The following is a 102,892-nucleotide window of genomic DNA, read 5'->3' as shown; positions in this document are numbered from 1 at the left end:
GGGTTCGCCCCCGACCGGCCCTCCTTTGTCCAGCCGCCGCGGTCCGCGCCCCTTCCGGGGCCGACCGGCCCCGCGGGGCCGTGGCTCAGTCCTGGGTCCGCGCCACCTCGTAGGCGGCCCGGAAGGCCCGGTAGCGGGCGAGCTCCTCCTCCATCGGCGCCACGACCCGACGCCCGGCGATCTCCCGCACCCGCGTCTGAGCCGTGCGCTCCACCTCCTCGCGGCGCTGGACGGCGGCCACCTCCACGAGGTTCCCGCAGCCCACCCCGGTCAGCCAGCCCACCAACAGACCGGCCACGACCACGGCGCCCGCGTAGGCGACGAAGACGGGGTCGTCGAACATACGCAGCCCGGTGATGCCGCCGCCGAGCCAGCTCAGCAGGGACACCACGGCCCACGCGAACCCCGCCCCGGCCACCGCGAGCAGCACGTACTGCACGGTCCGGGCCATCCGCCACCACGACGGGCTGCGGTCGGGGTCACCGACCGCACCGGCGACCGCCTCACCGAGTTCGCCCGGCAGCTCGGAGACGCCACTGCGTGCGGCCGCGCGCATCCGGCGGCGCCACGGACCGGGCATCCCCTCGGACACCTCGTCGGCCGCCTCGCCCAGCGCGGTCTCGAGTTCGGCCTCGTGCGCGTCCACCGGTCCGCCCACGCCCGGCTCGTCCCGGCGCAGGAAGTCCAGCTGGACCGCGGCGAGCGGGTCCTTGCGCAGCTTGGCGGCGCGGCGGGCCACCGGCCAGCCGACCCTGCGCTTGCCCCGGCGCACGTCGTTGGTCTCGACGACGTCCGCGACGGCCGTGACCCCGGCCGCCTTGGCCAGCCCCTCCTGCACCTGGGACCGCACCTCGGCGGAGACCGTCGCGGGGACCTCGCCCTCGCCGTAGAACTCCTCGAAGGGGACGATCACCTGGTCCAGGTCCGCGACCAGGCGGTCGACCAGGGCCCGGCGCTCGACGACCGTCTCACCCAGGAACTCCCGCACCTCGCGGATGCCCTGATCGGTGACAGTGGAGGTGGTGATCACCCTCGGGTGCACACCGGACTCCGTCTCCAGGAGCCGGCGCAGGTCGGTGAGGAGCTCCTCCAGCTCGTCCGGAGCGACCCGGTCCACCTGGTTGAGAACGGCGACAGTGACCGCACCGTGCCCGGCCATCTTGGCCAGGTAGCGGTGGTGGACGGCGGCGTCGGCGTACTTCTGCGGGTCGAGCACCCACACGAGCAGGTCCACCGAGCCGATGAGCCGGTCGGCCTCGGCGGTGTGCATGCTGCGGACCGAGTCGTGGTCGGGCAGGTCGAGCAGGACCAGTCCGGTGAGCTCGGAGTTGCTGGTGTCCAGGACCCCGGTGCGCGAGTGGCGGTAGCGCGTGGGCACGCCCAGCCAGCTCAGGAGCGCGTCCGCGCCCTCGTGGCCCCACACACAGGCGTGGGCCTTGGAGGTGGTGGGGCGGGTGACGCCGGTCTGGGAGAGTTCGAGACCGCACAGGGCGTTGAACAGCGACGACTTGCCGCTCCCGGTGCCTCCGGCCAGGGCCACGACGGTGTGGTCCCCGGACAGGCGCAGGCGGGCACCGGCGTGGTCCAGCAGCTGGCTGGCCTGGCCGAGGACCTTCTCGGGAAGGTCGCCCTGACCGAGCTCAGTCAGGGTGTTCAAGGCGTCCAGGCGCTCGATGAGCTCGGCGCGGCTGGTGGTGCTGGTGGGTTGCCAGTGGTCACCGCTGGTGGGCCGGTACTCCTCGTCGTCCTCCTCCGGGGCGGTGCCCTCGGCGCTGGACGCGGAACCGGACGCGGGTTCGGCTGCGACGGTGTCGCCACCGATCGCCCGGAAGGCCCCCGAGACCGCTGAGGGTCCGGGAACCCGGCGGGGAAGGGGTTCGGGGCCGTCGTCGGCCGCCTCCTCCCCCTGCGGAACGTCGGTGGACTCGTCGACGGTGGGCTTGGCCGAGGTCTCCGAGGCGGCCGCGCGGGCGGCGCCCTCGTCGTCGAGGAGGTCGAACCCGGCGTCGGCAGTGCCAGGAGTGGCGGTCTCGCCCGGTTCCCCTCGCTCCTCCTCGGCATCGTCGGCGACGCTCTCGTCCTCGGGTCCGGGAACCCAGGTGGCGGTGGCGGGCTGGGCCACACCGGGGGTCGGACGGGAGGTGTGCGGACGTCGCGTCCCCTCCTGCCCGTCGGGCTGGTCCGGCTCGTCCCGCTCACGTTCTTCGGGGTCGTGACCGTCGCGATCACTGCCGACCCGGTCGCGTCTGCCGCGCCCGCGCTCGCCCTGCCCGCCCTCGGCCCGGTCCCGTCCGTTCTCGCCACGGCTGCGCTCACCCTGGTCCTCGGGGCGCTCGGTCTCCGGGGTGACCACCGGGAAACTTCCCGTGTGGCGTCCGGCGATGCGGGTGTCGTCGGCCGCCTCGGTGAGGCTGCCGACCCAGCCCGCGAGTCCGTCCGGGTCGTCGTCCTGGTCCGCGTCGCCCTGACGGCGTCGCTGCGCGGTCCCGTTCGCCTCCGTCCCCTCGGCCACCTGGGCGGAGGAGCGCGCGTGGCGTCCGAACCTGCGCTGGCGGGCCCCGGCCGACTCGGCGGACTCGGGGCGCGAGTCGGTGGGCACGGTGCCGTCGTCGGCCCCGGCCCCCTCTTCGTCCGCGCCCTCGTCGGGCACCGCCCTCTGGGTCGCGCCCTGAGCCGCCCCGGTCCCGGACGGGTCGGGGTAGCCGGTAATCCCGTCGTAGGCGGGTGGGTCGTAGGCGGAGTTCTCCTCCGCTGCCCGTTCCCGCTCCTCGGCGTGCTCGGGGTGCTCGGGCACCGGCATCGTGTAGCCGCGCCAGGGTCCGCTCTGGTAGGGAGCGGGTTCCTCGGCTCCGGCGGACCGGTCCGGGTCCGGCGACGACGTCGCGGGGGCGTCGTTCCAGGGGCTCGCGGCGGAACCCCGTGCGGCTGCGCCGCGCTCCTCCGAACCCCGCCCGGCGGGCGCGGGCTCGCGCTCCGCGCCCTCGGCTCGGTTCCGGTCCGGACCGGCGTCACCCGCGTGCGCGGGGTTCCACTGAGTTGTCATCGTGCGATCTCAAGGTTGTACGTGGCCTGATAGAGCTGGACGGCGGTGTCGTCGGACGGGATGCCCGCCTTGGACAGGGCGTGGTCGAAGGGCACGCGCTCGTGGGAGAGCAGCCCGAGGACCCGCTGGCGCAGGTCCTCCCTCGCGGACCCGCCGATGCTGCGCAACGACTGGGCGCCGAACAGCCCCTTGAGCAGGCGCTGTGGGGACGGACCGGAGGTGTCGGCCACGTGGGCGCCGCCTCCGGAGTGGGATCGTTCGTAGCCGAGCAGGTCGATGATCATGACCAGCGCGACGACGTCGTGGTCGAAGGTGACGAACCGGGCCACCGACCGCTTGGTGGCGCCGTTGGCCGCGGTCATCTCCGCGATCCCGCGCTGCCACTCGGCGATCTCCTGGCGGACCTGTTTGGCGAGCATTCCCCTGCCGGGCTGGTCGAGGGCCTGGTCAGCCAGTTCGCCCCCGCCGGGGACGTCCCGCCACTGCTCCTCGATCCGGTCCCAGGCGCGGTCGTTGGCGGAGACCACCAGGGCCTCCAGGGAGTCGCGGACGGCGCGTTCCAGGGCGCTGACCCGCTGGCCCCGCTCGGCCTGTTCGGCGCGGCCCTTGCGGGACTTCTTGCCGCGCAGGCGCAGGCTCCTGGCGAGCTCTCCGCTGGCCGCGACCTCCTGCCACCGGGCAAGGAGGGAGCCGCGCAGCAGTGAGCCGTTTCCCAGGGCGGTGTCGATCCGGTCGATCGCGCCGACGTAGGCGTCGTCGACGGAGGCGCCCAGAGTGCGCCCGGTCTCGATCTGTGCCTCGACCTGGCGGGCCAGCTCGGGGACACGGGTGCGGAAGCTGTCGATGACCCCGATGAAGGTGCGCCGGGACACCCGGTCGCGCTGCTCGGCCTCACCGGCCACGTCCGCCAGGTACTCGCGGATGTGGTCGGCGACGTTGGAGGTGAAGCGCTCGCCCTCGATCTGGTCGGTCTCGGGGATGGCGAAGCGGGCGGCGGCGCCCAGACCGTTGGCCTCCAGCATGGCGCCGAAGTGGTCCAGGAGCTGGCGGCGTCCCTTGCGGGGCACGCGGGAGAGCACGACGGCCAACGAGGTGTCGCGGTCCCGGGCCACCTGGAGGAACTCCCACACGCGGGCGTCCGCGTACCGGCCGGAGGTGGTGACGAACACCCACAGGTCGGCGGCGTCCAGGAACTTGGCGGCGAACTCGTGGTGGGCGGCGACGGCGGAGTCGACGTCGGGGGTGTCGAGCAGGGCCACACCCGGGGGCATGGCCTCGGTCGCGGCGAGCACCAGCATGCCGTCCTTGCCGGGCATGGCCAGACCCTGCTGACGCACGCGGGGCAGGGACGGGATGAAGGACGCCTCGCTGAACCAGTCGACGTCGGCCGGGTTGCAGGCCAGCACCGGGCTGTTGGTGGTGGGCCTGCGTACGCCGGTGGTGGTGACCTGCTCGCCGACCAGGCTGTTGACCAGGGTCGACTTCCCCGCGCCGGTGGAGCCGGCGACGGCGATGAGCAGGGGGATGTCGGGGCGGCGCACGCGGGGCAGCACGTAGTCGGAGAGCTGGGCCAGGACGTCGGCCTGGAGGGCCTGCCCGTCCTCGGCTCCGGCCAGTCCCTCGGCGAACTCCAGGTCCCGGATCTGCTTGCGCAGGGACTCCAGTACCTGTTCGAAGCGGTCGTCCTCGTTGGTGGGGGCGCGGTGCTTGGCGGGCCTCACGGGCACGGGGACGGTGGGTCCCCGGCGTTCGCTGTCGGGGACTCCGGCCAGCGGGGCGGATGCGGAGCCCGGTGCGGCGGGCTGGGCGGAGGCGGCGTCCGGTCCGGTTCCGAACCGGTCCGAGGCACCCTCGCCCGAGGCGTTCGGTGCGGCCGACGGCCGGGTCATGATCGGTATGCCCTCCTCATCGGTACTGGGAAATCCCCCGTCGGCGCGGCTCTCGCTCACCGTCGTGGGGGTCTCACTGGAGATCGCGCCCGGTTGCCAGTCGATCGGTCTCGAACTGGACTCCCGTGTGCAGTATGTCAAGATCCCGCGCAGTTTTGACCACTTCTCCGATGATCACCACGGCGGGGGGCCGCACTTGGGCTGATCGGACCGAGGCGGCGATGTCCGCCAGCGTACCCGTCACCGTTCGCTGACCCGGCAGCGTGGCCTCCTGGACCACGGCGACGGGTGTGTCCGGGGAGCGCCCGTGCTCGACGAGGGCGTCCGCGATGGCCTCGATGCGCTGCACCCCCATGAGGACGACCAGCGTCCCACCCGCCCTGGCCAGCCCGGCCCAGTCCACAGTGGAGCGGGCGTCGTCGGGGGCGACGTGCGCGGAGACGATGTGCACGTCCTGGGCCACACCCCGATGGGTGGCGGGGATGCCGGCGCTCGCCGGTCCGGCGAGGGCGCTGGTCACACCGGGGACGGCGATCACGGGAACACCGGCGGCGGCGCAGGCGGCGGCCTCCTCACCGCCCCGGCCGAAGAGGAAGGGGTCACCGCCCTTGAGCCGGACTACGAACCTGCCTTCGCGGGCCCGCTCGACGAGGACGGAATTGATGTCGTCCTGTGTCATCGAACGCCCGTAGGGGATCTTGGAGGCGTCCACGATCTCGACCTCCGAGGGGAGGCGGTCCAGGAGCGGGGTCGGGGCGAGGCGGTCCACCACCACGACGTCGGCCTGGGAGAGCAACTGCTGGCCGCGCACCGTGATGAGCCCGGGATCGCCGGGGCCGCCGCCGACGAGGGCGACGCCGCGCAGGCGCTCGCGACCGCGCCTGGCGTCCAGGGTGCCGTCGGCCAGACCGTCGACGACCGCGTCGCGCAACCCGGCGGAGCGACGGGGGTCACCCGAGGCGACGACGCCCACGGTGACGCCGTTGGCGGAGCCGCTGGCCGGGGTCCAGGCGGAGGAGGAGTGGCGGTCGTCGGCGCGAACGCACCAGATGCGGGACGCCTCGGCCTCCTCGGCGATCGCCGCGTTTGCCTCCGGGGAGTCCGTGGCAGCGTGCACCAGCCAGTAGGCCGGGGCGTCGGGGCCGCTGACGTCACCCGGCCCCCAGGAGCGGCGGAGCCAGGTGAGGCGCCCGGCGTCGGCGAGGTCCTCCAGCGCAGCTGACACCTCGGGGGCGAGGAGGGTGACGCGGGCACCGGCCTCCAGCAGGACGGGGACCCGGCGTTGGGCCACCCTCCCGCCTCCGACGACGAGGACGTCGCGGTCCCGCATGCGCAGGCCCAGGAGATAGGTCACGGATCGCACCCTTTCGGTCGTCCGCACCGGCCCCCGGCTCCGTCGACGGGGTGCGCGCGCGGACGGGCCCGGCGCGCCGCCAGCGATGTTCGGTGTTGGCTCCAAAGTAGCCTGCCAACGCGGCATCACGTGGAGGTAAAGGGGCGGGGGCGGACCGGCGTGACGCGCGCCGCATCGGGCCGCCCCAGCCCGCCTCAGGGTGTGTGGGCGGGCACGGCCTCTCGGGAGGCCCCCGGAGTCCGGAAGACCCAACCGGCCTCGTGAGGGCCCCGTCGCGGCGGTCTCCGGGACCGCGATGCACCGGCCCGGGCACGCGTCACGCCCTCGCATGGCCCTGCGAGGGCGTCATCCACGCCGACCGCCCCACGGGCACTGGCCCTGGCACTGGCACTGCTACGCGTAACAGGTCGGATGATCCCGACGGCAGGGGACCCCGCCCACCTCCTCGGTGGCGGGGTCCCCTGCCGTCGTCTTCCCGAGCCCGTGCGGGGGTCAGCACCCACGGGTGGCCCGCGCCCGGTCAGTTCACTGGCCGGTGGTCACACCAGCGGTGTCGAAGGTGGCGACGTTGCGCAGCGCGCGCACCGCACCCTGGAGCATCGGCAGCGCGAGCAGCGCCCCGGAGCCCTCACCCAGGCGCATCTCGAGATCGATCAGCGGTGTGAGGCCGAGGTGATCCAGGGCGATCGCGTGACCGGGTTCGGTGGAGCGGTGCCCGGCGAAGCAGGCGCTCAGGGAGTCCGGCGAGATCGCGGCGGCCGCGAGCGCGGCGGAACCGGCGATCACGCCGTCCAGGAGCACCGGCACCCGCAGCGCCGCCCCGCCCAGGACGAACCCGGCCAGTGCGGCGTGCTCCAGGCCGCCGAGCGCGGCGAGGGTTCCGATCGGGTCCGCCTCGTCCACGGGGTTGGCCTTCAGCGCCTGGCGCACGGCCTCCACCTTGCGCTCATAGGTGGCGTCGTCCGCGCCGGTCCCCCGGCCGGTCGCCGTGGCGGGGTCCGCTCCGGTGAACGCGCAGACCAGAGCGGCGGCCGGGGTCGTGTTGCCGATCCCCATGTCGCCGGTGACCAGGCAGCGGTTTCCCGCCGACACCAGGTCGCGGGCGATCTCGATGCCCGCCTCCAGTGCCTGGAGCGCCTGGTCCCGGGTCATCGCCGGGCCCTGGGTGAAGTCGGCGGTCCCCCGAGCGACCTTGCGCGGCAGCAGGCCGGTGCCGCCCGCCAGGTCCCCGACCACACCGACGTCCACGACGGTCACCTCGGCGCCCACCTGCTCGGCGAAGGCGTTGACCACGGCCCCGCCGTCCAGGAAGTTGCGCACCATCTGCGCGGTGACCTCCTGCGGCCAGGCGGTCACACCCTGGGCGTACACCCCGTGGTCACCGGCGAAGACCGCCACGGCCGCGGGCTCGGGCACCGGCGGCGGGCACTCCCCCGCCAGCCCGGCGAGCCGCACCGAGACGTCCTCCAGGACTCCGAGGGAACCGCGCGGCTTGGTCATGCGGTCCTGTCGGTCCCTGGCCTCCTCCACGGCTCGGGCGTTGGGCGCTCCGATGGCGGTGATGGTCTCCTCCAGCAGGGTGGTCGGCTCCTGGCCGGGCAGACCTCGGCGCCCGTAGCGGTCGCGGTGCACGGCCCAGGACAGGGGGCGTCCCCTGGCCCAGCCAACGAGGCTGAGTTCGGGTTCGGTGGGGAAGTCCTCGACGTAGCCGACGCACAGGTACGCGACGAGTTCGAGGTGGGAGGGGAGTTCGAGGACGCTGGCCGCGTCGCGTTCGTCGGTGAAGGCGACCCAGCCGACGCCGAGCCCCTCCGCCCGGGCCGCCAGCCACAGGTTCTCCACGGCGAGCGCGGCCGAGTAGGAGGCGGGCTTGGAGTGCCGACCGGGGCTGTGCGGTCCGCGGCTGGGGTCGACGGTGACCGCGATGTTGATCGGGCTCTCCAGCACCGCCTCGACCTTGAGCCCGGAGAACGCCTGCGCGCGGGTGCCCGGCCGGGTGTGGCCCTGGGCGTCGCGCTGGGTCTGGGCGAGGTCACGAACCCGGGCCCGGATCTCGGGGTCGTCGATGACCAGGAAGTCCCACGGCTGCGTGTGCCCCACACTGGGCGCCTGGTGGGCCGCCTCCAGGACTCGGGTGAGGATGTCGGTGGGGACCGGCTCGGGCAGGAACCCGGCACGGACGTCCCGGCGATCGCGGATGGCCCGGTAGACGGCGGCGCGCTCGGCGTCGTCGAAGGCGTGGCCCGCGTCGCTCCAGACGTCGTCACCGGGTGTTTCCGGGACTTCCCGGGCCCCCGCGGCGCTCTGTGCCTCGGCGTTGAGCGCCTCGCGGGCCGCCTGGATGGCGGGGACCAGGGCCGGCGCCGGCGCCCCCTGTGGTTCCTCCGGTTCGGTCCGCTGGCGCGGACCCGGGTGCTGCGGTACCTCCAAGGGTGCCGCTGCTTCGTGTGCGTGCACGGTGTCGCTCTGCTTCGGGTCGGTGGCCGGACGGTTCTCGTCCGCTTGGCCGGGGTTCGTGGTGGGTTCTGGCAGCTCGGGCTCGGTCCGCGGGGACTCGGGGGTCGCGGGTTCGGGCTGGGCGGCCGGGGCCGGGGAAGGGGCCGGGGAAGGGTGTTCGGGTTGCGCGGGACCGGGGTGGCGGTTGCCCGAACGGAAGGGGATGACGTTGAACCGGGGATCGCGCTCGGGGGCGACGGAGGGCTCGTACGTGTGCGCGGGCGTGTGTTGGGCCCGGGGTTCCGGATGCGCCTGCTGCCTGGTCTGCTGCGGCCGAGTGGTGAAGGCCGTGGGCGCGGGCTCGGCTGCGGAGTGTCCGGACGGGGGTGGGGGCTCCGACCCCGGGGACGTGCTCCGGAAGGGGTTGTACGGCGGCGCAGGGGGTCTGGGTTCGCGCGCCTGCGCACCCTTGCCGCTCTCGGGCAGTCCGTCCAGGAGTCCGCCGAGGCCGGGCACGGGTCCGCTGCCCCGTTGCCACGCGCCCTCCTGCTCACCGCGACGGGATTCCTCGCGGTCGTCGTTGGTCATGATCGCTCCCCGAAGAAGAGAAGAGAAGAAGAGGTCTGTGAGCTGCCCGGTTCCACCTGGTCCGTTAGGGATTCGGACCAGCGTAGTCCGCGGCGGTCATGCCGCTCGCACGGGTCCCCCCGACCCGGAACGGCTCGCCCCAGCGGAAGTGCCGGGGTCCTCAAGTCACCATCAACTGTGCCAGAGAAGGCGTGGGGACGGGCTGTGTACGGGAGTCCCGGACGGGAACCGGAGGGGGTTCGCGCCCGGTTCGCGGCCCTACGTCACCCCGTGGAGGCACGGCACGGGGCCCCGGAGGCCTACTCGGCAACACCCTAGTAACCCCAACTGAACAGGGGAAACGACGGGCACGAAGGAGCATACACACCACGCAATCTCGCTGTGCGACCAGTCGAACACCCTCCGTACATTTTCTGGTTCTCAGATCCACGTATCGGCCCAGGGGAGGGCTTTCGGCTCGTCCCGGGAGCGGGTTGCGGCCAGGACCGGACCTCGACCCGCTCCCGTCCACCTCCTTGAGCCCAGGGGACCACCAGGGGGCGGAGCGGGCTGTGGGCTTCGGCCTGGGCCGGTCCCGCCTCGCAAGCGCGTCGAACGCCGTGCGACACGGCCCTGTGGCACTCTTTGCCGGTACCCGAACACCCCTGATCCCGGTACCCACCCCCAAACGGAACGGAACTCGCCATGCGACGGCGTCACTTCCTCGCCGGTGCCACCACCGTGACCGGCCTCTCCGCGTTCGCCCCCGCGCTGCTCGCCTCCGCCACCGCCTCCGCACGGACCACTGGGGAGTCCTCCGCCGCCCTGACGGCGCCCAGGATCCTCAGCGAACCGGCCGACGCCACCGGTGCCATCGTCCGCCCAAAGCGCCGCTTCGACCTCGTCTCCGCCACCCAGGCGCCCGACGCCGTCTCCGAGAACGCCGCGGTGCGCTTCGAGACCGCGGAGGGACTGGGCGGCTGGCAGGACCTGCACTTCCACACGGCCGGACCCGAGCACCTGCCTCCCTCGGCCTCGGCCATGGCGCGCGCCCCCGAGGGAGCGACCGGCTACGAGGTGCGCGGCGCGGACGGCGCCGACCTGACCGCCCTGAACCTGCACGACGGTGAGGAGCTGCGGCTCGGCGGACAGGAGCGGGTGTCGCTCTCCGCCGAGGACGAGGGGGTCACCACCCTCTCCGGCGGTTCCGTCCTGCGGGTGCGCACCCGGGCGGGGTGGGGCGCCGACGAGTCGCTGCGCTTCGACGAGGACGGCAACGACCTCTGGGCCGCCCAGTTCCACCCGGTTCAGGCGCTGACCGTGCACCACACGGCGATGGCGACCACGGACGACCACTCGGCGGACGTGCGCGCCGTCTACCACCTGCACGCCGTTCAGCAGGAGTGGGGCGACGTCGGCTACCACCTGCTGATCGACCCCGAGGGCGGGATCTACGAGGGTCGCCACTCGGGTGGCGGCCTCCCGATCTTCCGAGGGGTCCCCCTGCCGGGCCTGGCGGAGTCGGTGACGGCCGGCCACGCGTTCGGGTTCAACCACGGCAACATCGGCGTGTGCCTGCTCGGCGACTTCACCCACGAGCTGCCGACGCAGGCGGCCCAGGACTCGCTGGTGGACGTCCTGCGGGTCCTGTGCGCCCTCACCGGCGTGGACGCGGCCGAGCGGATCGAGTACGTGCACCCGGACACCGGTGCGGCGACCGAGCAGGAGGCGGTGGCCCGACACCGGGACTGGCTCCAGACCGAGTGTCCGGGCAACACCTTCTCCGAGGTGTTCGACACGGTCATCCGCCAGAGGGTCGTCAACGGTCTGCTCTGAACCCCGTGGCGGTGGGGCGTTCCGGCACCCCACCGCCGGGACGAGCAGGGGTGCGGGTTGACGGAACCCGGTTCCACACGCCCGTGTGACGCCGTATCTTGATCGGTGCCCGGAACCACCCGGCGGTTCGTACGCACAGGGGGAACACACGCATGGCCACAGTCCAGAGCGCTCCGATCATGCCCGCGGTCATCCTGGAGACCGAGCGCCTGCGCCTGCGATCCCTGCTCGAACACGACATCGACGACGTGCACGCCTCGTGCGTGGACCCCGAGCTCCAGCGGTGGATTCCGCTGCCCGCGCCCGGGCTGCCCTACACCCGGGAGTCGGCGGAGCACTTCTGTCTGAACGTCGCCCCGGCCATCCGGACCGGCGGCGACGGCCAGCACTGGGCCGTGGTGGACAGGGCGACGGGCCGGTTCACCGGTTCCGTGGCGCTGCTGCGCACGCAGTGGGCCGCCATGGTCACCGAGATCGGTTACTGGATCTCGCCGTGGGGCCGTGGCCGTGGGTTGGCCACCGAGGCGGTCGTGGCCGTGTCCCGGTGGGCCCTCGGGCAGGGTTTCCAGCGGGTGGAGCTCAAGGCCGCCACGGGCAACACCGGTTCGTGCCGGGTGGCCGAGGCCGCCGGTTTCGTCCGCGAGGGCACCGACCGCAACGCGATGCCCCTGCACGAGGGCAGGTCGGACCTGGCCTCGTTCGGCCTCGTCCCGGGCGATGTCGGCCGTGGCCCGGGGCTGCTTCCCCTTCCCGACCGGGTCGGGCCGTGACGGCCACCGCCCCGAGCCCCCGACCACCGGTGGCCCCCGGTTCCCCGACGCGACCGCGGTGGCTCCAGCGGTCTGCGCTCAGCCCCACACCCGGCTGAGCGACCACTCGCCGGTGGAGGTGTCGTGCCGGAGCTCGTACACACCCTGCGCGTAGGCCGAACCCGCCTCCACCCGCCAGTGTCCGCGTTCGGGCACCTGGGAACCCGCGCCGGGGGTCCAGTCGCGGCGCAGCGTGACCCAGTGGTCGATGATCCTGCGTATGCCGTACACCCGGCCCTCCCAGGTGAAACGGGTGGGTCGGCCCTCGTCCTCGACGACCGCGACCTTCGCCCCGAAGTACCGTCCCACGACAGTTCCCCCCACCATCGACCGACTCCTCCTGCTGGTGTCCGGCCGTGTACGAGCGCACACCGCCGGAAGGGCCCACCCGTGGGGAAGTACGGCCAGGCATTCGAACAAGTATTCGAATCCTATCGAAAGCGGTGCTTCCTTGGAACTGTTTGCGCGTTCTCGACATCACCTCGGGTAGCACCTGCACGGCCCGTGAGCTCCGCCGCCTGGTCGGCGCCCGGCAGGCGCGCTCATCCGTGTCCCTGACCGAACGTCCCTCGACAACCTCGGCCGGTCCCCTCCGGCCGCGTACCGCCGATCCGACCGACGGTCGGCCCGCCTCTTCGGGAGCCTTCGGCTGGACGCGCCCGGCTGGGGCTGACCGCCACCTCCCGCCCCCGAGCCCCGCCCCCGCCCGGTGCACCGCCCACGACAGCTCGAATCGGCCCAGTTCCGGCCCGCTTCAACGCCCGGAACGGCCGGGACAACCGGAACGCGCACGGCGTGTCGAGATCGGTACGCTGATACGCGCGAATCACACGATCCATACAAGGGACCCCCAACTGTGACGTCCAACGGACACGAAAGCGGTAAACCCCTGCGCGCAGGCGATCCGCGCGAACTCGACGGCTATCGGATCGTCGGCCGCCTGGGACGCGGTGGTATGGGCACCGTGTACCTGGCCAGGGACGCCGCCGACCGTTCCGTGGCCGTCAAACTGATCCACCCCGACCTGGCCGACGACGAGTCCTTCCGGCTGCGGTTCGCCCGCGAGGTCGCCTCCGCCCGCCGGGTCGCCCGCTTCTCCACCGCCGGAGTCATCGACGCCCGGTTGGAGGGCGAACCCCTCTTCATCGTCTCGGAGTACGTGCCCGGGCCCAACCTGGACCAGGCGGTCCGTGGCGGCGAACCGATGCGCGGCGGAACCCTGGACGGTCTGGCCATGGGTGTGGCGGCGGCGTTGACGGCGATCCACGGTTCGGGGATCGTGCACCGGGACCTCAAGCCCGCCAACGTCCTGTTGTCTCCCGTCGGCCCGAAGGTGATCGACTTCGGGATCGCCCGCGCCTTGGACGACTCCGGCGGTGCGGTCACCCGGTCCAGCCAGCTCATGGGCACCCCCTCCTACATGGCGCCCGAACTGATCCTGGGAGAACAGGCCACGGCGGCGGCCGACGTCTTCGCATGGGGCTGCCTGGTGGCCTTCGCGGGGACCGGCCGTGCGCCCTTCGACGCGGGCACCGTCCCCGCGGTGCTGCACAACATCTCCACCGCGCCGCCCAAGCTGGACGGGCTCGACCCGAGCCTGTTGGACCTGGTCGGGGCAGCGCTGGACAAGAAGCCGGAGAACCGCCCCACGTCCAAGCAACTGCTGGCCCGCCTGACCGGCCAGCAGGAGCCGGGAGAGGCGGAGGTACGGCGCACGATCAGCACCTCGTGGGCTCCGCCGAGCAGCACCCCGGTGCCCGGCCGACCTCCGGAGCCCACCGAGCCCGTGCTTCAGGACCAGGTACCGGTCGAGGACGCCACCACGCCGGTGGAGGCGCCGCCGGAGGGTCGGCCCACGGTCCCCGCCGCGGGCGCCGGGCCACAGGGCCCGCCCGCACCGGACCCGACGGAGCCCGTCACCCCGCCGCAGGGGCAGCCCTCGGAGCCTCGGTCGAGCTCGGCTCCGCCCCAGAATCATCTCCAGGCCCCGCATCAGCCCCACCAGGACCCTCGGTTCTCCACGCCCCATCAGGCCCAGCCGAACCAGCAGACGCCGCCCCACCAGGACCAGTTCCAGCAGCCCCCGCATCAGCAGACGCGGTTCCAGCAGCCCCCGTTCCAGCAGTCGGTACCGCCCGCCGAGCACGTCCAGCGGTACCCCCAGGGCCACCTCCCCCAGTTCCAGAGCCCGCCGTCCGGTCCGCAGCAGGGCGGCTACGGCCACCACCCGTCGGGAGCAGGGGCCCATTCCGGACCGAGCGGTGGACACTCCCCGATCAGCGGCCCGCAGCAGCACCACCCCGGGTACCCGCCCGTGGCCCAGGGTGGGTACGGCCCGAACCAGCACCACCAGCCCCCGGGCGGGAACTCGCCCCACGAGGTGCCCGGCGGCCCCGGCGCCCCCAACGGTCCGCACGGCCCCAACGGCCCCCAAGGGCCCGGGCAGTCCCCGGGGTCGCCCAACGGCGGGAAACCAGGCGGTCGTCGCAGGCTGATGCTCATCGGCGGCGCAGCCCTCGTCGTCGTCCTCGTCGCGGGGGTGGGCGCCACCGTCCTGTTCTCCGGCTCGGACGATCCGCCCGAGGACACCACCAGCATCTACGTCACGGACTTCGCCACCGACCCCGGTTGGTCCGAAACCCGCACCTTCCACCCCGAGGACCCCGAGTACTCGGACGGCTACTGGGCCGAGCAGAACGCCGTGGTGTTCCAGCTCGACCCCACCCTCAACGACTCCCGGGGCACGATCGTCCCCTACGACAGGCAGACCCCGGACCGCGTCCTCATCAGCACCAACCTGGTTCCGCTGGAAGGCCCCGCCGAGACCAGCTTCGGCGTGCGCTGCTGGGACCAGGCGGGCGAGGACGAACGCACCATGTACGAGGCGCTCCTGCGCTTCGACGGAGCCCAGGCGCAGATCCGTCGGGTGACTGAGGAGAGCGGGGACACCGCGATCGCCGAGACCTCGGAGGTCAGGGGGTTCGAGCCCTTCGACCTCCTCGACGAGGAGTCCGGGGTCGAGGGGTTGCCCTACGACGTCGACGTGGACGACCTGGTCACCAACAACCTCAAGCTCGCCTGCGAGTACGTGGCCGAGGACGGCGAGGACCCGTACATCGACCTGCGCATGTGGGTCAACGACGAACTCGTGCTCTCCGCCACCGACCAGCAGCCGCTGCCCGACGACGGCGACCTCGACGACGAGGAGCGGCGGAGGGTCGGCGTGGTCATGCGCCCCGGCCCGGGCACCGAACCGATCGCCGCGCTCTACACGGACTACGCTCTGCACAGGATCAACGTCGACGACTGAACCGGGACTCCGAGGCAGGCGGAAGGCCGCGCCCCGGCCCCGGTGGCGGCCCCCATCACCCACCGAGGAGAACCATGCGCGCGATCGTCATCGAGGAGCACGGCGGACCCGAGGTCCTGCGGTTGACCGAGACCGAGGCCCCCGTACCGGGCCCGGGCGAGGCACTCGTGGACGTCGAGGCCCGAGGCGTCAACTTCATCGACGTCTACCAGCGCTCGGGTGCCTACAAGGTCCCGCTCCCCTACGTCCCCGGAATGGAGGCGGCCGGGACGGTCGCCGCGTTGGGCGAGGGAGTCACGGACCTGCGGGTCGGTCAGAGGGTCGGCTGGGCGATGGCCCCGGGCGGGTACGCGGACCAGGCCGTGGTCAGTGCCGCCCTGCTCGTCCCGGTGCCCGACGCCGTCAGCACGGAACAGGCCGCCGCGCTCATGCTCCAGGGCATGACCGCCCACTACCTCACCCACTCGGTGCACCCGGTGGCCGAGGGCGAGACCGTGCTGGTGCACGCCGCCGCGGGCGGCACCGGGCTGCTCATCACCCAGTTGGCCAAGGCGCGCGGCGCGCGGGTGATCGGCACCGTGTCCACCGACGAGAAGGAGCGGATCGCCCTGGAGGCGGGCGCGGACGAGATCATCCGGTACACGCGGACCCCGGTGGCCCCGGCCGTTCGCGAGCTCACCGGCGGCGAGGGCGTGGCTGCGGTCTACGACGGGGTCGGCCGCGACACGTTCGACGCCAGTCTGGACTCGCTGCGTCCGCGCGGAGTCCTGGCCCTGTTCGGACAGTCCAGCGGCGCGGTGGAGCCGGTCGACCCTCAGCGGCTCAACAGCGCGGGCGCCGTGTACCTGGCCCGGCCGTCGCTCGCCTACTTCGTAGCCGACAGGCAGGAGCTCCTGGGGCGGGCGGGCGACCTGTTCGGGCTGGTGGGGACGGGCGCTCTGGACGTGCGTATCGGCGGCCGGTACGAGCTGGGCCAGGCGGGCGAAGCACAGGCCGACCTCGCCTCGCGGAGCACCACCGGCAAGCTGCTGCTGGTCTGAGCCCCGCCCCGCCCGGGTTTCCCGGACGGGACACTGCGAGGACCGGTCGTAGACCGGCCCCACTCGTGGGACGGAGGCGGATCCCCGGTTCGGGGCCCGCCTGCGTCCGGCTGATCACTCGTGGGTCGGCGGTTCCCGGACCGGCCGGGCGTCGCCTCGTGACACCGTCACGGTTCGACGCCCACCCGGCCGGTCTCCTCCCCCCGGCTCAGCCCTCGTCGTCGGACTCCGGTGGCGACCCCATACGCGCACCGGCCCTTCGGACGTCGTCCCGCGCGTCGGCGACGGCCTGCTCTGCGGCCTGGGCCGCCTCCTGCGCGGCCTGCGCGGCGTCGGACGACTGGGCCGGGTCGGGGCCGGTGATCTGCGCCGGTCCCGACTCCCCCTCCCCACCCTGCTCCTTGGTGGTGGAGGGCACGCTCCGGGCGGCGTCCCCGGCGAAGGCGTGGCTCACGTTCTTGACCGCCTCGGTCAGCTCACCCGGGATCACCCAGAAGGTGTTGCCCTCGCCCTCGGCCAGGCTCGGCAGCGTCTCCAGGTACTTGTAGGCGAGCACCTTGGCGTCGGCGTTGTTGGAGTGAACGGCCTGGAAGACGCGTTCGATCGCCTTGGCCTCACCGTCAGCCCGCAGGATGGCCGCCTGCTGGTCACCCTGGGCCTCCAGGATGGCCTGCTGGCGGGCGCCCTCCGCCTTGAGGATGCGGGACTGCCGCTCACCCTCGGCGTGCAGGATGGCCGCGCGCTTGTCGCGGTCGGCCCGCATCTGCTTCTCCATCGCCTCCTTGATGGTGGGCGGCGGGTCGATCGCCTTGATCTCGACCCTGTTGATGCGGATGCCCCACTTGCCGGTGGTCTCGTCCAGGACTCCGCGCAGCCGGGTGTTGATCTCCTCGCGGGAGGTCAGCGTCTTCTCGAGGTCCATGGAGCCGATGACGTTACGCAGCGTGGTGACGGTGAGCTGGTCTATGGCCTGGATGTAGTTGGCCACCTCGTAGGCGGCGGCCCTGGGCTGGGTCACCTGGTAGTAGAGGACGGTGTCGATGTTGACGACGAGGTTGTCCTCGGTGATGACCGGTTGCGGGCGCGAGCTGAAGACCTGTTCACGCAGGTCGAACTTGGAGTTGACCCGGTCCACTCCCGGGATGATGAAGTTCAGTCCCGGGTCCAGGGTGCGGATGTAGCGCCCGAAGCGCTCGATGTTGTAGGCGCGTGCCTGCGGGACGATCCGGATCGCCGACAGGGCGACGGCTACCAGCAGGACGGCGAGGATGATGAGCGGTATCGCAGATTCCATGTTCCGCACCTCGGTCCGGGGATGTGGCTGTGTTGGGTCTGTTCCGTTGTTCGGTTGGAGTGCTGACGCCGAACGCGCCCGCCCGGGTGGCGGGTTCACCGGAGGGGCTTCGTGCCGCTCCGGCGCCGCTCAGTCCTGGTCCGGACGGTTCTGTTCGGGCAGTTCGGGTGGTTCGGGTGGTTCAAGTGGTCCCGGGAGCGCCTCACGCGGGTAGACGACGGCGGTCGCGCCGTCGATCTCCATGACGTCGACGTGCGCCCCCACCGGGATCACCAGGTCCTCGTCGAGACAGCGTGCCGACCACTCCTCTCCTTGGAGCTTGACCCTTCCGCTGTCAGCGTCCACCTTCTGGAGCACGACGCCGGAGCGGCCCACCAGCGCGGCCGTGCCGGAACGGACGTCCGGTCCGCGCTTGAGCTGACGGTCCATGATCGGTTTGACCAGGATCAGCCCGGCGGCGGACGCGGCCGCGAAACCGATGATCTGCACGACCACCGGGAGTCCGATGGCGCCGAGGATCCCGGCGACCAGCGCGGCCGCCGCCAGGAGTCCCAGCACGAAGGTCAGGGTGAGGAACTCGGCGACCCCGAGGGCGGCCGCGAGAATGATCCAGATCAGCCAGACAGGCATTTTCCTGTGGCCCTCCCGCTGTGGTTTCGGGTAGTCCTTAAGCTACCCACACATACCCGGCGCACCACAAGATCCCGGCAACAGATGCACGAATCGCGGCCCGCGACACCCCCGTCGCCGAGGGGTCGCGGGCCGCGTCCGTCACCGTCGGGGGCCGCGCCCGGTCACCTCCCGCCGGAGAACTGGTAGACGAGCTGGTAGGTGGGCCGGTTCTGCCAGGCGATCGGCCACATGTTGATGCCGCCCACGGACTGGTGGATCACGGTGTCCGCGCAGAGCTGCTCCCCGGCCGAACAGTGGTCGTCCCCGGGGTAGACGTCGCCCGCCGGGGTCGCGGCGGCCTCGGCAAGGCTGTCCAGCAGCACCGTGCGGCAGGAGTCGAGGTCACCCTCGCCGCAGTAGACCTGGTCACCGAGCGTGCCGTCCACCTCCTGGCCCAAGACCGAGCGCAGGTCCTTGTCCACGTAGGACCACCAGCCGTACTGGAAGGCCGAACCCCGGTGGGCCTGGCTCTGGTTGACGCTGCCGGGCTCTCCGCCGCCGATCGCCCCCGAGGGGGACTCGTCGGTCTGCGCGGCGCGGGTCAGCTGCGTGTACAGGTCCTCGCCCAGACCGGGCTCGAACTGCGCCCGCACCAGCAGCGGCCACCAGGCGTCCAGCACGCGGATGGCGTCCGCGTGGTCGTAGTACCCGGCGTCGCGTTGGGGTTCGCGCCGCAGGGAACCGGCCTCGGTCCAGACCCGCAGGGACTCCACCGTCGCGGCCAGTTCCGGGTCGTCCACGGCCTCGGTGTCAATGACTTCCAGGAGCAGGGGGAGTACCTGTTCGGCTCGCAGGTCCGCGACCCCGGCCTCCATCATCGTGGCGGTGAGCGAGGCGGGCGTGAACTGGTGCCCGTCCCCGATCAGCCCGGACACCCTGCCGTCCAGCAGGTCGTTGCGGTGCACGGAACCCGTGGACCAGCCCGAGGTGTAGCCCTGCGCGGGCTTGTTGTTCCAGTTGACGATGTAGTCCGGGTTGATCTCCTGGGGGTGGTCGGACTGCGGGTGGTAGTCGGCCTCGTTGGTGGCCGGGTCCCAGCCGGACCATCCGGAGCCGGAGTAGGCGTCGATCGGCAGGGTCGGGTTGGTGCCCGCCAACCGGACGGGGTTGGACCCGGAGTTGATGAAGGCGATGTCCGTGTCGTCCACGTAGTGCCAGTTGAACGCGTACCCGATGTCCTCGGCCGCCTGGGTGAAGGTCTCCGCGGAGGTGACCTGCCCCGGGTCGTTGAACCGCTGGAAGCCGAGGATGGAGTCCACCTCGCGCATGTAGGTGGACCGCAGTTCGGTGAAGGCCACCGGCGAGCCGTCCACGGTCGCGAACGACCGCACGAGGCCGTACTCGGACCTCAGTGAGGTCAGGGTGTAGCCTCCGGCCGGAGTGCCGTCGGCGACGGTCGGCGTCCAGTCGTTGCTGACGCTGAGCTCCTCGAACTCCGCGCAGCCGCCGGAGGAGTCCACGTAGGCGCGCGAGGAGGTCGACGGCTCGGACCCGTCGGTCTCGCACAGCTCCACCGCGAAGGTGTCGGTGATGTCCTGGCCCGCCGAGGTGGCGCTCCAGGCGTAGTCCGCGCCGCGCCCCATCTGGACGTAGAAGCTGACTCCGGCGAAGGAGGCTCCCCTGGCGCTGATCCCGGGCCCCTGGAGTTCCTGGAGCATCAGCAGCTGCGGGGAGAAGTAGCCGGTCTGCGGGCCCATCACCGCGACGGGATTGCCGCTCTCGGTGTGCTGACCGGAGACGAGCAGGGCGTTGGACATGCCGCGCGGGTCGAGGAAGCCCTCGGGCAGGACACCGTCGTCGAAGATGCCCTCGGCGGCGGACAGGTCGCCGTCCTCGACCATCTGCTCCAGTTCGGCCTGCTGCTCCTCGGGGAGCTCCTCGACGGTCGGGGCGTCCGCACCGGGCACGTCGTCGCTCTGTTGCGAGCCCGCCCGCTGCGCCGTGGCGGCAGCGGACCCGTACTCGTCGTGCACGATGCTGTAGGGCTCGACGGAGCCGGCGTCCGGGACGACCTCGCCGACCGGGTCGTCCGGAGTCTGCGCGTAGGGGAACTCGCCGTCGACGCTGACCACGGCCTCCGGGTCGTTCTCCATGCGCCAGGCGTGCCAGAGCTCCAGGCCCTCCTCGGCGCCGTAACGGTCCTGGAAGTTGGCCAGGACGATCGCCGCCTGGACCTCACCTCCACCGCCGCCGCCGAAGATCCCACCGACCATCGCGGCGATGCCCACGACGTCCGTGGAGGTGAAGGGCTCGATCTCCCCCTTGTTGGTGATGGCGTCCTTGTGGCCCGTGAGGACGTACTCGCCGGGGAAGTAACGGCCGCTGTCCGCCTCGTCGATGTAGGCGTTGACGCCCTCCAGATAGGCGTCGACGTCGGCCAGCGCCTGGGCGCCCCGCTCGCCGCTGTCGGCGACCCGGTCGACCTGGATCTGCTTGTCCTCCTCGGTGTAGGGCGCGGTGCCCCACAGGTCCTGTTCGAGGCCCCGGTTGCCCTCGGCGCCACCGGCGAAGGAGGTGAGTTCACCCCGGCCGACCCGGCGCAGGACGTCCATGAGGAACAGGCGGTCCTCCCCCGCGGCGTACCCGGCACCGAACATGGTGCCCTCGCGGGTGGTGCCCTGGACGTGGGGGATGCCGTGCTGGCGGTCCCGGGTGATGGTGACGTCGTCGCGCGGCTGGTACCGGCGGTCGACGTTGCCCTCGTCGACACCGAAGCTGGCGTCGATGAAGAAGTCGTCGAGGCCCTCGTCCGTGAGGCCGTCGTAGTGGTGGACGAGGTTGTCGTACATGTCGAGCTGGCTCGACGAGTGCTTGGGCCGGGTGCCGAAGACCTGGTGGCCGAGGATCTCCACCAGTGTGGCGCTGCCGTTCTGGCCCGGAGGCAGGATGTCGAGGCAGGCCCCGGGGGCGCAGTAGTCCTCCGGTGCTGCCAGGGCCGGGGTCGCGGGAAGGGCGGCGACCAACGAGGCGGAGATCGCGAGGGCCGCTCCGGCGGCTCCCATACGGAGCCGTCGGGGCGGATTCGGGGGTCGGAGGTTCGGGGGCATGATGCGGTCACCACCTGGGGGTGCGGGCGATGGATCAGCCGTATGTTACGCACCGGTACACAAAGCGCGAAAGACTGACTTTCACGTTCTCCACGGAAAGTGGGCCCCGGTCCCCCAAGAGCCTGGTTTGCAGTGACCCGGGACACACCTGCGGAAACCCGTAAGAGCACCCTGCACCGCCGCCGACACACACCGTGGGCGCTGGCCACAACCGGCCACAACCTCATTCGTTGCGCTACCGGGCACCGGTCACGGCGAACTCCTTTGACACAATCGGCCCATGAACCAGTACCCCGATCCCCCTCAGGGCGAGCCCTGGCAGCAGCCCAGCGGCGGAACCCCCGGCTGGGGCCAACCCCCCGAACAGCACACCGGCGGCCAGTTGGAGCCCTACGGAGCCCCCACCGGCGGGTACCAGCCCCACGACGGCGGCATGCCGCACGAACCCACCCTCGACACCATCGGGGACATCGCGATCACCCAGAACACGGTGATCACCCCGTCCGGCCGCTTCCCCATCCAGGGGACGGTCTGGACCATCAGCGACATGAGCCGCACGGAGCGGACGACCCCCGTGTGGGCGATCATCGTCGCCATCCTGATCTTCTGGTGGACCTGCCTCCTCGGTCTGCTCATCCTCCTCGTCAAGGAGGACAAGACGACCGGACATGTCCAGGTCACCGTGCAGGGCGGCGGTCACTACCACGCCACGCAGATCCTGGTGAGCAACCGGTCCTACGTGCAGCACGTCAACCAGCAGGTCAACTACGCGCGCAGCCTCGCGTCCTGAACCCTCCCAGGGTCGGCCGCCAAGGCGGCCGATCCTGGATTCCACGCTGACCGGCGTTCGAGCAGCCCCTCCCCTCCACCGGTCAACAGCGCCCCTGGGCAGCACCAAACCCCTGCAAACCAGCGTTTGCCACGCAATGTATTCGCCCATACACCTAGAGCAGCCTAGAGTCGACCCAGGAGGGGCAGAACATGCTGTTCACGGTGGCGTCCCTGGTAGGACAGTGGTGGATCTTCTGAGCCTCAGAGTGACCCCCGACGCCGGCGCGCACCCGGGAGTTCACGAAACACCCGTCGCACAGCAGCGCACCAGGGGTTAATCACCGGTAACGTGGTGCGCGAAGCCCATAGCGACCGATTTGGTGGAACACACGTGGTAACGAGACGCAACTACGAATCACCGTAGTTGGTCAGACTTTGCCCTCCCTTGGGCGACATCCGCCGAATGCCCTAGGATGTCTCACCGAGGGACCAGCGGCACACGCCGCATCCCCAGGTCACAGGTCGGCCACACAGCGCGACCAGGCGCCACAATTGAACCGAGCACCCATAGCTCAGTGGATAGAGCATCGGACTTCTAATCCGACGGTCGCAGGTTCGAATCCTGCTGGGTGCACCACAAACCCCCAGGTCAGACGGGGTACACGAGGACCTCCAAGGAGGTCCTCGTCGTGTTTCCGGGGCTTGTGTGCTCCTGGTGTGCTCCCCAGTACAAGGTGGGTACAGGTGGGGGGCGACCTCCCGGAGCACTTTGCCGTTCCGTGGCCCTGTGGGCTCCGGTTTGGGAGGCCCCGACGTACGCCTGCCAACGCCCCACAACCGGCCCATGGGGCGCGTCCCCCGCCATCCGGGCGCACCCTGTCGCCCCACCGGCCGTATACGGCCGTTTCAGCCGAAACCCCTTACCCACCAGGGATTCGCACGACACAATCAGATGCTATGGACAGGGCGGGGTAGAGCTAGGCAGAAGCGACGACCGTCGCGGCCCTAACCGCTTTCCTTAACTGATGCTGCCGAAGGTGATGAAGGCCGGTGTCCCAAGCACACAGCGACCACATCAAAACTGGGAACAGCACCCTTCTCCCAGGGTGTGTCCAGCCCCGCAGGGACCAAGAGAGGATCCGAATGGCACGCGTGGTGATGGTGCACGGCATCGGCCAACAGCACAAAGGTGAGCACACACTTCTCACCACTTGGTGCCCTGCCCTCCTCGACGGGCTCACCCGCGCAGGAACCGATCTGGAACTCGCGTGCGAGGATGTCGCCATGGGCTTCTACGGTGACCTGTTTCGCCCCCCAGGTCGACACCTCGCCGCCGGAGACCCGCCCTACACCCACCGAAACATAGCCGCAGGGCTGGAGACTGATCTGCTCATGGCCTGGTGGGAGACCACCGCCCAGCTAGACGATCGAGTCCCCCCGCCAACTGCCACCACCCTAGCTAGGAGCCCCCGCTCAGTTCAGAAAGCCCTCCGTGCCCTGTACGGCTCCGCTTTCTTCTCCCGCATCGGGATGCGCGCCCTGATCTTCGACCTGAAACAGGTCAGCTGCTACCTGACCGCCCCCGGCCTGCGCCACGCCGCACGCAAACGTGTGCTCGAGCACATCACCCCACACACCCGGGTCGTGATCGCGCACTCGCTCGGATCAGTCGTGGCTTATGAGGCCTTGTGCTCGATGCCCGACCATCCTGTCCGGGCCCTCGTTACCCTCGGCTCCCCGCTCGGGATGCGTTTGATCTTCGACCGCCTTGACCCCACCCCCGGCCCCACAGGAGTATGGCCCGGCGGAACGCACCCGGGGATGGTATGGACGAACGTGACCGACCCCGGTGACCCGGTCGCAGCCGCCGACGACCTCGCACTCCGGTTCGGCTCCCGAGTACGCACTGCGCAGGTGCACAACGGTCCGCATGCCCACGACGCGACCAGCTACCTGACCGATGAGGTCACCGGCGCAGCAGTCACTGAAGGGCTCACCCATGGTTGACGGCCTGCGGAGACTGCTGGTGACCACTGTTGTCTCCCGCCATCTACATGCCCCGGAGTGGGACCGACCTGAACTGGTCGACGCCCAGCAGAAGATCGTGGACCTGTTCACCGGTTCGCTGGGGTACGAGCACGTCGACGTACTGGGCAATAACCTGACCGCCAACAAGCTCAAGAACCGTCTCAGCACATTCATCCGCTCACCAGAGCGGTCCGAGGACGACCTGATCGTCATCTACATCAGCTGCCACGGCGATCTCATCGAGGACACCAACGATCACATACTCCTAACTGGAGACAGTGACCCCAACGATCTCAGTGACCCAGAGAGCAGGATCGACACAGCCGACCTGGCAAAACTGCTACTGGGCGGAACCCGGGTACGCAATCTGCTCCTTATCTTGGATACTTGCCACTCCGGACAAGGCACCCGCAACCTGATCGGCGAGGTGAGCAAGCGCATGGCCCCGGGATGGGGCCAGCGCATTGGCGGGGGTTTCGTGCTTATGCACTCGGCCCAGCCCTTTGAGGAAGCCGAAACCGGAACTTTCCCCAACCTGTTGGCAGAAGCCGTCAAGGACGCCCACTCCGCAGGCCACACACCGGAGAAAATCTCCCTGGGGGCCGTGGTGGAGCACATCAATGCCAACAAGTCCAAGCCCGGCTATCAGACCGTCGGCTGGGATCCGACCGGGCTCACTGGCGAGGTTCCACCTTTCCTGACCTTCCCTTTCCGTGACACGCACATTATCGATAAGCTCCGGGACTCTACAGGAATGGTGCGGACGAATCCTGAATGGGAACACCATGACCTAAACATTCTTCCGACCTTACAAGAACCGGAACACCGGACGGCGACACACAAACCCCCATCCCTCACAGGGAATATACACGAATCAATAGAGTCTAAACTAAATACAGAAGAGCATAGAAAAGGAGATATTAACGACATTAGAAACGCCCTAATAAATCTCCAGATCTCAGAACATGAAGCCGAACTGAACATCTATCGAGACATAGTAATAAAATTCTCTCGAGACAGTCTGATTCGCGCACTACGACACGCGTCCAAAGCGGAATTAATCACCAAATCTGGCGTGCGATCGCCAATCTGGGAAACAGACCTGCACTATCGATTCATCGTGGGGGACCCCTCCGACGAACTAGAAGTTCACCTAGAGGAAGATGACGGCAACGTCCTATCTGAACACATCTGGGACCCATCCACGCCCCCCGGGGACTTCTACCAGATTCTTGTTCTTGCCGTACGCAATGCAGGAGGCGATCTAGGTGTAGGACTCAACGATCCTACCCGCTCCACACAGGATCTATCCGAAATGCTTATCGAAGTTACAAAATACCGATCACAAGAACTATTGGGCCATCGCCACTACCTGCGCAGGATAATCGAACGAAAGGACGGATGGTACTTCACCGAAGATTACGTACTCCCAGCCGACAAACTCTGGTACAGAATCGATGTTTACCGACTTGGAGAGGTGGATTGGGAGGAGCATCTCAACAAAAAGGGATGGCCTGCAACCTGGAATATTCCCTTTGCCCGAACACTCTACGGAATCAAGCCACGATACCAGCAAGAATAAATCATCGAAAAATTACGCATGATAAGTTCGGCGATCTCTTCTTACAGCAGTGGCATACGGAACTATCTGAGAGGTGACCCGACCAGGGCCTTTAATCTGATGACCCAACGACCCCGGACACGAGGAAACCCCAGGCCAGGATGGGTTAACCAGCATCCTCACCACCTACACCCCGCGCATGGACATCGCCCCCTACTAGCTCAACAGCGTTGCAGCGGGTAATTTCGAAGAGAGCACTGTGGCACTGAAAGCATCTTCCGACACAGAGACTCAAATGCGAACACGGATTACAAAACTGATTGATTACGCAGCCACTTAGGGGCTTTAGTTTTCTTTCAGATATTCTTCGATTTTCGCAGCAGCCACCCCGAAGGAAACGTTAAAAAATTCTCGATCCTTGCGGATTCTGAAATCAGAAAGAAGCCCGTGGATATCGGACTCTACGCTCTTCGCCCGAGGCACCCTCCAGGCCCCCCTGGCTCCGTACGGAATGACCACACCGGTAGCAGAGTTGATCTCCCTTACCCGCGTAAAGATATCCCTGTTAGTATAACCGATCTTCAGAAAATCTGGCATTTCGCGCGTGGACAATACGTAGATAAAACCATCATTGGAGATATCCGGAGCACTCCCGTCGGCATACCCCTTCAGTGCTTCCGAAAGACCAATGCTCCTCAAGCGTGACACTTTCCGCCTCTCTTCCTCGTGATCTCCATCCCGAAGGGAGCGACGTAGGGCGCACAGCGCCCCGGCTACCTCGCGCGCCTCACGATACTTAGGGTAACCCAGCTGAGACCACACGGTGAACCAGTCCCATTGGTCCTTCTTGAAAGCACGAGAAAAAAGCCCTTTGACCGTAGATATATCATCTAATCTACCAAGAATCGAAGCCCGATCACCCGAGAGGAAGGCGATGAGCGTCCGGGCAGCAGCAACCCTCTCCACATGAACCTTGGACTTAATGGGAGCCATGCCGAATCCCCATTTTTGGTGAACCCGCTTTTTGATCTCGTTCGAAGATTCCATGCCGTTAGTTTACCTTGGAACAGAAATCGAACGGACATGGTTTCACGATACGAAATCGAGGCCCCATCAGCGTTGCTGGACCAGAACGCTCACGAATCGCCTCGATCAACCCTGCTAGACCTGGAAGGCTCTCGGTATCGAGGACACAACCAACCGTAATGAATCACGTCTCAGTGAACTGCTGGGCGTCAGCGCATAGCTGACGGACAGGGACGATCACATGCCTGCCGCGCAGGCGACTCCAATTGCCCAGCGGACCTTTGATCCGATGGTCCACAGGCCCCGGGCGCGAGGAAACCCCAGGCCAGGACGGGTGAACCCGTCTGCTCGCCTGGGGTCGGAGTGCCTCGTGAGGCTCCTGGTGTGCTCCCCTGAACCGGCTACCGCACCGGCACCACACCCCCCGACCCAGCTGGTACCGACGCCCCGCGCAACAGAGCGGCGGTGGCCTCGGCCGCTGCCTTGGCCAGGTCCGGGAACACCGTTTGGTAGGTGTCCTGGGTGAAGTGCGTGGTGGAGTGGCCCAGCTCGGCCGAGACCACCTTCACGTCCGTTCCCGCGGCCAACGCCATCGAGGCCGCCCCGTGCCGCAGCCCGTGCAACGTGATCGGCGGAAGCCCGGCTGCTCGGGCGATGCGGGCGAACCAGTCGCTCACGTGCGAGGGCAACCACCCCTCCCCGTTCTGGCGGGTGAACACCAACCCCGAATCCACCCACTCCGGCCCCGCCTTCAACCGAGCCTGGTTCTGGAACTTCTTCCACCCCCGCAGCACCTTGACGGTGTCGGCGTCCAAGGTGATGGTGCGCTGCCCGGCTTCGCTCTTCGGAGTCGTGGTGAGCGTGGTCCAGGACAACTGCACCACCTGCGTGCGGATATCAACCTCCCCGTCGGTGAGGCGGGTGTGGGCCCAGGGCAGCCCGACCGCTTCACCCCGGCGTAGGCCTTTGACGGCGATCAGGTGGAACAGCGGGTGCAACCACACGTACTTGCGGGAGTGTTCCAGGAAGGTACGGGTCTGCTCGGGGGTCCACACCATCACCTCCCCCGGAATGGTCCCCTCTTTCTCCCACCGCTCGACTCGGCCCGGGGTCCACACCAGCGGGCGTTTCCTCGGACATGACGGAAGGCGTGCGTGGGAGGCGACGTTGACGTTCACCGGCTCCTCCGGGCTGCGCACCGCATCCGACAGGGCGCTACGCAAGGTGGCGCGGATCCGGTGCTTGGTCGACAAACTCACCACCCGCTGACCCCGGACCGAAGCCCGCACCTTCGCCTCCTCGGACTCGCGCGCCTCCAGGATCCTCTCGTTGTTGGCCTCGATCCACTCGAACATCGCCTCGACCTGGGTGGACTTGAGCTTGTCCAGCCGGATCCTGCCCAGGTGCGGGATGAGGTACTTGCGGATGTGCCCGGCATAGGAGGTCCGGGTGCCCTCGGCCAGGTCCGGCTTCGCCTGGATCCACGCCTTCAGGTAAGCCCCGACGGTGGGGGCTTCCCTGCGCACATCCGCCCCCGTCCCCAGCCGTTGGCGCACCTCGGCCACCGAAGGAAACGAGGTGCGGGCCTTGAGTGTGCTCTGGATCAGATCCGCGATCTGCACCTCCACATCCCCCTCACCCCCGGCCAGGTCAAGGAGGGCTTTGAGATGGTCCAGCGCCTCCCACGCCTGCTCCTGGCTCTCCAGCCCGGTGCGGCGAGCCTGACGACGCTTCCCCTCACTCGTGCGTGGGAGTTCGAGTTGGTAGCCCCAGTCGCCCTGGCGGGGGTTGAACGCCCCGCCCTTACGCCGCAGCTTCGGTTGCAGTCCGCTGAGGTGGACTCCTTTTGCCTCAACGACGTCGACACTCCGGATGAAGCCCAGGAAGCGGTGGCTCTGATGGTTCACGAGTTCCTGGAGCCCCGATTCCCGTTCCTCTCCCGCTACGAGAAGAGCTCCTGACCGGACGGTCCCTCGCGGCCTCTTCCGGCACCCGAGCCATGGCGGGTTGGCTCCTGGGCTGCTTCCCGGAACCGTTGCGAGGCCACTCGCCGCGGGAGAGGTCGTAGCCGAAGCAACCTCTCGAAAGGCCGCCGCGATCGGGGCGGGCGCGGCGGCCCTCGGGGCGGGGTGGATCAGCCGGAGGGGTACTCGACGGCGATGTCCAGCACCCAGGTGATGCCGAAGCGGTCGGTGAGCTGGCCGTAGAGCGGCGCCCAAGCGGAGGGGCCGATGGGCTGCCTCACCTCGGCTCCCTCAACGAGCTTGTCCCAGTAGCCCTGGAGTTCGGCGGGGTCGGAGCCGCGCAGGGAGACGAAGAACGGGTCCTTGCCCTGGTCCCAGTCCAGGCTCGGGTAGGCGTCGTAGGCCATGATGCGGAATCCGTTGTCGGCAGTGACCTGCCCGAAGGTGACGTGGTCGGCGGTCTCCGGGTCGGTGCTTCCCATGTCGGCGTAGCTGGCGATGCTCAGCTCGCCTCCGAACACGGACTGGTAGAACTCCAGGGCCTGGCGGGCGTTGCCGCGAAAGTTCAGGTGCGGGGTGACGTTGACGGTCATGACCAAGGCTCCTTGTGCTTGGGGAGAGCCGGACGGGCTCTGCCGGGTACAAGGCAAGACTCGCGGTGGTAGCGGTCATATCCCGGCCGCTTCTCGCGCAGAATGGACGCCATGGTCACGTCACCCTCGCGGATGTTGAAGCTGCTGTCGTTGTTGCAGACCAGACGGGACTGGCCTGGGCGGGTTCTCGCGGAGCGCCTGGACGTCAGTGATCGCACGCTGCGTCGGGACGTCGACCACCTGCGCGAACTCGGCTACCGGATCATCGCGGTCAAGGGTCCCGACGGCGGATACCGGCTCGACGCGGGTTCGGAACTGCCGCCGTTGCTGTTCGACGACGACCAGGCAGTCGCGCTCGCGACCGCCCTTCAGGTCGCCGCCGTGTCGGGGGCCACGGAAGGCGAGGCGGCCCTGCGGGCGCTGACGACCGTCCGACAGGTGATGCCCTCACGGCTGCGGCACCGGATCGATCGTCTGACGTTCACGACACTTCCCGGTGTCGCCTCATCACCGGTGGATCCGGACGTGCTCGTCGCGGTCAGTACGGCGGTCAGGGAGTGCGCGGTCCTGCGATTCGACTACGTGTCGGTGGGCAGTGATCCGACGGCCAATCCCTCTCGGCAGCGCGTCGAACCGCATCACGTCGTGTTCGGGAGCGGACGCTGGTACCTCGTCGGCTGGAGCCTGGACCGGGAGGCCTGGCGTGTGTACCGGCTCGACCGGATGACACCCGGCATCCCCACCGGTCCGCGTTTCAGTCCGCGCGACGTGCCCGGTGGAGACGCCGGTGACTTCCTCGCGGGCAGGTTGAAGGGATCGGAGACCGGGGACGCCTGGCCCTGTACCGGCGAGGTGGTCCTGGAACTGACCGCACGGGAGGTGATTCCGTTCGTTCACTATGGAATCGTCGAGGAACTCGGCCCGGATCGATGCCGACTGGTCGTCGGTTCCTGGTCCTGGGTGGCGCTGGCGGCCTCGATCGGTAGATTCGACGCCGCCGTCTCCGAGGCCTCACCCCGCGAGCTGGCCGATGCCTTCCGCGAGCTCGCCCGCCGCTTCGCTGACGCCGCTGAGCTGGGTCAGAGGGAACCCGCTTAGCCGTGTCACTCCTCTGGCACGTGGGACCGCAGCCGTTGGACCAGGGCGGCGATCCGCTGTTCCCGCAGTTCCGGGGCTGCGGTGAGGATCTGGAGGAGCAGGGGGTACCGCTCGGCTGCGGTCAGGCTCGCGAATCGTGACTCCGCGGTGGGCGATGCTCTCAGGGCCTCAGTGAGGTCGGCGGGCATCTCGATGGTCGCCGACCCGGGGTAGGCGCGTTCCCAGCGGCCGTCGCTTCGGGCCCTGTCGATCTCCGCCTGCCCCCGTGGCCGCATGCGTCCCTGAGCGGTCAGTTCCTGGGCGATCCCGACGTTGCGCAGCGACCAGGTCGACCTGTTCCGTCTGGGGGTGAACCGCTGAAGGAACGTGCTGGCGTCCCTCCTCTCCTTCCGGCCGTCGATCCAGCCGCTGCACAAGGCCTCTTCGAGCGCCTGGGCATAGGTGAGGGACCTGGGTGAGGAGGTCCCCTTCTTGGCCAGCACCAGCCAGACACCGTCCGAGACGTCCTCGTTCGTGTGGAGCCATGCCCGCCATGCTGCCGCGTCGGAGACCAACAGGGGTTCTTCATCCATGGACCCACTCTGACGTGGGCACCGGTCGGATCGTGTCCGCTACTCGGTGAGATTCCGAGTACTACCTCGGGGTTCTCACCCCTGGTACGGGCACGTCGGCGCAAGCATCCCGGATACAAACCTCCTCCTCCGTTCGGGTGGTCGGAGGCACTCCAATCCCGACGCAGGTGTCGGGATTGGGATGAGCCACGCCCTCAGGGCAGGTCGGCGATCGCCCGCAGGCGTGAGCGCAGCCGTGCGGCCATGTCGACCTCTCCGGGTGCGAGCAGCCACTGGACCTGCAGGCCGTCCATGAGCGCGACCAGCTCGAACTCCAGGCCCTCGATGGTGACACCGGGGCGCAGCAGGCCACGCCGCTCCAGATCGGCCAGGGCTCGCGACACGTCATGGCGCAGGTCGGCGTAGCGGCGGCGGAAGTAGGCGTGCGCGGGGTGGGCGGGATCGCAGGCCTCGGTGGACAGCACCGCGAACAGGGAGACGATGCCGGGTTGTGCCTGGTTGTGTTCCACCACGCGTGTCAGGCGGTGGAAGTAGTCGGCCCCGTCGTCGGCGGGGTCGTGCCCGTCGAAGAACAGCTCGCCGTTGACCCGGTCGCGTTCGGTCAGCACCGCCTCCAGCAGGGCTTCCTTGGTGGGGAAGTGGTGCAACAGCCCGGCCCGGGAGACACCGCAGGCCGCGGCCAGACCCGCCATGGTGGCCCGGTGGTAGCCCACGGCGCCGAAGACGGTCAGGGCGGTCCGAACGATCTCCGCACGGCGGCGCCGCCCCTTGACGTAGCCGCCAGTGTCGGCCTCGGGAGGCGGTTCGTCGATGGGTTGGAGGGCGCCGGTGGTCATGCGGGTGACGGCCTCGCGGATCTCGGCGAGGCCCCTCGGGGCGGAGTCCAACGCGCTGTGGATGGTCAGCCCCTCGATCAGGGCGTCCACCACGCTGGCGGTGAGCGGGTCGAAGTGGCGCTCCAGGGCGGCGCGGCTGCGACCCATCCACTCCACGGTGATGTCGCGGAAGGAGGGGTCGCGTGCGGCCAGGGTGTACAGCTCGTGGGTGAGCACCAGTTCGGGCGGGGAGCTGAAGACGTCGTCGGCGATGACCGCCACGACCGCGTCCACGGCCTGGGGCCGGTCGCGCGCGGTACGCAACCGCTCCTCGAACCTGTCGCTCACCCTGTGGGCGAAGCGGGTCAGGGCCTCTCGCAGCAGCTCGTCCATGCCGGAGAAGTGGTAGGTCATCGAGCCCAGCGGTACGTCTGCGGCCTGCGCGATCCGACGGTGGGAGGCTCCGGTCACCCCTACCGAGGCGATGACGTCCAGGCAGGCGTCGATGATGCGGTCCCGACGGTCGGGGTCGTGGCGACGGGACACTCGGGCACCTTTCCGGTCGAGGGACCTGTTCCTGCCGGGCGGTCTGCGGAGCGGCCCTGGGAAGACCGTACCCCGGCCCTCCTCGCGGTTGCCGTGAAGGGGAAGAAGGCGGGCACGAGTGCCTGTCGCACGCCCTGCGGCATGTGTACGATCGTACTCATGATCGTTCACGAGACCACCGGCCCCACCTTGCGGGACCGTCGGGCGCGGGTGGCCGTGGGGGCGTTGTTCTTCACCAACGGCGCCCTGTTCGCCAACCTCATCCCCCGCTATCCGCAGATCAAGGCCGACCTGGAACTGGGTGAGGCCGCCTACGGGCTCGCCGTCGCGGCCTTCCCCGCTGGCGCGATCGCCGCCGGGCTGGGCGCGGCCGTGCTCATCCGCCGGTTCGGGTCGGCCCGAGTGGCGGTGCTGGGCACCGTGGCCACGGGCCTGGGCACCTGGGCGGCCGCCTTCGCACCGAGCCTGTGGATGTTCGCCGCCGCCCTGTTGGTGGCCGGAGCGATGGACTCCCTCACCGACGTGGGCCAGAACGCCCACGGACTGCGGGTGCAGCGCCGCTACGGGCGCTCCATCCTCAACAACTTCCACGCCGTCTGGTCCATCGGCGCGGTCACCGGGGGAACGATGGCGGCCACAGCCATCGCCTGGGAGATCCCGCGCCAGGTGCATCTGGGACTGAGCGCCGTGCTGTTCTCCGCCGTGGCGCTGTGGGCGCTGCGCTGGTGCCTGCCCGGACCCGACAACGGAGCCGAGGAGGACGGTGCGGCCACGCCGACCGAGATCGCCGACCAGGCCGTCGACGCGGCTCGCAGGCGCCTGTGGGTGGTCTGGGTCCTGGTGGCTCTGGTCCTGCTGGCCATCTCTGGCAGCGTCGTCGAGGACGCGGGCAGCACGTGGGCCGCGGTCTATCTGTCGGGATCGCTGGGCGCCCCGGCCGCCGTGGCAGCGACGGGTTTCATCGCGATGGTCGGCGCCCAGTTCGTGGGGCGCATGATCGGCGACCGGTGCGTGGACCGGTTCGGCCAGCGCGCGGTGGCACGCGTCGGCGGTGCCCTCACCGCCGTTGGCATGGGCCTGGCCCTGGCCTTGCCCACCGTGCCGGGCACCCTGGTCGGCCTGGCCGTCGCGGGCCTGGGCATGGCCACCCTGATCCCCGCGGCCATGCACGCCGCCGACCAGATCCCGGGCCTGCGCCCGGGGACGGGGCTGACGGTGGTCTCCTGGCTGATGCGTCTGGGCTTCCTGCTGTCCCCGCCTCTGGTGGGCCTGGTCGCCGAGGAGACCAGCGTCCGGCTGGGCCTGACTCTGGTCCCGGTCGCGGGACTCGCCGCCATCGCGCTGGCCGGAGTCCTCTCCGGCCGGACGAGCAGGTTTCCGAGACCGACCACAACCCAGGAGGCACCGTGAACACCGCACGCGCCCCGCGCCGCGTCGGCGCCATGCTCCCGCGCGACCTGGCCTCGGACCAGGTCCTCGACTTCGCCCGCCGATCCGAGACGCTGGGCTTCGACGAACTGTGGGTCGTGGAGGACCTGGGCTTTCGCGGCGGCGTCGCCCAGGCCGGTGCGGTGCTCGCCTCGACCTCACGGATCAGGGTGGGGATCGGCATCCTGCCCGCCGGGGCGCGCAACGCGGCCTTCGCCGCCATGGAGGTCGCCACCCTGGCGCAGCTCTTCCCCGGACGGCTCACCGTCGGCATCGGTCACGGCATGCGCGACTGGATGGAGCAGGTGGGTGCCCGTCCAGCCAGCCCGCTCACTCTGATCCAGGAGTACGCCACCACCCTGCGCACCCTGCTGCTGGGGCGCCCTGGCCCGGCCCCGGGCCGGTACGTCCACGCCCAGGACGTGCTCCTGGACCAGCCGCCCGCCCAGGTGCCCCCGCTGGTGTTGGGGGTGCGCGGGCCCAGGTCACTGGCGGTGGCCGGAAGGGTCGCCGACGGCGTCCTCCTCGCGGAGCCCGCCAACCCCGCCTACATCCGCGCGGCCCTGGACCAGACCCTCAGCGATGTCCCCGAGCACGCACCGATGGTCATCACCTACGACGCCGCCGCCGTGGACGCGGACCCCGAGGTCGCTCTGGAGCGGGTGCGTCCCGCGCTCGCGTCGGTGGGTGACCGGGACTGGGCCCCGCACATCGCTCCCCTGCCCTTCGCCGAAGAGCTGGCCGCGCACCGTGCCGCCTGTTCCGGACCCGAGGAGTTCGCCGCGACCCTGCCCCGGGCCTGGGTGGAGGAGCTGACCCTGGCAGGAACCCCGGAGACGGTCAGCGTCGGGATCGCCGCCCGGCACGACGCGGGCGCCCACACGGTCGTGCTCGCCCCCGCCGGGCCCGACCCCCGTGCTGAGCTGGAGCGACTGGGTGGGGTCCTGGAGCACCGGCTGCGGTGAGTGTGGACCCAGGGGGCAGGCGCGGCGACGTCCACCCGCCAGCGGCTCATCCTCACGGTGAGCCCGCGCGGCAGGTCCGGTCCACGGGTGTCGGACCAGCCGCCCCCGGGCAGCACCGTTTCCGGGCGTGCGCCTGATCCGACCCCGCCCGGAAACGGGCAGGCCGCCTGTGCCAATCTGGGACGCCGAACGCGGACGAAACGGGAGTTGACCATGAGCGACCTGATGAGACCGGGTGTGTGGGGTGTGCTGGCCACACCCTTCACCGGTGAGGCCCTGGATGTCGACACCGCGGGGATCGAACAACTCGTCAAGCACGCGGAGAGCGCCGGGGTCACCGGATTCACCGTGCTGGGCGTCTTCGGGGAGGCCGCGCAGCTCGACCGCGAGGAACGCCGCCTGGTCCTGGAGACGGTCCTGGCCGCCACCGATCTGCCGTTGGTCGTGGGCTGCACGAGCCTCGGCACGGCCCCGACCATCGAGGAGGCGACGACCGCCGTCGAACTGGTCGGCGACCGGCTCGCGGGCGCCATGGTCCAGGTCAACAGCGCCGACCCCCGGGTGCTCGAAGCCCACTTGGACGCCGTCCACCAGGCCACCGGCGCGGACCTGGTGGTGCAGGACTACCCGGTGGTGAGCGGCGTGCGCGTCTCCGCCGCCGCGTTGGGCGACCTCGTCGCCCGAAAGCCCTACGTCAGCGCGGTCAAGGCGGAGGCTCCGCCGACCCCCGCCGCCGTCGCCGAGCTCACCGCGCGCTGCGACGTGCCCGTGTTCGGCGGCCTGGGCGGGATCAACCTGCTCGACGAGCTCGCCTGCGGCGCCGCGGGCGCGATGACCGGCTTCTCCTACCCGGAGGCCCTGGTGGAGTGCGTGAACGCCTGGGACCCCTCCGACCCGGGGCGCAGTCGTGCCGCGCTGCTGGAGTACCTGCCGCTGATCACCTTCGAGCAGCAGGTGGGGATCGCCCTGGCCATCCGCAAGGAGTGCCTGCGCCAGCGCGGTCTGATCGCCGAGTCCGGTGTCCGCGCACCGGCCAGGAGCCTGCCCGAGTCGCTGCGACCGCTGCTCACCGACCACATCGCCCGCGCCCAGGCACTCTGACGGGTGCGGCGGGCGGAGTGAGTCCCCCCGCGAGGGCGGCCTCGCGGGGGAGCTCCCGGTGACCGGGAGCCGGGGTCGGGTCAGGTGGTCGCTTCTCGGGTGCCTGTTCGGGGATCACCTGGGTCTGGCCCGTGCTCATCGGCCCGCCCCTTCTCGGGTACCTGTTCAGGGACCACCTGGGTCTGGCCCGTGCTCATCGGCCCGCCGAAGAAGCCCCCCGAGACGCACGTGCGGGCCGCACCCGGTCTCCGCTGGTCCGCCGAGACGCCGGGTCACGCCCCGGCGCTGAGACCGCTGGCCCGCCTGACCGCGGCGTACCCCAGGGCCTCCTCCAGCTCGGCCACGGCCAGCCGCATCCGCTCCACCACGGCGGGGTCGGAGTACTCGCCCCGAGCGTTCGTACGCGACCCCGCCCGCGAGACCACCACGCAGTCCACGAGCACGGCGCCCAGCAGCGTGAGGGTGGGCATCAGAGGAGCGTGGGCGCGCATGCCGCCCGCCTGGCCCGGCGACGCGCTCACCAGGAGGGTCGGCTTCCCGACCAGCCCGCCGGAGCCCACCAGCCAGTCGATGGCGTTCTTGGTGACCCCCGCCGGACCGTGCGCGTACTCCGGGGTCGCGATCACCACGCCCTCGGCGCGCCCCGCCAGTTCACGGAACTCCCGGACCGCCTCCGGCCAGGAGTCCTCGTCGTTCTCCACGTCCGGGTTGAACAACGGCAGGCGCCCGGCGAGGTCGCCGCCGACCACGGTGGTCCGTGTCCCCACTCTCTGGGCGAGGTCCAGAAGGGCCGCGTTGAACGACCCCCGACGCAGACTTCCGCAGACGCCCAGCACGACGTGGTCCGGCATGTACCCGCCTTCCGAGATGCCCCGCACCACCGCCGTGCCGTGTCGACGCGGCGGTGCCCGGCCCTGGAGGGCCCGGGCCACGAGTGTGTCACCCGCTCGGCCGCGACAGGTTCCGGATCGGTTCGGCCAGTTCGGTCTCGAAGAACGTGAAGAAACCCTCCGGGTCGGGGCCGGCGTTGATCAGCGCCAGGTGGTCGAACCCCGCGTCCACGAACTGCCGCGCCATGTCGATGTGGCGTTCGGGGTCGGGGCCGTATCCGAAGCCCTCCGCCATGTCCTCGGTCCTGATCAGGGCGGTCGCCGCCTCGAAGTTGACCGGGTTCGGCAGCTCGGCCTGCACCTTCCAGCCCGTGAGCCCGAACCTGAAGAGCTCCCGTGCGGACTCCAGCGCGGTGCGGTCGTCGGCGGCCCAGGCCAGGGGCACCTCGCCGTAGCAGGGACCGTTGCCGCCCCGTTCCCGGTAGGTGTCGGTGAGCGCCGAGTCGGGTTCGGTGGCGAAGAGGCCGTCCCCTTGTTCGGCCGCGAGTACGGCCGCCCTGGGCCCTCCGGCGGCCACGACCACCCGGGGCGGGAGCTCGGGGAGGTCGAAGACGCGGGCGTCCTCCAGGACCAGGTGCTCGCCCCGGTAGGAGTGGTAGCCACCGGCCCAGAGCAGCCGCATGATCTCCACGGCCTCCTCCAGCATCTCGTGGCGCACCGTCACGTCGGGCCACCCCCGGCCCACCACGTGTTCGTTGAGGCGCTCCCCCGCGCCCACACCGAGCGTGAAGCGTCCCTCGGAGAGGATCGCCGTGGTGGCCGCCGCCTGGGCGATGATCGCCGGGTGGACCCGCAGGAACGGGCAGGTCACCCCGGTGGCGATCTCGATGCGTCCGGTCCGTTCGGCGATCGCGGCCAGCATGGACCACACGAACCCGGAGTGCCCGTGACTGAACAGCCACGGATGGAAGTGGTCGCTGATCTCGACGAAGTCGAACCCGGCCCGCTCGGCGCGTACCGCCTGTTCCACGATCTCGCGGGGCCCGTAGCCCTCGGCGAAGAGCTTGTAGCCGATCCGCATGCGTACCTCCTCGACCGGTTTCCTGGTCGTGTCCGGTTCACCTGTGGCCCTGACCCGTGTGACCTCTACGGAAACTCCCTCTCCCGGAAAGACGTGCCGTGCCGAAGGCGCCCCGTGGCGCCGGGCACGTGCGGCTTCGGTCCGTCGGGCGGGGCGGTCCAGGAAGGCCGATCAGAGGGAGGCGCCCGTGAACGACCCAGCGACCACCCGCACGAAGCCCCCCACCCGGGCGGTACCGACCAGCGGCCCCAGCCCCGGGCCGAGACGCGCGACCACCAGGGCGGAGGGCTCCTCGAAGGAGGCGACCGGTTACCGGAGGCGACCGACCTGGTCCAGGCCCAGGGCCACCGAGCGGTGGGCGCGCGGGGACCCGGTGGACGGGTCCGAGTTCGCACACCTGGTCAATCGGGCCGTGCGGGAACTCGGCGGGATCGACGTCCTCGTGGAGCACGCCGCCGCCCGGGCCCCCACGGACCGGGGCGCAGCCGGTCGCCGCCCCTGGGGGCCAGGCGACCGGGAGGGCGTCCGCCGTCCGGTCAGCGGGAGCGGCTCCGGGAGGACCCACCGCTCCGCGAGGTGCGGCGGTCGCTCTCCCTGCGCAGGGCCTCGACCAGCTCGTCCTTGTCCATGTTGGAGCGCCCGGGGATGTCGAGCTGCCGGGCCCGCTTGTAGAGGTGGCCCTTGGAGGCCTCGGCGTCCACTCCCCCGGCGGTGGGGCGGTCGGCACCGGAGCGCCGTCCGGCCCTCGGGTTCTTCGCCTGCTCGTCCGAGGGTCCGCTCCCGTTCCCCTCCTTGGCCTCCCAGTGATCGCCGACCTTCTCGAACTTGCGCTTGACGGCGGCGAAGGCGACCCGGTGGGCCCGCTCACCCTCCCCGTACTCGTCGACCGCGTTGTCGTGCGCCTCGATCCAGGTGCGCTGCGCCTTCTTCGGCGACCTGCGCAGGGTGTCGGGCAGTTCGTCCACACCGGGCATCGTTCTCATCTCCCGCCGAGGTCAGGTGTCCTTCGGGCTGGTGAACCGTTCACTGTTCCCGTAACCGGCGGGGGCGGGCGCGAAACTCCGGCGGTTCGGCGGGATGGCCGGGGCCGCGCCCACGACCTCCTGGGGGCGGCGCCCCTCCGCCCGGCTCGACGAGACGGACAGGGAGGAGGAGCGCTGGCGGGCGGGCGACTCAGGACGGGAGGCTGGCGCCGGCGAACAGCACCAGCAGGGGCAGGGCCATGTTGTTGACCGAGTGGACGGCCACGGCGGGCCAGACCGAGCCACTTCGGCGCATGACCTCGGCGGCGATCACGCCCACCACGAAGGCGGCGGGCAGGATGAGGTTGACGCCATGGAAGACGGCGAAGATCGCCGAACTTCCGAGGACTCCGATCCACGGGCCGAAGCGCAGCAGAGCGTTCGTGACGACCCCGCGGAACAGGAACTCCTCACCGATCGGGGTGAGCACGGCCAGGAACAGGAAGGTGAGGACGAGGCCGATCACGCCACTGCCCGCCGTGTCGTAGTACACGCCCTGCGGGTTGCTCTCGTAGCCGGTCAGGCTGGTGATGGCCATGATCACGGCCCCCTTCACCAGGAGCGCGATCACCCCCCACCCGGCGCCGAGGAGCATCCAGCGCCAGGTGGTGCGCCGGACGCCGAAGGCCGCGAGGGAACGAAGGCGCACCGCGTAGGCCACGCCGAATCCCAGGAGGCCGCCGACACCGGACCACGCGGAGACGAGGAGTCCGTAGACCAGCGGGTCAAGGTCGAGCGGCCCGACCGGGCCGAGGAACACCAGGGCGACGACGCTGATCACCATGCCGAGCAGGCCGAGCACGACCTCGGGCCAACCCGGGCGGGTCGGGGCGGCGTCATGGAGGCGGATGCTGCGCTCCGTGGACAACGTGGGCTCCTCGGTGTGGAGGTGGGTTCAGGTGGGTGGGGCCGTCGGCCGGACGGAGGCGGAGTCGGTACCCCCCTGGCCGTCCGGCCCGCGCTGGTCCGTCAACGACGCGGTTCCCAGCGGAAGACCCGGTTGGCGAGGGCGACGGCCACGACGACCCATGCCAGAGTGGGCGCCAGGAGGAACAGGGACTCGGAGACGGCGACGCCGCCGTTCCAGGCGTTGACCACCAGTTCCGCGGCGGAACCGCCAGGGAGCAGGCGCTTGACCAGGGTGAGCTCCTCGGTGCCGGTGAACCCCACCCAGCCGGAGATGGCGAGCACGCCGATCATGACGGGCAGCGTGGTCACCTGCGCGTGCTCGGGTGAGGTGGTGACCCCGGCCGTGGCCAGGGCGAGGCCGAGCATCATGACCACCGTGGTCAGGACCGCCGACACCAGCAGAAGCGGCTGGGCGGGCGCGGTGGCGACCACGGACAGCACGGTGAGGACCACGCAGACCTGCACGAGGGTCACGGCGGTGACCGGCAGCAGCAACCCGGTGAGGATACGGACGTCGTCTGCGGCCGTCGAGCGCAGCCGCTTGAGGAAGAGGTTCTGGCGGCGCGAGGCCAGCGTGGTCACGGCGGTCGTGTAGAGGGCCATCACCACCACGAGGAACATGAGCACCGAGGCGACGGCCCCGAGGTCCAGCAGGTCGGGCGCGGTGTCGTGCAGGTACATGTAGAAGCCGCTGCCGGCGAGCGGCACCACGAGCATGGTGACCAGGACGAGCCGGTTCCGGAGGATCTGGATCAGCTCACTCTGAGCGATGGCGAGCATGGTGTGTGTTCCTTTGCGTGGAAGGTCGTGCGGGGTCCGGGTGCGGGCGGCCTACTCGGCGGCGATGGCGCGGAAGACGTCGTCGAGCCGGGTGGGCCCGGCCTGGATGTCGCCCAGGTCCACCGCGTGGTCCCGTGCCCAGTCCAGGAGTACGTGCAGGTCCTTCTGGAGACTGGTGGTCTCGACGAGGAGCGCACCGTCGCTCTGGCGCGTGGCGGGCAGCGGCGGCTCCGGGGCTGAGTGCGCCAGGGTGAAACGCACCGTGGCGGGCAGGGCGCGGGTGAGTTCGGAGACGGTCCCCTCCCGGTGGAACACCCCCTGGTGCATGAGCCCGATCCGGTCGGCGCGCTGCTGCGCCTCCTCCAGGTAGTGCGTGGTCAGGACGATGGTCGACCCGTCCTCGCGGAGCCGGTCCACGGCGTCCCACAGGTCGTCCCGGGACTGGATGTCCAGCCCGGTGGTGGGCTCGTCCAGGAAGACCAGTTCCGGGGTGCCGTAGACGGCGGTGGCGAAGTCCAGGCGCCGCTTCTCGCCGCCGGAGAGCTGGGACACCCTCGTTCCGGCCTTGTCCGTGAGGCCGACGACGCCCAGGAGCCGCTCCACCCGGTCGGTGCGTCCGGAGAGGCTTCCGATGAGCCGGACCGACTCCCGCACGGTCAGGTCCGGGGAGAACCCGCTCTCCTGGAGCATGATGCCGGTGCGGGGGCGTACCGCCCGTCGGTCGCGCGGGTCCTGGCCGAACACCCGCACGGTGCCCGAGGTGGCGGCGCGGTGGCCCTCGACCGTCTCCAGGGTGGAGGTCTTGCCCGCGCCGTTCGTGCCGAGGAGGGCGTAGAACTCGCCCCGTCCCACCTGGAAGGACAGGTCACGGACGGCGTGGAAGTCGCCGTACCGGACGTTCAGGTGCTCGACGTCGATGACTGGTGTCGCGGCTGTTGAGGTCATGCCTCCATTCCAGCCGTGCGCCCGGTTTCCCGGCAGTGTGGCCGCGTCACGTCCTGGCCGTGACATTCGTGGGGTCCGGACATGACGTGGTGTCACTGGTGGGGTGAAGGAGCCGAAAGAATACTGGGACGGTCCACGCAGTCGTTCCCCGGAAGGGTCCGCATGGAGTCAGAACCCACCGAGGTCACGCAGGGGCAGTTGCGCGTGGTCAACCTGAACATCGTGTTCGGGTCGATCTCGGCGGTCGGAGCTCTGCTGATCTCGACCAACGCCCAGAGCCCCGCCCAGGTGCTGGTGCTGTGCCTGGGGCTCGCGGCGGCCCTGATATCAGTACGGAGTTGGTCCGGGCAGGCCTTCAGGATCGTGGCGCCACCCTGCCTGGTCGTCAATGCCGTCGTGCTGATCGTCGGGGTCCTGTGGCTGGACAGCGCGTCGGCCGCGTTCGGTTTCTCGGTGGTGGCCACCGTCGTCGTGTTCCGGTTGCCGAGCCGGTACCGGCGCCCGGTCGCCCTGGGACTGCTGGCCCTGGTGGTCGGCGTCATCGCGCTGAAGGTGGTGACGGCCCCCGGAGGCACGGGCGACCTCCTGTTGGAGTACGCCGTGGGTTCGGCCAGTGTCGGCCTGGTCGGGGTGGTCTTCGCCTCCCTCAACCACCTGGTGGCGAGGCTGGTCACGGAACTGGAGAGGGCGCGCGAACGCGACGCCGAGCTGGCCGTGGCCCGGGAGCGCGTGCGCTTCGCCGGTGACCTGCACGACATCCAGGGGCACACCCTGCACGTGGTGAAGCTGAAGGTCGCGCTGGCCCGGAAGCTGGTGCACGCCGACACCGAACAGGTGGTGCGGGAGCTGGACGAGGTCTACTCCCTGGTGGGCGAGACCATCGCCGAGACCAAGGAGCTGGCCCACGCGCAGCGGCGGCTCAACCTGTCGGCCGAGCTGGAGAACGCCAAGAACCTCTTCGAGGCGGCCGGGATCGAGGTGCGCGTGGAGCGCCGGGGCGAGGGCGAACCGGGGACCAGGGCGGCGGAGACGCTCGGCCAGGTCCTGCGGGAGACGACCACCAACATCCTGCGTCACGCGGAGGCGCGGCAGGTACGGATCACGCTCACCGGGTCCGGCATCAGCATCGTGAACGACGGGGTGCGCGGGGAGGCGACTCCCGAGCTCGGAGGGCTGGCGGCCCTGCGCGACCGGGTGGAGCGGGACGGGGGCACACTGACAGTGGAGCAGCGGGACGGGCGGTTCACGACCGCCGCCGCGTTCTCCGGGCGGAGGGACGACCGATGATCAACGTGGTACTCGCCGACGACGAGGCCCTGCTGCGCAAGGCGTTGGCCGCGCTCCTGCCCCTGGAGGGCGAGATCACGGTGCTCGCCGAGGCCCATGACGGGGAGTCCGCGGTGGCGGCGACCCTGGAGCACCGCCCCGACGTGCTCGTCATCGACCTGGAGATGCCCGGGGTGGACGGGCTCGGGGCCGTGGCGCGCATCCGCCGGGAGCTGCCGGAGCAGGTGATCCTGATGCTGACCCGGCACGCCCGCCCGGGCGTGCTGCGCCGGGCGCTCAAGCTGGGGGTGCAGGGATTCGTGAGCAAATCGGCCGAACCCGCCCACATCACGTCGGTGATCGGCACCCTGCACGAGGGCAAACGGTGGGTGGACCCGGACGTGTCCGCGCTCGCCGTGATCGACGACTGCCCGCTCACCGAACGGGAGATCGACGTGCTGCGGGCCACCAGCGACGGTTACTCGGCCGCCGACATCGCCGCCCGGCTGCACCTGGCGGAGGGTACGGTGCGCAACTACCTCTCGAACGCGATGGGCAAGACGCAGACGCGGACCCGGCACGAGGCGGCGAGGTACGCGCGCGAGCACGACTGGCTCTGACCACCGGGTGGCCTCGGGGGCGTCGGGCCCCGGGAAAGCCGTCCGGTGGGCTCCCGGGGCGAACCCCCGAACGACCCGAACGGCCCCATGCGCCCCTCCCCATGAGCGGGCAGCACCCGAACTCGCTCCTGTTCCTGGACGAGGACCTGAGGATCTCCACGGAGTTCGAGCTCCCGGTCGAAGAACTCTGAGGACCCGCCATGGCCTGGGCCCTGTTCGACCTCGACGACACCCTGATCGACCACGACTCGTTCGCGCGGTTCACCTGGCGCCTGCTCGCACGCTCGCCGCTGCGCGTGGCGGGTGCGGTGGCGCTGTCTCCAGTGATCGCCGGGGCCCTGGCCCGTCGGTCCTGGCGGGTGCACGCGGGTTCGCTCCTGCTGTGGGTGGGCACCGTGGGTGTGGACGACGCCGGTCTGGACCGGCTCGTCCGGGACCACGTGCGGGACCTGGACGTGCGGGAGCGACTGCGACCGGACGGCGCCGCCGCTCTGGCGGAGCACCTCGATGCCGGAGACGACGTCGCGGTGGTGACCGCGTGCGCGGACCGGCTCGCCTTGGCGCTGTGCCGGGAGATCGATCCCCGTGTCCGCGTGGTCTCCTCCACGCTCCGGCGGCGTTGGGGCGGCCTGGTCGCGGCGCCACTGCCACGGTTCGAGCAAGGTGAGGATGGTCGCCGAGGCCGGGGTGCGGGGCGAGATCTGGGCCGCCTACGGGGACAGCCCCTCCGACGCGGCGATGCTGGACCTCGCGCGGGTGGCGTACCTGGTCAACCTGAGCGGCGAGGCCGCCGAGCGGTTACGGGAGCGGCTCACCGGGCCGGAGCGCGTGGAGTGCGTGAGGTGGCCCGTGAGGGAGCCGCGCACACGAAACCGGCCCGACCGGTGAGGGTCGGGCCGGCGGCGGGGGCGGTGTCCGAGGGGTGGGTCCCCGGAGGCTCCGGGAGCCCGGGACCACCCCTCGGACGCGCCCGGGGTCGAACTAGACCAGGTCGAACCGGTCGGCGTTCATGACCTTGTTCCACGCGGCGACGAAGTCCTGGACGAACTTCTCCTTGGCGTCGTCCGAGGCGTACACCTCGGCCACGGCGCGCAGCTCGGAGTTGGAGCCGAACACCAGGTCCACGCGGCTGCCGGTCCACTTGACCGCACCGGAGGCGTCCTTGGCGACGAAGGTCTCCGAGGTGGCGGAGTCGTCACCGGTCGCGAACCAGTTGGTGTTGAGGTCGAGCAGGTTGACGAAGAAGTCGTTCGTCAGCGCGCCCGGGTGGTCCGTGAAGACACCCAGGTCCGAGTTGTCGAAGTTGGTGCCGAGCACGCGAAGGCCACCCACCAGGACGGTGGTCTCCGGAGCGCTGAGACCGATCAGGTTGGCGCGGTCCAGCAGCAGGTACTCGGCCGGGAGGCGGTTGCCCTTGCCGTAGTAGTTGCGGAAACCGTCGGCGACCGGCTCCAGGTAGGAGAAGGACTCAGCGTCGGTGTGCTCGTCGGTGGCGTCCACACGGCCCGGGGTGAACGGGACGGTGACGTCCTGACCAGCGGCCTTGGCGGCCCGTTCGACACCCACACCACCGGCGAGGACGATCACGTCGGCGACGGAGACCTTCTTGGTGGAGGAGGCGTTGAACTCGTCGACGATGCCCTGGAGCTCGGCGAGCACGCGGCGCAGCTCGGCCGGGTTGTTGACCTCCCAGTCGATCTGCGGTTCGAGGCGGATGCGGGCACCGTTGGCGCCGCCGCGCTTGTCGCTGTCGCGGTAGGTCGAGGCTGAGGCCCACGCGGTGGACACCAGGTCGGCGACGGACAGGCCGGACTCGGCGATCCTCGCCTTCAGGGCGGCGATCTCCGCGTCACCGATGACCTCGCCCTCCTGGACGGGCAGCGGGTCCTGCCAGACCAGGTCCTCGGCGGGAACCTCGGAGCCGAGGTAGCGGGCCTTGGGGCCCATGTCGCGGTGGGTCAGCTTGAACCAGGCGCGGGCGAAGACGTCCTTGAAGGCCTCGTGGTCCTCGTAGAAGCGACGCGAGATCTGCTCGTAGACCGGGTCGACACGCAGCGACAGGTCGGTGGTGAGCATGGTCGGCTTGTGCTTCTTGCCGGGGATGTGGGCGTCGGGGATGATCTCCTCGGCGTCCTTGGCAATCCACTGGTTGGCGCCGGCCGGGCTCTGGGTGAGCTCGTACTCGAACTCGAAGAGGTTCTTGAAGAAGCCCTCGCTCCACTGCGCGGGGGTGGTGGTCCAGGTGACCTCCAGGCCCGAGGTGATGGAGTCGGCGCCCTTGCCGGTGCCGTGGTTGTTCTTCCAGCCCAGACCCTGCATCTCCAGGCCGGCGCGCTCGGGCTCGGCCTCCAGGTTGCTGTCCGGGGCGGCGCCGTGCGTCTTGCCGAAGGTGTGGCCACCGGCGATGAGGGCGACGGTCTCCTCGTCGTTCATCCCCATGCGGCCGAAGGTCTCACGGATGTCGCGGGCGGCGGCCAGCGGGTCCGGGTTGCCGTTGGGGCCCTCGGGGTTGACGTAGATGAGGCCCATCTGCACTGCGGCGAGGGGCTTCTCCAGGTCGCGGTCGCCGGAGTAGCGCTGGTCGTCGAGCCAGGTGGTCTCGGGGCCCCAGTAGACGTCGGCCTCCGGCTCCCACACGTCCTCGCGGCCACCGGCGAAGCCGAAGGTCTTGAAGCCCATGGACTCCAGGGCGACGTTGCCGGTGAGGATGAAGAGGTCGGCCCAGGAGATGTTCTGGCCGTACTTCTTCTTCACGGGCCAGAGCAGACGGCGGGCCTTGTCGAGGTTGCCGTTGTCGGGCCAGCTGTTGAGGGGGGCGAAGCGCTGCTGACCGGCGCTGCCGCCGCCGCGGCCGTCGTGCGAACGGTAGGTGCCGGCGCTGTGCCAGGCCATGCGGATCATGAGCGGGCCGTAGTGACCGAAGTCGGCGGGCCACCAGTCCTGCGAGTCCGTGAGCAGTGCCGCGATGTCGGCCTTCACGGCGTCGAGGTCGAGGGCCTCGAAGGCCTTCGCGTAGTCGAAGCCCTCACCGAGCGGGTTCGACACCGGGGTGTTCTTGGCGAGGATCCTCAGGTTGAGCTGGTTGGGCCACCACTCACGGTTGCCGTCACCCTGGGTGGGGTGCGTCAGCCCGTCACCGTGCGCGACGGGGCATCCCCCGGTCTGCGGCGGGGTGGGGGCAACGACCTCGTTGTTTTCAGACATCGACTTCCTTACGGGAAGAGGTGGAATGTGGTTCAGGAGCTCCGTGCGCCGTAGCACTCGGCGCACTGGCCCCAGTAGACGACCTCGGCCTCGTCGATCGAGAAGCCGTGGTCAGCGGACGCGGTCAGGCACGGCGCGTGGCCGACCGCACAGTCCACGTCCGCGATGGCGCCGCAGGACCTGCACACGACGTGGTGGTGGTTGTCCCCCACCCGCGTCTCGTAGCGGGCCACGGAGCCCTGTGGCTGGATACGTCTCACCAGGCCAGCGCCGGTCAGTGCCTTGAGCACGTCGTAGACGGCCTGGACGGACACCGCGCCGAGTTCCGCACGCACGTGGTCGATGATCGACTCCGTGTCCGCGTGTGGGTGCTCGTGCACGACGGAGAGGACAGCTAACCGCGGGCTCGTCACCCTCAGAGCGGACTCGCGCAGCATTCGCTCGAAATCCGGAGAGGTGGGCATGGTTCGGAGTCTGCCGCCTTTTCTGGAATTAGTCAAATGATGGATTCACTCAGCTGTAGCTGGCTGCGGGCAGCGAGGAGGCCCCTCTCCGGCGGAGAGGGGCCTCCTCGGGACTGCGCGAAGGTCAGAGCGGGAGTCGGCCCCGTGCGCGGAGGGCGGCGCGGACCCGCTCGGCCCTGGCTGCGTACTCGACGGGATCGACGACCAGGACGCCGTTCTCCGTCATGAGGGCGTGGTACTGCTGCTCCTCGTACGGGACGCCGGGCGGCAGGGCGGCGATGTGCCAGTGGAGGTGGCGGTTGCCCTGCTGGCTGCCGAGGGAGAGCAGGTAGGTGCGCTCGGACTCGAACACGTCCTCGACGGCGAGCGTCACCTCCCGCACCACCAGCATGGTGCGGGTGTAGGCGGCCTCGTCGAGGTCGCGCACGACGTGTTCCACGTGCGCCTTCGGGGCCACCAGGGTGTGGCCGGGCAGCGTGGGGTGGCGGCCGAAGAAGGCGATGTGGTCGTCGTCCTCGAAGAGCACCTCGTGTTCGAAGCCCGGCGTGCCGGACACGATGGAGCAGACGAAGCAGGGGCCGTTCCGGGTGCGCTCGGTGTAGGCCTCGATGTCCATGGGACGACGCTCCACGCGAACCTTCCTTCCGCTGGGGGCTGGGGGGCACAGGCTAGGCGACGACGTGCTCCCCCGCCAGATCCGCTGGTCCGGCGCCACCGCGGGCTGGTCCCGCGCACAGGCGCGCCCCGCCCGGAGGTCCGGACGGGGCGCGGCGGTGCGGTCTCGACGTCGCCTGGAGGGCGGGCGCGAGCGCGGAATGATCCAGAAAGACGCCTAGTCGGTACCGGCCTCCATGGCCGCGTAGTCGAGCAGGTCGTCCTCGGAGCCCTGACCGCGGGAGGCGATGGTCTCGGCACCGCCCTCGGGCATCGCGCCGATCAGACCGGTGGAGGCCGCCTGCGCGGCACCGATCGAGGTCGGGTGCGAGCTGTCGCCGACCATGCCCAGGGCCGCGTACTCCTCCAGCTTGGCGCGGGAGTCGGCGATGTCCAGGTTGCGCATGGTCAGCTGGCCGATGCGGTCGCTGGGACCGAACGCGGAGTCCTCGGTGCGCTCCATGGACAGCTTGTCCGGGTGGTAGCTGAACGCCGCGCCGGTGGTGTCCATGATCGAGTAGTCGTCGCCGCGACGCAGACGCAGGGTGACCTCGCCGGTGACGGCGGTGCCCACCCAGCGCTGGAGGGCCTCACGCTGCATGAGGGCCTGGGGCTCCAGCCAGCGGCCCTCGTACATGAGGCGGCCGAGGCGACGGCCCTCGTTGTGGTAGGTGGCGAGGGTGTCCTCGTTGTGGATGGCGTTGACCAGGCGCTCGTAGGCGGCGAACAGCAGCGCCATGCCCGGGGCCTCGTAGATGCCCCGGCTCTTGGCCTCGATCACGCGGTTCTCGATCTGGTCGGACATCCCCATGCCGTGGCGGCCGCCGATGGCGTTGGCCTCCAGGACCAGCTCGACGGAGTTGGCGAAGGTCCGGCCGTTGATGGTGACGGGGCGGCCCTTCTCGAAGCCGATCGTCACGTCCTCGGTGGGGACCTCGACCTCGGGGTCCCAGAACCGGACGCCCATGATGGGGTCCACGATCTCGATGCCGGTGTCGAGGTGCTCCAGGGCCTTGGCCTCGTGGGTGGCACCCCAGATGTTGGCGTCGGTGGAGTAGGCCTTCTCGGTGCTGTCGCGGTAGGGCAGGTCCCGCTCCTGCAACCACTCGGACATCTCCTTGCGGCCGCCGAGCTCGGTGACGAAGTCGGCGTCGAGCCACGGCTTGTAGATCCGCAGGGAGGGGTTGGCGAGCAGACCGTAGCGGTAGAACCGCTCGATGTCGTTGCCCTTGTAGGTCGAGCCGTCGCCCCAGATCTGGACGCCGTCCTCGAGCATGGCGCGGACCAGGAGGGTGCCGGTGACGGCGCGGCCGATGGGGGTGGTGTTGAAGTAGACGCGACCGGCGGAGCGGATGTGGAAGGCACCGCAGGCGAGGGCGGCGAGCCCCTCCTCCACGAGGGCCTCGCGGCAGTCGACCAGGCGCCCGATCTCCGCGCCGTAGTCAGTGGCACGACCCGGCACCGAGGCGATGTCGGGTTCGTCGTACTGGCCGATGTCGGCGGTGTAGGCGCAGGGGACAGCGCCCTTCTCGCGCATCCACGCGACCGCTACGGACGTGTCGAGGCCTCCGGAGAAGGCGATTCCGACACGTTCACCGACAGGCAGGGAAGTGAGCACCTTGGACATGCAAAAAGTATGCGCCTAAACGCATGAACATGCAAACTGGTGCCCTGACCACGCCCGCGATCAGGTCGGGTTCCCGCCGGTTCACGCGACGGTTCACGGGTACACCCCCATCCAGCCAGTGTCCGCCAACCCCCTGGAGGCACAGTGTTCGCCACCGTCGCAGCGGTGCTGTTCGGCATCGCCGTCCTCTTCGAGATCCTCGGGCTCAACATCGAGGGGATCGTGACGACCAACACCCTCGCCCTGACCGGACTGCTCCTGCTCGCCCTCCACCTCGCCGGGTTCGGAGGCGGCTCCCCCCGCCGACGCCGGTGAGCCACGGGGCCGAACCGGACGGAGGACTCCGCCCGGGTGGCACGGAGGTCTCCTTCCGGATGAAACGGAGGGCTCCGACCGGGTGACGGGACGCGGCGCGCGGGGTACCTTCCTCGGACGGGCTCCCCGCCCGCCCCCTGACCCCTGCCTCAGGAGCCGCATGATCGTCATCGGTGTGTCCTCCGGGACCTCGGCGGACGGGATCGACGTCGCCGCCGCCCGCCTCGAACTGGAGGACGGTGGCTCACTGGTCCGACTCCTCCCCTTGGGATTCGGCACCACCCCCTACTCCGATTCCCTCCGTGAGGCGGTCCGGGGCGCACTGCCGCCCGCCGCCACCACGATGGAGGCCGTCTGCCAGCTGGACACCCGGATCGGCCAGGAGTTCGCGGCGGCGGCACGGCAGGGGATCGAGGAGTTCGCGGACGGACGCGCCGATCTCGTCGCCTCGCACGGCCAGACGCTCTTCCACTGGGCGGACGGCAACTCCGTGCTCGGCACCCTCCAACTGGGCCAACCCGCCTGGATCGCCGAGGCCACCGGGCTGCCCGTGGTGTCGGACCTGCGGGTGGCGGACGTCGCCGCCGGAGGCCAGGGCGCGCCGCTGGCAAGCACCCTCGACCTGCTGCTGCTCGGGGGCCGCACGGAGCCGACCGCCGCGCTCAACCTCGGCGGCATCGCCAACGTGACGGTGGTGCGCGACGGACTGTCGCCCCGGGCGTTCGACACCGGGCCCGCCAACGCGCTGGTCGACGCCGCGATGCGCCTCGTCACGAACGGGCGGGCCGACCTCGACGCGGACGGCGCCCTGGCCCGGACCGGCCGCCCCGACCCCGACCTGCTGGAACGCCTGCTGGCCGAGCCCTACTACCGGTTGCCCGCACCCAAGACCACCGGGCTGGAGCTGTTCGGGCCCGGCTACCTGGAGGCGGCTCTCAGGTACGTCGGCCGCCCCTCGGAGGGGAGCCAACTCACCGACGGCGACCTGATCGCCACCCTGGTGGAGCTCACCGCCGTCACGGTCGCCGACGCCCTGGAACCGTTCGGGGTGACCGAGGTGCTCGCCTCCGGCGGCGGCACCCGCAACCCCGTGCTGATGGAGCGGCTGGCCGCGCACCTGTCCCCCGCGCGACTGGACTCCACAAAACGGATCGGCCTGGACGGCGACGCCAAGGAGGCGTACCTGTTCGCGCTGATCGGGTTCCTGAGCTGGCACGGGCTGGCCGGGTCGGTCCCGGACTGCACGGGCGCCCGCCGGGCCCCGGTGGCCGGGCGGATCACCCCGGGCTTGCGCCCGTTGCGCCTGCCCGAGCCCGCGGCCACCGCCCCGCGCCGCCTGTACGTGGAGGCGCCGGGCGGCTGAGCCCCGCGCGCGCCCGAAGTCCCGATGGAGACCCCCGGAGGACGCAGTGCAGACCATCGATCTCGTCGTCATCGCGGTGTACCTGTTGGCCTCGGCCTGGCTGGGGCTGCGGCTGTCCGGGCGCCAGCGCGACGTCAGGGACTACTTCATCGGCAGCCGGCAGCTGCCCTGGTGGGCGGTGTGCCTGTCGGTGGTGGCCACCGAGACCAGCGCCCTGACCGTGATCAGCGTCCCGGGGGTGGCCTACCTCGGCAACGTCACGTTCCTCCAGGTGGCGGTCGGCTACCTGATCGGGCGGGTGGTCGTCGCCTTCCTCCTGCTCCCCCGCTACTACCGGGGCGAGATGACCACCGCCTACGCCTACCTGGGGCTCCGGTTCGGGCGGGGCATGCAGGGCACCGCCGCGGTCACGTTCCTGTTCACCCGGCTCCTCGCCGACGGGGTGCGGCTGTTCGCGGCGGCCATCCCCATGAAGATCATCCTGGACTCCCTCGGGCTGGACACCTCGTACTTCGTGATCGTGGCGGTCCTGGGCGTGGTGACGATCCTCTACACCCTGGTGGGCGGGATCAGGGCCGTGGTCTGGGTCGACGTGCTCCAGATGGGCGTGTACGTGGTGGGCGGCGTGGTCTCCCTCGTCGTCATCGCCACCAGCCTGGACGTGAACTTCCTCGCGGTGGCGGCCGACGCCGGGAAGACCCAGTTCCTGGACTTCACCTCGAACCCTGTCTCGGCGCCCTACGCCACGATCACGGCCCTGGTGGGCGGGGCCCTGCTGTCCACGGCCTCCCACGGCGCCGACCAGATCATCGTGCAGCGGCTGTTGGGCTGCCGGAGCCTGCGGGACGCGCAGAAGGCGGTGATCGTCAGCGGGGTGGTGGTCTTCGTCCAGTTCGCACTGTTCCTCACCGTGGGACTGGCCCTGTACTCGTACTTCGAGGCCGCGTCGGTGGCGGGGCTCGGGCTCAACTCCTCCGACGAGCTCTTCCCGGTGTTCATCGTCGAGGGGCTGCCGGCCGGGTTGGCCGGGCTGCTGCTGGCCGGGATCATGGCTGCGGCGATGAGCACGCTGTCCTCGTCGCTGTCGGCGCTGTCCTCCTCGACCATGGCCGACCTGTACCAGCAGTTCTCCCGACGCACGCTGCCCGACGCCCAGGCACTGCGGCTGAGCCGGCTGTTCACCCTGGGCTGGGGGCTGGTGTTCGTCGGGGTGGCGGCGTTCTTCACCGGCACCGACAACCCGGTCGTCGAACTGGGGCTCTCCGTGGCCAGCCTGACCTACGGCGGGCTGCTGGGCGCGTTCTTCCTGGGGCTGTGGGTGCGCCGGGCCCGCCAGAGGGACGCGATCCTCGCCTTCGCCGTGGCGGTGGCGACCATGTCCTGGCTGTTCCTCTTCCAACCCGGGTTGATCGGGTTCACCTGGTACACGGCGATCGGCACGGGCATCGTGTTGGCGCTCGGCTACCTGCTGTCGCGCCGCCACCCGGACGACTCCCCCTCGGCGGACGCCGGGACGCCGGACGCCCCCGGAGAGGCCGTCGACACCCCCCGGTGACCAGGCCGACCGGCCTAGAGTAGGACCATGCAGACGGAGAACGGTCCGGTCGGACGCAAGCGTGCGTCGTTCATCGAGCGGGCGCGACGCGAACAGGTCGTGGAGGCGGCCACCGAGACCGTCGCGCGGTTCGGTTACGCCCACACCTCCCTGGCGCGGATCGCCGAGCAGGCGGGGATCAGCAAGAGCGTGATCTCGTACCACTTCGAGGGCAAGGACGAACTCATGGTCCTGGTCGCGGAGCGGTTCATCGAGGCGGCGACGGAGCGCCTCACCGCCGGGGTCGGAGCACAGACCACCGCGTCGGGCCAGGTCAGCGCGTGGATCAGCAGCCAGGTCGAGTACTACGCCGCGCACCGGACCGGGTTCCTCGCCATGAGCGACATCATCGTGAACCACCGCTCGCCGGACGGCAGCAGCCCCTTCGGCGGCCCCCTCGAAGAGGAGGTCGAGGAGCTGGCGGGGATCCTCCGGCGGGGACAGCGCGAGGGCGCGTTCCGGGAGTTCGACCCCCGGAGCACCGCCAACATCATCCTGCGCAGTACCGACGGGCTGATCAGCTCGTGGGTCATGGACGAGAGCGTGGACCTCACGAGTGGGCTGGCGAGCCTGCTCGACTTCGTCCACCACGCCATACGCGGGGACGACCGGTGACCCCGGGGTCCGCGGTCCGGTGACCGAGGACCCCGAAGACGCCTGACCCGGTCACGGCTACTCGAACTCGGTGCCGCCCCCGCGGGTGAGGTAGGCGTCGGAGACGAACTTGGCTATCGCCCGGCCGCCCAGGACCCGCGAGTAGCGGTCCCTCGAGGGCCGCACGACCACGCCCTCACGCAGGTGGAGGTCGGACCCGCTCCAGGTCTCCGCTCCGTCTGCGGCGGCGAACAGCGCGGACTCGTCGTAGGGGCCCTCGTACAGCACCGGTGCCGAGGGCAGGTCCACCTCGGCGAGCAGGGCGGGCAGGTCTGCGGCGTCGATCCACCGACGGACGCTGTCCACGTCCAGCCGGACGTCGAACACCGCGTAGCCGGGCCGCTCACCGCGACCGGTCTCGCCGTAGGCGAGGTCCTGTACACCCGCGCCGAACACCTCTCCGAACACGCCCACCCGGGTGGCTCCGAAGCGCTCCGCGAGGGCGCGGGCGGCCTTGCCCACCTCGTGCGTGATCACGGCCCTCCAGTAGAGGTTGGCCTCCGAGCGCACCAGCGCCAGGCTCCTCGCCCCCTGGCCCTTGGAGGAGACGAACTCCTCCCCGGATTCGGCGACCAGGGTGTAGAGGCAGGCCGATCCGTGGATCTTCTCTGTGGCGACGACGGGCTCCCCCGGTTCGAACACGTCCGGGTGGCGCTTGATGTTCTCGACCTCGATCCACCGCAGCAGGTCGGGGGCGGGCTCCATGTCGCCGCTCATGTGCAGCGGGACCTCCGGCACCCACTTGGTGATGCCGAGCTCGGCCGCGAAGTCGGTCCCCGCCTCGTGCTCGGCGGGCAGGTCGCGGTCGGCGAGCAGGGAGGGGCGGCAGACGATGCCCTGGGAGATCTCGCCCCGCAGACGGATCGGCCGCACCCGGTTCCTCCCGGCCCCCGCGAGCCTGCCGGTCAGCCCCAGCTCGGCGACGAGTTCCTCGGGCAGGAGCGCGTTCTCCGGGACGTAGACCGCCCAGTCGCCGGTGCGGTAGGCACCCTTGGCGACGACCGCGTGGAACAGCCCCACCCGAGCCAGCTCCAGTGCGTCGGCGTCGGGGTGCGGGAGGATCGTGAGCCGCTCGGCGGTGACCCGGAGGGTGGACATGTCGCTCCCTGTACGTGGGGGTGCGGGCGTGAGTGCCCGATGTCCGGGCCAGTGTGTCCGAGGCCCCTGGAAGCCACAACGCCTTTTCACGGGGGCCTTCCGCGTTCGACCGGTCAGCTGGCGGCGAAGGCCTCCAGCTCCACGAGGAGTTCGGGGCGGCCCAGGCGGGTGACCTCGGCGCAGACCCCGGGCGGTCGGACGTCGAAGACACCGAGGCGCTGCGCCATCATCTCTCCCGCCTCGGCGAAGAAGGCGTCGATGTCGGTGACGTAGGTGTTCATACGGACCACGTCGGCCAGGCTCATCCCCGCCCCGCGCAGCACCGTCGCGACGTTGTCGAGGGCCGTCGCCGTCTGGGCGGACATGTCACCGGGGTGCAACGACTCCCCCGTAGCGGAGACGGAGCACTGTCCGCTGACGAAGAGCAGGCGCCGGTGTCCCTCGATGAGGACCCCCTGGTCCATGCCCTCCGGGTAGGTCCAGGGATTGACCGAGGTGCGGCGCATGGCGGGGCCCTTTCCGTGGGGTTGGTGACGGGCGCAACGCTAGGACCCCAACCGGAGTTGAGGTCAACCGCCACTCCGAGGCCCGACCCCAGGGCGGGTCGCGGGAGGTGGTCAGGGGAAGCGCCGGGCTCCCGGGCCCTCCAGGCCCAGGACGTCCTCCGGGTTGGAGTAGGGGCAGGCCACCAGGGACAGGCATCCGCAGCCGATGCAGTTGGAGAACCGGTCCCGCAGAGCGGTCAGCTCCTCGATCCGCCGGGTCAGGTCGTCGTGCCACTGACGGGAGATCCGCGCCCAGTCGCGCTTGGTCGGCAGACCGTCCTCCGGAAGCTGGTCGATGGCCTCCTTGATCCGTTCCAGGGACAGGCCGAGGCGCTGGGCCGTGCGGATGAACGCGATGGTGCGGAGGGTGTCCCTGCGGTACTCGCGCCGGTTGCCCGCGGTCCGGCGACTGCTGATCAGGCCGAGGCTCTCGTAGTAGTGCAGGGCGGACACCGCCACCCCCGCCCTGCTGGCCACCTGACCGGGCTTCAACCAGGTGACCTTGGGGTCCAGCTTCGGCATCGGGCTCCTCCACCAGGCCGGTTGACATCAAGTGAACTTGATGAAGTGGACTCTACGCGACCGACTCGGGCGAGGAAATCGGAGCGTGCACATGTCCGCGATCACGGTGTGGGGCGACATCAGGTGCCCCTGGTGCTGGATGGGGCGGCGACGGCTGGCCGCCGCGCTGGAACGGGTGGAACGTGAGGTGACAGTGGTGCACCGGAGTTTCCTGCTGGAGCCGGAGGGGCCTCAGTCCCGGGACCGAACGGTGCGCGCGGCGGCGCTGAACTCGTGGGGCATGAGTGCCGAGCGGTGGGAGGCCACCCGGCTCCGGGTGGCCGACGCGGGCCGCGCCGACGGGCTGGCCATCGACATGGACGGGGTTCTGAGCATCGACTCCCGGCCCGCCCACCGGCTGGTCAAGCTCGCGGTCGCTCGGGGGATCACCCCGGACCGCGTGTGGGACCGCGCCTTCTCGGGGCACCTGGAACGCCGCGAGGACCTGGCGGACCCCGCGACGCTGCGCGGGATCGGGACCGAGCTCGGGCTCGACGGCTCGGAGGTGGACTCACTGCTGGGCTCCGACCGGTACGCGGACGAGGTCGAGGACGACCACAGGGCCGCCGTGGCACTGGGGGTCGGCGCGGTCCCGGCCTTCCTGTACGAGGGGCGTTTGCTGAGCGGGGCCCGGAGCGTCGACGAACTGGTGGACCTCCTGAACGGCGCGGAGGCCGTGCGATGAGCGCCGCGATGCGGGCGGCCGCCATCGACTCCTTCGGGCCCGCCGAGAACCTGACCGTGCGGGAGGTTCCACGGCCCGTGGCGGGCCCGGGTGAGGTGGTGGTCCGGGCGAGGGTCGCGGGTGTCCAGCTGACGGACGCCGCGGTCCGGGGCGGCTGGACCCCACCGGGCGCGAGCATCGACTTCCCGCAGGTCCTCGGCAACGAGTTCGCCGGGACCGTGAGCGCCGTCGGCCCCGGCGCACGGGGGTTCTCCGTGGGTGACGGGGTGGCCGGGTTCCGGGTGCTCGGCTGCTACGCCGAGTACGTGAACGTGCCCGCCGATCAGGTCGCGCACGTGCCGCCGGGGGTGTCGTGGCTGACCGCCGGGACCCTGTCCGCGTCGGGACAGACCGCGCACACCGCCCTGGAGCGGCTGGACGTGCGCGGGGGCCAGACCCTGCTGGTGCACGGCGCGGCGGGCGGAGTGGGCACGGTGGCGGTGCAGTTGGCCGTGGCTCGCGGAGCCCGGGTGGTGGGCACGGCGAGCGCGGCCAACCACGAGTACGTGCGCTCCCTGGGCGCGGTGCCCGTGGAGTACGGCGCGGGACAGCTCGGGCGCGTCCGCGCGGCCGCGCCCCGGGGGGTGGACGCGGCCCTCGACGCGGCCGGGCACGACAACCTGCTGACCTCGGTGGAACTGGTCGGGGACCGGAGCCGGATCGGCACGATCGTCGACGCCGGTCTGGCCGGGGAACTGGGCTGCCGGTGGATCACCAGTGACCGGTCGGCGGCTCGGCTGCGCGAGCTGCTCGACCTGTGCGCGAGCGGGGAACTGACTGTGACGGTCAGGCGGGCCCTTCCGCTGGACGAGGCGTGGCGCGCCCACCTGGACGTGGAGACCGGCCACGGTCGGGGCAAGGTCGCTCTACTCGTCGGGAGCGGGAGCGGGAGCGGGGGCGGAACCCCGTGACCCCCGGACCAGACCAGGTGCCCTCGGCTCGTGCCCCCGCCGCACCCGACCGGCTCTGGGCCCCCGGTTCCCGGCTCCTGGTGGTCGGGGTGTTCGGGCTGATGACCTTCGTCGCCTTCGAGGTCTTCGCCGTCACCACCGCCCTGCCCGTGGTCGCCCGTGACCTGGGCGCCGAGCGGTGGTACTCGCTGGCCTTCGCGGCGACGATGACCACCGGGCTCGTGGGCATGACCCTCGGAGGTACGTGGGCGGACCGGAGCGGACCACTGCGGCCGCTGGTGTTCGGCGGCGCGGCGTTCCTCCTGGGGCTCGCGCTGTGCGTGGCCGCGCCCACGATGGGGGTCTTCGTGGTCGGACGACTGCTCCAGGGAATCGGCGGCGGGATCGACTCCGTGGTCCTGTACGTGGTCATCGCGCGGTCCGTGCGCGAGGACCTGCGGCCGCGCATGTTCGGATCGCTGACCCTGGCGTGGTTGCTGCCGTCGGTCGTGGGGCCGCTGGTGTCCGGGCTCCTGGTGCAGGCGGTGCACTGGCGGGTGGTGTTCGCACTGGTCCTGGTCGGGTCAGCGGTGTCGCTGGTGATGCTGGTGGGGGTGGCGCGCCGGGCCGGGAAGGGGCACGGCGGTGGTTCGCCGTTCGACCCGCGCCTGCTCTGGGCGGGGGTCGCGGCGGCCGCACTGCTGGGACTGCACCTGTCGGGCCAGCAGGCCGTGCCCGCCCTGGTGGCGGGGACGGTGGCCAGTACCGCCGTTCTGGCGGCGGCGGCCGTGCGGCTCCTGCCACCGGGCACCCTGCGCGCCCGGGCCGGGATCCCTCGGCTGGTGCTGCTCCGTGCCCTGATGGGTGGGGCGGTGTCGGCCACCGACATCTATCTGCCGCCCTACCTCCAGTACGAACTCGGCTACGCGCCCGCCGTCTCCGGTCTCGTGGTGGCGGTGGGGGCGCTGGGTTGGGCGGGCGGCGCCTGGTGGCAGGGACGGTCCGCGGAGGACCCGCACCGCCCCGAACCGCTGTACCTCGCGGCCGCGCTCGTGGTGTGCGGCCCGGTGGGGGCGGCCCTGGTGGTGGGCGGGCTGCTGCCCGTCGCGGCGGCCGCCGTCTGCTGCGTCGTGATGGGGGTCGGCATGGGGATCGCCATGCCGCGCGTCAGTTCGACGGTGATGACCCTCTCCCCGGTGAAGCTCCAGGGCCGCAACGGGTCGGCCCTCCAGATCGCGGAGTCCGTCGTGACCTCCGCCCTGGTCGCCGTCGCCGGGGCCGTCCTGACCGCCTCGTCGCTCGGCGGGTACCTGCCCGTCTACGCGCTGGTCGGGGCCGTGGCGCTGGCCGCCCTCGGCGTCACCCTCACCCTGCGCCCGGTCCGCGGCCCCGTGGACGGGCCGAGCGGGGAGGAGGGCGGAGCGCCACACCATGGGGGCGGGGACGGTGTTGAGGGCTCCCGGTGAGGTTCCGCCCGAGGGGCGGCGGGCCCCGGAATGACCGGGGCCCGTGCTGAGTCAGCAGGTCGTCCGGGGTCAGAAGGGGCGGTCGCCCACGATCGCGACGCGCTCGGCCACGCGCGGGTGCGGGTGGTAATCGTTCACCGCGTAGTGCTGGGTGGCGCGGTTGTCCCAGAAGGCGACCGAGTCTCGCTCCCACCGGAAGCGCACCTGGAACTCGGGGGTGTGCGCCTGCTGGAAGAGGTAGCGCAGCAGTTCGTCGCTCTCCGCCTTCTCCATCCCCACGATCCGGGTGGTGAAGGAGACGTTGACGAAGAGGGTGCGTCGCCCGGTCTCGGGGTGCACGCGGACCACGGGGTGCTCGACGGGCGGGAAGCGGTCCTGCCACTCCAGCAGGCGGTCCTCGTCCAGGAACCGGACGAAGCCGGGGATCACGTCGTGCACCGCGGTGCGCCCCTCGATGCGCTCCTTGACGTCCTGGGGCAGGTTGTCGTAGGCGGCGGCCATGTCCGCCCACATGGTGTCGCCGCCGACCGGCGGGACCTCCACCAGGCGCAGGATGGCGCCGAGGGCGGGCGCCTCGCGCCAGGTGACGTCGGTGTGCCAGACGTTCTCGTAGCTGGGCGGGGCCTCGCCCTTGGCGAACCGGGCGATGTGCGCGTCGTCGCCCTGCTCGATGAACGGGTTGGTCTCCAGCTCACCCCACAGGCGGGCGATCTCCTGTTGGCGGGCGGAGTCGATGGGCTGGTCGCGGAAGAAGATCACCTTGAACTCCAGGAGCGCGCGGTTGAGCTCGTCGCGCAGCTCCTCACCGATCTCGTCCCGGAGGTCGATCCCGTGGATCTCCGCCCCGATGAGCGCCCCGAGCGGCCGGACCTCGAACAGTTCGTAGGGGCGGGAGACGGCACCCTCGGGGAGGCGGCTCAGCGTGCGGGGCCCCTCGACGAGGGCGGTGTCCACTGCGGAGCACTCCCGGAGGGTCCGGGTGGCTGCGGAGTCGGCGGTCAGGGTCATTTTTCCTGCCTTTCTGGTCGGAAATAACGACAAAGCGGATCGTCGGGTGTGGAGCATGGTGGGTGATCACGGAAAGCGCTGGTCAACCCCTACCCGAAGGCAGGGGGATCGACGCACCGGACGTCACGGGCCAGGGGCCCGGAGGGTCAACGGCGTGGAGGGGAACCCAGGCGGCCACGGCGCAGGATCAGGCCCGGCGTTCCGCGGCGGGCCCGCGCGGACCGGCGTGCGGTCGGGCGGCTCTGCAAGGGGGTTCCCATAGGAGCGAGGGTGAGGCACCGGGGGCCGCCCTGTCAACCACCCCGAACCCACACACACGTGACCAGCAGGGATAAAGTAGCCCCCGCCTCGCCCTTGCTGAACGGAGTCCCATGTCCCCCGGTCCCGCCCCCCGTACACTCGCGTGCGCCCTGGTCCTTCTCCTTCCCCTCACCGCGTGCGGGACCGCTGACGACCCCTCCGAGAACGGGGCCGCTTCCCTGTCCGCCGAGGGCGCGTTCCCCGTGACCGTGCAGCACGAGTACGGCAGCACCACCATCGAGGAGGAACCCGCCCGGGTGGTCACCCTCGGCGTCACGGACGCCGACGCGGTCCTGGCCCTGGACCTCGTGCCCGTCGGCAACACGGGCTACTCGTTCTACGAGTCCGGGCTCGGCCCGTGGACCGACGAACTGGTCGGCGACGCGGAGCTGACCCGGATCGACTCCGACTCCGAGCCCAACGTCGAGCAGATCGCCAACCTCGCCCCCGACCTCATCGTCGGCGTCTCCGCGGGGTTCGACGAGGCCACCTACGAGACCCTGTCCCAGATCGCACCCGTGGTCGCCCGGCCGGAGGGCACGGCCGCCTACACCGTGCCCCGGGACGAGGCCACACAGATCATCGCGACCGCCCTCGGGCGCCCCGAGGAGGGCGCCGCCCTCAACGCCGCCACTGACGAGCTCTTCGAGCAGGCACGCGTCGAGTACCCCGGGTTCGAGGGCCTCGACGGGACCGCCGTCCTGCCCTACGACGGCAAGTACGGTGCCTACCTTCCCGGTGACGCCCGCGGCCGATTCCTCATGTCGCTGGGGTTCACCATCCCCGAGCCGATCAGCGAGCGGGACAGCGGGGACGACTTCTTCGTGGAGCTGTCCACCGAACGGGTCGACCTGCTCGACGGCGACCTGCTGCTGGTGATGAGTGACGACGCGGACTTCGACATCACCGAGGGCGCGAGCGTGTTCGAGTCGCTCGACGTGGTGCGCGAGGACGCCGTCGTCACCACCTCCCTGGACGAGCGCGGCGCGGTCACCTACAACTCCGTGCTGTCCGTGCCCTACGCCCTGGAGCACCTGGCGCCGCGCATCGGCGAGGCCGTCTCCTAGGCGGTCAATTCGCGTGCGGCGCGGCGCCCGGTCCGGTAGGAAGGGGCCCGGCACCGTGTCGGCACCACGTCAAGGAAAGGGAGGGATAACGCGATGAAGACCTGCGCCAACCTCACCGCGCCCGAGTCCACCCGACCGGCGGAGCACCGCTGACCCCTCGGGCGCCCTCCCACCGGAGCGTGCTTTGACCACCGAGAACGACCGCCTCACCCTGCGCCCGAGCGGGGGGAGGCCGAGCGCATGTTCGCGGACGAGCTTGCCCGCTACACCAGCCCCCGGGACTGGTGGCGGATCGCGACCCTGCCCGACGGGACGCCCGTCGGCTTCGTCACGCCAGCCCGCAACGACTACAACCCCGTGATCGGCTACCTCGCGATCGTGCCCGAGCACCGGGGCAACGGGTACATCGACGACGTGCTCGCCGAGGGCACGCGTATCCTCGCCGACCTGGGGGTCCCGCGGATCCGCGCCGCGACGGACCTGCACAACACACCGATGGTCGACTCCTTCCTGCGGACGGGGTACGTCGACACCGAACGGGTCCTCCACACGACCTGGGACTGATCCGGGAGGCCTGAGGGGCGGGCTGACCAGCGGCCCGCCCCTCGTAGGCTGGAGTCCCCGGGCGCGTCACCGCGCCCGCGCCCCGCCACCACGGCACGACCCAGATCGGATCTCCTTGTACCTGTCCCGCATCAGTCTCAACCCCCAGCGCAGCGCCGGAATGGACCAGTGGGCGGTGATGAGCAAGGCCGTTCGCAGGGCCCTCGCCCCCGCCCCCGGCACCGAGGCCCGGGTGCTCTGGACTCGCCTGTCCCCCACCATGCTGGTGGTCAGCTCCGACACCGCCCCCGCCTGGGGCAAGATCCCCGGCGCGGTCTCGGCCTCGATCCAGCCGATGACCCGGCACGTGGAGGGTGAGACCGTGCGTTGGGAGTTGGTCACCGCGCCGACCGCTCAGCGCGAGGTGGCACCCTCCGAAGAGGGCGGGAAGCCGCGCAGCAAGAAGGTCGCGCTGCCGGAGGAGGAGTTCGAGGCGTGGCTGGACCAGAAGCTGGGTGAGGCCCTCCAGGTGACGGCGGCGGAATGGAAGCGCCTGGGTGGTCGTCCCGCCCGCCACCACTTCACCGGGGAGGCCGTGGTCCGGGACAGCGAGGCGCTCCAGGAGCTGGCGTTGAACGGCGTCGGTGGGGGCACCGCCACCGGCGCGGGTCTGCTCCTCACCTCTCCGTTGGAGACCCCCTAGAGCGTCGTCGGAGCCGACGGGATCGGTGAGCGCCTCCGGAAACCTCCGTAACGGGATTTCCACGAAACAGTTCTCATTTCATCCATCTGTCGCAAACTCGCGTAGGAGTGTTGCAATCGGCGGGCAAATCATGAAGGTTTTCTCCTAAGCCCGAGCTGACCGTCGCACACGGGCACCGGAGCGCCCGACGGGGGCGCCCCGCGTCCCCGGTCGTGCGGCGCAAGCCTGAAGGAGCAACCTTGGCGTACCCGAACCGGAACCGACCCTCCACACACCACGAGACCTCGGCTCCGTTCCCCCGCACCGCCGCACCACCCGCCCGCCCGCGGACCGCGCTCTTTGCGGGAGCCCTCGCCGCGGCTCTGGCCGCGGCGCTGGTCCACGCCCCGCAGGCCGCCGCCGCGCCGGAGCCGGTGAATCAGCCGCTCTGCGAGACCGACCCCGACGCACCGCCCAAACACCAGATGCGGGCCGAGTGGATCGCCGGGGTGCAGAACATCGACTGGCCCACGTCGCAGGGCCAGACCCCGGAACGGCAGCAGGCCGACCTGACCGACCTGTACGACGAGGCCGTGGACAACGGACTCAACGCGGTGTTCGTACAGATCAGACCCACCGCCGACGCCTTCTGGCCGTCACCGTACGAACCCTGGTCCGAGTGGCTCACCGGCGAGCAGGGCGGCGACCCCGGGTACGACCCGCTGGAGTTCGCGGTCGAGGAGGCGCACGCCCGCAACCTGGAGTTCCACGCCTGGTACAACCCGTACCGCGTGGCCATGCACGACGACGTCAACGCCCTGGTCGAGGACCACCCAGCCCGCCAGAACCCCGACTGGGTGTTCGAGTACGGCGGGAAGCTGTACTACGACCCGGGGGTCCCCGAGGCGCGCGAGTTCGTGATCGAGGCGATGATGCACTCGGTCGAGAACTACGACCTCGACGGCGTGCACTTCGACGACTACTTCTACCCGTACCCGGTCTCGGGCGAAGTGATCCCGGACGCCGCCACCTACGCCGAGCACGGGGGCGGGTTCGACGACATCGGGGACTGGCGTCGGGACAACGTCGACCTCATGGTGCGGGGCATGAGCGAGGCGGTGAACGACGTGAAGCCGTACGTGAAGTTCGGCATCAGCCCGTTCGGCATCTGGCGCAACTCCAGCACCGACCCCAACGGATCGGACACCAACGGCTCCCAGTCCTACGACAACCAGTTCGCCGACAGCCGCAAGTGGGTGCTGGAGGGCTGGCTCGACTACATCAACCCGCAGATCTACTGGGAGATCGGTCTGCCCGTCGCGGACTACTCCGTCCTCGTCCCCTGGTGGGAGGAGGCGGCGGAGGGTACCGACACCCACCTGTACGTCGGGCAGGCCGCCTACAAGGTGGGCAACGCGGGCGCCTGGCAGGACCCGAACGAGCTCTCCTCGCACCTGGACCTCAACCGCGACCACCCCGGGGTCCAGGGGGACGTGTACTTCAGCGCCACCTCGCTGCGCACCAACGCGCGCCAGGCCATGGAGATCGTGGTCGAGGACCACTACTCCAGCCCGGCGCTGGTCCCGGTCAAGGAGGACCTCGGCGGAACCGTCCCGGCCCCGCCGAGGGTGACCGCGAACGGTGAAGGCGCCCTGGAGATCGCGCCCGGCCCGGGTGAGGCCCCCGCGTACTACGCGGTGTACGCCTTCGACGGCCAGCCCGCCAGGGGCCAGGCCCCCTGCGGGATCGAGGACCCGCGCGCCATGCTCGGTACCGTGCGGGCGGGCGACGACGGCACCGCGACGTACACGGTGCCCCAGTCCGCGGACACCACGTACTACGTGACCGCCGTGCACCGGCTGCACCACGAGAGCCGCGCGAGCAAACCGGAGTACCTGCCCTAGGGGCTGACCGAGGGGCCCGGCACCGCGTGTGCCGGGCCCCTCGTGCTTTCGTGTGTCCTTGGGGAACGGTTCGGCCGACCCACGGACGTACCCCAGCGGGGTAGGGGTACGCTGGCGCACATGTCGCCGTCGGAGCCGAGCAGCCGCACGGGGCTCGCCTGGACGCGGGTCCTGTTGTTCGCCGCGCTGCTCTTCGGGTTCTCGGCCATGCACACCCTGGGCCACCTCCAGCACGAGGCGCACGCCTCGACCGGCTCCCCGACGGTCCAGCTCGCACAGCCCACGCAGGCCCCGCACGCGCCGCCCCTCGCGACCGGGACCACGACGGACAACGCGACGGCGTCCCATGACGGTGCGGCCGGAGCCGATCACGCGTCCGCGACGGCCTCAGCGCTCCCCGATCTGGACCCGACCTCGGTCTGCCTCACCCTCGGCTCCTTCGTGGTCGTGTTGCTGGGAGTGGCCGCCGTCGCCTTCGTGCGCTGGCCCGGGGCGTCGGCCGACCCCGTCGCCCCGTTCCGGCGCGCACCCCTGCCGCCCTTCCCCACCCCGGACCAACCCTCCCTGGCCCGACTCCAGGTGCTGCGCGTCTAGATGCCCGCGCGGACCCGGCACACGTGGTGCTGGCTCCGCGCCCACGCGCCACTGACGGCCGCGCCGGACCCGGTTCCCGCGCGGCGAGGAGACTCCCAGGAGGAAGGGTCGACATGACCTCGTACCAGCGTGCCCTGAAGCAGCGAGCCCTCACCACGGCCGCCGCCGCGCTCGCCACCGCCCTGTTCGCCACCGCCTGCGGTGACGCGGGCGGTGACACCGCCGACACCACGTCGGAGAGCGAGGAGCAGGTGGCGGAGTCCAACGACGCGGACGTCGTGTTCGCGCGGATGATGATCCCCCACCACGAGCAGGCCGTCACCATGGCCGACCTCGCCGACACCCGTGCCGGTGACGAGGTCGGGGAACTGGCGGTGGAGATCCGCGACGCCCAGGGGCCGGAGATCGAACAGATGGAGACGCTGCTCGACTCCTGGGGAGCCGGCCGCGGGTCCGACATGGACCACTCCGACATGGGCGGAATGCTCACCGAGGAGCAGATGAACGAGCTGGGGAACGCCGAGGGCGACCGGTTCGACACCCTGTTCCTGGAGTTCATGGTGCTGCACCACGAGGGGGCCGTGGAGATGGCCCGTACCGAGCTCGACGACGGGATCAACCCCGAGGCCCGCGAGCTGGCCCAGGAGATCGTCGACGCCCAGGAGGCCGAGATCCGGCAGATGAACGAGATGCTGGGGGTCGAGGGCTCCGAGGGAGAGGGACCCGGCGCGGAGGCCACCGAGGACGGAGACCACTCGGGTCACTGAGGTCCTGCGGGTGCGGGGCCGGTGCGCGGACACCGGTCCCGCTCCGCGGGGCACCGAGGTCGGAACCGAGAGCCTGGAGAGCAATGAACGACAGAACGCACCACCGCACACGGATCCTCACCGCGATGGCCGCGGTGGGACTGATCACCGTCACCTCCGCCTGCGCCGGAGGGGGCGACGACGTTGGCGCCCAGGCGGGGGACGGTGTGGCCAACACCGTGGGCGTCGCCCTGCCGGAAGAGGCCCAGCACGTGCACGGCGCCGGGGTGGACCCGGAGTCCGGGGAGGTCCTGGTGGCCTCGCACGCGGGCCTGTTCACACTGCCCGCCCCGGACCGGCTCACCCGGGACGCGACCGTCCCGGCACACGTCGGACCCGCGATCGACCTCATGGGGTTCGCGGTGCGGGGCCCCGGCCACTACCTGGCCAGCGGGCACCCGGAGGGGGACACGGACATGCCGGACCCGGTGGGGTTGATCGAGACCCGCGACGGCGGGCGCAGCTGGGAGGCTCTCTCCCTGTCCGGAGAGTCCGACTTCCACGCGCTGGCCTCATCCGGTGACCTGGTGGTCGGTTTCGACGGCGCCCTGCGCGCGACCGAGGACGGGGTCGACTGGACGGACCTGGACCCGGGGGTGGAGGCAGCCGCGCTGGCCGTCTCGGACGACGGCCGGACCGTCGTGGCCACCACGCCGCGGGGGCCGATGCGCTCCACCGACGGCGGAGCCGGGTTCGCGGCGGTGCCGGAGGCTCCCCCGCTGGCGCTGGTCGACTGGGTCCCCGGGGGTTCGACGGTCTTCGGGGTGGCCGTGGACGGCGGCGTGTACCGCAGCGACGACGCCGGTGAGAGCTGGGAGCGCACCGGTGGGCTGTCAGGTACGCCGGAGGCGTTGCACGCCGACGAGGACCAGGTCATCGTGGTGGCCGACCTCCTCGTGGCACGGTCCACGGACGGGGGCGCCACCTTCGACGCCTGGTGACGGGCGGGAGGATGTGCCGTTCCCCGCCTCGGGAGCCCAGCAGCGCGGCGGCGTACCTGCCGAACGCGCGGACGGTGATGGTGGAGGGCACGGGGCACATGACGCACGTGGACCGGCCCGAGGCCTGGCTCGACGCGTTGGACGCGTTCCTGTCCGAGCCGTGACCCCGGGCCGGGTCCGCTGTCCGCCGGTCTCCGGCTATCCGGCGGCGGCCGGGATGACGCTGCCCTGGTACTCCTCCTCGATGAACCGGACCGTCTCCGGGGAGGTCAGCAGTTCGACGAGGGTGGCCACGCGCGGGTCGTCAGCGTTGTCGGAGCGGGCCGCGAGGACGTTCACGTAGGCGTTGCCCTCGACCTCCTCCAGCAGGATCGAGTCCTCCTCGAAGTCCAGCCCGGCCTCCTGCGCGTAGTTGTTGTTGACGATGGCCGCGTCGACGTCGTCCAGGGAGCGGGGCAGCTGCGCGGCCTCCACCTCGCGGAAGTCGAGGTCGAGCGGGTTCTCCTCGATGTCGTTCAGGCTGAAGGTGGCCTCGTCGATCCCGTCGGCGAGGGTGATCAGGCCGCCCTCCTCAAGCAGGAGGAGCGCACGGAACTCGTTGGTGGGGTCGTTGGGGAGCGCGACCTCGGCGCCCTCCTCCAGCTCGTCGAGGGAGTCGACGTGGTTGGAGTAGAGACCGAGCGGCGGCAGGTAGATCTGCTCGACGGCGACCAGGTCGGTGCCGTTGCCCTCGTTGTACTCCAGCAGGAACGGCTCGTGCTGGTAGAGGTTGACGTCCAGCTGTCCCTCGGCGAGGGCGGCGTTGGGCGCGATGTAGTCGGAGAACTCCCGGATGTCCAGGTCGAGCCCGGCGTCGGCGGCCAGCTCCTCCTGGACGAACGCGAGGACGTCACCGGCCGGGACGGCGGTGGCCCCGACGACGAGGGTGTCCGCGTCTTCGGAGGGGGCCGACGCGTTCTCGGAGGGGGCGCCGCAGGCGGTCACCGCGAAGAGGGCCAGGGCGGCGGGGACGGCGATGGTGGCGCGGCGCATGAGGGTCCTTTGCATACTGCGGACTGGTGGTTCCAGGGAACGGGAGAAGGGTCCCGCATTTCCTATTAACCCGATCTTAAATCAGATATAACCGGGAATCCCAGTCCTCGTGACCAACCGCACAGGCCCTGACCAGCCCGAAGGGCAATGGTCAACCCTTGAAGGATCGCACACCGGCCTGCGCGGGCCGCACGGCGGGGTCACCGAGCGACAGGACCACTCCGTGGGCCGGAAAGCCCTGCCGCGTCAGGCTTGTACGCGGGGAGGATGCCGCCTAGCATCCAGCAATGCGTACCCCCTCACCCCTTCCTGACCGGTTGACCGGCTGCCTGATCGGCGGCGCGATCGGGGACGCGCTCGGCGCTCCCGTCGAGGGCCTCGGGCTCGACCAGATTCTGGAACGCCACGGACCCCAGGGGCTGACCGAGTACGTCGAGGGCTCCTACGGGATCGGCGCGATCACGGACGAGACCCAGCTGACCCTGCGCACCTGCGACGCCCTCGTCCGGGCCTCCGTGCGCGCACGGAACAAGGGGATCGGCGGGGCCGCGGTGAGCATGGTCCGGACGGCCTACGTGGACTGGGCGCGGATCCACCGCGACCCCGCCCGGTCGGGTCCGACCGTCGACCCCTTGCACGCTCCACGCGGCTACGGGGCCGCCACCGTCGCGGCGCTGCGTGAGACCGGGGCGTGGAAGCCGGTCAACAACTCCAAGGGGTGCGCCGCCGTGGTGCGCGTGGCCCCCTGCGGGTTCGGTGCGGGGGACGCCGAGCGCGCCTTCGAGCTGGCCACCGAGGTGGCGGCCCTGACCCACGGTCACCGAACCGCCCATCTGGCCGCCGGTGTGTTCGCCTCGACGGTGTGGGGGCTGGTCCGCGGAGGCGAGATCGCCGCCTCCCTGGCCCGGGCCCGGGAGTTTTTAGTGGGGCGCGTCGGCCACGGCGAGGTCTCACGAGCGCTGGACGCCGCCGTCGCGAAGGCGCACTCCGGGGTGCCCACCGCCCGGGACCTGGCCGAACTCGGCGACGGCTGGACCTCAGAGGAGGCCCTGGCGGTGGCGGTGTGCGTGGCCCTGCGCGCCGAGGACCTCGCTGCCCAGGGCGGCGCCCCGAACACGGCCGGGATCGGCCAATCCGCGCTGCGGTCAGCGGTCAACCACTCGGGGGACAGCGACACCCTCGGGGCACTGTGCGGGAACCTGGTCGGCGCCCGGTACGGGGTGCACGCCTTTCCCGGACACTGGCAGTCCCAGCTGGAGGTGCGGGAGCGGGTGATCGGCCTGGCCGCCGACGCCGCCCTGGAGTACGGTCCCTGCCCTCCCGCCGCACTGGACCACGACGGCGCCCACGAGACCTGGACCGTGGCCCACTTCGAGCGGTGACCGGGTCACCGGGGCACGAAGCTAGCCCCCCGCGACCCCGGCCCGGCGTTCGAGTTCGAGGTGGCGCTCCTCGACCCGGAACCCCAGGGCCACGTTGATGTCGCGCATGTAACCGTTGCCCACGGCGTTCCAGGTGCGCACCGCCGGGCGGTCGGGGAAGTCGCGTACCAGGCGCTCCAGGTTGTGGACCTTGAGCGCCTGGCCCAGACGACGGCCCCGGTGCGCACCCGTCACCAGGGTGTCCTCCTGACCCACGACGTCCTCCCCGGCCACCAGGGACAGGACGGTGAAGCCCGCGAGTTCGCCCGAGGGTGCCTGCGCGACGGTGACCAGGGCGACCGTGCCCGCCCTCGCGCGCCGCGCCTCCAGCGCACGGACGCGTTCCACGTCCCAGGTCTGGGGGACGTACGACATGTCCCCGGAGGGCATGTCCCGCTGCATGACCGTGTACAGGTCGGCGTAGGCCTCGACCAGGTCGTCGGGGCAGGCTCCGGTCCACTCGCGCATCCGGTAGTCGCCCATGTCCGGGCGCAGCCGGGCGAGAAGCTCCGGGCCCACGGGAAGGTCCAGCAGGAGGGAGTCCTCCTCCAACCCCACCGTGAAACCGTGCCCGAGCGCGAACCGGGATCCCGGCCAGGACCGCCGCGACCACCCGGACGGCACGGGGACCTCCGCGACGGCGACCGTGCGGCCCAGTTCCGCCATCCGCAGTTCGGCCTCCGCCAGCAGACGTGCGCCCAGGCCGCAACCGCGGCGGTCGGGAGCCACGGTCACGCACACGTCGGCGTACTCGGTGTTCTCCTTCAGGGACAGTTCCAGCCTCAGGGTGCCCACGATCCGGTTGCCCTCCCAGTCCGCGTGGAGCTGGTGGGCGGCGTCGTCGCGTTCGGCGGTCACCGCCCCGCGCAGGGCCTCGCGCGGGATGACTCCCCCGGCCTCCCGACCCTCCAGCCAGGCCTCCCGGTAGGCCTCGTACCAGGAGTCGAAGGCGCGGGCGTCGTGCGGATCGATCCGACCGATCATGGGCGGGTACCTCCAGGCGTGGTGTCGGCCCCGACATCATGCACGGAGCGGCCCCGCGGGGGCCAGACGTTTTCGCCGTGTCCCGGGGCGGCCTGAGCAAAGGCTCCGGCCGCCCCGGCGCACGGGTCAGGCCAGGTGGGAGCGGACCGCCTCACGGATGTGCTCCGAGTGGAGGTAGATGTCGTCCAGGGAGCCCAGCAGGTGCCGGGTCTCGTTCTTGGCGGCGTCGAACGTGCCGAGGTACTTCCTGGACTTGCCGTTGAAGTGCAGGCGGGCGATCGGCTTGCGGTTGTTGTCGTCCAGCAGGACCGCGAAGTAGGACTTCGAGTCCCGGTGAACGACCCGCTGGGGCTTGACCTCGCTGCACGCGATGGCCTTCACGATCCGGTAGCCCTCCAGTTCCTCGAGGGTGGTCTCGATCCCGTCGCCGCGTTCGACCTCCTCCGCCTCGTCGGTCTCCTCGGCGCCGTCGGTCTCCCCGCCGGGCTCGGGAAGGCTGAAACCTGTGGTCAGGGCGGACTTCAGACGGCTGTTGACCTGGTCGTTGAGGAACTGGGCCCCGGCCTCCCGGACCAGGGGGCCGAACTGCTCACGGGCGCGACGGGTGAACTGGCCCGTGTGGACCCGGCTGGTGAAGAACCTGATCCAGTCGTCCTCCGGCTCCTGGAACTGGGCGGCGAAGGTGCGCTTGATCTCCCCGAGGTACTTGAGCTTCTCGGCGGAGCTGATCACCGACTCCAGGTCGAAGGCGTCCTTGGTGAGCTTGCGCAGTTCCGGGAGGAGGGATTCGTCGACGTCGTTGAGGTCCAGGACCAGAAAGGGCTTGGAGTCCATCCGGTTGGGCGAGTCGAGGTCGGTGTAGAACTGGTAGACGACACCGTTGGTGAGCACCGCGACACGCGCGTTGGTGACGCTGAAGTAGCGGTAGAGCTGCGAGGCGTGTTCGACCGTGAGCGAGCCATTCGACTTCTTGCACTCGACGAGTATCCGCACCTCGTCGTCCCACATGATGGCGTAGTCGACCTTCTCACCCTTCTTCACGCCGACGTCCGCCGTGAACTCGGGGACGACCTCGCGGGGATCGAAGACGTCGTAGCCGAGAACCGTCGAGATGAACGGCATCACCAGGGCGTTCTTCGTCGCCTCCTCGGTTCCGATGAGGTCCTGCTGCTGCCGCGCCTTCGCGGCCACAGCGGCGATCCGCTCGCTGAATTCCATGCGCACTCCTCCGCCACAATTCGATGCGAAGACACTAGCAACAGGGGAAGTACAACAAGAGACCAGAAACTCATTCGTTATGCCCTTTGTTCGGAGAAATGATCATCTCCGGCTTTTCAGCGCTTCCGGTAAACGAAATTCCCCGATCCGCGTCGTCGACGCCGGAAATGCGGAACGGGTGGGACTGGCCCGAACTCGGAGCCGTGTCCCACCCGAGGGTCCGTACTGGTCAGAGGGCCTCGTCCGGCTGCGCGGGAACACCCACGGCCTCGGCGAGCGCGGCACCGAAGGCGGCCATCCCCTGGGCGTTGGGGTGCAGCGGCGCGGCCACGCTGGTGGGGATCAGACCCTCCAGGTAGCGCTCGCCATGCGGCGCGCACACGTCGTGCCCGACGCTGACGGCGGCGAGGTCGACGTAGGTGCCGCCGTGCGCGAGGGTCTGGCGTTCCAGGGTGTCGTTGAGTCGGTTGACCGAACCCTGGACGTAGTCGGCGTCGCGGCCCCACACGGGCTGGACCGGCCAGCAGCCGCCCTCGCGGACGTAGGTGCCGTAGCCCGCGACCACGATCTGCGCCTGGGGAGCGCGGTCGCGGATCTCTCCCAGGGCCTGGGCGAGCACGGGCTCCCAGGCGTCGATGTCCTCGGCGATGCGGTCGGTGGTGCCGCCCTCGGTGAAGCGGTCCGCGCAGGAGCGCCCCAGCGGTTCACGCAGGAGGTTGACACAGCTCAGCGCGGCGCCGACCAGCTCGACGTCGTTGCCGCCGATGGTCAGGGAGACCAGGTCGGTGTCCTCGTCCAGGGCGTCGTACTGCGGGGGCAGGAAACCGAACTGCTGGCCGGCGAAGTCGGAGACCTTGGCGCCCGAGCAGGTGACGTCGGTGAGGTCGGCGCCGAGGGCGTCGGCGGCGACGCGGGGGTAGTTGCGGTCGGAGCGCAGACAGGCGAGGTTCGGGTCCTGGTCCGGGATGAGTGGCCCGGCGGCCGCGGAGTCGCCGAGCGCCACGTAGGCGAGGGGTTCGACTCCCCCTTCCTCCGCCTGGGCCGGAACGGCCGTAGCCATTCCCACACCCACGGTGACCACTGCGGTCACCGCGATCCTGCCGAACCCTTGCCTGCCCACGGGGCCTCCGTTGGTCGTCGTCGTGTGGCGCTGCTCTCACATGATGTCGAGCCGGATCGGCCCGTGGGCGCGAAAACCACGGAGAGTGATCAGAGCGATGCCTTCCGCCGGGAGTTCGCGCAGGTGGGGACGGCGATCTCCATGTCCCGTGACGATGTGCCGGAACGCGGGCGTCACGGTGGTCCCCGTGGCCCCTCACTGCGCTGGAAACCCTTACGGGGTACTTACTCCGGGCGGGTAGAAGGGTGCATACGACTCCCAACCGGGCCTTGGCCCACGGAAGAAACGAAGAGCGATGATCAGTGACGTGATCGACTGGTTCAAGGGTCTGTTCGGCGATACGGCGGAGCAGGTCACGGACGGGGTGAGCCAGACCCTGGACCAGGTGGGCGGCGGGGCCGAGGAGGCCGTGGGCACCTTCCAGGAGACCGGCCAGGACCTGGTGGGCCAGGATTACGGCCAGGTCGCCGAGGACGCGCTGGGTGGTGTGACCGAGGGTGTCACGGACAACGTGACCGAGAGCGTCCAGGGGTTCCAGGAGCAGGCGGAGACCATCGGAGGTATCGCGGAGGACCCGATGGGCGCCGCCGTGGACGAGGCCCGGGACCGCTTCGGGCAGGGCTGACCCGAGGCCGCAGGCGCCCCCGGGGCGACCGGGGGGCCGGGAGAACCAGGTGTCCTCCAGGACCGGGCGCGGCTGGCCTCCCGGGAACGGCCCCGGCCCCTCGGGAGCAGACGGTGACGGAGGGGCTGGCGAGACTGGTCGGCGGACGGCGACCGTGGGCGACGGGTTCGCCAGCGTGGGCTTCGCCCCGCACGCGGCCCGGGAGCCCCCAGCGGCTTCCTCGTTCGGGACAGTGGGGGTGGTGTTCCTGGGCGTACGCACGGGGCGCTCTCGTTCAGCGAGGGGGAACCCCGCGCCTGGCGTGCCACTTCCCCCTACGGCCTCGGCCGACCCCGCTCCGTCGTCCAGGGGTGGGGCCGAATCCGGGCCGCACTCAGCTATACGGCTCCCGAGCTACCTGGGACGGCGTCCCGGTTCAGGAAGCGCTCCCCCAGCACCTGGTCCCCGAGAACCTCCCCTGTCGGTGAGAATCCCACCCCCCGGTAGAAGCCCTCCGGCCCGCCCTCCCCCGGCACCCAGAGGACGGTGAGCCGGTCCCGCCCTCGACGGCGGGCCTCGCGGGCCACCGCCTCCACGGCGAACCGCCCGTAGCCGAGCCCCTGATGCGCGGCGGACACGTTCAGCCGCCAGATCCCGCAGCGGAAGGCATCGATTCCGGCGTCGGGGTCGAAACCCCCCATGACGAAACCGACGACCTCGCCACCGGCCAGGACCAGCCGGGGCCAGGCCACGTTCGGAGGGGCCGCGTAGGCCTCGGCGAGGGAGCGCTCCACCGGCGCGACGAAGCGTTCCTGGTCGGGGTGGACACGCAGGTCACAGGCGGCTCCGACGTTCTCCGGGGTGATTTTGGCGAGACGGGGAGCGGGGGGTGTGTCGTTCATGGGCACGAGCCTAGGAGGGCCCGGCGCGCGAAAAAGCCGCTGTGGTCCGCCGTCAGTGACCGGGCAGGGCGCCGCCGTTCACCCCCAGGACCTGTCCGGTGGTCCAGGACGCCTCGGGGGAGGCGAGGAACCCCACCACCGCGGCGATGTCGTCCGGGGTGCCCGCTCGACCGACCATGGTCTCGGCTGCGAGGGTGTCGTGCCTGGACGAACGCCCCTCCTCGGTGAAGAACTCGGTGTCCTGCACGTAGCCGGGGGTGAGGGTGTTGACGGTGATGCCGTCGGGGCCGCCGCGCCTGGCGAGGTCGATCCCCCAACCGCAGAGTCCGGCCTTGGCCGCGGCGTAGGCGTCGCCACCGCCCCGATGCGCGGCGATGGAGCTGATGTTGACGACCCTGCCTCCCGGGCGGCGGAACGCGGGCCACAGTGCCTGGGTGAGCATCATCGCGGACAGCAGGTTGGCGTCGATGGTGCGGCGGTAGAGGCCGAAGAGGCCCCTGGTGTCGACAGGGTTCTCCTTGATGATCCCGCCCGCATTGTTGACCAGGACGTCGACGGGTGCGTCCGACAGCCCTTCGGCCACTGCCAGGACGGCTTCCTCGTCGGTGAGGTCCACTGGGAGGGGGACGACGCGACCCCCGGGGTGGGCGGCGGCGACTCGCTCGAGGGGTTCCCTGCGCCTGCCCAGGACGTACACCTCGTCCCCGCCCGAGACGAACATCTCGGCGATCGCCCTGCCCATGCCGGTACCGCCGCCGGTCACGATGACTCTGCGCATGTGTGCCTCTCGCTGGGGTGGATCCGTGAAGACAACCACGGGGCCGTCGCGAGGAGCAACGCCTTTCTCGGGAGCTGGCGATCGCCCGACACCCGGGGTCGGGGAGCCACTCATGATGACTACTCCAAGTAATATCAGCGTGACCCCAAGTCGTCGATCCGCTCCGGAGTACTCGTGAAACTGCCCCTGCGGCCTCACCAGCTGGTCCTGCGCATCGCGACCGGCGCGTCCATCCTCAACTCCGGTCTGAACAAGCGCGGCGCGGACGAGGACACCGCCATGGGTCTGCACGGGATGGCGGTGGGCACCTACCCCTTCCTGGACAAGCTCGACCCGGTCACCTTCGCCCGACTCCTGTGCGCCGGGGAGATCGCCCTGGGCACCGCGCTGCTGGTGCCGTTCGTACCGAACAAACTCGCGGGAGCCGGATTGAGCGCCTTCGCCGCCGGGCTGCTCGGCATGTACCTGCGCACGCCCGGCATGCACAAACCCGGCAGCCTGGCACCCACGTCGGACGGCATCCCCCTGTCCAAGGACCTGTGGCTGTTCGGCGCCGGGCTGTCGCTGATCCTGGAGGACTGCGAAAAGGACTGAGACCGGGCGGGTTCCCCGGACGAGGGACGGCTACTGTGGTGCGGGCCCGCCCCCTCCCCGATCCGAAGGGCTGCCCCCCCATGTCCTCCACCGCCCGCCGCACCGCGCTGGTCACCGGCGCCTCCTCCGGGATCGGCGCCGCCGTAGCAGCCGCCCTGGTCCAACGCGGCTACCGCGTGTTCGGCACCAGCCGCGACCCGGCGGCGGTCCCGGCTCCGGTGCCGGGGGTCGAGTACCTGGCCCTGGACCTGACCGACTACGCGTCCGTCGAGGCCTGCGCGCACGCCGCTGGTGAGGTGGACGTGCTCGTCAACAACGCGGGCGAGAGCCAGAACGGACCCATCGAGGAACTTCCCATGGACGCCGTGGAGCGGGTGTTCCGGCTCAACGTGTTCGGCGCGGTCCGCCTCACGCAGCTGGTCCTGCCCGGAATGCGGGCCCGTGGCCACGGGCGCGTGGTGATGGTGGGATCGATGCTGGCCAGCTTCCCGTTGGCCTACCGGTCCTCCTATGTCGCGACCAAGGCGGCGGTGAAGGGGTTCGCGGACGCCGCGCGGCGCGAGGTCTCCCCCTACGGGGTGGGCGTGACCACCGTGGAGCCGGGGTCGATCAACACCGGCATCAGCGAGCGGCGCACCCAGTACGTGGGTGAGGACTCGCCCTTCCGGGACGAGTACCGGACCATGGTGAACACGCTCAACGCCAACGAGGCCAAGGGGATCTCGGCTGAACGGGTGGCGGCGACGGTGCTGCGCGCGGTCGAGGCGAAGCGGCCGCGACCGCTGTACGCGGTGGGCAGCAACGCGCCGCTGGTGTTCGCGCTCCGTCGGTTGCTGCCCCGAGCCGCGATGCTGGGAGTCGTGGCCCGCAAACACGGGCTGAGGTGAGGCCCCGGGTCGGCCTGGTGCGGGGAGCCCGCCGTGAGCGGCTGCGCCGGGTCCCTTAGGTTGGCCCTGACAGGCATCCGACCTCCGGAGGTACACGCGTGACCAGTGTCGTGAAGTTCAACGTCCTGACCGTCCCCGAGGGCGGGGGCGCCACGTTGGAGGAGAGGTTCGCCAAGCGGGCCGGGCTCGTGGAGGACCAGGAGGGATTCGAGGAGTTCCAGCTCCTGCGGCCGGTCGAGGGTACCGACAAGTACCTGGTCTACACCCGCTGGCGGTCCGAGGAGGACTTCCAGAACTGGGTGAACGGGCAGGCCTTCCGCAAGGGCCACGCGCAGGCGGCGGCCGACGCCAGGAAGGACGGCCAGGCCCACGGCGGTCACGGCGGCCCGGCGGCGTCCAACAGTGAGATCTGGGGCTTCGAGGTCGTCCAGCACGTCAAGGCCGGCTGACCCCGCACCGGCCCCGGCCTCACCGCCGCGACCGCTCCGGTCTGCGGGCCTCGATCAGGTGGCGGGAGGAGTGGGCCACGAACGGCCCCCGTTCCTCGATCTGTTCGTGCAGCTCCCGGAGCCGTTCGCGGTGGGTGTGCACGGTGAAGCCGGGGACCATCCACACGACCTTGCGCAGGAAGTACGCGACCGCGCCCACGTCGTGGAACTCCATCCGTAGTCGCTCCGACCTGAGGTCGACGACCTCCAGACCGGCGGCTTCGGCCCCGGCCCGGTCGTGCTCCGGGTGACGGGCCCCGCGTGTCTCAGGGGGCTGCGGGCCGAGGAAGTACTCGACCAGTTCGAACACGCTCGACGGCCCCACATGCTGTGCCAGATAGGTGCCCCCGGGAGCGAGGACGCGGGCGATCTCGTCCCACCAGACGGTGACGGGGTGGCGACACACGACCAGGTCGAAGGCGGCGTCCGCGAAGGGCAGCGGGGGTTCGTCGGGGTCGGCGACCACCGCCACTCCCCTGGGGTGCAGCAGCCGGGTGGCCGCGGGGACGTTGGGCGGCCACCCCTCGGTCGCGACGGTCAGCGGCGGGTACGTGGGGACACCGGCCAGGACCTCGCCGCCCCCGGTCTGGATGTCGAGGGCAGCGGTGGCGCGGGCCATCCTCTCTCCCATGAGGCGCTGGTAGCCCCAGGAGGGGCGCTGCTCGGTGGCGCGGCCCTCGAACCAGGAGAAGTCCCAGCCCTCGGTCGGTTCGGCGGCGGCCTCGTCGAGGAGGTCCTGGAAGTCTCGGCTCATGGACGCATCGTCGCCCACCGCACCGGACGCGGTCCAACCGGTTTCGTCCTCCCTGTGGACAACCCGCGGCCCCAGTCTGGATCGGTCACCCCGAAAAGGGCTTGCGGGGCTCGAAGACTCGCCTGTATAACTTCGGGAGCCGCGAACGACCCCCGGCGCGGCGACGACGAGAAAGGAGGCACATCCGATGTTCCCCGTGATCACCGCGTCCGTGTCCTCCCGGGTCAACGACCACCGTTGACCCCGGCTACGGCGGGCGCACACACCGAAGGTGCAGCCTTGACCGTTCTTCCGAACGACCTGACCATCCGCCCCATCACCGGTCCCGAGGAGCTCGATCTCTTCAACCGGTTGCCGTACCTGCTCAACGACGAACTCGCCGACGACCTCACCCAGGGTCGTCGACGTCCCTCCTGGATGTGGGTGGCCCTCGACGGCGACCGCCTCCTGGCCCGCCTGTCCTGGTGGTGCCGGCCCCAGGACGACGCCCCCTTCCTCCTGGACCTGCTCGACGTGGACGACGACGCCGACGACGTCGACCGCGTGGCCGTGGCCAGCGAACTGCTGCGCACCGCCAACGCCGCCCTGTTCCCCGACGGAGTGCCGATCCCCCAGGGCACCACTCCCCCGCCGGAGTTCCTACGCTTCGACGTCGCCGACTGGCGTGAGGACGAGCGTTCCCGTCGCCGGGTGGAGGAACGTCTGGCGGTGGTCGAGGCGTCGGGCGCTGTACCGCTCGTCGAGCGTCTGCGCTTCGGTTGGAGGAACGCGAACCCGCTTCCGGAGGACAGCGGGCGCCTGGCCTTCCGTGGCATCGAGGGCACCGAGGACATCCTCGGCCTCATGGCCCGTGCCCTGGAGGGCACCTTGGACACCCACGACCGCCTGGACCTGCGGGAACGCTCCGCCGAGGAGGTGGCGGCGGCCAACTTCGCCGACGAGTTCGCCAACTACGCGACACCACGCTCCTGGTGGCGGGTGGCCATGCTCCCGGACGGCACGCCGGTGGGCTTCGTGATCCCGGCGCGCAACGCCTACCACCCGATCATCGCCTACATCGCGGTGCTGCCCGAGCACCGGGGCAACGGCTATATCGACGACCTGCTCGCCGAGGGGACCCGCGTCCTGGCGAGCGAGGGCGCCACGTACGCCCGAGCCGCCACGGACGTGGGCAATGTCCCCATGGCCCGGGCCTTCACCCGCGCCGGGTACGAGACCATCAGCGGCGTGGTCAACATGACCTGGTCGCGGTAGGTCCCCGCCTCCCGGGTCGGGAGGGGCGTCGCGGCGCCGCTCCCGTCCCGGACCAGGGGCCCTGGGCAGCGGCTCCCGACCAGGGGCCCCTGGTCAGCGGATCCCAGCCGAAGGGCTCCTGGTCAACGCATCCCGGTCAACGGATCCCGGTCAACGGGCCCCCGCGATGACGCGACCGGTCTCCGCGACCGCCGCGATCAGGTCCTGGGGGTCCGCCGTCATCCCGGCGACCACGAAGTCCACCTCCTCCAGCCCGGCTCTGGACAACAGGGTCTTGTCGTTGGTCACCCACTCGCCGCGCGCCGCCAGCACGGCGTGGCCCGCGTACGAGGCGGCCTGGGCGATCAGTCCAGCGCACTGGGCCACCCTCCCGTGCGGGGCGTGATGGCGCTCCGCGTATGCGAGGGTGGCCGAGGCGAATCCGCGCCAGCGCGGCGGAGCCTCGCGCCGGAGCGCGTCGGGGTAGGCGGGTCGGGGCAGGTCACCGACCAGGACCCGGCCCACGGCGAGTTCGGCGACCACCAGGTACGTGGGGATGCCCACCAGGTGGAACAGGAGGGGCTCCACGTCGAACCGCCCGTGTTCGGCCTCGGCCAGCTGGTGCTCCACCACGTCGAGGTCGCGGTAGTGCACGTCCACCGGGCGGCCGTCGATCCTCAGCCAGGCGCCGCCGTTGAACACGCCCTCGCTCCAGCCACCGAACTCGGAGACCTCACCCTCCCAGCCGACGTCGCGCAGGGCTCGGGGTGAGAACTCCCCTTGGGAGCCGCGGTAGTAGACGGCGAGGTCCCAGTCGCTGTCGGGCCGGTGGGTCCCCTGGGCGCGCGATCCGCCGAGACTCACCGCCTCGATGCCCGGGAGGGCGGCGAGCCGATCGGCGGTGGTCGCGAGGAAGCGTTCGTCGGAGAGGGTCATGACTTCCATGATGGCCGTTGCGGTCCGGGGCGCGCTTCCGCGTCCTCCAGTCTGTGGAAAACCGGTGGGCGACGAGCCGCGGCGGATCCTAGGCTGCGGGTATGGAGCTGCCCCGTTTCAAGGACCCCGTCCTGTGCTCGCTGCGCGCGGAGGAGGTCCGCGTGGGCCTGTCCGCGGCCCGGGTCTTCCGTCTGTACGACGAAGCGGACCGGCCGGTCGCGGTGTTCAAGGGAGTGCCGCCAGACCGCCCCGACCTCGCGAGGGACCTCGACGGCGAGATCTCCCGGACCGCGTGGATGGCCCGGTTCGGTCTGTCGACACCGCGGGTGTTGGAGCGCGAGTCGCGAGAGGACGGGCCGCCCCGGTGGGTGGTCTCCACGCACCTGCCCGGTGTCGCGGCCCACGAGCCGGAGACCGCCCGCGCGCACCCCCGGCTGGTCGAGCTGCTGGCCGAGGCGGCCCGCACGATCCACGCGTCGGAGGTCGGCGCGGTGGAGGTCTTCCGCGAGCGGTTGGAGGAGAACCTGGAACGGGCCCGGGAGCGGGTGGCAGCCGGTCTGGTCCACCGCTCCTGGCGCGGCAGCCGCTACGCCGGAACCGACCCGGCCCGCGCTCTGGCGGAGGTGGAGCGTCGGGTCGGGCGGGCGGGCCCGCTGCCGGAGGTGGTGACCCACGGGGACTTCTGCCTGCCGAACGTTCTGGTCACCGCTGACGGGGGTTGGGGCCTCGTGGACCTCGGTCAGGCCGGTGTGGCGGATCCGCACCGGGACCTGGCCGCGATGGTGGGAAGCCTGCTCAGCCCGTTGAACCCCCAGTTCGGCCAGGCGGACGCGGACCGGTTCCTGGACGCCTACGGTCGGGACCGCGTCGACCCCGAACTGCTCTCGCTGCACTTCGGGGTCGACGACTTCTTCTGGCCGGTGCCCCCGGCGTGACCCGGCCCTGGCGGTCAGGGCTCCAACGCGTCGTCACCCCGCTTCCCCTGCGGCCTGCCGTTCCCGTTGCCGTTGCCGTTCCCGTTGCCGCCGTTCGACGGCCCGCCCCTGCGCCTGTGTTGGCGGCGGAGCCTGCGTGAGCGGGCGGACAACGGGGTGCGACGGCCCCGCTGGGCACCGGAGCCCTCCGCCGTTTCCGCCTGGAGCGCTCTGACCAGGGAGAACATCATGAAGAAACCGATCACGAAGAACGGCAGCCCGAACACGATGATGGTCTGTTGCAGCGCGTCCAACCCGCCCACTCCGGAGGCGGTGAGCACGGTCGCGGCCACCACCCCCTCGGTGATGCCCCAGAACACCCGTTGGCGGGTCGGGGACTCCTCCGTTCCCGAACAGAGCATGTCCACCACCAGGGACGCCGAGTCCGACGAGGTGGTGAAGAAGATGATCACGATGACGATGCACATGGCCGAGACGAAGGTGGTCCACGGGTAGTGCGTGAGGAACGAGAACAGCGCGCCGGGGATGTCTCCCTGATCGACGACCTCCTCGACCAGACCGCCGCCCTGGTTCATCTCGATGTCGAAGGCCGACAGGCCGAACACGCTGAACCACACGATGCTGAAGGCCGTGGGCAGCCCCAGCACGCCGAGCACGAACTCGCGGATGGTGCGGCCCCGCGAAATGCGTGCGATGAAGATGCCGACGAACGGTGACCACGTGATGGTCCAGGCCCAGTAGAAGACCGTCCACGTGCCCTGCCAGCCGGTGTTGCCGAAGGTGTCGTTCCAGAACGAGAGGGGGATGAGCCACTGCGCGTACACGCCGGTGGTCTCGATGACTCCCTTCGCCAGGTAGAGGGAGGACCCGGCGGCGAACACGAACACCAGCAGCGCGACCGCGATGATGATGTTGATCTGGGAGAGCCACTTGATGCCGACGTCCAGGCCGGAGGCCACGGAGATCACCGCGACGCAGGTGACGATGGCGATGAGGATCACCTGGTTGAGGCGGCTCTCCTGAATCCCGAACAGTGTGTTGAGCCCACTGTTGATCTGCATGGTGCCCAGGCCGATGGTGACCGCCACACCGAAGAGGGTGCCCAGGACCGCGAAGATGTCGATCGCCCGGCCGAACGGTCCGTTGACGCGGTCGCCGAGGAAGGGGTGGAAGATCGAGCTCACCCGGAAGGGCAGGCCCTTGCGGTACACGAAGTAGGCGAAGGCCAAGGCGGGCAGGCAGAAGATCGTCCAGGTGTGCAGACCGAAGTGGTACAGCGTGAAGCCCATGGCCTGGTGCGCGGCCTCGACGGTCTCCGGATCGGCGTTGCCCTGAGGGGGGTTGGCGTAGTGGCTGATGGGTTCGGCCACGCCCCAGAACATGAGGATGCTTCCGATTCCGGCCGCGAACAGCATGCAGAACCACGTGATGTTGCTGTAGTCCGGCCTGCTGTCGGGCGGACCCAGGCGAATGTGCCCATATCGACCGAAAGCGATCCATATGAGAAAGATGAGAAAGGTGGTCACACCCAGGATGTAGAGCCATCCCAGGTGGGACAGGATCCACTCGGAGGTGGCACCGAAGACCATGTCCACCGTGTCAGTGAAGGTGATCGCGCACACCACGAAGAACACGGTCAACGAAGCCGAGATGAAGAAGATCGCCGGGTTCGTCTCCAGACCCAGCTTCCGTGCCAGTTTTTCGAACATACCGGCTGCTTTCTGGTGGTTCGGGCTGGTTCGACCAGTGGGGTTAGTTCGTCACCCGACCAGCCGGCGCCTAGGGCAGGGGCACGTAATAGGAAGGCGTCCTCTCTTCTGTCACATGCCCACATTCTGACAGCGAAACCGGCCCTCACGGGACAAAGAACCACCACCCCCGGAAATCCATCAAAAGACGGTCGACAAAACCCGACAAAACATCATCGTCTTATTTATCATCCAAAATAGGGATAAACCTTGCCGAACCCACACCGACTCCGACCGTGCCTCAGACGTCCTCCCCCCGAGCCGGGGCGGGAGTGGGCGAAGGTTCGTGGGGGGTCCGTGGGGGAAGGAGGCCTGCGAACCCCGAACCCGTTCGACCCTGGGAGTGCCTCGTGGACGCAGTGCTGTTCGACATGTTCGGTGTGGTCGCCATGGACCAGTCGCCGACGGTCCGAGCCGCGATGGTGGAGTACACCGGACACGACCACGACGCCTTCTGGGCCGCCTACTGGGCTCCGCGCCAGGACTACGACCGGGGCGACCTGGACGGCCCCTCCTACTGGCAGGCGGTGGGCGAGCTGCTCGGCGAGACCTTCGATCGGGAGCGGGTCGAGCGGCTGGTCGACCTGGATCTGGACAGCTGGTCGCGGCTGAACGAGGAGTCGGTGGCGCTGGTGACGGAGCTCTCCGACGCGGGCGTGCCGCTCGGTCTGCTGTCGAACATCCCACCGGAGCTGGCCGCACGCTTCGAGGAGCGGCACCCCCGCGTGCTGGACCTCTTCCCCGTGCGGGGGTTCTCCTGCCGGATCGGGCACGCCAAGCCCGAGGCGGGCGCCTACCGCTGGTGTCTGGAGCGCATGGACGTCCCCGCCGGCGACGTGTTGTTCGTGGACGACAACCGGACCAACGTCGACGCCGCCGGGAAGCTGGGGTTCCAGGGGCACGTGTTCACGTCGGTAGCCGAGCTGAGGCAGGCCCTGGGCCGGGACTGACCCACGGGCTGGTGGCGGTCGCGAGGGCCGCCACCAGTGGCGCGTCGGTGTCGTCGAAAGGCCGGACCGGTCAGACGTCGAACTCGCGCAGGAGCTCGGCGATCCTCTCCGGCTGCTCGTACAGGGACAGGTGGCCCGCCCCCTCGATGGTCCGCACGCCGGTGTTGAGGAACCGGCGGGCCGGTCCGTGCAGGCGCGCGGGTGAGAAGAACGGGTCGTGCGACCCCGTGGCCACCCGGACCGGGATGCCGGACCAGGCCAGGAAGGACTCCGCGTGCAGCGGGGTCGGGGTGGAGTGGGTACGGCAGTAGCGGGCCACCAGTGTCAGCCACTCGGCCTCGGAACGGTGCTCCTCACAGCCGGTGTCCGTGGACGGGCCGCTGAGGAACTCGATCAGCCGGGTGCTGGTCTGCTCGTTGGGGTGGATCATCCACGGCAGGGTCGCGCGCATCGACTCCGAGCTGACGCCCGCCGCGGTCAACCCGGCGGGGTTGAGCAGGAGCATCCCCGCGACGAGCGGGTTCGGGGTCGAGGACAGCGCGATCGCGGCTCCCCTGGAGTGGCCCAGCACGATGACCGGGCCGTCCGTGATCTGGGGCAGCAGCTCGTCGAGCCACTCACCGTAGGCCTCTATCCGGGCGCCCGCGGTCCGTTGGTTGCAGCTCAGACCCGGCTGTCCCGGAAGGTCGACCAGCAGGACCGGCCGGTCCGCGGCGAGCGCGCGGGCGGCGGGAACCGTGGTGGCGGCGTTGAAGTTGGTGCCCGAGAGGACCAGGACCGGCGTACCGGTCCCACCCGAGGCGCGGAAGGCCTGAGTGGGGCCCAGCCGGGTCTCCACGGGCGGAAGGGGTCCGAGTTCGGGCCACTGGCTCAGGGCCTTGTGACACCAGGCGTGAACTGACCGCTCAGCGGTTGCGGAGCGGTACACGCGCGCTGTGCGCAGGGGGACGACGGTCATGGATCTGGTTTCGCGTAGAGAGAGATGTGGTGTCCGCCGCGTGAACTTTCCCGGCGCACCAGAGAGGACTGTACGCCTCTGTTCGGCCCCCCGCCACTCAAGAGCGAAGGTGCTCGGTGTGGTGTCGCCGACCAGTCGCGCACAACGGACTCCTACCCTTCCCGATGTGTCACTAGTTGTGGGTGTTTGCCCTGGTGCGCGCGTTGCTCAACTCGTCCGAAAGCGGTCATCGACAAGGATGGAGTTTGGTTCGGACCCGGTGTGGTTCCGGAGGTCCGGGGCCGATGATCCTCCGCGCTGCTGAACCGGTCATCCGATGGCTTACCCAAGGGGTGATCCGACGACGCGGGCCCGCCGAGCGGTGCTCGGCGGGCCCGTGGGCGGCGACCGTGACGAGGAACACGGCCGGACGTCAGGCGCTAGTTGACGTGGTCGGGGTCCGGCCCGATCCGGCCGTCGCGGTCCAGCGAGCCGATCCGGTTCATCTCCTCGGCCGTGAGCTCGAAGTCGAACACGTCGAAGTTCTCCCGGATGCGTGCCGGGGTCACGGACTTGGGGATGACGACGTTGCCGAGCTGGAGGTGCCAGCGCAGCGCGACCTGGGCGGCGGTCTTGCCGTGCGCGGCACCGAGCTCGACCAGGACGGGGTCGTCCAACAGCCCCTTGCCCTGCCCCAGGGGGCTCCAGGCCTCGGTGAGCAGGCCGTGGGACGCGTTGGCCGCGCGCATCCCGGACTGCGAGAAGTAGGGGTGCAGCTCGATCTGGTTGATCGCGGGCACGACCTCCGCCTCGCCCACCAGACGCTCCAGGGTCGCCGCCGTGAAGTTGGACACGCCGATCGCCCGGGCACGGCCCTCGGCGTGCACGCGCTCCAGCGCCTTCCAGGTCTCCACGTAGTTGTCGTGGGCCGGGGTGGGCCAGTGGATCAGGTACAGGTCGACGTAGTCGGTGCCCAGACGCTCCAGGCTGGCGTCGAAGGCCCTCAGGGCCCTGTCGTGGCCCTGGTCGTCGTTCCACAGCTTCGTGGTGAGGAAGATGTCCTCGCGGGCCACGCCGGACTCGGCGATGGCGCGGCCGGTGCCCTTCTCGTTGTCGTAGATCCGGGCGGTGTCGATGCTGCGGTATCCGGCCTCGATGGCGGTCGAGACGGACCGGTGGGCCTCGTCGTCGGGGACCTGCCAGACACCGAATCCGAGCTGCGGCATGGTGAGGCCGTTGTTCAGCGTGACGTACTGCAAAAGGGGAGGCCTTTCGACTGTGGGGTGCGGGTCGCGGGTCGGGGCGGCGCCACGGGCGAACCCCCGCGCAGGTGGGGCCGGTGTTCGACCGGCCCACGGGACCCGAGGGTAGACCCGGGTGGCATACGGCGACCAATAGAATTCATCGGATGAGCAATAGGACTTCCAATGGTTGGCCCCCGCCCGGGATGCTTCCCCGCACCGAAGGTCCGCTGGACCTCCAGTTGCTCCGCACCTTCCTGGCCGTGCACCGCTCGGGGTCGTTCACGGCCGCGGCCCAGCTGCTGCGCCTGTCACAGCCGACGGTGACCACCCAGATACGGTCCCTGGAGCGGCGTCTGGGCCACGCGTTGTTCGAGCGTCTGCCGCGCGGTGTGGCTCCGACCCCGGACGCCAACGATCTCGCCGTCCGCGTCGCGGGACCGCTCGACGCACTGGAGACGGTGGCGTTCGGGGACGGCGCCGAACCCGGCTCGGTGCAGACGGCGCCCCTGCGGTTGGCGGGCCCCGCCGAACTTCTCGGTGAACGCGTTCTGCCCCTGCTGTCGCCCCTGGTCTCCGAGGGCCGTCTGCGGTTACGTGTGAGCACCGGACTCGCCGACGACCTGTTGGAGGAGCTGCGGGCCGGGCGGCACGACCTGGTGCTGTCCACCATCCGACCCCGGGGCCGGTCCCTCCTCACCGAACCGCTCATGGACGAGGAGTTCGTGCTGGTCGCCGCGCCCGTGTGGGCGGAGAGGATCGGGCTCTCCAGGGTGCGGCGCCAGGGCTGCGCGGCCCTGTGCGAGGTCCCCCTGGTCACCTACGCGGACGACCTGCCCATCGCCCGTCGGTACTGGCGACACGTGTTCGGCGCGCGGTTGACCCGCTCCGCCGAACTCACCGTCCCCGACCTTCGCTCGGTGACCGCCGCCGTGGCGCACGGGGCGGGCATGACCGTGCTGCCGCGCTACCTGTGCGAGCGGGAGCTGCTGGACGGGAGCCTGGTGGCGCTGCTGGAACCGGAGGACCCGCCGTTCAACACGGTGTACCTGGCCCGCCGCCCCGGAGCGACCGACAACCCCCACCTGGATCTGGTCCGCTCCCGGCTGACCGTCGCCGCCCGCGCCTGGTGATTCGGCCGACCCCGAGGGGCGGTTTCCCAAGCCCGGCCCCCGCGAGGACCCGGCGGGGATACGGTCGCCGCATGAGCGAGCCGAACCAACCCCGCCTCCAGGTGGTCCTGCCCAACGAATCACCGGGAACGCCCCCGCGGGCCCTGGTGGACCTGGGCGTTCGCGCCGAAAAGCTCGGCGCCCACACCGTGTGGCTGCCCGACCACCTCCTGCCCCCCGAGCCCTACGGCACCGCCTTCGGGGGCGTGTACGAACCCCTCGTCACCCTGGCGTACCTGGCGGCCCGCACGGAACGGGTCCGGTTGGGCACGTCCGTCCTCGTGCTGCCGATGCGCGACCCCTTCGTACTGGCCAAACAGGTGGCCACCCTGGACCGGCTGTCAGGGGGCCGGTTCACGCTCGGTGTGGGCGTGGGGTGGTCGCGCGAGGAGTTCGACTCGATCGGGTCGGACTTCGCCACCCGGGGCGCGCGGACGGACGAGACCCTTGCGCTGCTGCGGCACCTGTTCGAGGGTGAGGGGCCCTTCCACGGCCGCTTCCACGGCTACGAGCACGGCGTGTTCGCGCCGCGTCCGTCGCGGCGGATACGGGTGATGGTCGGCGGGGGCTCGGAGCCCGCGCTGCGCCGAGCGGCCGCGTGGGCGGACGAGTGGCAGGGGGTCGACCCGGACCCGGAGGTCCTCCGTGCGGCTCGCGCCCGGCTGAGGCAGCTCACCAGCCGCCCCGTGGGCACCGGGGTGCGGATGGCATGGACAGGGGGCGAGGAGGCCTTCGCACGCGCGGTCACGCGGTTCCGTGAGCTGGCGGCGTCGGGCGCGGACTCCGTCGCGGTGTGGTTCGGCGAGGTGGAGGGGTTCGAGGAGCGCATGGTGCGGTTCGTGGCCGCGCTGCGCTGACCCTAGCCGCGGTCGCCGAGCAGGCCGCGGCCGCCGTACTTCTTGTGGATGGCCTGCTTCGACACCCCGAGGACCTCGGCGATCCGCGCCCAGGTGGCGCCGTCGTTCCTCGCACGGCGCACGAGGACCGCCTCGGCACGCTCGGTCTCGCCCCTCAGACGCACCACGGCGTCGAGTCCCACCAGGGGGTCGTCGCCGTCCATGGCGCGGGCCAGAGCGCTGAGGTGTTCGGTGTCCATGGGACGACTGTAGTTGCCCGCTCCCGGGATCGGGAGAGTCCACGACCAACCGGGGGGAACCGGTTCAAGCCTCTGTGCCGCGCGGAAAGGGGTCGCTAGGTTGGAGCCCATGCTCACCATCGAACGCGCCCTGAAGACCGACGTGGAGGCGATCGTCGCCCTGCTCGCGGACGACCCCCTGGGGGCCCGCCGGGAGACCCCCGACGACCTGTCCCGCTACCTGGAGGCCTTCGAGGTCATCGACGCGGATCCCCACCAGTATCTGGCGGTGGCACGCCGCAACGGCCGGGTCGTCGGCACCCTCCAGCTCACCGTGGTCCCGGGCCTGTCGCGGCAGGGTGCCACCCGCGCCCAGATCGAGGCGGTCCGGGTGCACACCGACGAACGCGGCGGCGGCCTGGGATCCACCCTGCTGGAGTGGGCCGAACGCGAGGCCCGGGGACGCGGCTGCGTGATGTTGCAGCTGACCTCGGACGCCAAGAGGCAGGACGCCCACCGCTTCTACCAGCGCCTCGGATACGAGCCCAGCCACATCGGCTTCAAGAAGAGACTGGTCTGAGCCCTACCGCTGGGACGGCGGGGTCCGCGCCCCCGGGCGGCCCATCCGGGAGGGCGGGTTCGTCCGCGCGGACCCGCCCCGGGGCTCGCGGGCCCGGCGTCCCGGGCTGTCATGGCCCATGGCCGTGGACCCGTGACCGGATCGGTCCGGTGGTGCGCGCGACCGTGCCTGTTCCGCCCCCTGGGCAGCTGCGAGGGCTCGGGGATGAGCGCAGAGATTCGCACCGGCGCGGCGTTGCCGATCGTCGTCCGGCGCAGGTGTTCTCCACCCTGGCCGGGCTCAGCCGACCGGTGCAGCTCCACCATGTCGCCGAGCGGCCCGACGTCCCCACCTCCCAGGGGGTCGGGCTGCGGGCGCGGGTCGGCTGGCCCCGGCTCGGCCCGGACGACCTGGTGCTCGTGCCCGGATGGCGGACCTCCGATCCCCCGCCGCTGGCCACTCCGGCGCAGGTCGAGGCGCTGACCTCCCACCACGAACATGGCGGCACGGTGGCGAGTGTGTGCTCGGGGGCGTTCGTCCTCGGGACGGCCGGTCTGCTGGACGGCCGCCGGTGCACCACCCACCACTCCCTCCAGAAACGCCTGGCCCAGCGCCATCCGCGAGCCCGGGTCGTGCCGGACGTGCTGTACGTGTCCGATGACCGGGTGGTGGCCTCGGCGGGGATCGCCAGCGGCATCGACCTCGCACTGCACCTGGTCGCTCGGTGGCACGGACCGTCCGTGGCGGCCTCCGTGGCCCGGGAGATGGTGGTCTGCGCCCGCCGCAACGGCGACGAGCCCCAGGCCAGCGTGGTGCTGAGGTTCCGGAACCACGCGGTGGACCTGGTGCACCGGAAGCAGGACACCATCGACGCCCGGTTCGCCGACCTCCTGTCCCTGGCCGCGCTGGCCGCCTCGCCCGGGGTCAGCGATCGCACTCTCACCCGGGCGTTCACCGAGGCCACCGGGCTGGCCCCGCTGCGGTACCAGCAGCGCCTGCGGCTGGGACGCGCCGAGCTGCTGGTGGGTGAGGGGGCGACGACGGAGGCGGCCGCACAGGCCGTGGGGTTCCAGGACGCCCGCATGCTCCGCCGTCTGCGCGCCCGCCCGTGAACGTCACTCCCGTCGCAGGAGGACAAGAAGCCCCAGAGCCAAGGCGAGCAACAGTCCGAACCCGACCGCCCCGGTCGCAGCCATCCCCGACACGAACGCCTCACGGGCCGCCGTGGTGAGGTCCCGCGCGGCGTGCGGGAGGTGTTCCGCCAGGGCCAGGGCGGCGCCGAGGCTGGATCCGATCGCCTCCACCCCTTCGCCGGGGATGTCGTCGGGGAGCCCTCGCCCGACGGCGGAACGATAGACCACCGCGCTGACCGTGCCCAGGACGGCGATCCCCAACGCGGCACCGAACTCGTTGGCCGTCTCCGAGACCGCCGACGCCGCGCCCGCGCGGTCCGGGTTGACCGCCGCGACCACAACGTCCACCGCCAGCGCGATCACCGGTCCGACTCCCAGGCCGACCAGCGCGGAACCCAGCAGGACCCACCAGGTGGGCGGGCCGGTGGGGGTCAGCGCGAGCAGCAGCATGCCCCCGGCCGCGACCATGGAGCCCGCCACGAACACGGTCCGGTGACCCCACCTGCGGGCGGCCCCGGCTGAGAGGGCGGAGTTCACCGCCACCGCCGCCAGGACGGGCAGCAGCAGGAGCGCGGCGCGCAGCGGCGAGTAACCCTGGACCAGCTGGAGGAACTGGGCGGTGTGGAGCATCATGCCGACCAGGGAGAACATCATGAGGGCACCGGCGAGCACCGCGCCGGTGAAGCGCGGGTTGGCGAACAGGTCCACGTCCATGAGCGGGGCGGTGAGCCGCCGCTGGCGCCGGACGAACAGCGCCCCGGCGAGCAGCCCCGCCAACAGTGCGATGCCGCAGGCCGGGGTCACGGTGAGCTCCTCGGCGGCCGTCTTGACCGCCCAGACCATGGGAAGGACGGCGGAGAAGGAGAGCAGGACGCTCGGCGGGTCGAGGGGCGCGGGGCGCTCGGCTCTGTACTCGGGCAGTACCAGGGCGCCCGCCGCCATGAGGGCGACGACGACCGGGACGTTGATCAGGAAGACCGATCCCCAGTCAAAGAACTCCAGCAGTCCGCCTCCGACGATCGGCCCCAGCGCCGCTCCCCCGGCGAAGCCCGCAGTCCACAGCCCGACGGCCCGGGTGCGTTCGTCCGGGTCGGTGAAGACGTCGCGGATCAGCGCGAGCGTCGAAGGCATGAGGGTGGCGCCGCCGACGCCCATGAGGGCCCGGGACAGGATCAGCGCCTCGGGGGTGGTCGAGAGGGCTGCCGCGAACGACGCCGCCCCGAAGAGCCCGGAGCCGAGGAGCAGGAGGCGCCGCCGTCCGATCCGGTCGCCGACGTTGCCCGCGGTGATGAGGAGTCCGGCGAGCAGGAATCCGTAGGCGTCGAGGATCCACAGGGTCTGGCCGGTGGTGGGGGCCAGGTCCGCGGTGATGGCGGGGACGGCCATGTACAGGATGGAGATGTCCATCGAGGTGAGCAGGACGGGGACGACGAGGACCGCCAGGGCGAGCCATCGTCGGGGGTGGGTACGGCTGGTCGGCGTTGTCATGACGTTCCCGACTGGTCGAGTGAGTACGGTGTACGCACCTGGTGGGTACACCGTACGCAAGTGTTAGCGTGACCGCAACGGCGAACCGGGTGGGTGAGTGTGGCGGGACAGGCTCTGAGCAGGGAACGCATCGTCGAGGTCGCGATCGAACTCGCCGACGCCGAGGGACTGGACTCCGTGTCCATGCGCCGTGTCGCCAAGCAGCTCGGCGCGGGGACGATGTCGCTCTACCGGCACGTCTCCGACAAGGAGGAGCTACTCCGGGAGATGATCGACTCCCTGCACTCACGCCACGCCTACCCCGACCCAGGCGACCTGGACTGGCGTGGGCGCATGCGCCTGCTCGCCCGGCACGACTGGCGGATGTACACGGCGCATCCGTGGCTGCTCACCGCCACCGCGACCCTGGCACCGCCCGCCGGACCGCACATGCTCGCCTCGATGGAGTGGGCTCTGGGCGCCCTGGAGCCCCTGCGACTCACACCGGGTCAGGCCGGTCGCGCCATCATGACGGTCACGCACTACCTCCAGGGCAGCGCCCGCCTGGCCCTCGCCGACCCGGCGGGCGGGAGCGGCGCACGAGAATCGCCCGGGGACGGACCCGGGGAGGCCTGGCGCGGGAGGCTCGGCGGCGACGACCTGTCCGCGTTCCCCAGGGTGGCGGCGCTGGTCGCCTCGGCCCCCGACGACGGGGCCACCAGGGGCGACGACTGGGTCATGACCGGACTGGAGATGGTCCTGGACGGGATCGCGGCCCAGTCCGGCCGGGCCCCGGCCTGAGCCAGGGGCCCCGGCCCGGCACGCAGGCCCTCCTCACGGGGTGACGATGTCGAAAGTGGGGTCCGGCCGGTCCAGCAGTCCCATCAGCCGGTCCAACAGCTCCCCGTCCCCCGCGAACGCCATGCCCTCGGTCCCCTTGCCCGCGAGCAGCCGCAGCAGGCGGAACTTGTTCAGGGTCACCGTGAGCCCGGGCTCCCCGCGGCGCGGCTTCTCCCTCGTGGTCAGGGCCCCGTTGGAGAGCGTCGTCCGGAAGGTGGTGTCCAGGTCGGTGAACACCCAGTCGATCACGAAGTGCTCCTCCCACGCCCGGGGGCCGTTGACGCGGATCGCCACCGACTCGAAGAGCTGGTCCAGCGACAGCGCCGCCGCCATGCCCGTGCCCAGGTTCGACGGCAGTTCCGGCTTTCCCCGCCGCAGCTCGGCGGCGCCCTGGAGGTAGAAGTTGCGCCAGGTGCCGTTCTCCGCGCCGAACCCCAGCCGCTCGTACACCCCGGCGAGGGCGGCACGCGCCCGGGCGTGCTCCGGTTCCGCGAACACGGCGTGGTTGAGCAGCGTGGCGGCGAACCGCAGGTCGCCCCGGTCCCGGTACTCGTCCGCTCGGAGGACCACCTCGTCCACACCGCCCATGCAGTCCACGTAGCGGCGCGCGGCCTCCTCGGGCGGGTGTTCCCACAGGTGGGCGGGGTTGCCGTCGAACCAGCCCATGTAGCGCTGGTAGATCGCCTTGACGTTGTGGCTGACCGACCCGTAGTAGCCGCGGGTGTGCCACTCCCGTTCCAGCCCGGGCGGCATCCGGAGGTGCTCGGCGATCTCCGCGCCGACGTAGCCCTGGTTCATCAGGCGCAGGGTCTGGTCGTGCAGGTAGGCGTACAGGTCCCGTTGCTGGCTCAGGAGCGCCACCAGGTTCTCCGTGCCCCAGGTGGGCCAGTGGTGGGAGGCGAACAGGACGTCCGACTCGTGCGCGAAGATCTCCACGGACTCGTCCAGGTAGCGCGACCACACCCGGGCGTCCCTCACGGGCGCCCCGCGCAGGGTGAGGATGTTGTGCAGGTTGTGGGTGACGTTCTCCGCCATGCACAGGGCGCGGTGGTCGGGGAAGTAGAAGTTCATCTCCGTGGGCGCCTCGGTTCCTGGCGTCATCTGGAAGACGATCCGCACCCCGTCCACCACCTCCTCCTGGCCGGTTCGGGTGATCTCCCGGTTGGGCGCGATGAGGGTCACGGTGCCGACCGACCTGGTCTGGCCCAGCCCCACCCCGATCTGGCCCCGAGGCCCGGCCTCCAGGTGGGAGCCCGTGTGGTAGAGGCTGCGGCGGGCCATCGCGGGCCCCGCGTGGACGTTCTCCGCCACCGCGTGCTCCAGGAACCCGGCCGGGGCGAGGATCGGCACGGTGCCGTCCGTGACCCCGCCGACCCCGCCGAAGTGGTCCACGTGCGAGTGCGAGTAGATGACCCCGCTGACCGGTCGGTTCCCCCGGTGCTCCCGGTACAGCTCCAGTCCCGCGCGCGCCGGTTCGGCGGAGATGAGGGGGTCGATGACCAGGACGCCCTGGTCACCCTCCACGAGGGTCATGTTCGACAGGTCCAGGCCCCTGATCTGGTAGATGCCTTCGGTGACCTCGAACAACCCCTGTTTGGCGCACAGCTGGGACTGTCGCCACAGGCTCGGGTTGGCTGTGTCCGGGCACTCCGCGTCGAGGAAGCCGTACGCGTCGGCGTCCCACACCACGCGCCCGTCCCCGTCCCTGATCTGGCCGGGTTCGAGCCGGGCGACCAGTCCGCGCTCGGCGTTGGCGAAGTCGGTGTCGTCGTCGGGTCCGTGACCGGTCATCGCTGCTCCTCGTCGTACGGACGCGGTTCGTCCGGCCGGGTGCGGCCCGTTGTGCCCCAACCGGAGGGAGCCGCCGGTGCGAGTGGCCCGCGTCGGCGGCGTGGGAGGGCCCGGCGTCCCGTGTTCGGGTCCGGCCCGGTTCCTACTGGGCCTGGAGGGCCTCGACGAGTTCCCTCTCGTTGTCCTTGGACAGGTTCGTCTGGATGACGGCGGGGTCCAGCGGGCGGAAGGCGTCGACGACGCGGTCGGTGGTGGCGTCCGCGGCGAGGAGGAAGACGGCGGCCCGGCCCTGCTTGAGCTGGGCACCGATGTCCTTGATCACGTCGTCGTCGATGCCGACGTCGCTCAGCCTGCCCGCGATGGCGCCCGCGCCCGCGCCGACGGCCAGGCCGAGCAGCGGGTTGAGGAAGAGGAGGCCGATGAGCGTTCCCCACAGGGCGCCGCCCGCCGCACCGTGGCCGGTGAGGTTGACGGTCTGGTGGATGCGGGGACGGCCCCTGCCGTCCTTGTAGGCGTACGCGGCGTCCTCCAACCGGAGGAGTTCCTGTTTGTTCAGGTCGGAGGCGATGTCGAGCGCCTTCTCGGCGGTGTCGCGGTCGGCCACCCCGAGTACGATCAGCTGCGCCATGGGTGCTGGTTCCCCCGTCGTCGTTGCCCGGCCCGCTGAGCGGGCCCGATCTGCGGGAGCGTTCCCCGGGGCGTCTCTGGCCAAGGCCAGCGGAAGGGAGTGATCCCGTAAACCCCGGGAAGGCGGGCAGCAGGGGCGTCCCGCTCACACTCGGCGGGCCACCACCAGCTGGGTGGTGTAGGGGATCACGACCCGGCCGTCGGGGAAGTGGCGGTCGGCGACGGCCCTGATCTCGGCTCGGGTGCGTTCCTCACCGAGTTCGCGCGCGGCGGCGGCCATTCTGCTGGAGGACAGCGCCATACCCAGGTACTCGTCGCTGGTGAGCACCCGGGTCCAGTGGTGGGTGTGCTCGGTGGCCCCGGCGAGTCCGCGAACCTCGGACATCTCTCCGACCAGGTCGAACTGGCGGTAGCGGCGGTCGTAACCGGGGCTGTACCTCTCCAGCAGGGCCTCGTGGTCGTCGACGAACGCGCTTCCGGTGTAGTCGCGGTTGTTGTTGAGTACCGCCAGGGTGCCGCCCGGAGCGAGGAGTCGGGCGGACTCGGCGAAGAAGGCGGGGCGGTCGAACCAGTGCACGGCCTGGGCGGTGAGAACCAGCACGGCGGATCCGTCCGGGAAGGGGACGTCCTCGGCGCGGGCGTTGACGTACTCGACCCCGCCGCCCTCCGCCTCCGCGGCACCGAACATGTCGCGGCCGGGTTCGACACCGACCACGCGGGGCCGGGGACCGACGAGGGAGCGCAGGGCTCGGGTGGAGATACCGGTCCCGGAGCCGACGTCGAGCAGGAGCCAGGGGCTGGGCCAGGCGTCGGTGGCCCCAGCGCGCAGGTGCTCGCCCAGGGTGTCGAGGATCGGTGCCGGGTAGTCGGGGCGGAAGGCCTGATAGTTCTCGGTGAGCCCGGTGAAGGACTGGGTCGGGTCCGCGCCGGTCCGGTCCCGCTTCTGGTGGTCGCTCATCGGTGGCCCTCTCTTCGGGGGTCTGGGGATCGGTCCGACCGTAGCGGAGCCGCCGGCCACGGGGGCGGCCAGCATGACGTTTCGGTGTCCGGTGTGAACGGCGTTTGAACGACCTCCAACCCCTCTGACCTCCCCATCTGCCTATTCATGGTTTTCCTACTTATTTGGTTGACTTTGATCGTGTGAGGGCCCTACCTTCAAGTCACCCGCCGCGAACGGACCGCGACCGAACGCGTGAGGTGACCGCCGCGCACCCGCTGCCAGAACGGAGCACCAACGTGACCACCACCACGGACCTGAGCGTCCGACGCGTCGCCGGACGGATCGGAGCCGAGATCTCCGGCGTGGAGATCGGCCCCGACCTCGACGAGGCCACCGTCGCGCGGGTCCGCGAGACCCTGCTCGCGCACAAGGTGATCTTCTTTCGCGACCAGCACCACCTGACGGACGAGACCCAGGCCGGATTCGCCTCCCTCCTCGGCCCGCTCACCACACCGCACCCCACCACCGGCCGGGTGTTCGGTCAGGAGCACCACGTCCTGCCCATCGACTCCGAGCGCGGCAAGGCCAACAGCTGGCACACCGACGTCACCTTCGTCGACCGGCCCCCGCAGGCCAGCGTGCTGCGCGCGATCCGCCTGCCCCCGTACGGCGGGGACACCACCTGGGCCAACACCGCCACCGCCTACCAGGACCTCCCGGAGCCGCTCAGGGCGCTCGCGGACGGCCTGCGCGCGGTGCACACCAACGACTACGACTACGCGGCCTCCACTCCCAGGACCGAGGTGAACGGTGAGCTGAGGAAGTACCGCGAGGAGTTCGTCTCGACGCTGTACCGGACCGAGCACCCAGTGGTGCGCGTCCACCCGGAGACCGGTGAGCGGGCCCTGTTCCTCGGTCACTTCGCCCAGCACTTCTCCGGTCTGAGCAGCCGGGACTTCACCGCTCTGTTCGAACTCCTCCAGCAGCGGGTCACCCGCCCGGAGAACACCGTGCGGTGGAGCTGGCGCGAGGGGGACGTGGCTGTGTGGGACAACCGCGCCACCCAGCACTACGCGGTGGCCGACTACGACGACCAGGCCCGCCGCCTGCACCGGATCACCGTGGGCGGCGACGTCCCGAAGGGTGTCGACGGCAGCCCCAGCCGCTCATTGGTGGGCGACTCCAGCGAGTACACCCCGGCGCTCTGACCCCCGGGCCCCGGCGGGCCCGCCCCACCGCAGCACACCCCCACGACGACGGCGGGTCGCACGCGTGCGGCCCGCCGTTCTCCGGAGGCACACATGCACACACGACGCGACATTCTGCGCTACACCGCCTCGGCCGGGGCCGTCCTGCCCCTGGCCGCCGCCTGCGGTACCCCGGACCGTTCGGCCAGCGACCCGGACGCGGCCGTCGTGCGGTACCAGGGGACCGCCGGCTCGGTGGTCTTCCCCGAGCTGGCCGCCGACCTCGGTTACCTGGACGGCATCGAGCTCGAGTGGATCGGCGACACCACCAGCGGGCCCCAGGACATCCAGGCCGTGGCAACCGGCGACACCGACGTCGGCGGGGCCTTCAACGGGGCGATCGCCAAGCTGGTCGCAGCCGGGTCCCCGATCACCTCCGTCGTGTCCTACTACGGGTCCGACGAGGAGGCGTTCAGCGGTTACTACGTCCTGGAGGACAGCGACATCACCCGGGCCGAGGACCTCGTCGGCCGGAGGGTCGCGATGAACACCCTGGGCGCCCACCACGAGTTCGTGGTCCGCGAGTGGCTGGCGCGGGAGGGGTTGGCAGAGGACGAGATCGCCCGGGTGGAGCTCACGGTCGTGCCGCCCGCCAACACCGAGCAGTCCCTGCGGGCCGGGCAGGTCCACGTCGCGACGCTCGGCGGGATCCTGCGCGAGACCGCCCTGGAACGCGGCGGTATCCGCCCGCTCTTCACCGACGAGGGTCTGTACGGGACCTTCAGCTACGGGTCCCTGGTGCTGCGCGACGAGTTCGTCGAGAAGAACCCCGACGCCACCCTCACCCTGGTCAGCGGGATCGCCCGCGCCATCCGTTGGTCCCAGGTCACCCCGCGCGAGGAGGTGGTGGACCGGTTCGCGCGCATCGTCGAGGAGCGCGGCCGCAACGAGTCGGCCGAGGTCATCCAGTACTGGCGGAGCAGCGGCGTGGCCGGGCCGGGCGGGGTCATCACCGAGGAGGAGTTCGCGATCTGGCTGGAGTGGCTGGACCGCAACGGAGAGCTGCCCGAGGGCTCGGTCGAGGCCTCCGAGCTGTACACCAACGAGTTCAACCCGTTCCACAACGGCACCTTCCCCGAGGACGCGGGCCCCGACGGCGAGCCCGCGAGCGGACCGACCGAGAGCGAGGACGCATGAGCGACCACCCCAAGCTGCGGCTGGACGGGGTCCGGCGGACCTTCCCCGTCCGCGACCCGAGGGGGAGGCCGGGCCCGCCCCTGACCGCCCTGGCCGACGTCACCCTGGACGTGGCGGAGGGTGAGTTCCTCACCCTGGTCGGTCCCAGCGGCTGTGGGAAGTCCACCCTGCTCGATCTGCTGGGCGGGCTCACGAGGCCCAGCGGCGGGAGGATCCTCCTGGACGGGCGTCCCGTGGAGGGGCCCGGGCTCGACCGGGGCCTGGTGTTCCAGCAGTACGCGCTGCTGCCCTGGCGCACCGCCCAGGACAACGTGGAGTTCGGTCTGGAGGCCAAGGGGCTGGCCCGGTCCCTCCGGGCCTCGCGCGCCCGCGAGTACCTGTCCCTTGTGGGTCTGGAGGGGTTCGCGGACCGCTACCCACACGAGCTCTCCGGCGGTATGCGGCAGCGGGTGGCGATCGCCCGCAGCCTGGCCTTCGACCCCGAGGTACTGCTCATGGACGAGCCCTTCGCGGCGTTGGACGCCCAGACCAGGGAGTCCCTCCAGGACGAGTTGCGGACCATCTGGCGACGCACCGCAAAGACCGTCCTGTTCATCACGCACGGGATAGACGAGGCCGTCTACCTGGGACAACGAGTGGCCGTGATGACGTCGCGGCCGGGGCGGATCAAGAGCGTGATCGACATCGACCTGGACCGGGAGGCCAGCCGGGACCCGCGTTCGGACCCGGCCTTCGCCCGCTACCGGAACCGGGTCTGGCAGGAGCTCCACGATGAGGTGGCGCTGGCCCAGCAGTCCGAGTACGCACCCGTACCGTTGGAGGCCGACCGTGGCTGACACCCTCACCCGCACCACCGCTCCCCCGGCTCCCCCGACCGATCCGCCCACGACCCGGCCGACGCGCCCCCTGCTGGTCATCGGCTGGTCGTGGTTCAAGCGTTCGGCCGCGATCGTCGCGTTCCTGCTGCTCTGGGAGACGGCCCCCCGCGTGGGGCTCGTCGACCGGGTGTTCCTGCCGCCGCTCTCGGAAGTCCTCGTCGCCACGGCCGATCTGGCGTCGAGCGGCCAACTGTGGGCGCACGTGTCCGCGAGCCTGTCGCGCGCGCTGGCCGGGTTCGCCCTCGCCGTGGCGGTGGCGGTGCCCCTGGGTCTGCTGATCGCCTGGTACCGACCCGTGTCGGACTTCCTCATGCCGGTCCTTGAGCTGTTCCGTAACACCGCGGCCCTGGCGCTGCTCCCGGTGTTCGTGCTGATCCTGGGGATCGGCGAGGCGTCCAAGGTGGCGCTGGTGGTGTTCGCCTGCACCTTCCCGATCCTGCTCAACACCGTGACCGGCGTGCGGACTGTGGACCCGCTGCTGGTGAAGGCGGCGGTCTCGCTCGGCTTCGGGCCGCTCGCCCTGTTCCGCAAGGTGATCGTGCCCGCAGCGGTGCCGTCCATCTTCACGGGGATCCGGATGGCCGGGGCCGCGTCGATCCTGGTGCTGGTGGCCGCCGAGATGGTGGGGGCCCAGTCGGGCCTGGGCTACCTGATCAACTCCTCGCAGCTCAACTTCCAGATCCACGACATGTACGCGGGCATCCTGTCGATCGCGCTGCTGGGCGTGACCCTCAACGGCGGGCTGGTCGTCCTGGAACGCCGGTTGTCCCGCTGGCGGACGACGGCCGGTTGAGACCTGGTTCGGCCCGGTCCGGTTGTCCACAGGCGACGCATCGGAGGTGGCGCGCACGGCCCCTTTTTGGTGTTCTGGAACAGACCCCCCGTTCCGCGACACCAGGGAGGGGCCCGATGCGCTCCGTCGCCGTCCAGGACCGGCTTTCGCCGTCCACGTCCACGTTCTTCTCCTTCCGGTTGTCCTCCTTCCCGGGGTCGCCCGAGCCCCGGCCCCTCCCCCACCAGCGCAAGCGCGCCACGGGCCCGCCGTCAGGAGGGCGCACCGACCCCCCACGGTGTCCGGACACGCGACGTTCGCGGGGACGGAGGAGCAGCGTCGACGGGGATCGCACCGGCCGGAACGACACCATCATGTGTCTTGTGCCACAAATTAACCAACTGGTAGATTCTGCACCCCACACGGCGCGGCGCGGTGGGCGCGTGCCGGAGGAACGAGGGGCCCCGACCGTAGTCTCGGAGCGACCAGGGCCTTCGCCGTCAACGGTGCACCCGTGGCGCGACCAACCGCGAGGAGACCGCCAGTGGCGGACGCAGACCCCACCCGGCCGAGCAAGGGCGAGCGCACCCGACAGCGCATCATCGACTCCGCCTCGGAACTGTTCTCGCGGTCGGGCTACCGCGCGGTGTCACTGCGCGACATCGCGGCGCACGCGGGGATCACCCATGCGGGCGCACTGCACCACTTCCCCAACAAGGAAGCCATGCTCATACACGTCCTGAGCAGGCGTGACGAGGCCGACGCCCCGCTGGTCCTCGGCGAGCACCTGAGCCACCGGGAGCTCATCGACAACATCGTGCGGATCGTGGAGCGCAACACGGGCACGCCCGGTCTGGTCTCGCTCTACGTGAACCTCTCTGCCGAGGCCACCGACCCCGCGCACCCCGCCCACGAGTACTTCGTGCGCAGGTATCGCGTCCTGCGCGAACACCTCACCGCAGCCTTCGCCGGGCTCCTCGGCGACCGGTCGCACCCCTCGCCGGGGATCGCGGCCCAACAGTTCCTCGCTCTCCAGGACGGACTCCAGGTCCAGTGGCTCCTCGACCCGGACTCCGTCGACATGCGGACCGTGGTCACCACCTTCCTCAGGGACCTCGGGATCGCCGTTCCGCCCCCCACGAGCAGCACCGACCCCACGGGAGACAGGCCATGAACAACCAACCACGTCCCGACCTCGCGGCGAAGGCCTCGGCCACCTCCGGCTCCGACACCTGGCACAGCACCGCTGTGGAGGGCGTGCTGCGCCCCCTGCACCTGGCGGACGGACCGCACGGACTGCGGCACCAGCCAGAGGAGGGCGACCACCTCGGCATCGGCGGCAGCGTCCCTGCCACGTGTTTCCCGCCCGCCGTGGGCCTGGGCGCGACCTGGAACCCCGACCTCGTGCGCAGGGTCGGCGCGGCGCTGGGCGGGGAGGCCAGCGCGCAGGGCGTGGACGTGGTCCTGGGCCCGGGCATGAACATCAAGCGTTCGCCCCTGTGCGGCCGCAACTTCGAGTACGTCTCCGAGGACCCGCACGTCACGGCGCGCATCGCCGCCGCCCTGGTGGAGGGCGTCCAGTCGCAGGGGGTCGGCGCATGCGTGAAGCACTTCGCCGCCAACAACCAGGAGACCGACCGGCACCGGATCAGCGCCGAGGTGGACGACCGCACCCTGCGGGAGGTCTACCTGTCCGCCTTCGAGGAGGTCGTCCGCACCACCGCGCCCGCCATGGTGATGAGCTCCTACAACCGGCTCAACGGCGTGCACACCAGCCAGGACCCGTGGCTGCTCACCGACCTCCTGCGCGGGGAGTGGGGGTTCGAGGGCGTGGTGGTCTCCGACTGGGGCGCGGTGGTGGACCGGGTGGCCGCGGTGCGCGCGGGGCTCGACCTGGAGATGCCGCCCAGCGGGACCGACCAGGCCGTGGTGGAGGCGGTGGAACGCGGTGAGCTGGACGAGTCCGTGCTGGACACCGTGGTGGAGCGGCTGAGGCGGTTGCAGGCGCGGGTGTCCGCCGACACCTCGCGTCCGCTGGAGCACGAGGCCAACGACGCGCTGGCGCGGGAGGCCGCCCGTGAGGCGCTGGTGCTGTTGAAGAACGAGGGCGGCGTCCTGCCCCTGGCGGCGGACCGTTCGGTGGCGGTGATCGGCGAGTTCGCCCGGACGCCCCGGTACCAGGGCGGCGGCTCCTCCCGCGTGGTGCCGACCAGGGTGCACGCGGCGTTGGAGGGGTTCGAGCGCGCGCTGGCGGACGTGCGGTTCGCAGCCGGGTTCACTCTGGACGGGACCGCCGACACGGCGCTGGTGGAGGAGGCCGTGGCGGCGGCGGGCGCGGCCGACACGGCGGTGCTCTTCCTCGGGCTGCCGGAGGCCGACGAGTCCGAGGGCTATGACCGGACCACGATCAGCCTGCCCGCGGCGCAGCTGGAGCTTCTCACGAGGGTGCGCGAGGTCAGTGAGCGGGTGGTGGTCGTTCTGTCCAACGGTGGTGTGGTGTCGGTGGCCGAGTGGCGGGACCAGGCCGACGCGGTGGTGGAGGGCTGGCTCCTCGGCCAGGCGGGCGGGGCGGCCGTCGTGGACGTGCTGACCGGAGTCGTCTCCCCCTCGGGGCGGCTCACCGAGACGATCCCCGTCCGGTTGAGCGACCACGCCACCTACCTCAACTTCCCGGGCGAGCACGGTGTGGTCCGCCACGGCGAGGGGGTCTTCGTCGGCTACCGCCACTTCGACACCCTGGGCGTCCCGGTCGCCTACCCCTTCGGGCACGGCCTCACCTACACGACCTTCGCCTACTCGGAACTGGAGGTGGTCCCGGACGGTGGCGGCGCGTGGACGGTGTCGTTCACCGTGACCAACACCGGGGAACGGTCCGGTCAGGAGGTCGCCCAGCTGTACACGGGGGTCGAGCAGGACCACCCGACCCGGCCCCGGCACGAACTGCGGGGGTTCGCGAAGGTGGCGCTGGAGCCCGGTGGGAGCATCCGGGTCGCCCTCCCGCTGACCGCCCGGGACCTGTCCGTCTGGGACCCCGGGACCCAGCGCTGGTCCCTGGCGGCGGGCACCTACACCGTCGCCGTCGGGGCGTCCTCCCGGGACCTGCCGCTGAGCGGGGAGATCACGACCCAGGGTGACCGTTACGTACGCCCCCTGACCAAGCACAACACCGTGGGCGAGTGGCGCTCCCACCCCGTCGGAGGGCCGGTCATGGAGGAGATCATCTCCGGTTTCCCCGGGCTCGACGACCTCCCCCCGGAGATGCTGGAGATGGCGCGGTCCCTGCCGATCCTCACGCTGCGGACCTTCGGCCTGGGTGTCACCGAGGAGATGCTGGACCTGTTGGTGGACGACGTCGAGGCACGCAGACAGGCGGCCATCGGCCGCGGTGAGATCACCGGCTGAGGCGGGCCCACCCGGATCGCCGAGGGGCGGTGAAGGCGACCGGAGCGTCGAAGGCCGCCCTGCGCGAGGCACGGCGCAGGGCGGCGAGCACGGCCGGACCGGCGAGGAGGATGGCCACGGTGTTGGTGAGGGCCCGGCCGGTGTCCCAGTTCCATGTGGAGGTGTAGAGCGTGAACACCGTGAAGCGCTGGAGGTTCTCCAGGACCGGGGCGCCCGCCACGAACGACAGCTGCGTGTCCACACCGGCGGTGAACGGCCAGAACCACATGTTCATGACGAAGCCGAAGGCGTACGCGGCGAGGACCCCGTAACCCACCAGCATCCAGATCTCCGCCCGCCCGGTGACTCCGCGCGGCAGCAGTCCGGCTCCCAGGCCGATCCAGGCGGAGGAGATCATCTGGAACGGCAGCCACGGCCCCACACCGGCGGTGAGCAGCGCCGAGGCGAACAACGAGATCCCGCCGAGGAGGAACCCGAAGCCCGGCCCGAAGACCCGGCCCGCCAGCACGAGCAGGAAGAACACCGTCTCGATGCCCATCATCCCGGCGCCGAGCGGACGCAGCCCGGCGTTGAGTGCCGCGAGGACCCCGAGCAGGGCAAGGGCCTTGGTGTCCATCCCCCCGGAGGTCATCTCGGCGGCGACCACGGCGAGCAGCACCGGCATGGCGACGACGAAGATGAGCGGAGCGTCCGCGCTGTGCGCCATGGCTTCCGGCCGCGGCGCCGCGAACAGCGGCCAGAAGAACATGGCCAGTCCGGCGGCGCTCGCCAGGGCGAGGACCACCGCGGTGCGGCCGCTGACCCGGACCGCAGAGACCCGGTGCCCGGGTGTGGGTACCGGTGCGGGTTGTGGGGGTGGGGGTGGGGG

General features: G+C 70.7%; 92 protein-coding genes, 1 tRNA gene and 2 pseudogenes. 51 read left to right on the top strand and 44 right to left on the bottom strand.

The features are described 5' to 3' along the window. Positions 1–85 precede the first annotated feature (85 nt). The 4 genes from KBX21_RS19330 to cobT form a co-directional block, all read right to left on the bottom strand. Entirely contained in the window at positions 86–3,043 is a 2,958-nt protein-coding gene (locus KBX21_RS19330; protein WP_210842786.1) for a GTPase, read from the bottom strand. Next, positions 3,040–4,932 (bottom strand): dynamin family protein, encoded by a 1,893-nt coding sequence (locus tag KBX21_RS19325; protein WP_210842779.1) that lies wholly within the window; start codon positions 4,930–4,932, stop codon positions 3,040–3,042. Before KBX21_RS19325 ends, KBX21_RS19330 begins: the two co-directional genes overlap by 4 nt. 73 nt (positions 4,933–5,005) lie before the next feature. After that, positions 5,006–6,286 (bottom strand): uroporphyrinogen-III C-methyltransferase, encoded by a 1,281-nt coding sequence (cobA, locus tag KBX21_RS19320; protein WP_210842777.1) that lies wholly within the window; start codon positions 6,284–6,286, stop codon positions 5,006–5,008. Between the two features lie 525 nt (positions 6,287–6,811). Next, complete coding sequence (cobT, locus tag KBX21_RS19315) at positions 6,812–9,310, bottom strand: nicotinate-nucleotide--dimethylbenzimidazole phosphoribosyltransferase (RefSeq protein WP_210842776.1); 2,499 nt, start codon at positions 9,308–9,310, stop codon at positions 6,812–6,814. Positions 9,311–9,994: 684 nt separating this feature from the next. Here cobT and KBX21_RS19310 point away from each other — a divergent pair. After that, positions 9,995–11,125, top strand: coding sequence for a peptidoglycan recognition family protein (locus tag KBX21_RS19310; RefSeq protein ID WP_210842775.1), 1,131 nt, complete (start codon positions 9,995–9,997; stop codon positions 11,123–11,125). A 152-nt stretch (positions 11,126–11,277) separates the two neighbouring features. Further along, positions 11,278–11,895 carry a GNAT family N-acetyltransferase gene (locus KBX21_RS19305; protein ID WP_049579869.1) on the top strand — a complete coding sequence of 206 codons (618 nt, stop codon included), beginning with the start codon at positions 11,278–11,280 and terminating at the stop codon, positions 11,893–11,895. A 78-nt stretch (positions 11,896–11,973) separates the two neighbouring features. On the opposite strand, the gene KBX21_RS19300 is transcribed toward KBX21_RS19305, so the two are convergent. After that, positions 11,974–12,261 (bottom strand): DUF6504 family protein, encoded by a 288-nt coding sequence (locus tag KBX21_RS19300; protein WP_049579872.1) that lies wholly within the window; start codon positions 12,259–12,261, stop codon positions 11,974–11,976. 529 nt (positions 12,262–12,790) lie between these two features. Here KBX21_RS19300 and KBX21_RS19295 point away from each other — a divergent pair. Together KBX21_RS19295 and KBX21_RS19290 are read left to right on the top strand one after the other, a co-directional pair. Continuing rightward, a complete protein-coding gene (locus KBX21_RS19295) occupies positions 12,791–15,244 on the top strand; it encodes a protein kinase (protein WP_210842774.1) in 2,454 nt (817 codons plus the stop codon). A gap of 74 nt (positions 15,245–15,318) precedes the next feature. Then, positions 15,319–16,284, top strand: a complete 966-nt coding sequence (locus KBX21_RS19290; protein WP_210842773.1) for a quinone oxidoreductase — start codon at positions 15,319–15,321, stop codon at positions 16,282–16,284. Positions 16,285–16,492: 208 nt separating this feature from the next. Here the strand turns inward: KBX21_RS19290 and KBX21_RS19285 are convergent, their stop codons facing one another. From KBX21_RS19285 to KBX21_RS19275, 3 genes are all read right to left on the bottom strand, one after another. Further along, positions 16,493–17,578: an SPFH domain-containing protein gene (locus tag KBX21_RS19285; RefSeq protein ID WP_210842772.1), complete on the bottom strand. Its 1,086-nt coding sequence runs from the start codon at positions 17,576–17,578 to the stop codon at positions 16,493–16,495. Between the two features lie 129 nt (positions 17,579–17,707). Next, positions 17,708–18,208: an NfeD family protein gene (locus KBX21_RS19280; protein WP_049577872.1), complete on the bottom strand. Its 501-nt coding sequence runs from the start codon at positions 18,206–18,208 to the stop codon at positions 17,708–17,710. Between the two features lie 164 nt (positions 18,209–18,372). Continuing rightward, positions 18,373–21,252, bottom strand: a complete 2,880-nt coding sequence (locus KBX21_RS19275; RefSeq protein ID WP_210842805.1) for a penicillin acylase family protein — start codon at positions 21,250–21,252, stop codon at positions 18,373–18,375. Between the two features lie 325 nt (positions 21,253–21,577). Here KBX21_RS19275 and KBX21_RS19270 point away from each other — a divergent pair, with 325 nt between their 5' ends. The 4 genes from KBX21_RS19270 to KBX21_RS19255 all read left to right on the top strand — a co-directional run bounded on the left by KBX21_RS19270 (position 21,578) and on the right by KBX21_RS19255 (position 25,678). After that, complete coding sequence (locus tag KBX21_RS19270) at positions 21,578–22,087, top strand: hypothetical protein (protein ID WP_049577880.1); 510 nt, start codon at positions 21,578–21,580, stop codon at positions 22,085–22,087. A 542-nt stretch (positions 22,088–22,629) separates the two neighbouring features. Beyond that, a tRNA-Arg gene (locus KBX21_RS19265) sits at positions 22,630–22,705 on the top strand. Between the two features lie 506 nt (positions 22,706–23,211). Next, entirely contained in the window at positions 23,212–24,075 is an 864-nt protein-coding gene (locus tag KBX21_RS19260) for a hypothetical protein (protein WP_210842771.1), read from the top strand. Continuing rightward, positions 24,068–25,678, top strand: coding sequence for a caspase family protein (locus KBX21_RS19255; protein WP_210842769.1), 1,611 nt, complete (start codon positions 24,068–24,070; stop codon positions 25,676–25,678). Before KBX21_RS19260 ends, KBX21_RS19255 begins: the two co-directional genes overlap by 8 nt. 324 nt (positions 25,679–26,002) lie before the next feature. On the opposite strand, the gene KBX21_RS19250 is transcribed toward KBX21_RS19255, so the two are convergent. Then, the gene (locus tag KBX21_RS19250; RefSeq protein ID WP_210842767.1) at positions 26,003–26,704 is read right to left on the bottom strand and encodes a GIY-YIG nuclease family protein; all 702 of its coding nucleotides are present in this window, start codon (positions 26,702–26,704) and stop codon (positions 26,003–26,005) included. A 380-nt stretch (positions 26,705–27,084) separates the two neighbouring features. After that, entirely contained in the window at positions 27,085–28,557 is a 1,473-nt protein-coding gene (locus KBX21_RS19245) for a tyrosine-type recombinase/integrase (protein WP_307869239.1), read from the bottom strand. On the opposite strand from KBX21_RS19245, the gene KBX21_RS19240 reads away from it, so the two are divergent. Next, on the top strand, positions 28,519–28,644 hold the full coding sequence (locus KBX21_RS19240; protein ID WP_307869238.1) for a hypothetical protein: 126 nt from the start codon (positions 28,519–28,521) through the stop codon (positions 28,642–28,644). The genes KBX21_RS19245 and KBX21_RS19240 overlap by 39 nt on opposite strands. A gap of 173 nt (positions 28,645–28,817) precedes the next feature. Here the strand turns inward: KBX21_RS19240 and KBX21_RS19235 are convergent, their stop codons facing one another. Continuing rightward, entirely contained in the window at positions 28,818–29,240 is a 423-nt protein-coding gene (locus tag KBX21_RS19235) for a VOC family protein (RefSeq protein WP_210842765.1), read from the bottom strand. A 111-nt stretch (positions 29,241–29,351) separates the two neighbouring features. Between KBX21_RS19235 and KBX21_RS19230 the strand changes: the two genes are divergently transcribed. Next, the gene (locus KBX21_RS19230) at positions 29,352–30,338 is read left to right on the top strand and encodes a YafY family protein (RefSeq protein ID WP_247665992.1); all 987 of its coding nucleotides are present in this window, start codon (positions 29,352–29,354) and stop codon (positions 30,336–30,338) included. A gap of 5 nt (positions 30,339–30,343) precedes the next feature. On the opposite strand, the gene KBX21_RS19225 is transcribed toward KBX21_RS19230, so the two are convergent. After that, positions 30,344–30,910 (bottom strand): YdeI family protein, encoded by a 567-nt coding sequence (locus KBX21_RS19225; RefSeq protein ID WP_210842763.1) that lies wholly within the window; start codon positions 30,908–30,910, stop codon positions 30,344–30,346. 194 nt (positions 30,911–31,104) lie between these two features. Beyond that, positions 31,105–32,271: a TetR family transcriptional regulator gene (locus tag KBX21_RS19220; RefSeq protein ID WP_210842761.1), complete on the bottom strand. Its 1,167-nt coding sequence runs from the start codon at positions 32,269–32,271 to the stop codon at positions 31,105–31,107. A 159-nt stretch (positions 32,272–32,430) separates the two neighbouring features. Here KBX21_RS19220 and KBX21_RS19215 point away from each other — a divergent pair, with 159 nt between their 5' ends. The 3 genes from KBX21_RS19215 to KBX21_RS19205 all read left to right on the top strand — a co-directional run bounded on the left by KBX21_RS19215 (position 32,431) and on the right by KBX21_RS19205 (position 35,765). Beyond that, the gene (locus KBX21_RS19215; protein ID WP_210842759.1) at positions 32,431–33,681 is read left to right on the top strand and encodes an MFS transporter; all 1,251 of its coding nucleotides are present in this window, start codon (positions 32,431–32,433) and stop codon (positions 33,679–33,681) included. Then, positions 33,678–34,664: an LLM class flavin-dependent oxidoreductase gene (locus KBX21_RS19210; RefSeq protein ID WP_210842756.1), complete on the top strand. Its 987-nt coding sequence runs from the start codon at positions 33,678–33,680 to the stop codon at positions 34,662–34,664. Before KBX21_RS19215 ends, KBX21_RS19210 begins: the two co-directional genes overlap by 4 nt. A gap of 213 nt (positions 34,665–34,877) precedes the next feature. Next, positions 34,878–35,765, top strand: a complete 888-nt coding sequence (locus tag KBX21_RS19205) for a dihydrodipicolinate synthase family protein (protein WP_049577925.1) — start codon at positions 34,878–34,880, stop codon at positions 35,763–35,765. 272 nt (positions 35,766–36,037) lie between these two features. On the opposite strand, the gene KBX21_RS19200 is transcribed toward KBX21_RS19205, so the two are convergent. From KBX21_RS19200 to KBX21_RS19175, 6 genes are all read right to left on the bottom strand, one after another. Beyond that, positions 36,038–36,616 (bottom strand): NADPH-dependent FMN reductase, encoded by a 579-nt coding sequence (locus tag KBX21_RS19200; RefSeq protein ID WP_049577904.1) that lies wholly within the window; start codon positions 36,614–36,616, stop codon positions 36,038–36,040. Between the two features lie 88 nt (positions 36,617–36,704). Further along, positions 36,705–37,676: a TIGR03557 family F420-dependent LLM class oxidoreductase gene (locus KBX21_RS19195; RefSeq protein WP_210842754.1), complete on the bottom strand. Its 972-nt coding sequence runs from the start codon at positions 37,674–37,676 to the stop codon at positions 36,705–36,707. Positions 37,677–38,212: 536 nt separating this feature from the next. Further along, entirely contained in the window at positions 38,213–38,650 is a 438-nt protein-coding gene (locus tag KBX21_RS19190; RefSeq protein WP_049578591.1) for a ChaB family protein, read from the bottom strand. A 199-nt stretch (positions 38,651–38,849) separates the two neighbouring features. Beyond that, on the bottom strand, positions 38,850–39,566 hold the full coding sequence (locus KBX21_RS19185) for a CPBP family intramembrane glutamic endopeptidase (protein ID WP_247665991.1): 717 nt from the start codon (positions 39,564–39,566) through the stop codon (positions 38,850–38,852). 101 nt (positions 39,567–39,667) lie between these two features. Beyond that, positions 39,668–40,387, bottom strand: a complete 720-nt coding sequence (locus KBX21_RS19180) for an ABC transporter permease (RefSeq protein ID WP_210842752.1) — start codon at positions 40,385–40,387, stop codon at positions 39,668–39,670. Positions 40,388–40,438: 51 nt separating this feature from the next. Then, positions 40,439–41,332, bottom strand: coding sequence for an ABC transporter ATP-binding protein (locus tag KBX21_RS19175; protein ID WP_210842750.1), 894 nt, complete (start codon positions 41,330–41,332; stop codon positions 40,439–40,441). A 162-nt stretch (positions 41,333–41,494) separates the two neighbouring features. On the opposite strand from KBX21_RS19175, the gene KBX21_RS19170 reads away from it, so the two are divergent. The 4 genes and pseudogenes from KBX21_RS19170 (at position 41,495) to KBX21_RS26700 (ending at position 44,106) form a co-directional block, all read left to right on the top strand. Next, entirely contained in the window at positions 41,495–42,619 is a 1,125-nt protein-coding gene (locus KBX21_RS19170; protein ID WP_210842748.1) for a sensor histidine kinase, read from the top strand. Beyond that, positions 42,616–43,218 (top strand): DNA-binding response regulator, encoded by a 603-nt coding sequence (locus tag KBX21_RS19165; RefSeq protein ID WP_049578602.1) that lies wholly within the window; start codon positions 42,616–42,618, stop codon positions 43,216–43,218. Before KBX21_RS19170 ends, KBX21_RS19165 begins: the two co-directional genes overlap by 4 nt. Before the next feature lie 200 nt (positions 43,219–43,418). Continuing rightward, a pseudogene (locus KBX21_RS26705) lies at positions 43,419–43,778 on the top strand (haloacid dehalogenase-like hydrolase); the annotation flags it as partial. Between the two features lie 109 nt (positions 43,779–43,887). Next, positions 43,888–44,106 carry a hypothetical protein gene (locus KBX21_RS26700; protein ID WP_247666007.1) on the top strand — a complete coding sequence of 73 codons (219 nt, stop codon included), beginning with the start codon at positions 43,888–43,890 and terminating at the stop codon, positions 44,104–44,106. Between the two features lie 93 nt (positions 44,107–44,199). Here KBX21_RS26700 and katG read toward each other — a convergent pair whose 3' ends face one another. The 4 genes from katG to argG form a co-directional block, all read right to left on the bottom strand. After that, the gene (katG, locus tag KBX21_RS19155) at positions 44,200–46,422 is read right to left on the bottom strand and encodes a catalase/peroxidase HPI (RefSeq protein WP_210842745.1); all 2,223 of its coding nucleotides are present in this window, start codon (positions 46,420–46,422) and stop codon (positions 44,200–44,202) included. Between the two features lie 32 nt (positions 46,423–46,454). Further along, positions 46,455–46,886, bottom strand: a complete 432-nt coding sequence (locus KBX21_RS19150; RefSeq protein WP_049578606.1) for a Fur family transcriptional regulator — start codon at positions 46,884–46,886, stop codon at positions 46,455–46,457. Between the two features lie 124 nt (positions 46,887–47,010). Further along, entirely contained in the window at positions 47,011–47,517 is a 507-nt protein-coding gene (locus KBX21_RS19145) for an HIT family protein (protein WP_307869237.1), read from the bottom strand. Positions 47,518–47,718: 201 nt separating this feature from the next. Beyond that, the gene (gene argG, locus KBX21_RS19140; protein WP_049578610.1) at positions 47,719–49,167 is read right to left on the bottom strand and encodes an argininosuccinate synthase; all 1,449 of its coding nucleotides are present in this window, start codon (positions 49,165–49,167) and stop codon (positions 47,719–47,721) included. A gap of 144 nt (positions 49,168–49,311) precedes the next feature. Here argG and KBX21_RS19135 point away from each other — a divergent pair, with 144 nt between their 5' ends. The 4 genes from KBX21_RS19135 (at position 49,312) to KBX21_RS19120 (ending at position 53,054) form a co-directional block, all read left to right on the top strand. After that, complete coding sequence (locus tag KBX21_RS19135) at positions 49,312–49,482, top strand: hypothetical protein (protein WP_199776666.1); 171 nt, start codon at positions 49,312–49,314, stop codon at positions 49,480–49,482. A 160-nt stretch (positions 49,483–49,642) separates the two neighbouring features. After that, complete coding sequence (locus KBX21_RS19130) at positions 49,643–50,845, top strand: anhydro-N-acetylmuramic acid kinase (RefSeq protein WP_210842743.1); 1,203 nt, start codon at positions 49,643–49,645, stop codon at positions 50,843–50,845. Between the two features lie 46 nt (positions 50,846–50,891). Further along, positions 50,892–52,400 carry a sodium:solute symporter gene (locus tag KBX21_RS19125; protein WP_210842741.1) on the top strand — a complete coding sequence of 503 codons (1,509 nt, stop codon included), beginning with the start codon at positions 50,892–50,894 and terminating at the stop codon, positions 52,398–52,400. 27 nt (positions 52,401–52,427) lie between these two features. Then, positions 52,428–53,054, top strand: coding sequence for a TetR/AcrR family transcriptional regulator (locus KBX21_RS19120; protein WP_210842740.1), 627 nt, complete (start codon positions 52,428–52,430; stop codon positions 53,052–53,054). 57 nt (positions 53,055–53,111) lie between these two features. On the opposite strand, the gene KBX21_RS19115 is transcribed toward KBX21_RS19120, so the two are convergent. The 3 genes from KBX21_RS19115 to soxR all read right to left on the bottom strand — a co-directional run bounded on the left by KBX21_RS19115 (position 53,112) and on the right by soxR (position 55,258). Continuing rightward, entirely contained in the window at positions 53,112–54,191 is a 1,080-nt protein-coding gene (locus KBX21_RS19115; protein WP_210842739.1) for an RNA ligase (ATP), read from the bottom strand. Between the two features lie 113 nt (positions 54,192–54,304). After that, positions 54,305–54,697 carry a RidA family protein gene (locus KBX21_RS19110; RefSeq protein WP_210842738.1) on the bottom strand — a complete coding sequence of 131 codons (393 nt, stop codon included), beginning with the start codon at positions 54,695–54,697 and terminating at the stop codon, positions 54,305–54,307. Positions 54,698–54,808: 111 nt separating this feature from the next. Beyond that, positions 54,809–55,258, bottom strand: coding sequence for a redox-sensitive transcriptional activator SoxR (gene soxR / locus KBX21_RS19105; RefSeq protein WP_049578622.1), 450 nt, complete (start codon positions 55,256–55,258; stop codon positions 54,809–54,811). 91 nt (positions 55,259–55,349) lie between these two features. On the opposite strand from soxR, the gene KBX21_RS19100 reads away from it, so the two are divergent. From KBX21_RS19100 to KBX21_RS19090, 3 genes are read left to right on the top strand one after another with little or no spacing between them, the layout of a single operon-like run. After that, positions 55,350–55,982 carry a DsbA family protein gene (locus tag KBX21_RS19100; protein WP_049578625.1) on the top strand — a complete coding sequence of 211 codons (633 nt, stop codon included), beginning with the start codon at positions 55,350–55,352 and terminating at the stop codon, positions 55,980–55,982. Further along, the gene (locus KBX21_RS19095; protein WP_247665990.1) at positions 55,979–56,932 is read left to right on the top strand and encodes an NADP-dependent oxidoreductase; all 954 of its coding nucleotides are present in this window, start codon (positions 55,979–55,981) and stop codon (positions 56,930–56,932) included. The genes KBX21_RS19100 and KBX21_RS19095 overlap by 4 nt, the downstream gene beginning before the upstream one ends. After that, positions 56,929–58,377 (top strand): MFS transporter, encoded by a 1,449-nt coding sequence (locus KBX21_RS19090; RefSeq protein ID WP_210842737.1) that lies wholly within the window; start codon positions 56,929–56,931, stop codon positions 58,375–58,377. Before KBX21_RS19095 ends, KBX21_RS19090 begins: the two co-directional genes overlap by 4 nt. 69 nt (positions 58,378–58,446) lie before the next feature. Here the strand turns inward: KBX21_RS19090 and KBX21_RS19085 are convergent, their stop codons facing one another. After that, on the bottom strand, positions 58,447–59,385 hold the full coding sequence (locus KBX21_RS19085) for a TauD/TfdA family dioxygenase (protein WP_053107330.1): 939 nt from the start codon (positions 59,383–59,385) through the stop codon (positions 58,447–58,449). Positions 59,386–59,756: 371 nt separating this feature from the next. Here KBX21_RS19085 and KBX21_RS19080 point away from each other — a divergent pair, with 371 nt between their 5' ends. The 8 genes and pseudogenes from KBX21_RS19080 (at position 59,757) to KBX21_RS19045 (ending at position 66,386) form a co-directional block, all read left to right on the top strand. Then, positions 59,757–60,752, top strand: a complete 996-nt coding sequence (locus KBX21_RS19080; RefSeq protein WP_210842736.1) for an ABC transporter substrate-binding protein — start codon at positions 59,757–59,759, stop codon at positions 60,750–60,752. Positions 60,753–60,959: 207 nt separating this feature from the next. Further along, positions 60,960–61,316: pseudogene (locus KBX21_RS19075) on the top strand (GNAT family N-acetyltransferase); the annotation flags it as partial. 115 nt (positions 61,317–61,431) lie between these two features. After that, complete coding sequence (locus KBX21_RS19070; protein WP_210842735.1) at positions 61,432–61,998, top strand: type I-E CRISPR-associated protein Cas6/Cse3/CasE; 567 nt, start codon at positions 61,432–61,434, stop codon at positions 61,996–61,998. 239 nt (positions 61,999–62,237) lie between these two features. Continuing rightward, entirely contained in the window at positions 62,238–63,881 is a 1,644-nt protein-coding gene (locus tag KBX21_RS19065) for a glycoside hydrolase family 10 protein (RefSeq protein ID WP_210842733.1), read from the top strand. A gap of 120 nt (positions 63,882–64,001) precedes the next feature. After that, complete coding sequence (locus tag KBX21_RS19060; protein ID WP_210842732.1) at positions 64,002–64,475, top strand: hypothetical protein; 474 nt, start codon at positions 64,002–64,004, stop codon at positions 64,473–64,475. Positions 64,476–64,588: 113 nt separating this feature from the next. Next, positions 64,589–65,242: a DUF305 domain-containing protein gene (locus KBX21_RS19055; RefSeq protein ID WP_210842731.1), complete on the top strand. Its 654-nt coding sequence runs from the start codon at positions 64,589–64,591 to the stop codon at positions 65,240–65,242. 83 nt (positions 65,243–65,325) lie between these two features. Next, positions 65,326–66,222 carry a F510_1955 family glycosylhydrolase gene (locus KBX21_RS19050; protein ID WP_210842730.1) on the top strand — a complete coding sequence of 299 codons (897 nt, stop codon included), beginning with the start codon at positions 65,326–65,328 and terminating at the stop codon, positions 66,220–66,222. A gap of 11 nt (positions 66,223–66,233) precedes the next feature. Continuing rightward, entirely contained in the window at positions 66,234–66,386 is a 153-nt protein-coding gene (locus KBX21_RS19045; RefSeq protein ID WP_199776678.1) for an alpha/beta fold hydrolase, read from the top strand. Between the two features lie 34 nt (positions 66,387–66,420). Here the strand turns inward: KBX21_RS19045 and KBX21_RS19040 are convergent, their stop codons facing one another. Then, positions 66,421–67,254 (bottom strand): MetQ/NlpA family ABC transporter substrate-binding protein, encoded by an 834-nt coding sequence (locus KBX21_RS19040; protein WP_049579192.1) that lies wholly within the window; start codon positions 67,252–67,254, stop codon positions 66,421–66,423. A 287-nt stretch (positions 67,255–67,541) separates the two neighbouring features. Here KBX21_RS19040 and KBX21_RS19035 point away from each other — a divergent pair, with 287 nt between their 5' ends. Continuing rightward, positions 67,542–68,636, top strand: a complete 1,095-nt coding sequence (locus KBX21_RS19035; RefSeq protein ID WP_210842729.1) for an ADP-ribosylglycohydrolase family protein — start codon at positions 67,542–67,544, stop codon at positions 68,634–68,636. A 21-nt stretch (positions 68,637–68,657) separates the two neighbouring features. Here the strand turns inward: KBX21_RS19035 and KBX21_RS19030 are convergent, their stop codons facing one another. The 3 genes from KBX21_RS19030 to KBX21_RS19020 all read right to left on the bottom strand — a co-directional run bounded on the left by KBX21_RS19030 (position 68,658) and on the right by KBX21_RS19020 (position 71,997). Further along, positions 68,658–69,659, bottom strand: coding sequence for a GNAT family N-acetyltransferase (locus KBX21_RS19030; protein WP_210842728.1), 1,002 nt, complete (start codon positions 69,657–69,659; stop codon positions 68,658–68,660). A gap of 126 nt (positions 69,660–69,785) precedes the next feature. Further along, the gene (locus KBX21_RS19025; protein ID WP_049579187.1) at positions 69,786–70,877 is read right to left on the bottom strand and encodes a type I restriction enzyme HsdR N-terminal domain-containing protein; all 1,092 of its coding nucleotides are present in this window, start codon (positions 70,875–70,877) and stop codon (positions 69,786–69,788) included. 229 nt (positions 70,878–71,106) lie between these two features. After that, positions 71,107–71,997, bottom strand: coding sequence for an SGNH/GDSL hydrolase family protein (locus tag KBX21_RS19020; protein ID WP_234004173.1), 891 nt, complete (start codon positions 71,995–71,997; stop codon positions 71,107–71,109). A gap of 295 nt (positions 71,998–72,292) precedes the next feature. On the opposite strand from KBX21_RS19020, the gene KBX21_RS19015 reads away from it, so the two are divergent. Next, entirely contained in the window at positions 72,293–72,622 is a 330-nt protein-coding gene (locus KBX21_RS19015; protein WP_017542688.1) for a hypothetical protein, read from the top strand. 377 nt (positions 72,623–72,999) lie between these two features. Here KBX21_RS19015 and KBX21_RS19010 read toward each other — a convergent pair whose 3' ends face one another. Then, a complete protein-coding gene (locus KBX21_RS19010; RefSeq protein ID WP_210842727.1) occupies positions 73,000–73,503 on the bottom strand; it encodes a GNAT family N-acetyltransferase in 504 nt (167 codons plus the stop codon). 52 nt (positions 73,504–73,555) lie between these two features. Beyond that, positions 73,556–74,281, bottom strand: a complete 726-nt coding sequence (locus KBX21_RS19005) for an SDR family NAD(P)-dependent oxidoreductase (RefSeq protein ID WP_210842726.1) — start codon at positions 74,279–74,281, stop codon at positions 73,556–73,558. A gap of 174 nt (positions 74,282–74,455) precedes the next feature. Between KBX21_RS19005 and KBX21_RS19000 the strand changes: the two genes are divergently transcribed. The 3 genes from KBX21_RS19000 to KBX21_RS18990 all read left to right on the top strand — a co-directional run bounded on the left by KBX21_RS19000 (position 74,456) and on the right by KBX21_RS18990 (position 76,211). After that, complete coding sequence (locus KBX21_RS19000) at positions 74,456–74,875, top strand: hypothetical protein (protein WP_049579951.1); 420 nt, start codon at positions 74,456–74,458, stop codon at positions 74,873–74,875. A gap of 80 nt (positions 74,876–74,955) precedes the next feature. Then, positions 74,956–75,762 (top strand): SDR family oxidoreductase, encoded by an 807-nt coding sequence (locus tag KBX21_RS18995; protein WP_210842725.1) that lies wholly within the window; start codon positions 74,956–74,958, stop codon positions 75,760–75,762. A 98-nt stretch (positions 75,763–75,860) separates the two neighbouring features. Continuing rightward, the gene (locus KBX21_RS18990; RefSeq protein ID WP_210842724.1) at positions 75,861–76,211 is read left to right on the top strand and encodes an antibiotic biosynthesis monooxygenase; all 351 of its coding nucleotides are present in this window, start codon (positions 75,861–75,863) and stop codon (positions 76,209–76,211) included. Positions 76,212–76,230: 19 nt separating this feature from the next. On the opposite strand, the gene KBX21_RS18985 is transcribed toward KBX21_RS18990, so the two are convergent. Beyond that, positions 76,231–77,004 (bottom strand): class I SAM-dependent methyltransferase, encoded by a 774-nt coding sequence (locus tag KBX21_RS18985; RefSeq protein WP_210842723.1) that lies wholly within the window; start codon positions 77,002–77,004, stop codon positions 76,231–76,233. A 279-nt stretch (positions 77,005–77,283) separates the two neighbouring features. On the opposite strand from KBX21_RS18985, the gene KBX21_RS18980 reads away from it, so the two are divergent. Continuing rightward, positions 77,284–78,258: a GNAT family N-acetyltransferase gene (locus KBX21_RS18980; RefSeq protein ID WP_049579778.1), complete on the top strand. Its 975-nt coding sequence runs from the start codon at positions 77,284–77,286 to the stop codon at positions 78,256–78,258. Positions 78,259–78,408: 150 nt separating this feature from the next. On the opposite strand, the gene KBX21_RS18975 is transcribed toward KBX21_RS18980, so the two are convergent. Beyond that, positions 78,409–79,173 (bottom strand): nucleotidyltransferase domain-containing protein, encoded by a 765-nt coding sequence (locus tag KBX21_RS18975; protein ID WP_210842722.1) that lies wholly within the window; start codon positions 79,171–79,173, stop codon positions 78,409–78,411. A gap of 101 nt (positions 79,174–79,274) precedes the next feature. Between KBX21_RS18975 and KBX21_RS18970 the strand changes: the two genes are divergently transcribed. After that, positions 79,275–80,108: a phosphotransferase gene (locus KBX21_RS18970; RefSeq protein ID WP_210842721.1), complete on the top strand. Its 834-nt coding sequence runs from the start codon at positions 79,275–79,277 to the stop codon at positions 80,106–80,108. Positions 80,109–80,122: 14 nt separating this feature from the next. Here KBX21_RS18970 and KBX21_RS18965 read toward each other — a convergent pair whose 3' ends face one another. After that, positions 80,123–81,817: a BCCT family transporter gene (locus KBX21_RS18965; RefSeq protein ID WP_210842720.1), complete on the bottom strand. Its 1,695-nt coding sequence runs from the start codon at positions 81,815–81,817 to the stop codon at positions 80,123–80,125. Between the two features lie 389 nt (positions 81,818–82,206). On the opposite strand from KBX21_RS18965, the gene KBX21_RS18960 reads away from it, so the two are divergent. Continuing rightward, positions 82,207–82,806, top strand: a complete 600-nt coding sequence (locus KBX21_RS18960) for an HAD family phosphatase (protein ID WP_210842719.1) — start codon at positions 82,207–82,209, stop codon at positions 82,804–82,806. Positions 82,807–82,876: 70 nt separating this feature from the next. On the opposite strand, the gene KBX21_RS18955 is transcribed toward KBX21_RS18960, so the two are convergent. Together KBX21_RS18955 and KBX21_RS18950 are read right to left on the bottom strand one after the other, a co-directional pair. After that, complete coding sequence (locus KBX21_RS18955) at positions 82,877–83,764, bottom strand: alpha/beta fold hydrolase (protein ID WP_049578491.1); 888 nt, start codon at positions 83,762–83,764, stop codon at positions 82,877–82,879. 419 nt (positions 83,765–84,183) lie between these two features. Further along, on the bottom strand, positions 84,184–85,002 hold the full coding sequence (locus KBX21_RS18950) for an aldo/keto reductase (RefSeq protein WP_282104571.1): 819 nt from the start codon (positions 85,000–85,002) through the stop codon (positions 84,184–84,186). 149 nt (positions 85,003–85,151) lie between these two features. Between KBX21_RS18950 and KBX21_RS18945 the strand changes: the two genes are divergently transcribed. Then, positions 85,152–86,117, top strand: a complete 966-nt coding sequence (locus KBX21_RS18945; RefSeq protein WP_374225734.1) for a LysR family transcriptional regulator — start codon at positions 85,152–85,154, stop codon at positions 86,115–86,117. 71 nt (positions 86,118–86,188) lie between these two features. Further along, the gene (locus tag KBX21_RS18940; protein WP_049578485.1) at positions 86,189–87,013 is read left to right on the top strand and encodes a TIGR03619 family F420-dependent LLM class oxidoreductase; all 825 of its coding nucleotides are present in this window, start codon (positions 86,189–86,191) and stop codon (positions 87,011–87,013) included. A 2-nt stretch (positions 87,014–87,015) separates the two neighbouring features. Here KBX21_RS18940 and KBX21_RS18935 read toward each other — a convergent pair whose 3' ends face one another. Then, positions 87,016–87,252: a hypothetical protein gene (locus KBX21_RS18935; RefSeq protein ID WP_049578483.1), complete on the bottom strand. Its 237-nt coding sequence runs from the start codon at positions 87,250–87,252 to the stop codon at positions 87,016–87,018. A gap of 109 nt (positions 87,253–87,361) precedes the next feature. Here KBX21_RS18935 and KBX21_RS18930 point away from each other — a divergent pair, with 109 nt between their 5' ends. Then, complete coding sequence (locus KBX21_RS18930; RefSeq protein WP_049578480.1) at positions 87,362–87,811, top strand: GNAT family N-acetyltransferase; 450 nt, start codon at positions 87,362–87,364, stop codon at positions 87,809–87,811. Positions 87,812–88,068: 257 nt separating this feature from the next. Next, on the top strand, positions 88,069–88,902 hold the full coding sequence (locus tag KBX21_RS18925; protein WP_307869236.1) for an AraC family transcriptional regulator: 834 nt from the start codon (positions 88,069–88,071) through the stop codon (positions 88,900–88,902). 3 nt (positions 88,903–88,905) lie between these two features. Here the strand turns inward: KBX21_RS18925 and KBX21_RS18920 are convergent, their stop codons facing one another. Continuing rightward, positions 88,906–90,411, bottom strand: coding sequence for an MFS transporter (locus KBX21_RS18920; RefSeq protein ID WP_210842718.1), 1,506 nt, complete (start codon positions 90,409–90,411; stop codon positions 88,906–88,908). Positions 90,412–90,510: 99 nt separating this feature from the next. Here KBX21_RS18920 and KBX21_RS18915 point away from each other — a divergent pair, with 99 nt between their 5' ends. Further along, positions 90,511–91,191, top strand: coding sequence for a TetR/AcrR family transcriptional regulator (locus tag KBX21_RS18915; protein WP_307869235.1), 681 nt, complete (start codon positions 90,511–90,513; stop codon positions 91,189–91,191). 33 nt (positions 91,192–91,224) lie between these two features. Here the strand turns inward: KBX21_RS18915 and KBX21_RS18910 are convergent, their stop codons facing one another. The 3 genes from KBX21_RS18910 to KBX21_RS18900 all read right to left on the bottom strand — a co-directional run bounded on the left by KBX21_RS18910 (position 91,225) and on the right by KBX21_RS18900 (position 94,606). Then, entirely contained in the window at positions 91,225–93,021 is a 1,797-nt protein-coding gene (locus KBX21_RS18910) for an alkyl/aryl-sulfatase (protein WP_210842716.1), read from the bottom strand. A gap of 142 nt (positions 93,022–93,163) precedes the next feature. Continuing rightward, positions 93,164–93,649: a DUF1269 domain-containing protein gene (locus tag KBX21_RS18905; protein WP_049578475.1), complete on the bottom strand. Its 486-nt coding sequence runs from the start codon at positions 93,647–93,649 to the stop codon at positions 93,164–93,166. A gap of 144 nt (positions 93,650–93,793) precedes the next feature. Then, positions 93,794–94,606, bottom strand: a complete 813-nt coding sequence (locus KBX21_RS18900; protein WP_049578472.1) for a class I SAM-dependent methyltransferase — start codon at positions 94,604–94,606, stop codon at positions 93,794–93,796. A 278-nt stretch (positions 94,607–94,884) separates the two neighbouring features. On the opposite strand from KBX21_RS18900, the gene KBX21_RS18895 reads away from it, so the two are divergent. From KBX21_RS18895 to KBX21_RS18870, 6 genes are all read left to right on the top strand, one after another. Next, positions 94,885–95,796, top strand: coding sequence for a TauD/TfdA family dioxygenase (locus KBX21_RS18895; RefSeq protein ID WP_049578500.1), 912 nt, complete (start codon positions 94,885–94,887; stop codon positions 95,794–95,796). Positions 95,797–95,889: 93 nt separating this feature from the next. Beyond that, positions 95,890–96,972, top strand: coding sequence for an ABC transporter substrate-binding protein (locus KBX21_RS18890; protein WP_049578470.1), 1,083 nt, complete (start codon positions 95,890–95,892; stop codon positions 96,970–96,972). Beyond that, entirely contained in the window at positions 96,969–97,808 is an 840-nt protein-coding gene (locus KBX21_RS18885; protein ID WP_049578468.1) for an ABC transporter ATP-binding protein, read from the top strand. Before KBX21_RS18890 ends, KBX21_RS18885 begins: the two co-directional genes overlap by 4 nt. Further along, on the top strand, positions 97,801–98,643 hold the full coding sequence (locus KBX21_RS18880; protein WP_049578466.1) for an ABC transporter permease: 843 nt from the start codon (positions 97,801–97,803) through the stop codon (positions 98,641–98,643). The genes KBX21_RS18885 and KBX21_RS18880 overlap by 8 nt, the downstream gene beginning before the upstream one ends. Before the next feature lie 523 nt (positions 98,644–99,166). Continuing rightward, entirely contained in the window at positions 99,167–99,796 is a 630-nt protein-coding gene (locus KBX21_RS18875; protein WP_210842715.1) for a TetR/AcrR family transcriptional regulator, read from the top strand. After that, positions 99,793–102,024 (top strand): glycoside hydrolase family 3 C-terminal domain-containing protein, encoded by a 2,232-nt coding sequence (locus KBX21_RS18870; protein ID WP_210842714.1) that lies wholly within the window; start codon positions 99,793–99,795, stop codon positions 102,022–102,024. Before KBX21_RS18875 ends, KBX21_RS18870 begins: the two co-directional genes overlap by 4 nt. Here the strand turns inward: KBX21_RS18870 and KBX21_RS18865 are convergent. Further along, the coding region (locus KBX21_RS18865) for an ECF transporter S component (protein ID WP_247665989.1) at positions 102,014–102,892 on the bottom strand (879 nt) is incomplete at its 5' end. The genes KBX21_RS18870 and KBX21_RS18865 overlap by 11 nt on opposite strands.

This window comes from Nocardiopsis sp. B62, assembly GCF_018070675.1.
GTDB classification, from domain to species: Bacteria; Actinomycetota; Actinomycetes; order Streptosporangiales; family Streptosporangiaceae; genus Nocardiopsis; species Nocardiopsis prasina.
Note: the sequence above shows the minus strand (reverse complement) of the source record. Positions and strands in the feature narration are given on the sequence as shown.

Bases quoted from the DNA above. Each gene is read 5' to 3' on its own strand.
- KBX21_RS19025 (WP_049579187.1), bottom strand. From the start codon at position 70,877: ATGGAATTCAGCGAGCGGATCGCCGCTGTGGCCGCGAAGGCGCGGCAG.
- KBX21_RS19255 (WP_210842769.1), top strand. From the start codon at position 24,068: ATGGTTGACGGCCTGCGGAGACTGCTGGTGACCACTGTTGTCTCCCGC.
- soxR (WP_049578622.1), bottom strand. From the start codon at position 55,258: ATGCCGAAGCTGGACCCCAAGGTCACCTGGTTGAAGCCCGGTCAGGTG.
- KBX21_RS19280 (WP_049577872.1), bottom strand. From the start codon at position 18,208: ATGCCTGTCTGGCTGATCTGGATCATTCTCGCGGCCGCCCTCGGGGTC.
- KBX21_RS19230 (WP_247665992.1), top strand. From the start codon at position 29,352: ATGGTCACGTCACCCTCGCGGATGTTGAAGCTGCTGTCGTTGTTGCAG.
- KBX21_RS18970 (WP_210842721.1), top strand. From the start codon at position 79,275: ATGGAGCTGCCCCGTTTCAAGGACCCCGTCCTGTGCTCGCTGCGCGCG.
- KBX21_RS19175 (WP_210842750.1), bottom strand. From the start codon at position 41,332: ATGACCTCAACAGCCGCGACACCAGTCATCGACGTCGAGCACCTGAAC.
- KBX21_RS19120 (WP_210842740.1), top strand. From the start codon at position 52,428: ATGCAGACGGAGAACGGTCCGGTCGGACGCAAGCGTGCGTCGTTCATC.
- KBX21_RS19310 (WP_210842775.1), top strand. From the start codon at position 9,995: ATGCGACGGCGTCACTTCCTCGCCGGTGCCACCACCGTGACCGGCCTC.
- KBX21_RS19045 (WP_199776678.1), top strand. From the start codon at position 66,234: ATGTGCCGTTCCCCGCCTCGGGAGCCCAGCAGCGCGGCGGCGTACCTG.
- KBX21_RS18920 (WP_210842718.1), bottom strand. From the start codon at position 90,411: ATGACAACGCCGACCAGCCGTACCCACCCCCGACGATGGCTCGCCCTG.
- KBX21_RS19085 (WP_053107330.1), bottom strand. From the start codon at position 59,385: ATGACCCTGACCGCCGACTCCGCAGCCACCCGGACCCTCCGGGAGTGC.
- KBX21_RS19165 (WP_049578602.1), top strand. From the start codon at position 42,616: ATGATCAACGTGGTACTCGCCGACGACGAGGCCCTGCTGCGCAAGGCG.
- KBX21_RS19055 (WP_210842731.1), top strand. From the start codon at position 64,589: ATGACCTCGTACCAGCGTGCCCTGAAGCAGCGAGCCCTCACCACGGCC.
- KBX21_RS18905 (WP_049578475.1), bottom strand. From the start codon at position 93,649: ATGGCGCAGCTGATCGTACTCGGGGTGGCCGACCGCGACACCGCCGAG.
- argG (WP_049578610.1), bottom strand. From the start codon at position 49,167: ATGTCCAAGGTGCTCACTTCCCTGCCTGTCGGTGAACGTGTCGGAATC.
- KBX21_RS19180 (WP_210842752.1), bottom strand. From the start codon at position 40,387: ATGCTCGCCATCGCTCAGAGTGAGCTGATCCAGATCCTCCGGAACCGG.
- KBX21_RS19170 (WP_210842748.1), top strand. From the start codon at position 41,495: ATGGAGTCAGAACCCACCGAGGTCACGCAGGGGCAGTTGCGCGTGGTC.
- KBX21_RS19130 (WP_210842743.1), top strand. From the start codon at position 49,643: ATGATCGTCATCGGTGTGTCCTCCGGGACCTCGGCGGACGGGATCGAC.
- KBX21_RS18935 (WP_049578483.1), bottom strand. From the start codon at position 87,252: ATGGACACCGAACACCTCAGCGCTCTGGCCCGCGCCATGGACGGCGAC.
- KBX21_RS18965 (WP_210842720.1), bottom strand. From the start codon at position 81,817: ATGTTCGAAAAACTGGCACGGAAGCTGGGTCTGGAGACGAACCCGGCG.
- KBX21_RS19015 (WP_017542688.1), top strand. From the start codon at position 72,293: ATGATCAGTGACGTGATCGACTGGTTCAAGGGTCTGTTCGGCGATACG.
- KBX21_RS19190 (WP_049578591.1), bottom strand. From the start codon at position 38,650: ATGCCCGGTGTGGACGAACTGCCCGACACCCTGCGCAGGTCGCCGAAG.
- KBX21_RS19100 (WP_049578625.1), top strand. From the start codon at position 55,350: ATGTCCGCGATCACGGTGTGGGGCGACATCAGGTGCCCCTGGTGCTGG.
- KBX21_RS19270 (WP_049577880.1), top strand. From the start codon at position 21,578: ATGAACCAGTACCCCGATCCCCCTCAGGGCGAGCCCTGGCAGCAGCCC.
- KBX21_RS19290 (WP_210842773.1), top strand. From the start codon at position 15,319: ATGCGCGCGATCGTCATCGAGGAGCACGGCGGACCCGAGGTCCTGCGG.
- KBX21_RS19250 (WP_210842767.1), bottom strand. From the start codon at position 26,704: ATGGAATCTTCGAACGAGATCAAAAAGCGGGTTCACCAAAAATGGGGA.
- KBX21_RS19260 (WP_210842771.1), top strand. From the start codon at position 23,212: ATGGCACGCGTGGTGATGGTGCACGGCATCGGCCAACAGCACAAAGGT.
- KBX21_RS19215 (WP_210842759.1), top strand. From the start codon at position 32,431: ATGATCGTTCACGAGACCACCGGCCCCACCTTGCGGGACCGTCGGGCG.
- KBX21_RS19110 (WP_210842738.1), bottom strand. From the start codon at position 54,697: ATGCGCCGCACCTCGGTCAATCCCTGGACCTACCCGGAGGGCATGGAC.
- KBX21_RS18985 (WP_210842723.1), bottom strand. From the start codon at position 77,004: ATGAGCCGAGACTTCCAGGACCTCCTCGACGAGGCCGCCGCCGAACCG.
- KBX21_RS19275 (WP_210842805.1), bottom strand. From the start codon at position 21,252: ATGGGAGCCGCCGGAGCGGCCCTCGCGATCTCCGCCTCGTTGGTCGCC.
- KBX21_RS18975 (WP_210842722.1), bottom strand. From the start codon at position 79,173: ATGACCCTCTCCGACGAACGCTTCCTCGCGACCACCGCCGATCGGCTC.
- KBX21_RS18900 (WP_049578472.1), bottom strand. From the start codon at position 94,606: ATGAGCGACCACCAGAAGCGGGACCGGACCGGCGCGGACCCGACCCAG.
- KBX21_RS18885 (WP_049578468.1), top strand. From the start codon at position 96,969: ATGAGCGACCACCCCAAGCTGCGGCTGGACGGGGTCCGGCGGACCTTC.
- KBX21_RS19205 (WP_049577925.1), top strand. From the start codon at position 34,878: ATGAGCGACCTGATGAGACCGGGTGTGTGGGGTGTGCTGGCCACACCC.
- KBX21_RS18995 (WP_210842725.1), top strand. From the start codon at position 74,956: ATGTCCTCCACCGCCCGCCGCACCGCGCTGGTCACCGGCGCCTCCTCC.
- KBX21_RS26700 (WP_247666007.1), top strand. From the start codon at position 43,888: ATGGTCGCCGAGGCCGGGGTGCGGGGCGAGATCTGGGCCGCCTACGGG.
- KBX21_RS19235 (WP_210842765.1), bottom strand. From the start codon at position 29,240: ATGACCGTCAACGTCACCCCGCACCTGAACTTTCGCGGCAACGCCCGC.
- KBX21_RS18955 (WP_049578491.1), bottom strand. From the start codon at position 83,764: ATGACCGTCGTCCCCCTGCGCACAGCGCGCGTGTACCGCTCCGCAACC.
- KBX21_RS19150 (WP_049578606.1), bottom strand. From the start codon at position 46,886: ATGCCCACCTCTCCGGATTTCGAGCGAATGCTGCGCGAGTCCGCTCTG.
- KBX21_RS19325 (WP_210842779.1), bottom strand. From the start codon at position 4,932: ATGACCCGGCCGTCGGCCGCACCGAACGCCTCGGGCGAGGGTGCCTCG.
- KBX21_RS19115 (WP_210842739.1), bottom strand. From the start codon at position 54,191: ATGTCCACCCTCCGGGTCACCGCCGAGCGGCTCACGATCCTCCCGCAC.
- KBX21_RS19225 (WP_210842763.1), bottom strand. From the start codon at position 30,910: ATGGATGAAGAACCCCTGTTGGTCTCCGACGCGGCAGCATGGCGGGCA.
- KBX21_RS19095 (WP_247665990.1), top strand. From the start codon at position 55,979: ATGAGCGCCGCGATGCGGGCGGCCGCCATCGACTCCTTCGGGCCCGCC.
- KBX21_RS19200 (WP_049577904.1), bottom strand. From the start codon at position 36,616: ATGCCGGACCACGTCGTGCTGGGCGTCTGCGGAAGTCTGCGTCGGGGG.
- KBX21_RS19060 (WP_210842732.1), top strand. From the start codon at position 64,002: ATGTCGCCGTCGGAGCCGAGCAGCCGCACGGGGCTCGCCTGGACGCGG.
- KBX21_RS19030 (WP_210842728.1), bottom strand. From the start codon at position 69,659: ATGATCGGTCGGATCGATCCGCACGACGCCCGCGCCTTCGACTCCTGG.
- KBX21_RS19040 (WP_049579192.1), bottom strand. From the start codon at position 67,254: ATGCGCCGCGCCACCATCGCCGTCCCCGCCGCCCTGGCCCTCTTCGCG.
- KBX21_RS18870 (WP_210842714.1), top strand. From the start codon at position 99,793: ATGAACAACCAACCACGTCCCGACCTCGCGGCGAAGGCCTCGGCCACC.
- KBX21_RS19195 (WP_210842754.1), bottom strand. From the start codon at position 37,676: ATGCGGATCGGCTACAAGCTCTTCGCCGAGGGCTACGGGCCCCGCGAG.
- KBX21_RS19050 (WP_210842730.1), top strand. From the start codon at position 65,326: ATGAACGACAGAACGCACCACCGCACACGGATCCTCACCGCGATGGCC.
- KBX21_RS18930 (WP_049578480.1), top strand. From the start codon at position 87,362: ATGCTCACCATCGAACGCGCCCTGAAGACCGACGTGGAGGCGATCGTC.
- KBX21_RS18940 (WP_049578485.1), top strand. From the start codon at position 86,189: ATGAGCGAGCCGAACCAACCCCGCCTCCAGGTGGTCCTGCCCAACGAA.
- KBX21_RS19010 (WP_210842727.1), bottom strand. From the start codon at position 73,503: ATGAACGACACACCCCCCGCTCCCCGTCTCGCCAAAATCACCCCGGAG.
- KBX21_RS19005 (WP_210842726.1), bottom strand. From the start codon at position 74,281: ATGCGCAGAGTCATCGTGACCGGCGGCGGTACCGGCATGGGCAGGGCG.
- cobT (WP_210842776.1), bottom strand. From the start codon at position 9,310: ATGACCAACGACGACCGCGAGGAATCCCGTCGCGGTGAGCAGGAGGGC.
- KBX21_RS19305 (WP_049579869.1), top strand. From the start codon at position 11,278: ATGGCCACAGTCCAGAGCGCTCCGATCATGCCCGCGGTCATCCTGGAG.
- katG (WP_210842745.1), bottom strand. From the start codon at position 46,422: ATGTCTGAAAACAACGAGGTCGTTGCCCCCACCCCGCCGCAGACCGGG.
- KBX21_RS19035 (WP_210842729.1), top strand. From the start codon at position 67,542: ATGCGTACCCCCTCACCCCTTCCTGACCGGTTGACCGGCTGCCTGATC.
- KBX21_RS19285 (WP_210842772.1), bottom strand. From the start codon at position 17,578: ATGGAATCTGCGATACCGCTCATCATCCTCGCCGTCCTGCTGGTAGCC.
- KBX21_RS18890 (WP_049578470.1), top strand. From the start codon at position 95,890: ATGCACACACGACGCGACATTCTGCGCTACACCGCCTCGGCCGGGGCC.
- KBX21_RS19080 (WP_210842736.1), top strand. From the start codon at position 59,757: ATGTCCCCCGGTCCCGCCCCCCGTACACTCGCGTGCGCCCTGGTCCTT.
- KBX21_RS19330 (WP_210842786.1), bottom strand. From the start codon at position 3,043: ATGACAACTCAGTGGAACCCCGCGCACGCGGGTGACGCCGGTCCGGAC.
- KBX21_RS18910 (WP_210842716.1), bottom strand. From the start codon at position 93,021: ATGACCGGTCACGGACCCGACGACGACACCGACTTCGCCAACGCCGAG.
- KBX21_RS19300 (WP_049579872.1), bottom strand. From the start codon at position 12,261: ATGGTGGGGGGAACTGTCGTGGGACGGTACTTCGGGGCGAAGGTCGCG.
- KBX21_RS18945 (WP_374225734.1), top strand. From the start codon at position 85,152: ATGAGCAATAGGACTTCCAATGGTTGGCCCCCGCCCGGGATGCTTCCC.